Source organism: Sporomusa aerivorans (assembly GCF_041428895.1).
GTDB lineage: Bacteria > Bacillota > Negativicutes > Sporomusales > Sporomusaceae > Sporomusa > Sporomusa aerivorans.
In genome coordinates this window covers 3,565,232-3,680,574 of sequence record NZ_CP156926.1, presented here as the reverse complement: position 1 = coordinate 3,680,574, position 115,343 = coordinate 3,565,232, and the positions used below count along the sequence as shown (strand labels likewise).

111 protein-coding genes, 3 pseudogenes and 1 riboswitch (2 of these 115 running past the window's edge) are annotated in these 115,343 nt (G+C 42.5%); of the genes and pseudogenes, 61 read left to right on the top strand and 53 right to left on the bottom strand.

What is annotated here, in order from left to right; genetic code table 11:
- The 6 genes from SATMO3_RS17605 to SATMO3_RS17580 all read left to right on the top strand — a co-directional run.
- Nucleotides 1–581: the 3' end of a sensor histidine kinase gene (locus SATMO3_RS17605; RefSeq protein ID WP_371371049.1), read on the top strand. 781 nt of this gene lie to the left of the window's left edge; the window shows 581 of its 1,362 coding nt (coding positions 782–1,362); the start codon falls outside the window, past its left edge; the stop codon is at nucleotides 579–581.
- A 432-nt stretch (nucleotides 582–1,013) separates the two neighbouring features.
- The gene (locus SATMO3_RS17600; protein ID WP_371371048.1) at nucleotides 1,014–1,376 is read left to right on the top strand and encodes a hypothetical protein; all 363 of its coding nucleotides are present in this window, start codon (nucleotides 1,014–1,016) and stop codon (nucleotides 1,374–1,376) included.
- A 245-nt stretch (nucleotides 1,377–1,621) separates the two neighbouring features.
- Entirely contained in the window at nucleotides 1,622–2,797 is a 1,176-nt protein-coding gene (locus tag SATMO3_RS17595; protein WP_371371047.1) for an efflux RND transporter periplasmic adaptor subunit, read from the top strand.
- A gap of 11 nt (nucleotides 2,798–2,808) precedes the next feature.
- Nucleotides 2,809–5,967: an efflux RND transporter permease subunit gene (locus tag SATMO3_RS17590; protein ID WP_371371046.1), complete on the top strand. Its 3,159-nt coding sequence runs from the start codon at nucleotides 2,809–2,811 to the stop codon at nucleotides 5,965–5,967.
- A gap of 128 nt (nucleotides 5,968–6,095) precedes the next feature.
- Nucleotides 6,096–6,857, top strand: a complete 762-nt coding sequence (locus SATMO3_RS17585; RefSeq protein ID WP_371371045.1) for an SDR family NAD(P)-dependent oxidoreductase — start codon at nucleotides 6,096–6,098, stop codon at nucleotides 6,855–6,857.
- A 161-nt stretch (nucleotides 6,858–7,018) separates the two neighbouring features.
- Complete coding sequence (locus SATMO3_RS17580) at nucleotides 7,019–9,148, top strand: PKD domain-containing protein (protein ID WP_371371044.1); 2,130 nt, start codon at nucleotides 7,019–7,021, stop codon at nucleotides 9,146–9,148.
- A gap of 744 nt (nucleotides 9,149–9,892) precedes the next feature.
- On the opposite strand, the pseudogene SATMO3_RS17575 reads toward SATMO3_RS17580, so the two are convergent.
- A pseudogene (locus SATMO3_RS17575) lies at nucleotides 9,893–10,129 on the bottom strand (transposase); the annotation flags it as partial.
- Between the two features lie 462 nt (nucleotides 10,130–10,591).
- On the opposite strand from SATMO3_RS17575, the gene SATMO3_RS17570 reads away from it, so the two are divergent.
- Complete coding sequence (locus tag SATMO3_RS17570; protein ID WP_371371043.1) at nucleotides 10,592–10,711, top strand: transposase; 120 nt, start codon at nucleotides 10,592–10,594, stop codon at nucleotides 10,709–10,711.
- A pseudogene (locus SATMO3_RS17565) lies at nucleotides 10,698–11,468 on the top strand (transposase). The gene SATMO3_RS17570 and the pseudogene SATMO3_RS17565 overlap by 14 nt, the downstream one beginning before the upstream one ends.
- Before the next feature lie 492 nt (nucleotides 11,469–11,960).
- On the opposite strand, the gene SATMO3_RS17560 reads toward SATMO3_RS17565, so the two are convergent.
- Nucleotides 11,961–13,892, bottom strand: coding sequence for an ABC transporter ATP-binding protein (locus tag SATMO3_RS17560; RefSeq protein ID WP_371371042.1), 1,932 nt, complete (start codon nucleotides 13,890–13,892; stop codon nucleotides 11,961–11,963).
- Nucleotides 13,885–15,636, bottom strand: coding sequence for an ABC transporter ATP-binding protein (locus SATMO3_RS17555; RefSeq protein WP_371371041.1), 1,752 nt, complete (start codon nucleotides 15,634–15,636; stop codon nucleotides 13,885–13,887). Before SATMO3_RS17555 ends, SATMO3_RS17560 begins: the two co-directional genes overlap by 8 nt.
- A gap of 262 nt (nucleotides 15,637–15,898) precedes the next feature.
- On the opposite strand from SATMO3_RS17555, the gene SATMO3_RS17550 reads away from it, so the two are divergent.
- The 5 genes from SATMO3_RS17550 (at nucleotide 15,899) to SATMO3_RS17530 (ending at nucleotide 21,392) form a co-directional block, all read left to right on the top strand.
- Entirely contained in the window at nucleotides 15,899–16,333 is a 435-nt protein-coding gene (locus SATMO3_RS17550) for a hypothetical protein (protein ID WP_371371040.1), read from the top strand.
- A gap of 1,106 nt (nucleotides 16,334–17,439) precedes the next feature.
- Nucleotides 17,440–18,426: a YbhN family protein gene (locus tag SATMO3_RS17545; RefSeq protein ID WP_371381739.1), complete on the top strand. Its 987-nt coding sequence runs from the start codon at nucleotides 17,440–17,442 to the stop codon at nucleotides 18,424–18,426.
- A gap of 195 nt (nucleotides 18,427–18,621) precedes the next feature.
- Complete coding sequence (locus tag SATMO3_RS17540; RefSeq protein WP_371381738.1) at nucleotides 18,622–19,005, top strand: TonB-dependent receptor domain-containing protein; 384 nt, start codon at nucleotides 18,622–18,624, stop codon at nucleotides 19,003–19,005.
- A gap of 619 nt (nucleotides 19,006–19,624) precedes the next feature.
- The gene (locus tag SATMO3_RS17535; RefSeq protein ID WP_371371039.1) at nucleotides 19,625–21,028 is read left to right on the top strand and encodes a DHA2 family efflux MFS transporter permease subunit; all 1,404 of its coding nucleotides are present in this window, start codon (nucleotides 19,625–19,627) and stop codon (nucleotides 21,026–21,028) included.
- A 136-nt stretch (nucleotides 21,029–21,164) separates the two neighbouring features.
- A complete protein-coding gene (locus SATMO3_RS17530; RefSeq protein WP_371371038.1) occupies nucleotides 21,165–21,392 on the top strand; it encodes a hypothetical protein in 228 nt (75 codons plus the stop codon).
- 204 nt (nucleotides 21,393–21,596) lie between these two features.
- Here the strand turns inward: SATMO3_RS17530 and SATMO3_RS17525 are convergent, their stop codons facing one another.
- From SATMO3_RS17525 to SATMO3_RS17510, 4 genes are all read right to left on the bottom strand, one after another.
- Nucleotides 21,597–23,123, bottom strand: a complete 1,527-nt coding sequence (locus SATMO3_RS17525) for a recombinase family protein (protein WP_371371037.1) — start codon at nucleotides 23,121–23,123, stop codon at nucleotides 21,597–21,599.
- A 31-nt stretch (nucleotides 23,124–23,154) separates the two neighbouring features.
- Nucleotides 23,155–23,313 carry a hypothetical protein gene (locus tag SATMO3_RS17520; RefSeq protein WP_371371036.1) on the bottom strand — a complete coding sequence of 53 codons (159 nt, stop codon included), beginning with the start codon at nucleotides 23,311–23,313 and terminating at the stop codon, nucleotides 23,155–23,157.
- A gap of 372 nt (nucleotides 23,314–23,685) precedes the next feature.
- Nucleotides 23,686–24,177 (bottom strand): relaxase/mobilization nuclease domain-containing protein, encoded by a 492-nt coding sequence (locus tag SATMO3_RS17515; RefSeq protein WP_371371034.1) that lies wholly within the window; start codon nucleotides 24,175–24,177, stop codon nucleotides 23,686–23,688.
- A 61-nt stretch (nucleotides 24,178–24,238) separates the two neighbouring features.
- A complete protein-coding gene (locus SATMO3_RS17510; protein ID WP_371371032.1) occupies nucleotides 24,239–24,559 on the bottom strand; it encodes a ribbon-helix-helix protein, CopG family in 321 nt (106 codons plus the stop codon).
- 366 nt (nucleotides 24,560–24,925) lie between these two features.
- On the opposite strand from SATMO3_RS17510, the gene SATMO3_RS17505 reads away from it, so the two are divergent.
- The 5 genes from SATMO3_RS17505 (at nucleotide 24,926) to SATMO3_RS17485 (ending at nucleotide 28,868) form a co-directional block, all read left to right on the top strand.
- Nucleotides 24,926–26,587: a DEAD/DEAH box helicase gene (locus SATMO3_RS17505; RefSeq protein ID WP_371371030.1), complete on the top strand. Its 1,662-nt coding sequence runs from the start codon at nucleotides 24,926–24,928 to the stop codon at nucleotides 26,585–26,587.
- Between the two features lie 799 nt (nucleotides 26,588–27,386).
- Nucleotides 27,387–27,554 carry a JAB domain-containing protein gene (locus tag SATMO3_RS17500; protein WP_371381736.1) on the top strand — a complete coding sequence of 56 codons (168 nt, stop codon included), beginning with the start codon at nucleotides 27,387–27,389 and terminating at the stop codon, nucleotides 27,552–27,554.
- 173 nt (nucleotides 27,555–27,727) lie between these two features.
- Nucleotides 27,728–28,009, top strand: a complete 282-nt coding sequence (locus tag SATMO3_RS17495; RefSeq protein WP_371371028.1) for a helix-turn-helix domain-containing protein — start codon at nucleotides 27,728–27,730, stop codon at nucleotides 28,007–28,009.
- Between the two features lie 99 nt (nucleotides 28,010–28,108).
- A complete protein-coding gene (locus SATMO3_RS17490) occupies nucleotides 28,109–28,435 on the top strand; it encodes a hypothetical protein (protein ID WP_371371027.1) in 327 nt (108 codons plus the stop codon).
- Between the two features lie 58 nt (nucleotides 28,436–28,493).
- Nucleotides 28,494–28,868: a hypothetical protein gene (locus tag SATMO3_RS17485; protein ID WP_371371026.1), complete on the top strand. Its 375-nt coding sequence runs from the start codon at nucleotides 28,494–28,496 to the stop codon at nucleotides 28,866–28,868.
- A 380-nt stretch (nucleotides 28,869–29,248) separates the two neighbouring features.
- Here the strand turns inward: SATMO3_RS17485 and SATMO3_RS17480 are convergent, their stop codons facing one another.
- The 3 genes and pseudogenes from SATMO3_RS17480 to SATMO3_RS17470 all read right to left on the bottom strand — a co-directional run.
- On the bottom strand, nucleotides 29,249–29,896 hold the full coding sequence (locus tag SATMO3_RS17480) for a class I SAM-dependent methyltransferase (protein ID WP_371371025.1): 648 nt from the start codon (nucleotides 29,894–29,896) through the stop codon (nucleotides 29,249–29,251).
- Between the two features lie 72 nt (nucleotides 29,897–29,968).
- The gene (locus tag SATMO3_RS17475) at nucleotides 29,969–30,502 is read right to left on the bottom strand and encodes a MarR family winged helix-turn-helix transcriptional regulator (protein ID WP_371371024.1); all 534 of its coding nucleotides are present in this window, start codon (nucleotides 30,500–30,502) and stop codon (nucleotides 29,969–29,971) included.
- Between the two features lie 142 nt (nucleotides 30,503–30,644).
- A pseudogene (locus SATMO3_RS17470) lies at nucleotides 30,645–31,469 on the bottom strand (IS1595 family transposase); the annotation flags it as partial.
- Between the two features lie 111 nt (nucleotides 31,470–31,580).
- On the opposite strand from SATMO3_RS17470, the gene radC reads away from it, so the two are divergent.
- Entirely contained in the window at nucleotides 31,581–32,237 is a 657-nt protein-coding gene (gene radC / locus SATMO3_RS17465) for a DNA repair protein RadC (RefSeq protein ID WP_371371023.1), read from the top strand.
- A 22-nt stretch (nucleotides 32,238–32,259) separates the two neighbouring features.
- Here the strand turns inward: radC and SATMO3_RS17460 are convergent, their stop codons facing one another.
- Nucleotides 32,260–32,451 (bottom strand): helix-turn-helix domain-containing protein, encoded by a 192-nt coding sequence (locus tag SATMO3_RS17460; RefSeq protein ID WP_371371022.1) that lies wholly within the window; start codon nucleotides 32,449–32,451, stop codon nucleotides 32,260–32,262.
- A 328-nt stretch (nucleotides 32,452–32,779) separates the two neighbouring features.
- On the opposite strand from SATMO3_RS17460, the gene SATMO3_RS17455 reads away from it, so the two are divergent.
- From SATMO3_RS17455 to SATMO3_RS17290, 34 genes are all read left to right on the top strand, one after another.
- On the top strand, nucleotides 32,780–33,892 hold the full coding sequence (locus SATMO3_RS17455) for a DUF932 domain-containing protein (protein ID WP_371371021.1): 1,113 nt from the start codon (nucleotides 32,780–32,782) through the stop codon (nucleotides 33,890–33,892).
- 10 nt (nucleotides 33,893–33,902) lie between these two features.
- The gene (locus tag SATMO3_RS17450; protein ID WP_371371020.1) at nucleotides 33,903–34,220 is read left to right on the top strand and encodes a hypothetical protein; all 318 of its coding nucleotides are present in this window, start codon (nucleotides 33,903–33,905) and stop codon (nucleotides 34,218–34,220) included.
- A gap of 182 nt (nucleotides 34,221–34,402) precedes the next feature.
- Complete coding sequence (locus tag SATMO3_RS17445; RefSeq protein ID WP_371371019.1) at nucleotides 34,403–34,993, top strand: ERF family protein; 591 nt, start codon at nucleotides 34,403–34,405, stop codon at nucleotides 34,991–34,993.
- A 444-nt stretch (nucleotides 34,994–35,437) separates the two neighbouring features.
- Nucleotides 35,438–35,668, top strand: a complete 231-nt coding sequence (locus tag SATMO3_RS17440; RefSeq protein WP_371371018.1) for a helix-turn-helix domain-containing protein — start codon at nucleotides 35,438–35,440, stop codon at nucleotides 35,666–35,668.
- A 155-nt stretch (nucleotides 35,669–35,823) separates the two neighbouring features.
- Entirely contained in the window at nucleotides 35,824–36,390 is a 567-nt protein-coding gene (locus SATMO3_RS17435) for a zinc ribbon domain-containing protein (RefSeq protein ID WP_371371017.1), read from the top strand.
- A gap of 521 nt (nucleotides 36,391–36,911) precedes the next feature.
- Entirely contained in the window at nucleotides 36,912–37,703 is a 792-nt protein-coding gene (locus SATMO3_RS17430; RefSeq protein ID WP_371371016.1) for a hypothetical protein, read from the top strand.
- A 51-nt stretch (nucleotides 37,704–37,754) separates the two neighbouring features.
- Nucleotides 37,755–38,150, top strand: a complete 396-nt coding sequence (locus tag SATMO3_RS17425; RefSeq protein WP_371371015.1) for a hypothetical protein — start codon at nucleotides 37,755–37,757, stop codon at nucleotides 38,148–38,150.
- A 262-nt stretch (nucleotides 38,151–38,412) separates the two neighbouring features.
- Nucleotides 38,413–39,201 carry a peptidoglycan-binding protein gene (locus tag SATMO3_RS17420; RefSeq protein WP_371371014.1) on the top strand — a complete coding sequence of 263 codons (789 nt, stop codon included), beginning with the start codon at nucleotides 38,413–38,415 and terminating at the stop codon, nucleotides 39,199–39,201.
- A 9-nt stretch (nucleotides 39,202–39,210) separates the two neighbouring features.
- Nucleotides 39,211–39,567 carry a His-Xaa-Ser system protein HxsD gene (hxsD, locus tag SATMO3_RS17415; RefSeq protein ID WP_371371013.1) on the top strand — a complete coding sequence of 119 codons (357 nt, stop codon included), beginning with the start codon at nucleotides 39,211–39,213 and terminating at the stop codon, nucleotides 39,565–39,567.
- A gap of 1 nt (nucleotide 39,568) precedes the next feature.
- Nucleotides 39,569–41,047 (top strand): His-Xaa-Ser system radical SAM maturase HxsB, encoded by a 1,479-nt coding sequence (gene hxsB, locus SATMO3_RS17410; protein ID WP_371371012.1) that lies wholly within the window; start codon nucleotides 39,569–39,571, stop codon nucleotides 41,045–41,047.
- The gene (gene hxsC / locus SATMO3_RS17405; protein WP_371371011.1) at nucleotides 41,019–42,140 is read left to right on the top strand and encodes a His-Xaa-Ser system radical SAM maturase HxsC; all 1,122 of its coding nucleotides are present in this window, start codon (nucleotides 41,019–41,021) and stop codon (nucleotides 42,138–42,140) included. Before hxsB ends, hxsC begins: the two co-directional genes overlap by 29 nt.
- An 82-nt stretch (nucleotides 42,141–42,222) precedes the next feature.
- Entirely contained in the window at nucleotides 42,223–43,623 is a 1,401-nt protein-coding gene (locus SATMO3_RS17400) for a helix-turn-helix domain-containing protein (protein WP_371371010.1), read from the top strand.
- A 47-nt stretch (nucleotides 43,624–43,670) separates the two neighbouring features.
- Nucleotides 43,671–44,882, top strand: a complete 1,212-nt coding sequence (locus SATMO3_RS17395; protein ID WP_371371009.1) for a deoxyguanosinetriphosphate triphosphohydrolase family protein — start codon at nucleotides 43,671–43,673, stop codon at nucleotides 44,880–44,882.
- 59 nt (nucleotides 44,883–44,941) lie between these two features.
- The gene (locus SATMO3_RS17390; protein WP_371371008.1) at nucleotides 44,942–50,611 is read left to right on the top strand and encodes a DUF3320 domain-containing protein; all 5,670 of its coding nucleotides are present in this window, start codon (nucleotides 44,942–44,944) and stop codon (nucleotides 50,609–50,611) included.
- 149 nt (nucleotides 50,612–50,760) lie between these two features.
- Nucleotides 50,761–51,951 carry a helix-turn-helix domain-containing protein gene (locus SATMO3_RS17385; RefSeq protein ID WP_371371007.1) on the top strand — a complete coding sequence of 397 codons (1,191 nt, stop codon included), beginning with the start codon at nucleotides 50,761–50,763 and terminating at the stop codon, nucleotides 51,949–51,951.
- A 192-nt stretch (nucleotides 51,952–52,143) separates the two neighbouring features.
- Entirely contained in the window at nucleotides 52,144–52,452 is a 309-nt protein-coding gene (locus tag SATMO3_RS17380; protein WP_371371006.1) for a hypothetical protein, read from the top strand.
- A 76-nt stretch (nucleotides 52,453–52,528) separates the two neighbouring features.
- Nucleotides 52,529–52,915, top strand: coding sequence for a hypothetical protein (locus tag SATMO3_RS17375; protein ID WP_371371005.1), 387 nt, complete (start codon nucleotides 52,529–52,531; stop codon nucleotides 52,913–52,915).
- A gap of 153 nt (nucleotides 52,916–53,068) precedes the next feature.
- The gene (locus SATMO3_RS17370; RefSeq protein ID WP_371371004.1) at nucleotides 53,069–56,863 is read left to right on the top strand and encodes a hypothetical protein; all 3,795 of its coding nucleotides are present in this window, start codon (nucleotides 53,069–53,071) and stop codon (nucleotides 56,861–56,863) included.
- Between the two features lie 170 nt (nucleotides 56,864–57,033).
- The gene (locus SATMO3_RS17365) at nucleotides 57,034–57,963 is read left to right on the top strand and encodes an HNH endonuclease (RefSeq protein WP_371371003.1); all 930 of its coding nucleotides are present in this window, start codon (nucleotides 57,034–57,036) and stop codon (nucleotides 57,961–57,963) included.
- Nucleotides 57,964–58,275: 312 nt separating this feature from the next.
- Nucleotides 58,276–58,857, top strand: a complete 582-nt coding sequence (locus SATMO3_RS17360) for a hypothetical protein (RefSeq protein WP_371371002.1) — start codon at nucleotides 58,276–58,278, stop codon at nucleotides 58,855–58,857.
- A gap of 637 nt (nucleotides 58,858–59,494) precedes the next feature.
- Nucleotides 59,495–60,235 carry a hypothetical protein gene (locus tag SATMO3_RS17355; protein ID WP_371371001.1) on the top strand — a complete coding sequence of 247 codons (741 nt, stop codon included), beginning with the start codon at nucleotides 59,495–59,497 and terminating at the stop codon, nucleotides 60,233–60,235.
- Between the two features lie 10 nt (nucleotides 60,236–60,245).
- On the top strand, nucleotides 60,246–60,674 hold the full coding sequence (locus tag SATMO3_RS17350; protein WP_371371000.1) for a hypothetical protein: 429 nt from the start codon (nucleotides 60,246–60,248) through the stop codon (nucleotides 60,672–60,674).
- Nucleotides 60,655–63,717: an ATP-binding protein gene (locus SATMO3_RS17345; RefSeq protein WP_371370999.1), complete on the top strand. Its 3,063-nt coding sequence runs from the start codon at nucleotides 60,655–60,657 to the stop codon at nucleotides 63,715–63,717. The genes SATMO3_RS17350 and SATMO3_RS17345 overlap by 20 nt, the downstream gene beginning before the upstream one ends.
- A gap of 74 nt (nucleotides 63,718–63,791) precedes the next feature.
- On the top strand, nucleotides 63,792–64,328 hold the full coding sequence (locus tag SATMO3_RS17340) for a hypothetical protein (RefSeq protein ID WP_371370998.1): 537 nt from the start codon (nucleotides 63,792–63,794) through the stop codon (nucleotides 64,326–64,328).
- Between the two features lie 694 nt (nucleotides 64,329–65,022).
- Entirely contained in the window at nucleotides 65,023–65,253 is a 231-nt protein-coding gene (locus SATMO3_RS17335; RefSeq protein WP_371370997.1) for a hypothetical protein, read from the top strand.
- Between the two features lie 108 nt (nucleotides 65,254–65,361).
- The gene (locus tag SATMO3_RS17330) at nucleotides 65,362–65,799 is read left to right on the top strand and encodes an AAA family ATPase (RefSeq protein WP_371370996.1); all 438 of its coding nucleotides are present in this window, start codon (nucleotides 65,362–65,364) and stop codon (nucleotides 65,797–65,799) included.
- Nucleotides 65,784–66,389: a GTPase gene (locus SATMO3_RS17325; protein WP_371370995.1), complete on the top strand. Its 606-nt coding sequence runs from the start codon at nucleotides 65,784–65,786 to the stop codon at nucleotides 66,387–66,389. The genes SATMO3_RS17330 and SATMO3_RS17325 overlap by 16 nt, the downstream gene beginning before the upstream one ends.
- A complete protein-coding gene (locus tag SATMO3_RS17320; protein ID WP_371370994.1) occupies nucleotides 66,370–66,960 on the top strand; it encodes a hypothetical protein in 591 nt (196 codons plus the stop codon). Before SATMO3_RS17325 ends, SATMO3_RS17320 begins: the two co-directional genes overlap by 20 nt.
- Complete coding sequence (locus SATMO3_RS17315; protein ID WP_371370993.1) at nucleotides 66,954–67,175, top strand: hypothetical protein; 222 nt, start codon at nucleotides 66,954–66,956, stop codon at nucleotides 67,173–67,175. Before SATMO3_RS17320 ends, SATMO3_RS17315 begins: the two co-directional genes overlap by 7 nt.
- 53 nt (nucleotides 67,176–67,228) lie before the next feature.
- Nucleotides 67,229–69,028, top strand: coding sequence for a GTPase HflX (gene hflX, locus SATMO3_RS17310; RefSeq protein ID WP_371370992.1), 1,800 nt, complete (start codon nucleotides 67,229–67,231; stop codon nucleotides 69,026–69,028).
- On the top strand, nucleotides 69,025–70,266 hold the full coding sequence (locus tag SATMO3_RS17305) for an aminotransferase class I/II-fold pyridoxal phosphate-dependent enzyme (RefSeq protein WP_371370991.1): 1,242 nt from the start codon (nucleotides 69,025–69,027) through the stop codon (nucleotides 70,264–70,266). The genes hflX and SATMO3_RS17305 overlap by 4 nt, the downstream gene beginning before the upstream one ends.
- Nucleotides 70,267–70,393: 127 nt before the next feature.
- Complete coding sequence (locus SATMO3_RS17300) at nucleotides 70,394–72,034, top strand: hypothetical protein (RefSeq protein ID WP_371370990.1); 1,641 nt, start codon at nucleotides 70,394–70,396, stop codon at nucleotides 72,032–72,034.
- A gap of 36 nt (nucleotides 72,035–72,070) precedes the next feature.
- A complete protein-coding gene (locus SATMO3_RS17295) occupies nucleotides 72,071–72,889 on the top strand; it encodes a PRC-barrel domain-containing protein (protein ID WP_371370989.1) in 819 nt (272 codons plus the stop codon).
- A gap of 162 nt (nucleotides 72,890–73,051) precedes the next feature.
- Nucleotides 73,052–74,395, top strand: coding sequence for a VanW family protein (locus tag SATMO3_RS17290; RefSeq protein WP_371370988.1), 1,344 nt, complete (start codon nucleotides 73,052–73,054; stop codon nucleotides 74,393–74,395).
- 98 nt (nucleotides 74,396–74,493) lie between these two features.
- On the opposite strand, the gene lexA is transcribed toward SATMO3_RS17290, so the two are convergent.
- Complete coding sequence (gene lexA, locus SATMO3_RS17285; protein WP_371370987.1) at nucleotides 74,494–75,120, bottom strand: transcriptional repressor LexA; 627 nt, start codon at nucleotides 75,118–75,120, stop codon at nucleotides 74,494–74,496.
- 141 nt (nucleotides 75,121–75,261) lie between these two features.
- The gene (locus tag SATMO3_RS17280; protein WP_371370986.1) at nucleotides 75,262–75,528 is read right to left on the bottom strand and encodes a LysM peptidoglycan-binding domain-containing protein; all 267 of its coding nucleotides are present in this window, start codon (nucleotides 75,526–75,528) and stop codon (nucleotides 75,262–75,264) included.
- Between the two features lie 409 nt (nucleotides 75,529–75,937).
- Between SATMO3_RS17280 and SATMO3_RS17275 the strand changes: the two genes are divergently transcribed.
- Nucleotides 75,938–76,042, top strand: coding sequence for a hypothetical protein (locus SATMO3_RS17275; RefSeq protein ID WP_371370985.1), 105 nt, complete (start codon nucleotides 75,938–75,940; stop codon nucleotides 76,040–76,042).
- Nucleotides 76,043–76,135: 93 nt separating this feature from the next.
- Here SATMO3_RS17275 and SATMO3_RS17270 read toward each other — a convergent pair whose 3' ends face one another.
- The 3 genes from SATMO3_RS17270 to SATMO3_RS17260 form a co-directional block, all read right to left on the bottom strand.
- Nucleotides 76,136–76,465, bottom strand: a complete 330-nt coding sequence (locus SATMO3_RS17270; RefSeq protein ID WP_371381735.1) for a small basic family protein — start codon at nucleotides 76,463–76,465, stop codon at nucleotides 76,136–76,138.
- A complete protein-coding gene (locus SATMO3_RS17265) occupies nucleotides 76,465–77,151 on the bottom strand; it encodes a DUF881 domain-containing protein (RefSeq protein WP_371370984.1) in 687 nt (228 codons plus the stop codon). The genes SATMO3_RS17270 and SATMO3_RS17265 overlap by 1 nt, the downstream gene beginning before the upstream one ends.
- Nucleotides 77,152–77,733: 582 nt before the next feature.
- Entirely contained in the window at nucleotides 77,734–78,258 is a 525-nt protein-coding gene (locus tag SATMO3_RS17260; RefSeq protein WP_371370982.1) for a hypothetical protein, read from the bottom strand.
- 497 nt (nucleotides 78,259–78,755) lie between these two features.
- On the opposite strand from SATMO3_RS17260, the gene SATMO3_RS17255 reads away from it, so the two are divergent.
- Genes SATMO3_RS17255 through SATMO3_RS17245 form a run of 3 tightly spaced genes read left to right on the top strand, consistent with a single transcriptional unit; the run spans nucleotide 78,756 to nucleotide 79,630 of the window.
- A complete protein-coding gene (locus SATMO3_RS17255; protein ID WP_371370981.1) occupies nucleotides 78,756–78,959 on the top strand; it encodes a hypothetical protein in 204 nt (67 codons plus the stop codon).
- 48 nt (nucleotides 78,960–79,007) lie between these two features.
- Nucleotides 79,008–79,244 carry a ferritin family protein gene (locus SATMO3_RS17250; protein WP_371370980.1) on the top strand — a complete coding sequence of 79 codons (237 nt, stop codon included), beginning with the start codon at nucleotides 79,008–79,010 and terminating at the stop codon, nucleotides 79,242–79,244.
- 23 nt (nucleotides 79,245–79,267) lie between these two features.
- A complete protein-coding gene (locus tag SATMO3_RS17245; RefSeq protein ID WP_371370979.1) occupies nucleotides 79,268–79,630 on the top strand; it encodes a spore coat protein in 363 nt (120 codons plus the stop codon).
- Between the two features lie 66 nt (nucleotides 79,631–79,696).
- Here the strand turns inward: SATMO3_RS17245 and SATMO3_RS17240 are convergent, their stop codons facing one another.
- The 25 genes from SATMO3_RS17240 to SATMO3_RS17120 all read right to left on the bottom strand — a co-directional run bounded on the left by SATMO3_RS17240 (nucleotide 79,697) and on the right by SATMO3_RS17120 (nucleotide 102,911).
- On the bottom strand, nucleotides 79,697–80,710 hold the full coding sequence (locus SATMO3_RS17240; protein ID WP_371370978.1) for a hypothetical protein: 1,014 nt from the start codon (nucleotides 80,708–80,710) through the stop codon (nucleotides 79,697–79,699).
- 86 nt (nucleotides 80,711–80,796) lie between these two features.
- Nucleotides 80,797–81,717, bottom strand: coding sequence for a patatin-like phospholipase family protein (locus tag SATMO3_RS17235; protein ID WP_371370977.1), 921 nt, complete (start codon nucleotides 81,715–81,717; stop codon nucleotides 80,797–80,799).
- Nucleotides 81,718–81,820: 103 nt separating this feature from the next.
- Nucleotides 81,821–82,537, bottom strand: coding sequence for a cyclopropane-fatty-acyl-phospholipid synthase family protein (locus SATMO3_RS17230; RefSeq protein ID WP_371370976.1), 717 nt, complete (start codon nucleotides 82,535–82,537; stop codon nucleotides 81,821–81,823).
- A 69-nt stretch (nucleotides 82,538–82,606) separates the two neighbouring features.
- Nucleotides 82,607–84,118, bottom strand: coding sequence for a diguanylate cyclase (locus SATMO3_RS17225; protein WP_371370975.1), 1,512 nt, complete (start codon nucleotides 84,116–84,118; stop codon nucleotides 82,607–82,609).
- A gap of 137 nt (nucleotides 84,119–84,255) precedes the next feature.
- A complete protein-coding gene (locus SATMO3_RS17220) occupies nucleotides 84,256–84,801 on the bottom strand; it encodes a 2-oxoacid:acceptor oxidoreductase family protein (RefSeq protein ID WP_371370974.1) in 546 nt (181 codons plus the stop codon).
- Nucleotides 84,798–85,550: a thiamine pyrophosphate-dependent enzyme gene (locus tag SATMO3_RS17215; RefSeq protein ID WP_371370973.1), complete on the bottom strand. Its 753-nt coding sequence runs from the start codon at nucleotides 85,548–85,550 to the stop codon at nucleotides 84,798–84,800. Before SATMO3_RS17215 ends, SATMO3_RS17220 begins: the two co-directional genes overlap by 4 nt.
- Entirely contained in the window at nucleotides 85,547–86,620 is a 1,074-nt protein-coding gene (locus SATMO3_RS17210) for a 3-methyl-2-oxobutanoate dehydrogenase subunit VorB (protein ID WP_371370971.1), read from the bottom strand. The genes SATMO3_RS17215 and SATMO3_RS17210 overlap by 4 nt, the downstream gene beginning before the upstream one ends.
- Nucleotides 86,621–86,625: 5 nt before the next feature.
- Nucleotides 86,626–86,841 carry a 4Fe-4S dicluster domain-containing protein gene (locus SATMO3_RS17205; protein WP_371370970.1) on the bottom strand — a complete coding sequence of 72 codons (216 nt, stop codon included), beginning with the start codon at nucleotides 86,839–86,841 and terminating at the stop codon, nucleotides 86,626–86,628.
- A gap of 119 nt (nucleotides 86,842–86,960) precedes the next feature.
- Nucleotides 86,961–87,533 carry a phosphate propanoyltransferase gene (pduL, locus tag SATMO3_RS17200; protein ID WP_371370969.1) on the bottom strand — a complete coding sequence of 191 codons (573 nt, stop codon included), beginning with the start codon at nucleotides 87,531–87,533 and terminating at the stop codon, nucleotides 86,961–86,963.
- Between the two features lie 41 nt (nucleotides 87,534–87,574).
- Nucleotides 87,575–87,922 carry an ASCH domain-containing protein gene (locus tag SATMO3_RS17195; protein WP_371370968.1) on the bottom strand — a complete coding sequence of 116 codons (348 nt, stop codon included), beginning with the start codon at nucleotides 87,920–87,922 and terminating at the stop codon, nucleotides 87,575–87,577.
- Between the two features lie 22 nt (nucleotides 87,923–87,944).
- Complete coding sequence (locus SATMO3_RS17190) at nucleotides 87,945–89,111, bottom strand: aminotransferase class I/II-fold pyridoxal phosphate-dependent enzyme (RefSeq protein WP_371370967.1); 1,167 nt, start codon at nucleotides 89,109–89,111, stop codon at nucleotides 87,945–87,947.
- 116 nt (nucleotides 89,112–89,227) lie between these two features.
- The gene (locus SATMO3_RS17185; protein WP_371370966.1) at nucleotides 89,228–90,508 is read right to left on the bottom strand and encodes an amidohydrolase; all 1,281 of its coding nucleotides are present in this window, start codon (nucleotides 90,506–90,508) and stop codon (nucleotides 89,228–89,230) included.
- A gap of 27 nt (nucleotides 90,509–90,535) precedes the next feature.
- Entirely contained in the window at nucleotides 90,536–91,777 is a 1,242-nt protein-coding gene (locus SATMO3_RS17180) for an adenosylhomocysteinase (RefSeq protein ID WP_371370965.1), read from the bottom strand.
- Nucleotides 91,778–91,791: 14 nt separating this feature from the next.
- On the bottom strand, nucleotides 91,792–92,835 hold the full coding sequence (gene mtnA / locus SATMO3_RS17175; protein ID WP_371370963.1) for an S-methyl-5-thioribose-1-phosphate isomerase: 1,044 nt from the start codon (nucleotides 92,833–92,835) through the stop codon (nucleotides 91,792–91,794).
- A 13-nt stretch (nucleotides 92,836–92,848) separates the two neighbouring features.
- Nucleotides 92,849–93,640 carry an S-methyl-5'-thioadenosine phosphorylase gene (gene mtnP, locus SATMO3_RS17170; protein ID WP_371370962.1) on the bottom strand — a complete coding sequence of 264 codons (792 nt, stop codon included), beginning with the start codon at nucleotides 93,638–93,640 and terminating at the stop codon, nucleotides 92,849–92,851.
- Nucleotides 93,641–93,650: 10 nt separating this feature from the next.
- Complete coding sequence (gene ppaX, locus SATMO3_RS17165) at nucleotides 93,651–94,301, bottom strand: pyrophosphatase PpaX (protein ID WP_371370961.1); 651 nt, start codon at nucleotides 94,299–94,301, stop codon at nucleotides 93,651–93,653.
- Between the two features lie 408 nt (nucleotides 94,302–94,709).
- Nucleotides 94,710–95,126, bottom strand: a complete 417-nt coding sequence (locus SATMO3_RS17160; RefSeq protein WP_371370960.1) for a TIGR04086 family membrane protein — start codon at nucleotides 95,124–95,126, stop codon at nucleotides 94,710–94,712.
- 162 nt (nucleotides 95,127–95,288) lie between these two features.
- Nucleotides 95,289–96,050, bottom strand: a complete 762-nt coding sequence (surE, locus tag SATMO3_RS17155) for a 5'/3'-nucleotidase SurE (RefSeq protein WP_371370959.1) — start codon at nucleotides 96,048–96,050, stop codon at nucleotides 95,289–95,291.
- Nucleotides 96,051–96,069: 19 nt separating this feature from the next.
- Nucleotides 96,070–96,795: a 7-carboxy-7-deazaguanine synthase QueE gene (locus SATMO3_RS17150; RefSeq protein WP_371370958.1), complete on the bottom strand. Its 726-nt coding sequence runs from the start codon at nucleotides 96,793–96,795 to the stop codon at nucleotides 96,070–96,072.
- A gap of 2 nt (nucleotides 96,796–96,797) precedes the next feature.
- A complete protein-coding gene (queD, locus tag SATMO3_RS17145; protein WP_371370957.1) occupies nucleotides 96,798–97,175 on the bottom strand; it encodes a 6-carboxytetrahydropterin synthase QueD in 378 nt (125 codons plus the stop codon).
- Nucleotides 97,176–97,289: 114 nt separating this feature from the next.
- Entirely contained in the window at nucleotides 97,290–98,573 is a 1,284-nt protein-coding gene (locus SATMO3_RS17140; RefSeq protein WP_371370956.1) for a glycosyltransferase family 2 protein, read from the bottom strand.
- 157 nt (nucleotides 98,574–98,730) lie between these two features.
- Entirely contained in the window at nucleotides 98,731–99,405 is a 675-nt protein-coding gene (gene pssA / locus SATMO3_RS17135; protein WP_371370955.1) for a CDP-diacylglycerol--serine O-phosphatidyltransferase, read from the bottom strand.
- Entirely contained in the window at nucleotides 99,402–100,043 is a 642-nt protein-coding gene (locus SATMO3_RS17130; protein ID WP_371370954.1) for a phosphatidylserine decarboxylase family protein, read from the bottom strand. The genes pssA and SATMO3_RS17130 overlap by 4 nt, the downstream gene beginning before the upstream one ends.
- 89 nt (nucleotides 100,044–100,132) lie before the next feature.
- Nucleotides 100,133–100,861, bottom strand: coding sequence for a WecB/TagA/CpsF family glycosyltransferase (locus SATMO3_RS17125; protein WP_371370953.1), 729 nt, complete (start codon nucleotides 100,859–100,861; stop codon nucleotides 100,133–100,135).
- A gap of 58 nt (nucleotides 100,862–100,919) precedes the next feature.
- Entirely contained in the window at nucleotides 100,920–102,911 is a 1,992-nt protein-coding gene (locus SATMO3_RS17120; RefSeq protein ID WP_371370952.1) for a transglycosylase domain-containing protein, read from the bottom strand.
- A gap of 127 nt (nucleotides 102,912–103,038) precedes the next feature.
- On the opposite strand from SATMO3_RS17120, the gene SATMO3_RS17115 reads away from it, so the two are divergent.
- The gene (locus SATMO3_RS17115) at nucleotides 103,039–103,956 is read left to right on the top strand and encodes a polysaccharide deacetylase family protein (RefSeq protein ID WP_371370951.1); all 918 of its coding nucleotides are present in this window, start codon (nucleotides 103,039–103,041) and stop codon (nucleotides 103,954–103,956) included.
- Between the two features lie 125 nt (nucleotides 103,957–104,081).
- Here SATMO3_RS17115 and guaB read toward each other — a convergent pair whose 3' ends face one another.
- The 4 genes from guaB to SATMO3_RS17095 all read right to left on the bottom strand — a co-directional run bounded on the left by guaB (nucleotide 104,082) and on the right by SATMO3_RS17095 (nucleotide 107,525).
- Nucleotides 104,082–105,536, bottom strand: a complete 1,455-nt coding sequence (guaB, locus tag SATMO3_RS17110) for an IMP dehydrogenase (protein WP_371370950.1) — start codon at nucleotides 105,534–105,536, stop codon at nucleotides 104,082–104,084.
- Between the two features lie 139 nt (nucleotides 105,537–105,675).
- Nucleotides 105,676–106,317, bottom strand: a complete 642-nt coding sequence (locus tag SATMO3_RS17105) for a 3D domain-containing protein (RefSeq protein ID WP_371370949.1) — start codon at nucleotides 106,315–106,317, stop codon at nucleotides 105,676–105,678.
- Between the two features lie 7 nt (nucleotides 106,318–106,324).
- Nucleotides 106,325–106,459, bottom strand: a riboswitch (cyclic di-AMP (ydaO/yuaA leader).
- Between the two features lie 329 nt (nucleotides 106,460–106,788).
- Nucleotides 106,789–107,283 (bottom strand): hypothetical protein, encoded by a 495-nt coding sequence (locus tag SATMO3_RS17100; protein WP_371370948.1) that lies wholly within the window; start codon nucleotides 107,281–107,283, stop codon nucleotides 106,789–106,791.
- Nucleotides 107,284–107,339: 56 nt separating this feature from the next.
- Nucleotides 107,340–107,525: a 2-hydroxymuconate tautomerase gene (locus SATMO3_RS17095; RefSeq protein WP_084574985.1), complete on the bottom strand. Its 186-nt coding sequence runs from the start codon at nucleotides 107,523–107,525 to the stop codon at nucleotides 107,340–107,342.
- A gap of 259 nt (nucleotides 107,526–107,784) precedes the next feature.
- Between SATMO3_RS17095 and SATMO3_RS17090 the strand changes: the two genes are divergently transcribed.
- Entirely contained in the window at nucleotides 107,785–108,396 is a 612-nt protein-coding gene (locus tag SATMO3_RS17090) for a hypothetical protein (RefSeq protein ID WP_371370947.1), read from the top strand.
- Nucleotides 108,397–108,500: 104 nt separating this feature from the next.
- Nucleotides 108,501–109,301 (top strand): HipA family kinase, encoded by an 801-nt coding sequence (locus SATMO3_RS17085; RefSeq protein ID WP_371370946.1) that lies wholly within the window; start codon nucleotides 108,501–108,503, stop codon nucleotides 109,299–109,301.
- Here SATMO3_RS17085 and SATMO3_RS17080 read toward each other — a convergent pair whose 3' ends face one another.
- From SATMO3_RS17080 to SATMO3_RS17065, 4 genes are all read right to left on the bottom strand, one after another.
- Complete coding sequence (locus tag SATMO3_RS17080; protein WP_371370945.1) at nucleotides 109,302–109,976, bottom strand: TVP38/TMEM64 family protein; 675 nt, start codon at nucleotides 109,974–109,976, stop codon at nucleotides 109,302–109,304.
- 51 nt (nucleotides 109,977–110,027) lie between these two features.
- Complete coding sequence (locus SATMO3_RS17075) at nucleotides 110,028–110,231, bottom strand: hypothetical protein (protein ID WP_371370944.1); 204 nt, start codon at nucleotides 110,229–110,231, stop codon at nucleotides 110,028–110,030.
- Nucleotides 110,232–110,485: 254 nt separating this feature from the next.
- Nucleotides 110,486–112,549, bottom strand: a complete 2,064-nt coding sequence (gene recG, locus SATMO3_RS17070; RefSeq protein WP_371370943.1) for an ATP-dependent DNA helicase RecG — start codon at nucleotides 112,547–112,549, stop codon at nucleotides 110,486–110,488.
- 10 nt (nucleotides 112,550–112,559) lie between these two features.
- Nucleotides 112,560–112,763 carry a DUF1858 domain-containing protein gene (locus tag SATMO3_RS17065; protein WP_371370942.1) on the bottom strand — a complete coding sequence of 68 codons (204 nt, stop codon included), beginning with the start codon at nucleotides 112,761–112,763 and terminating at the stop codon, nucleotides 112,560–112,562.
- Nucleotides 112,764–112,959: 196 nt separating this feature from the next.
- On the opposite strand from SATMO3_RS17065, the gene rpmB reads away from it, so the two are divergent.
- Nucleotides 112,960–113,151: a 50S ribosomal protein L28 gene (gene rpmB, locus SATMO3_RS17060; RefSeq protein ID WP_371370941.1), complete on the top strand. Its 192-nt coding sequence runs from the start codon at nucleotides 112,960–112,962 to the stop codon at nucleotides 113,149–113,151.
- Between the two features lie 190 nt (nucleotides 113,152–113,341).
- On the opposite strand, the gene hslO is transcribed toward rpmB, so the two are convergent.
- The 4 genes in view from hslO to SATMO3_RS17040 are tightly spaced (at most 16 nt apart) and all read right to left on the bottom strand, a layout consistent with a single transcriptional unit that may run on beyond the window.
- The gene (gene hslO, locus SATMO3_RS17055) at nucleotides 113,342–114,214 is read right to left on the bottom strand and encodes an Hsp33 family molecular chaperone HslO (protein ID WP_371370940.1); all 873 of its coding nucleotides are present in this window, start codon (nucleotides 114,212–114,214) and stop codon (nucleotides 113,342–113,344) included.
- A gap of 16 nt (nucleotides 114,215–114,230) precedes the next feature.
- Nucleotides 114,231–114,788, bottom strand: coding sequence for a phosphodiesterase (gene yfcE, locus SATMO3_RS17050; RefSeq protein ID WP_371370939.1), 558 nt, complete (start codon nucleotides 114,786–114,788; stop codon nucleotides 114,231–114,233).
- Between the two features lie 11 nt (nucleotides 114,789–114,799).
- Nucleotides 114,800–115,270 carry a 6,7-dimethyl-8-ribityllumazine synthase gene (gene ribE, locus SATMO3_RS17045; RefSeq protein WP_371370938.1) on the bottom strand — a complete coding sequence of 157 codons (471 nt, stop codon included), beginning with the start codon at nucleotides 115,268–115,270 and terminating at the stop codon, nucleotides 114,800–114,802.
- Nucleotides 115,270–115,343, bottom strand: the final stretch of a protein-coding gene (locus SATMO3_RS17040) for a bifunctional 3,4-dihydroxy-2-butanone-4-phosphate synthase/GTP cyclohydrolase II (RefSeq protein ID WP_371370937.1). The gene runs 1,141 nt beyond the window's last position; only the last 74 of its 1,215 coding nucleotides appear in the window; its start codon lies off the right edge, out of view; the stop codon is at nucleotides 115,270–115,272. Before SATMO3_RS17040 ends, ribE begins: the two co-directional genes overlap by 1 nt.

Below are 115,343 nucleotides of genomic sequence, written 5' to 3'. Positions count from 1 at the left end.
ATGATCAAGAACGAACCCAGTACTTAGAGAGAATATTAGCGGAAACAGACCGGATGTCCAGGTTAGTCCATGACATTACCGATACTGAACAGTTGGAGTCCGGAAAAATGTTTATCAAACAGGAACGGCTTGATTTAGCAGCACTACTGCTAAATCAAGCCGATAAGATAGAACTACTGTTAAAGGAAAAAAATCTTTCTCTACTGCTGCGACTTGAGACTGAAAAGCGCTATGTTCTGGGTGATACTGATCGACTTGAGCAGGTTTTGGACAACTTGCTGAGTAATGCGATACGGCACGCCCCATCAGGTTCCCGTATTGGATTGCTATTGACCGAAGAAAATAAATGGCTTCAGGTTTCTGTATCCGATCAAGGCGAAGGGATTGCCAGCGAAGATTTACCGCTGATATGGGAACGATTTTATCGCGTGGACAAATCCCGTGACCGCTCTCGCGGCGGCAGTGGTCTAGGCTTGTCCATAAGCCGAGGTTTAGTGGAAGCTATGGGAGGAACGATCTCGGTAGAGAGTAAAATAGGGAAAGGCACTACTTTTAAAATTTGCATACCCTGGCCAAAGTAGAGACTTATATTAATAAAAGATGCAAGCTGCTAAGTTGGCTTGCATCTTTTTTTTATGTGCAAAACGATAGTAGCGATTAATGGGGACAGGCTAATTGTTGTAGAGCGTCGTCACAGGAACGGGCGGAAAGGTGTATGCAGGAGCACCAAGGCTATCAAACTGTAAATAGCAACCCATAAGCTTATTGGGAGAACTTGACACATTCATGCCATATTGACTTGCTATAATTAACGAAACCATGATAATGGAAAATTTGAGCTTCCCTTGTAAGTAGTAAGTTTGGTTTTGGTTTGAGAAAGATATCTGGCGGAGGGATGGAAAAAATGTGATGAGTATCGCCTGAAAGACAATAAGCACTACTAATTATAGGTATAACCGATGGTGAAAAGATTCCTGCAGACAACGGATTAGTAAATTGAAGGAGGCAAAATTATGAATAGCTTAGCAAAGAAAGTTATTATTTATTCAATGATAGGTAGCATGCAGATCGGTTTTGGCGCATCTGTAATCGAAGCATCACCAATAGATCATGATCAACGCGATGGACAACGGTATGAAGCCCGGGATCGTGATAGGGATCATAACCGCGACCGGGAACGCGAACGTCAGCGTCAGCATGATGAGCAATTGCGTAAAGAAAATGAACGCCACGAACGGGAAATGCGGCGGCGTCATCATGAAAGCGAAAGAGAATGGCATGAGCGGCAACGGCGTGAAAAGGAACGTCATGACCGCGAAGTGCGTGCGATTGGGGCGTTACTGATTGGTATTGCAATCGCCTCGGCGGGGCATTAGCATAAAACAAGTTTATTAAAAAGATGATTATCTGATCACCTTTTATGGGAGGGTTAGGAGAGCGGCTTCATTGTTATCGGTTAGACTAGGGGAGACGGGCTGAAATGATCCCTCTTCCTTTTTTGTTTGGGGATGATACCAAGGATTGATCTGGGACGCGGGTTTATCTTAACTGTCGCCTTAGGATGGTAGGTAAGCTAAAACAGGTACGTCAAAATTGAGTTTAAGGGCAGGAGGAGTAGCAATTGATGATTAAGTCTTCCTCAAAAATGATTGTTGGCATTATCATACTGATCGGCTTAGCGGGATGGGCATTTATGCGGTTTGAAGCGGGTGGCAAAACTGCCTCTGGCCCCAATATGAAGGGCGGAGCGGTAGAGGTCAAGGCGATGCGGGTTGTACAGCAGGATATACCCATCAACTATGAGTTCGTCGGTAAAGTGACAGCCAAGGATGAGGTCAAGATCCTGTCCAAAGTATCAGGCAATATTGTGGCCAAAATGGTCCAGGGCGGTGATGCTGTTTACAAAGGGCAGCCTTTATTTAAGATCGACAATAAACAGTATCTGTCGTCAATCAATTCCGCCCGGGCGACATTAACCAAATCGCAGGCAACACTACGAAACACCCAACGAGATGTAGAGCGATACAGAAAATTGGCGGCGAGTGGGGCGGTTGCCCAGGAAAAGCTGGATTCTTATGAGTCCCAGGCTGAGGAGGAAGCGGCAACTGTGGAAGAGAACCGGGCCAATTTGCAGCAGGCGATGGAGAATGAACAAGATACCCTGATCGTCTCACCGGTGGATGGCCGGATTGATGTTAATGATGTCAGCATTGGACAATTCGTGGCGGCCGGTACGACGACAATAGCCACCGTGTCTTCCGTCGATCCCGTCTGGGTGCAATTTAGTATGAGTGAAACCGAATATATTAAATTCGCCCGCATGGGGGATGGGACGTTGCCGGGTACATTCAAAGAGAATCTGAAACTCGTCCTTGGCGATGGCTCGGAGTATACCCTTACTGGAGGGGTTGAACAGATAGACAAAGGGGTCGGTGATACCACTGGTACCATAACTTTAAAGGCTCTTTTCGGTAATCCCCAGAAGTTTCTGGTCCCTGGCATGTTCGCCAAAATAGTAGTCCCGGGTGAATTTCGTAAGGACGCGATCCTGATTCCGCAACGGGCTGTAAAAGAACTACTGGATGAAACTTTCGTTACCATCGTAACTGCGGACAACAGGGCGGAAACCCGCAAAGTCAAAGTAGCCGAAAAGGTAGGCAATATGTGGGTGGTAGCCGAAGGGCTTACGGCAGGCGACTGCGTCGTTGTTGAAGGCATTGATAAGGTGAAAAAAGATACAGCACTGCAGGTTACTATGCTAACACCGGAAGATTTGCAGATTCCGGCTAAGAATTAGGGGGATTATCTATGGCCAACTTCTTTATTAATCGCCCCGTATTTGCGATCGTACTGTCAATTATCATTACCATAATCGGCGGCATCGCCGCCTTTAGTCTGCCGGTGGCCCAGTATCCCCAGATTTCCCCGCCAACGGTATCGGTGAGTGCCAATTACTGGGGAGCAAACGCGGATGTCGTCAATCAGACGGTAGCCCAGGTGATCGAACAGCAGGTCAACGGTGCGGCAGGAATGGTTTCCATGTCTTCCACAAGTTCGGATGCCGGTACTTATTCGCTCAATGTCCAGTTTGAATCCGGGAAAGACGCTGATAATGCCGCTGTTCAGACGCAAAACCGGGTAGCGGAGGCGACCGCCGGCTTGCCCGGATCTGTTCAGGCTAGCGGTGTCACGACCCGGAAGTCCTCCATGGATATGTCATTGGTTTTCAGCCTTTGGGCGGACAACGGTACGTACAGTCCGAATTTTTTAAAGAACTATGGCAGTATCTATTTGGTGGACGATATCAAACGGGTCAAAGGAGTCGGCGAAGTATCGGAGTTTGGCTCGGACTACAGTATGAGGGTATGGCTGCAGCCGGAAAAAATGGCCCGGCTCGGGATTTCAGCAAGCGATGTAATCTCGGCGATTGAAAAACAAAATGTGCAAGCGCCGGCCGGCGCTCTCGGCAAGATGCCTGTCGCCGCCGAGCAGGAATTCCAGTACACAGCCAGGGTCAAAGGCCGTCTTACAGACGTAAAGGATTTTGAAGACATTATCATCACGGCCAAATCAGACGGCTCTTCCATTCTGTTAAAAGATGTGGCCAGGCTGGAATTCGGTAGTAGAAGTTATACCTATGAAAGTTTGGCCAACGGCCATCCTGCCGCCATGCTATCTGTAAAATTGACCAGTGACGCCAATGCCTTGGAGACGATAAGTAACGTCAAAAAGGTTATCGAAGAGGCGTCAAAAAGCTTTCCGGAAGGTATGCATTATCAAATTGTCGTCGACACGACCAAATTTGTCCGCGAGTCGATGACTGAGGTGGTGAAAACCTTTGCCGAGGCTTTGCTGCTGGTAGTGATTGTCGTGTTTATATTCTTACAGAGCTGGCGGGCTACGCTAATTCCCGTAATGGCCATACCGATATCACTGATCGGTACGTTTGGGGCCTTTGTCGTCCTGGGCTTTACCATCAATACCTTGACGTTGTTCGCCATGGTACTGGCTATAGGCCTGGTTGTCGATGACGCGATTGTTGTTATTGAGGCAGTTGAACACCATATGCGGTACTCAGGGCTTACGCCGCAGGAAGCGACGCGGCGGGCGATGAGCGAAGTTTCGGGACCGGTTGTGGCTATTGCTTTTGTTTTGGCTGCCGTATTTATTCCGGTTGCCTTCTTTGGTGGCATGATGGGGGTGCTGTATAAGCAATTCGCCCTGACAATCGCCGTCTCCATGGCTTTGTCGGCGGTGGTGGCTCTGTCCTTGACGCCGGCGCTATGCACACTAATCCTGAAACCGCATAATCCTAATACGCATAACGGGGCTCTCGGCCGTTTTTTTGCCTCGTTCAACGCCTGGTTCGAACACCAAACCGAAGGATATGGCAGCCAGTTAAAAAGAATTATCGGCAGATCCCGTTTGTGCCTGACGCTGCTGGCTGTTGTCGTGATTTTGCTGGGCGGATTGTATTATCGCCTGCCTTCTTCTTTTGTGCCTCAGGAAGATCAGGGCTATTATATGGCTACGATTTCCCTGCCTGACGCGGCCAGTCTGAATCGTACCAGCAAGACAATACAGAACTTTTCAGAAACGTTAAAAACCCAACCAGGGATTGCTGATGTTTTGGCAATAACAGGAATGGATTTTGTGGGGGGCGGCGCCAAGTCAAATGCAGGATCGATATTTATCAGTCTGACCCCTTGGTCGGAACGTAACCGGACGGACCTGCAGATCAATGCGAGAGTAGGGCAGACGTTTGCTCTTGGCTCAAAGATGCCGGAAGGAACGCTTGTGGCCTTCAACCCTCCGGCACTGCCTGGATTGGGTATGGTAGGCGGATTTACCATGATGCTGCAGAACCGCGGCGGCGACTCTCTGGAGAAGATGGATGACATCTCGCAAAAGTTCATTGCCGCGGCCCAAAAGCGTCCGGAAATCGGGTCAATTACCTCTAATTTCAAGTCGAACACTCCAGGCTATGAATTTGAAGTCGATCGGCAAAAGGCCGAAAAAATGGGCGTGTCGGCCAATGATGTGTTTACGGCTTTACAAGTGTTTCTCGGTGGTACAGAGGTCAATGATTTTAATAAATTTGGCCGCAACTACAAGGTAGTTGTTCAGGCGGAAACGCCATTTCGCAGTGATGTCGACGCGATGAGACATCTATATGTAAAAAACTCCAATAACACTATGGTGCCTCTGAATACGCTGATAAAGCCCAAAAAAATAAGCGCTCCTTCCACCATTACCCGGTTTAATGGCCTCCAGGCCGTCCAATTGAGTGGCAGCCCGGCGTCAGGCTACAGCTCAGGCCAGGCCATAGCAGCGCTGGAGGAAGTGGCAGCGCAAGTACTGCCCAGTGGCTACGGTTATGAATGGTCCGGCCAAAGCCGGGAGGAGAAGGAATCAGGTAACCGAGCGCCGCTTATTTTTGGGTTGGCCATCTTGTTTGTATTTTTGTGTCTGGCCGCATTATATGAAAGCTGGAGCGTGCCGTTCGCGGTATTGCTTAGCGTTCCGCTGGGACTGTTTGGTGCTTTTCTGTTTCAGTATGTGCGTAATCTGGAGAACAGCGTCTATATGCAAATCGGTCTGGTCATGTTAATCGGCCTGGCGGCGAAAAACGCCATCCTTATTGTTGAGTTCGCCAAAGTCAGGGTGGACAAAGGCATGGAACCGGTCCAGGCGGCCATTGAAGCGGCCAAGATTCGTTTGCGGCCGATTATCATGACCTCCCTGGCATTTATTATCGGCTGCGTGCCGCTGATGCTGGCCAGCGGCGCCGGGGCAGGTGCCCGGAATGCAATGGGAACAGCGGTTGTAGGCGGCATGTTGATAGCAACTGCCATGGGAATATTTCTGGTACCCGTTTTCTTTGTGGTCGTTGAAAAGGTAACAGAGAAGTTTACCATGTTGCGCAATAAGGGAACTCACCGAACCGATCCGATTTCAAACGCATAACAAAATAATTTGACAAAGATGGACCATCTCATATCCAGCCAATATATGGATATTGCTTTCTGTAATTGGGAACAAATATATGATGAAAATTGCTTTCAATAAGATTAAAAAGAAAGGTGGTATGTTTTATGGGTATTCTGGAAGGTAGAACAGCGCTAGTGGTCGGAGCCAGTTCGGGCGTGGGTTATGGTTGCGCGTTGCGCTTTGCTGAGGAGGGGGCCAATGTATTAGCTTGCGCCAGGCGGCTGGATAGGTTAGAGAAGCTGGCTAAGGAAGCAGTCGGCATGGCTGGCAAAATCGTACCAATGGCCTGCGATATCGCGAAGGAGGAAGACCTGGAAAAGGTGGTGGAAAAGACCATCGCGGAATTTGGCAAGCTGGAGATTTTGGCCTGTATTGCCCAGGGGGGACTTGATCATCAAACAAATCTCCTAGATGCCAAGCCTGAACTGGTTCTCGAAAGCTATATTACAGGCCCCCTCTATACGATGCTTTTAATGCAAAAATGCTTTCCCTATATGAAGGAGCAGCATTATGGGCGTATTATCACTTGTGCCTCCGGTTCCGCGGTTTCAGGTACGCCAGGTTTTGCCGGTTATGCTATGGCTAAGGGCGCAATAATGTCACTGACCCGTTTTGCCGCCAAAGAATGGGGACAATTCGGTATCACTACCAATTGCTTTTTGCCAGTAATCAAGGCGGATGCCTTTAATACTAGCCCCCAGGGACAGGCGGCTGCAGAGCAGGTCGTTAAGGTAAGCCCGGTGGGTTACTTCGGAGACGCCTATAAAGATTGCAGCCCTATAGTCGCTTTTATGGCCAGTGAGGGCTCCCATTATATGAATGGGCAGATGATCGGCATCTGTGGTGGCATACAGATTCTTGCTTAACAAGAATACCGGGTAGCAAACCAGCTAAAGAATGCATAGTTCATTGGGTGGTATTTCGCCGCTATTGCATGAAATCAGAGAGCCAGCTATTTAGTCTGTTTGCGTAATCTAATAGGGTGAGTGACGCAGACTTAAAGAAAAAGGTAAACAAGGAGATCCTAATGATGGAAATTTATAAAACAAGGCGACTTACTTTATTGGTGTTGGTACTGATTATCAGTGGTATGGTTCTGGGAGGATGTGGGAAATACATCTCCAAAGCGGATAGCTTCACTTGGGAAGAACTCAACAAAGACCCGCTATTTGCCCAACCGTATATTGATGTGGATGAATGGCGGGATTCCCCGGTAAGGCACCGTTATGTACACGGTGGTTTCAAAGATACTGATACTCGTTTTTCGTTTTATTTTCCTGAGAAGGAGCATTATCAGGGACGGTTTTATCAATACATCACCCCCGCACCTGATAATGAAAATTTAGCGCAAGGGGGGGCTACAGGAGAAGAGGATAAAATCAGTTTTTCACTCGCCAGTGGAGCCTACTTTATAGAAACTAACGGCGGCGGAAATTCTGGCTCCAGCGATGCCACAATTGGCGCTTACCGGGCCAATGCAGCCTCTGCGCAGTATTCAAGGATAGTCGCGATGAAAATATTTGGCGGGAAACGTCCCTTTGGCTATGCATTTGGCGGCAGTGGTGGCGCTTACCGGACCATTGGGGGGATGGAAAGTACCGAAGGCGTATGGGATGGAGTCGTTCCCTATGTAGTGGGTTCACCAATGGCCATTCCGAACATGTTTACCGTTCGTATGAACGCGATGCGGATACTCAATGATAAGTTCCCTCAGATTATCGATGCCCTGGAACCTGGTGGCAGCGGGGATATGTATGCCGGACTCAATGCGGAAGAAAAAGCGGCATTAGAGGAGGTTACCAGAATGGGATTTCCGCCCCGTTCCTGGTATGCGTACAAAACGATGGGGATTCACGGTTTTATAGCCGTTTATCAGGGCATGGTTATGGCAGACAACAGTTATTTTACCCAGGACTTCTGGAATGTTCCGGGGTATTTGGGCGCGGATCATCCGGAATCCTTTGTAAAGGCACGCATTCAGAAAGTGAGTAAAATAAAAAGAGCGCTTTCGATGGATCAGGCAGTGGCAATGGGCATAACAGAGCCTATGGCCGAAAATGAACGAGGTACAGCAGATATGGCATGGAAAGGAGCAGGTGGAACCGCAGGAGACATGCCTGTAGCTTTCCAGTTAGAAGATGGGTTGCCCGATGTTGGTTTCTTGGGAGGCGATTTGCAAATCAAAAGTGGTGAAGCTGCGGGTGAATCATTACAGCTAAAAGCCATTGCTGGAGATAACGTAATTCTTGGCCCGGTCAACCCGCAAGTGCTTGTCAAGATCAAACCGGGTGACGAAGTACAGGTTGATAACTCCAATTTTCTGGCCGCGCAAACCTATCATCGTCATCAGGTTCCCGGCAAAGAGTATAAGGCGTGGGATCAATTTAGAGATGCGGCGGGGAATCCTATCTATCCGCAGCGGCCAATGCTGATAGCGCCGAACTTTACCAAATCAGCTGCAGGTGTTCTGCCCACTGGCAAATTCAAAGGAAAGATGATTGTCTTGTCCTCCCTTTGGGATCGTGAAGCCGTTCCCTGGAACGCCGATTGGTACCGTGCCCGGGTTCAGGAAAACCTTGGCGATCAAACAAACGAGCATTTTCGTCTTTGGTACACTGATCATGCGACACATAACGACATGACGCAACAGGACGATCCCACCCACGCTGTCAGTTATCTCGGAGTGTTGCAGCAGGCCTTGCGCGATCTGAGTGCCTGGGTGGAGAAAGGGATTGCACCTCCCGCTACGACGAATTACAACCTGGTGGACGGACAGGTTGTGGTACCAGCAACTGCGAATGAGCGTAAGGGTATTCAGCCGGTGGTAGAGCTTAACGCCAATGGGGGCAAACGTGCAGATATTCCGGCAGGCCAAGCCGTTACGTTTGCTGCGACTGTAGAGGTGCCTCAAGGCTCTGGGCAAATAGTAAGCGCAGAATGGGATTTTGACGGCTCGGGAAATTTCTCCGATAAAGTAAATTTAGATGCATTAAAGTCGGACAGCTCCGGAATAGTAACCATCCAGGCAACACATAACTATACAAAACCGGGGACGTATTTCGTAACACTTCGTGTTGCTTCCCAAAGAGATGGTGATACCCAAACACCTTTTGCAAGAATCCAAAACCTGGACCGGGTACGCGTGGTTGTTAAATAGTGTGTAGTAGGCGTCGCCGAACCGGCCTGATTTTGGTAAAATAACTAAAGTATTTTACCAAGTTGGATTTCTTACGATCCTATCAGACAGGCGGCGGTGGCATGATTAGAAGCACTCTCACCAGTAATGGTGAGAGTGCTTTAATATTGTTGACTGCCGTTATCAGTTTGTCTTAGCTTTTAATATAAAACCGGAGTTACATACAATTATTTTGTACGAAGAAGAATTCCATGATAAGTTTAGCAACAAACCATACCGCCATCTACCGCTATCATTGCACCATTAATTTGTTTGGAATCATCGCGTCATAAGAATAAGCAGGTTTTGGCAATATGCTTTTTATTCTCCTCCATGATTTCCGGTCCGGGATTTGGTTATCCTGCACTAATTACTGAAAAAGGCCATGCAAGCTGCTCGGAAAAATTATACAGTTAAGTTTCGGATTCATGCTAATCCGTTTTGGGAAGGATATAAAAATGACATCTATACTTAAGAATCATTGATTAAAGTGTGGAGGGACTGTGAAACTGACATGAGTCAACCTAATCAACAGGTGAAGACAGGTATACTACTTTTCATTTTAATTCTAGGAGCGTTTTATCGCTTCTAAATCAGACGATATTAAATGTTGCTTTACCCGATTTAACGGTAGTGTAAAATAGATTGTGCTTTTGCCAATAGTCGAACAAGGCTATACAATAAAAGCAAGGGGGCAAAAGCATGGCCATCGTGGTCTCAGCCCTGTCAAGTAGATACTGACATAGCCTCCTTGTATTGAACTGGGGAAAAATAGTTTAACCTTTTTTGAAAACGCTCATGGTTATAAAACTCAATGTAATCATCAATTGCTTGATATAACTCTTCAAGGGTCATATATTTATTTATATATAACATCTCTGTTTTGAGATGCGAAAAGAATGACTCTATGCAGGCGTTATCAAGGCAGTTTCCTTTGCGAGAGTGGCTGCCTAATAGGCCAAGCGCCGCCATGTGTGTATGGCAGCTTGAACTCTTACCGATGAGCGAGAGCAATGAGCCAAGCATTGTGCCGGTCACATTGCCCGAGTCTCTGCTTAAAACAGATCCGACTGCTCCGGCTATTGCTAGATCGCCTGTACCCCTCACTTTCGCATAGGCTTGGCCACTTTAGAACTTCGTAATGCGCATCGCCAGAACTCATTACCCATGTGAAAAATGTCTACCACCTGGTTGACGCTGAACGCTCCTGCGAAACCTGCGGCGCGGACCAGTAGCTGTCTGTGAAGAATTTGTCCGTTCCGAACTGGAATTTATTCCGGATCAGGTTCGAGTTATCGGCTATTATCGTGAAACCTTAGAATACCGGAACTGCCGAAAAAACGACCGACCCTATATGAATAAAGCAGAGTTGCCTGATCCGGTGATTTTGCACTCGTTAGCATCACCTCACCACTTGTTTAGATCATGCACCAGAAGTTCGTGAATGCTATTCCCTTCTATCGCCAGGAAGCAGAATGGCAGATGCTTGGCGTTACCTTGAGCCGGGCTACCATGTCGAAGGACCCATCCCATTCGGCTTTTTGAATATCAACCGAGGCGCGGAGGCAGTTATCCGAAGAAATTCCTGAAAGGATTTCAAGGATATTTACATACCGATGTGTATCGAGGCTATGACAAGGTCGAGAAGATAGTCCGCTGCTACTGCTGGGCCCGCGTGCGAAGAAGTTTATTGATGTGCTGCCGAAAGATGCGAAATGGCCGGAAGCAACGGTAGCTGCACAAGGCATACAATTTTGCAACGAGCTATTTGCTATGGAAAAGGCTCTAGCCTCTAATCTCGGCAAAAGAACGGTATCAGGAGCGTCTAGCAAAGCAACTACCTGCGTTAGAGGCGTTTTGGTCGTGGGCAGATTTTGCCCTACACACCCTGTCGCCCAAATGCAAAGCCAATGGAGCCGTACAATATGCAGGAATCCACAAAGTGGGTCTGATGAATTACCCGAAAGATAGGAACTGTTCGATTTCAAGCAATCTGGCAAAAACAGTATTCGACTATTTGCGATTGGAAGAAAAAACTGGTTGCTCAGCGGCTGTAATCTACAGTTTGATCGAGACGGCTAAAGCCAATGGATTAAACCCGCACCCGTTATTTAGAGTATATTTTGGGAGATTTACCAGGCGTGCCACTTCGGCAGTACCCCGATTCTGGATGACTACCTTCCATGGAATCCAGACATTCAGAAGAAGTAGTCTTCGAACAAAACCGGCAAATGAGAAGCCAGCTTTGTTTTTGTCTAGATACTTTCTTGTTATGCGCTTACGACATATTGTAATTGTATAAGAATATAATATCACGGATATCGAATCGAGCTTCAGTGATCTAAGCTTAGCTTGATTATAACTGGCGAGATTGGTGGGATTTTTAATACAAGCATTGTACATCTCGCTAGTTTAGGCCATTAGATTGGTGCTCCTGAAGGTATTAAATTTCACGACTGGCGATATACTCACGTAACGTTGTTGTTATCAAAAGGAATTTCTGTTAAAGTGATGTCTGCACGATAAGACATAGTACTGTGGAAATGATGCAAGATACGTGGCAGAGTCAAGATTTTTACTGGCGATTTTCCGCTCCCAGGAGGTGAGAATGGGACTCGCCAGGCGTCGCCGGGGTCCCTACGGCCCTCATGACAGCCAGGTTGGGGGCCAAACTTGAGCAGAATGAAGGACTACATGTAAATTTTATCGAACCACTGTATTGTGAAAGGAACGTACGATAGGTGAGAGGAGGGCGGTTAGCCACGATCCTCCTACTTGATTGGGCGAATAGATCCTATCCAAGTTCAAAAGCACCGGTATAAAGCTGGTAGTATGTACCTTTTTGAGCGATTAGCTGATCGTGGCTACCTCTTTCAATAATGGTCCCATGTTCCAGCACCATGATCACGTCGGCGTTCTGCACGGTGGAAAGCCGGTGAGCAATAACGAATACAGTTCTGCCTTTCATCAGCGCATCCATCCCCTTTTGGACAATGGATTCCGTTCTGGTATCAATAGACGACGTGGCCTCATCCAGAATCATGACAGGCGGATCTGCCACAGCTGCACGGGCGATTGAGATTAGCTGCCCCTGTCCTTGTGAGAGGCCGTTTCCGTTACCCGCCAGCACGGTTTGATATCCTTGCGGCAGCATACGAATAAAACTGTCTGCGTTGGCGAGCTTTGCGGCCGCAATACACTCTTCATCGGTTGCGTCCAGCTTGCCGTAGCGGATATTGTCCATGACCGTTCCGGTGAACAGATTCACATCCTGCAGGACGATACCGAGGGAGCGACGGAGGTCTGCTTTTTTGATTTTATTGATATTGATGCCGTCATACCGAATTTTCCCGTCAGCAATATCATAAAAGCGATTGATCAGGTTGGTAATCGTTGTTTTTCCTGCGCCAGTGGCTCCAACAAAAGCTACTTTTTGCCCTGGCTCCGCATAAAGCGTAATATTATGCAGCACGATTTTATTTTCTTCATAGCCAAAGTCCACATCATAAAAACGGATTTCCCCACGGAGCGGCGTGTAGGTTACTGTTCCGTCACTGTGCGGATGCCTCCATGCCCATGAATCTGTCCGTTCGGCGTACTCTTTGCTTTCGCCGTTTTCTATTTTTATATTCACGAGCGTAACATATCCATCATCGTGTTCGCACTCCTCATCCAACAGGTCAAAAATCCTCGACGCGCCGGCAAGGGCCATAATGACCATATTAAACTGCATGGAAATCTGGCCAACCGGATTAATGAAACTGCGAGATAAGGTCAGGAAGGACACAATCGTGCCGATTGTCAGGACATTGACCCCGGTAAGGCTCAGATTGGGGAGATCTGCAATGCCTGCCGCGCCTCCGATGATCGCAAGGAGCACATAGAGCATGTAACCCAGGTTGCCAACTACTGGCATGGTAATGTTTCCGTATTTGTTTGCTTCGGTGGCGCTGTAACAAAGCTTCTCATTCTTTTGATCAAATTCCTTTTTGACATTTTCCTCATGACAAAAGACCTTTACGACCTTCTGGCCATTAATGATTTCCTCAATGTAACCGTTTACGTCGCCAAGGGCTGCCTGTTGTTTGATGAAGAACGTACTACTTCGTTCCACCAGCGCCTTAATAACTTTTAATAGCGCAAAGGTAAATGCGGCAACGAACAGCGTCAGGCCCACGCTGAGATACAGCATGGAGACCAATACTGCTATTACGGTGACCAGAGAGGAGAACATCTGCGGTAGGCTTTGGGAAATAGCCTGGCGAAGAGTATCGGCATCATTGGTGTAGCGGCTCATCACATCACCGTGGGTATGGGTATCAAAATAGCGAATTGGTAAGGACTGCATATGCTTAAACATAGTGTCCCGAATTTTTTTCAGCGTACCCTGTTCAATGATTACCATGGAACGGTTGTAAAACAGTGTGGAGAGAACTCCGATCAGATAGATGGAGCCGATCAGTAAGACGGCGCGAAGCAGTTCAGTATACACGGGATGTTCCTGTCCCTGCAGCGGGATAATATAATCATCGATCAGGGCTTTGAGAAACAGCGAGGATGCTGCACTGGTAGCCGCGCTCAATAGAATGCACACGATCACAAAAAACAATTGGATTTTATATTCGGCCATGTAAGCGAGCAGCCTTTTGATCGTTCCCGGCTTGAACCGGCGTATGGGCGGTTCTCCGGTCATTGCCGGACCGTTTTTTACTGCTTCTTTATTCATGGCGCACGCCTCCCCAGCTTTGAGATTCATAAACCTCACGATAAATGGCGCTGCGTTCCAGCAGCTCTTCGTGAGTACCCACCGCATTCACCCGGCCATTGTCCAGCACAATGATTTTGTCGGCATCTTTAATGGAAGACACGCGCTGTGCGATGATGATTTTCGTGATGTTGGGGATGTCCTGACGGAATGCCTGACGGATCAGGCTGTCGGTCTTGGTGTCCACCGCACTGGTAGAATCGTCGAGGATTAGTATTTGGGGCTTTTTTAACAGCGCCCGGGCAATACACAGTCGCTGCCGCTGTCCGCCGGAGACATTGGCGCCACCTTGCTCAATGTAAGTGTCGTATTGCTCCGGGAACTCGCGGATAAAGCCGTCGGCCTGAGCCAGACGGCAGGCATGGATGAGTTCCTCATCCGTAGCATTTTCATTGCCCCAGCGAAGATTTTCCTTGATCGTTCCAGAAAAGAGTACGTTCTTTTGCAGCACCATAGCGACCTGATTGCGGAGGGATTCCAGATCGTAGTTCCGTACGTCAACACCGCCGACAGTCACTTTTCCGTTTATAACGTCGTAAAGACGGGGGATTAGCTGTACAAGACTTGTCTTTGAGGAGCCGGTTCCGCCAATAATCCCGACCGTTTCTCCTGTTGCAATGGACAGATTGATTCTATTTAGAACAAGCTTATCGGTGTTCCCGGGATAAGAAAATGAGACGTTTTCAAAGCTGATCGCCCCATCTTTTACAATACATACCGGATAATTTCCGCTTTTCAGGTCGCTTTTCTCATCTAAAATTTTCACAATGCGCTCTGCTGACGTGTGAGAGATAATAATCATGACGAATATCATGGAGAGCATCATCAGACTCATCAGGATTTGCATGGCATAAGTAATCAAACTGGTCAATTCGCCTGTTGTAAGCCCAAGCGCGGTATTGTTGCCGCTGGCGACAATGGCTTTTGCACCGAACCATGACAGCATAATCATACTAGCATAAAGGCAGAATTGCATCAGCGGCATGTTAAATGCTAACCGTTTCTCCGCCTTGGTAAAATCCTGAAAAATCGACAGTGAAATTCCTTCAAACTTCTTTTCTTCGAAATCCTGGCGAATATAGGATTTGACGACCCGGATGCCGTGTAAATTTTCCTGAACAACATTGTTTAGTTTGTCGTAGGTATTGAATACGCGCACAAAAATGGGATGTACGTGTGACATAATCAGCCACAGGCCAAGGCCAAGGATCGGAATTACCGCAAGAAAAGTCAGAGATAAATAGGCATTGATTCGGAACGAGAAAATCAGGGAAAACACAATTACCATTGGCGCGCGCACACCGAGCCGTATCAGCATCTGAAATGCGTTCTGTACGTTTGTAATGTCGGTAGTCAATCTTGTAATAATGCTTGCCGTTGAAAATTTGTCGATATTGGAAAATGAAAATTTCTGTACATTATAGAACATATCATGGCGCAGATTCTTAGCAAATCCGGAAGCGGCGATTGCCGCACTTCGACCCGCTAGAATACCGGTCAGCAGAGAGAGCAACGCGAAAACGGTCAGCGCAAGTCCTATCCACAAGACATAGGACATATCTTTCTGATTGATACCATTATCGATTAGAAGCGCCATTAAGGTTGGAATGGCAATTTCAAGAATGGACTCAAAAGTTACATAGACCGGTGCTAAAATTGTATTTCTTTTATATTCCCGAACACTGGATAAAAGTTTTCTAATCATAACTCTCCTCAATCAATTTACTATCGTAAGAAGAAACTTCAAATAACGTGGAGTAGGGCTCAAAGCTCCAACCCTATTCTTTTTTTTCAGTTCCGCTTCATCAATAATGTTGCATATTTAGCAGGTTGTTATACAAACCATTCTGGCCGCACTGGCGAAAGTATAGCGGCGAACAATGTGGCGGTAGGATTTTTCTATATAAGTTAATAGTTTAACAATAAACTGAAGAAGGGTGTTTCTGGAAATACTGTAAAAAAGTACCTTGAAAGAGAGGTTATGCACAAAAGTCGAAGCTGTAAAAGCTAGTTTCTACGACCAACGAGTCGTCGAGCAAGCCATGCGCTGCTCTGACGAAATTGACATTACCACGCCTCGCTGGTACGAAACCCGCTTGATCTCCGCTATTTTCAGCAACATCCAAAGTCTAAAGCCCGGTGAACACCGCGAGCGGTTTGACCGGGGAGCAAAGGAGACTGAAGCAGCAGCCCAACATATTTTACAGGCCGAAGAAGGACGCTTAAAATCGCAGATGATTTCCCGACTAATTAAAGTCTATCGCAATTTAGGTGGACTCAGAGAACATCACAAATTCCTGCTGATTAGTGCCATTGGGGAGTGTAAGCAAGCCATTTTGGGGGAAGTCCAAAACTGGTGGCGGCAGGGATATTGGAGCAGGTACAAGACTGCTATTATCTGACATTGGACGAATTATACCAGCTTCTGCAGGACAATTCAGCTAAGCCTGTTCAGGAAATCATTGCGGGGCGTAAGGCTGAGTACCAACGATATCAATTCAGTAATTGAGTCATGCAGATTTATATGGCTCAATTAGATAAATAATATCCATTTGAGGCTGTTGATTAAATGTAAAAACAAGTTTTTGATTTTAGTGAAATCGATATAAGTAATATGAATTCGTAGAAGTAGTATAGCTAATTAGAGGATATTATGGATGTAGTCCTCTTACTTTATGAAAATGGAATAGTACCAATAACGAAGAACAAGATGAAGTACGTCGCAGAATATTGCGATCAACGGAGGGAAATAGCGGGATGGTCCAAGCCAGAACGTGATGTTATGCTAAAACAGCTGAAAGAAAAAGAAGGATTAGCCATTCGACAGATTGAGCGCGCTACTGGAATTTTTCGTGGTGTGATAGCAAGAAGTTGACGGAAAAGGAACGCCGGGTTGTCAAAATTTTCGAAGCCTAATAGGATTCTAGTAGAGATGAAGTTCTTGTTTAGTTGGCTCAAACGGAAACAAGTTACTCAGAAAATCGATCAAGCGTTTGTACACATTGCAATGGTAAGGGATAGATCATTGACAAAGGGATAACGCGAGATTGCAGAGACTGTTGTGCATCCGGTTTCGTACAAGTACACGAGATTGCCCGGATTATTCTGGTAAAGGACGGAAAATGCTTGGCTTTATTACTTGTAGTCAATGTAGAGGAACTGGAAAAATGGAAGAAAAAATAGTGTGCCCAAAATGTAAAGGACTGAAAAAAATCACTTCGCCAGATAGAACGAGGAAGTGGTACTCTTGTAAAAAGAAAGGAGTAGCGGGCGTGGCCGGCTGTGCCGAAGATTAAGTTGGTTGCATTAGTAGTTTTTGTCTGTATTGTTGGGGTATTCCTTTTCATTAAGTTTATAAAACCAGGCCGCGTTGTGAGGGGAGCCGCTTCAATTAAACAGAACAGTTCCGACCTAGCCACCGAGGAATCAGATGGTGCAGACGACGGGATGAGTTACAGAATTGCGCCGTGATAAAAAAACAATCAAAGCACAAGAGAAAGGAATACCGATGAACTATTATAAACGAATAGTCTTACTGGTTTTCTTCATAATCGGTGTATCGGGAGCGGTTATCTATTTAACTGGGGATATCAGTATATTTGGCCATTTAAGTGCTTTTCGCCCATGGTCAATGATGCTGGCCTTTATTTTTTTAAGCTTAGGCATGTATTTTGACAGCACTCGTTTAATCACTCTGGCAAAAATGGCAGGAAAGGAGATCAGCCTGTTTCAGTCATTGCAAGTGATATTGAGCAACTATTTTCTCGCCATGTTAACGCCGGGAGCGACTGGCGGACCGGTCGCTCAGGTTCTTTTCCTCCGCAAACTGGGCATGCCGACAGGTCGAGCGACAGTATTAGTTCTCGTCCGGACGATTTTATCTATTCTGTTTTTAATCATCTGCCTCCCCGTGGTATTTTATTTGGATGAAATCCTAATACCCTGGGTGCAGCCGGAATTTGTAGGTATAGTAGTGGTTGCGTTGATGGGAATTATGGTAGGCAGTGCATGGGGCGTGCGCACCAGAACGATGGCGCGTGCCGTTTTATGGATAGCAAAGCGGGCATCAAAGCCGCTGCGTAGTCGTATATGGCGGCTGTATCGTGATATCCAAGCTTCAATCGGTTTGCTTTTGTCTTCGCCACGTGGTATGGCACGAGTGTTTATTGACACCGGCTTAAGCCTATTATCTTTGTATGCAATCGTTCCCGCGCTTTTTCTCGGCTTGGGTATTGCAGTAGACTGGCCAATCATTATAAGCCGAATGATTATCTTAAATTTATTGCTTTATTTTGCTCCGACCCCAGGTGGGACTGGCATTGCGGAAGGTGGCTTTGTTTACCTATTTGGCAATTTTGTACCGGCTGGTACGGTTGGCCTCTTAGCTGTTGTCTGGAGAATTCTTGCTGAATATTTACCTTTTGGTGCAGGTATGTATTTTACATTTAAAATGTTTGGGAGTAAGCTTCTTATGGCCCCCAAAACGCTTCGATAGCGGCAGCACGGAGCTGCATGGCTCGATTGGGAAGAGTTACCGCTATCCTCAGCCTGAGGAAAGCGCAGGCAGTTCAGTCACCAAAGGGGGGACGACAACGAAGTATTCGCTGGTCAAGCCGGAAGAAGTGCTCAACCGCGAAATGGGACTGACCTACCCGGCTCCGGCCAGGCTGAACGTGGATGTAACAAGAAGATTGAGAACATGATTCAGGGTGCAAACTACGGGTCTAAGCCCGTACCCTATAATCTGCCGGAGGTGACGATGAAGGGGTTTGAGGCCGGGGTCAGTAAGTCGCTGGGTGACCGGGTTAAGGCATCTTTCCAATTTACCTACACCCAGGACGTCAATCCCGAGTTGGGCCGGCAGGTCAACGAGGTGCCGGAGCGGAAGTATTCTGTTGGACTGAACTATGCAGGCGGACATGGTTTGAACGCCAATTTGTCGCTCAATTATATAGACAGCCGGTTCATTCAGTTTTCCGACGGCACCGGCAGTTCTGGCGAGCTTGATCCTCCCAGTTGCATAATTACTCTTCTGTTACCCTGCCGGCGTATTCTGCCGTCGACTTTAAAGTGAGCAAAGCATTGAGTATTATATAAAAATCAGCAACCTGCTGGACCTTTTGAAAGAATCCAAAATCTGGACCGGGTACGCGTGGTTGCTAAATAGTGTGTAGTAGGCGTGGCCGAACCGAACTGATTTTGGTAAAATAACTAAATTATTTTACCAAGTTGGATTTCTTACGATCCTATCAGACAGTCGGCGGTGGCATGACGAGAAGCACTCTCGCCAGTAATGGTGAGAGTGCTTCTGTATTGTTGACTTCCGTTATCAGCTTCTCGTAGCTTTTAATATAAAACCGGAGTTGCATACCATTATTATGTACGAAGAATTCCATAATAAGTTTAGCAACAAGCTATGCCGCCATCTACCGCTATCATTCACTATTAATCTGTTCGGAATCCGCGCTGCATAAGAATAAGCAGGTTTTGGCAATATGCTTTTTATTCTCCTCCATGATTTTCGGTCCGGGATTTGGTTATCCTGCACTAATTACCGCAAAGGGCCATGCAAGCTGCTCAGAAAAATTATACAGTTAAGTTTCGGATTCATGCTAATCCGTTTTGGGAAAGATATAAAAATGACATCTACTTAAGAATCATTACTTAAAGTGTGAAGGGACTGTGAAACTGACATGAGTCAACCTAATCAACAGGTGAAGACAGGTGTACTACTTTTCATTTTAATTCTAGGAGCGTTTTTATCGCTTCTAAATCAGACGATATTAAATGTTGCTTTACCTGATTTAATGAAGCAATTTGAGATTTCTGCAACAAATGTCCAATGGCTGTCAACCGGCTTTATGCTGGTAAACGGTATTATAGTTCCGGCCACGGCCTATTTTATGAAACGCTTTACGACTCGGCAGCTATTTATCAGTTCAATGGTTTTATTGTTAGTAGGAACTTTCATTAACGCCATTGCACCAAACTTTGCTTTTTTATTAACAGGTCGACTGATTCAAGCTGCAGGTACCGGTATCATTATGCCTCTATTAATGGTAGTCATACTTGCGATATTTCCTGAGGACGGCCGCGGAACTGCAATGGGAATGATTGGACTTGTCATGATAGTAGCTCCGGCGATTGCCCCAACCTTAGCTGGATTCATTATCGAACATTTTTCATGGCGATGGCTATTTATCGGCATGCTTCCACTTGTCGTAATCATCATTGGTTTATCAGCCAGATATCTGGTTAATGTATCAGAACCATCTAAGCCCAGATTAGATATCAAAAGTATTATTCTTTCAACAGTTGGGTTTGGTGGGATTCTTTATGGATTTGGCAGCGCGGGCGACAAAGGATGGGGCAGTACGGTAGTACTGAGTTGCTTACTCGTTGGTACGATTTGCCTTGTACTTTTTATTTGGCGTCAACTTACTTCGACGAATCCTTTGATGAATCTGGAAGTCTTCAAAAGTCGAATGTTCACTATGACCACAATTATTCTTGTTTTAAGTACGATCGTTATGTATGCAGATATCATTTTAATGCCGATTTACTTACAGGAAACTATGAGCTATACAGTACTTCAGACAGGATTATTACTTTTACCAGGTGCATTGATAAGTGCTTTGATGTCACCTATAGCGGGTCGTTTATTTGATAAATTCGGAGCAAAACCGCTAGCGCTTGCAGGTTTATTCTTTACTATCATCGCGATAGGGGGAGTAACCAATTTAAGTGAAACGACTAGTTATGATTATTTAATGATAAGGACCATCGTATTGCGTATCGGTATGTCTCTCATTATCATGCCTGTTAATACCGGCGGACTGAACGCGCTTTCCCGGCACCTAAATGCTGACGGCACAGCAGCTAGCAACACGGTTCGGCAAGTCGCAGGTTCGATCGGAACTGCACTTCCTGTAACAATTATGACAATCAGAACACAAGATCATAGCGATGAATTACTTCAATTTGGCGATATTTTGTCCCCAGACGAAATTAGTAGACAAGCCTCTATACTAGGTATAAATGATGCTTACATTTTTATTGTGTTTAAGTTATTGCAGCACTTCTTACAACTATCTTAGTGTCAAATAAAAAGGCATAAGATAAAAATCACGGATAAATTTGGGCCATCATTACTAGCTGGTTTGGTTTCTGCTTTGAAATTACGCAAAAAATATTACAAAGGACGATATATTATGTGTAAAATAATGATTTCTGTTGGCGAAGCATCTGTGTGATCTTCATGGAGCTGCTCTAACAAAAGCCATAAAAAAGAGTTGCCCAAGTGTAACAATTTTTGGTATGGGTGGTAGTAAAATGAAAGAAGCCGGGGTAGAGATCGTTCATGACATAAATAAGCTAACAGCAATGGGAATAGTAGAGGTTAAAAGAAGCAGCTGTACTGACTTACATATCAGACACCCATTCTCAAAGGGGGATTTGTAAAAAACATGCACATAAAATCAACATCGTCAACTATACGGCTGGTTTCAAAGTATTATGGTCATTAGAGTTGAAATCTTCTGGGAAGGGAGGAGTAGCCATCATGACTAAGGATGCTAATCAACCTATTGATGTTTTAGTTGCGGCAATTCAAAAAGAGGCAGGAAAAATCTAAAAAAACGCACCCCAGTTCAATTCGAACTGGGGTTACTTCAATTTTAGATGAACATTGATTTCAGGTCGGCTTCCACGGCCGCGAGTGTTATCGATTCGCTCAACGATAACACGTTCTAAAATTGATCTTAAAGCCGTTTTCTTTTCTTCGAGGCTAAAATTATCCTTATGAAGATTGAGTTTAATTAAAGAGGCAATCTCATCCACGGAACGGGTTGGGGCAGTAGAGGTCAATTCAGATTCATAGGATTTTTTCATTTGCATAATATCGGCTAATTGTCTATGAAGATCTTTAAGTTGGGCTTCTACTTCGCTTTCAGTTAACATCTTTTGTCGAAACCAGCGCAGTAAGGTATCCTTTTGCTGTAAAAGTTCTTTCTCTGTTTTTGCAATTTGATCCAGTGCGGTTATATTCTTTTGTACATTTTCTTTTTTAGGTAAAGCCTGGATATATTCAGCAATTTGCGAAGGGCTATGGCAGAGTTCCAATAAGTAATTAAAGACATAATCATCCAAAAGCTTAGTAGGTACTCGTCTCGCTGTACATGGTTCCAGTCCAGAATACACATAAGATGAACTCCTTTGGCTTAAGCAAGCATAGTAACTAGTATATTCTTTGCATCCGGAATGGGATATTACCATAGCACGACCACATTTAGCACAAGTCACAAGTCCATTTAGAAGATAATCATGTTTTAAATTACGCTTGGCAAAATCTTTGTTTTCTTGTAGTTGCCTTTGAGCAGTTTGCCAGGTAAATTCATCAATAATTGCAGGGACCGATATGGGAATCCATTCTGATTCTGGACGAAGAGTGCGCTTTTTTTTGCTCAACCCAATTTTTTCATATCTATATTTCATTGAATAGATTACGCCTTTATAAAGGCTGTTGGTTAATATCCTATGTATGCTAGACACAATCCAGGACTTTTTAGCCCTAGGAGATAGAATTCCACGGGCATTTAGTTCTTTACATATCCGCGCTGTACCCATTTTTTTCTTAACAATAAAGTCAAAAATCATTCTTACAATTTCTGCTTCTGACTCATTTATTACATAAGTACTTTTGTCAGAATCAAAGGTATAGCCGAAAGGTTTAGCATTACTTATAACAAGTCCTTTACTTGCCTTGCCACGTTTACCACGCATAGTACGCTCTTTGATTTTTTCCTTTTCATATTCAGCTACTATGCCTTGAAACTTGTACATCAATTCTCCTTCAGATGTAGATTCGAAGTTGACAGAGGCAAATTTACGCATAGCGCCAGCTTTGCTTATTTCTTCCGATATTATAAGCAGATGTATGGTTTTTCGGGCTAACCGGTCGGGAGCGTATGCAATTACTATGTGGAAGAGCTTATCTTTCAATTTTTTCCGTAGTTTAGTCAAGGCTGGACGATCAATAAACTCCCCTGAATAACCATCATCAACAAATTCCTCTATAGTAGTTGCGCCTAATTCTAGTGCATATTTGCGACAAGCTTCTAATTGAGTATCAATGGAATAGCCTTTTTCCGCTTGTTGCTCTGTAGACACACGGACATATATTGCTGCGTTCATATATACACATCCTTAAACAGGTATTTGCTGTTTACTTGGCCTGCGCTAACTGGGTACGTTTCAGTATCCCTTCGATAAGCGGGATCATAAATTTATTACTATACGTATCCTGTAGGCTAACGTCATAGTTCAGTAAGGTTATTTTGACGACTGGAGCCAGAGTTTCTTTAGACTTACTTCTTTTTGGCATTTTCCCATCACCTCGATAAATCGTATGCGGGCAATGGTTGTCTGATTGACGGGATTGGATCGGAAAGTTAATTAAATTTTTTGTAGTCACAGTATCACGCTCACTTCGAAATGTAATTTTTGAACATGAAAAAAGGACGTAAGTGTTGTTAACAATTACATCCAAATTAGCAGGTAATATTTTGTTTGTTTACTTAAATTGTTTGTCTATTTTAATGTTTTATAATTCATACTTATATAATATGTAACTCAGATATTTAACTTTATCGAAGACTTGACCAATCTTTTTCAAGTCCGAAGAATTTTTTCTCGCGTCAAGGCTAGATGGATTTTTCTTGAATAAAGAGATACTCAGTGCTGTAGGAATTAGGCTTTATTCAAGAAGATCATTTTGATCATTATCATAGAGTGTTAGTGGTGAAAGATCATAGTTACCTAATATCTCATTGATATATAATTTATAGTTATAAAAGTCCCTCTTTGTGATTCGAAACTTTTGACCAGTAAACACATTTACAGTATTTAGTATATAGTGAATATGTGTGTTTCTTTTATCAAAATGCATATATGAAACAATTTGATATTCACCGGAAAAATATGAACCGATTTTGTGACCAATCTCCAGTAGTGTTTCGTGAGGTAATGAAATACCACTATCGAAGCTAAACATAAAATGTTTATATTGGCGCCCCTCGGTTTGATTATGAATTCTCTTAACCGCATCCATTTCTTCAAATGCAGTTTCTGGAGACACACCTAGTCCATCAGCGCATGGGGGTAAAGAATTTTTTCTCTCAGATTTGGCGTAATGAATAATACCATACAATGTGCGGGGGTTTTGGTTAATGACTTTAAAATACGACATTTTCTTTTCTCCTTTATATTGATTTTGATAAATAAAAAAGATCGGTGCTGACCGATCAAGTTTAGTTTGACATGATAAGTTTTCTTAAATGTACAATAGTTTTGCTTAATAATAGACTTGTTTCTTTAACATTAGTGTTAGGTGGACAATCTAGCAATATATTGCGAATTTCCTGTATACTATGTAAAATTTGTTTCCCTTCAGGAATTATTTTTATATTAGTATTTAGACAAGCTCTGCGAATAATCTCATTTTTGCTTACTTTATCTCTTTCTGACTGCTCAGTGATCCATGCATAGAGCTTTTCATCCATTCGAATGGAAATGTTCTTGCATTTTGTTTTACACACTTTTTTTTCAAAAATACGTTCTTTTTTTTTCATAAATATTCCTCCTGAATATTTAATTATTGTAATACAAATGGGTTACTTGCCCCCAAATTCCTTTATATTCTGTAGTTGGGGGAACATTAATTGGAATAGCATATTATATATACAAGGTAAATATATAATATTTATTATTATGTTGTATTAATTTAATTTTTTATAATCAAGCATAAAGTTTGATCAAGCAAAGTAATCGCTAAGAAGCAATCAGGATATTCTTTGAAAAATTTGAAGGATTTTGCAGAAAAAGATAAAACAATATAGATATGTCCCAGCGAAACTCTAGTTTGTTTAAAATACCATTTCTATATTATGAGTTATTGGTGCTGGATAATTTTATTTTACGATGGGAGTGTTGTTTTTATGGAAGAAGAACTGCAGCCAGCTACAGTAGTAAGCATACCAATTTGTGAGACATGGCGATATTCTGATGATTACAATACGTATATTCCTCTGAAAGAAAAATCTGTATCTGATGCGATTGGAAATGCATATCAGAAGTGGAATCCTAAGACTCCGGTACTTATTTCGGCTCAAACAGGAGCAGGGAAAAATTATTTTGTTAAGACGATATTGCTCCCTGAAACTGTGCGACAGGGGAAAAAAATACTTATTATTAGCAACCGTATTGCCCTAAGTTATCAAACAAAAGCAGATATTGTTAAGAATCTAAAGGTGAAAAAAATTTACTCATCTGAGTGGCTGCGAGACCAGGAGGAATTTGATGATTATGTGACTATTTTTACATACCAAAGATTTATAACGAAAATAAATGATATTGATCCGAAAGAATATTTATACGTAGTATTAGATGAAGCTCATTTCTTTATGGCAGATGCAACTTTTAATTATAAAACCGGCTTTATATTAGAGCGTATTCCTAAAACATTTTCTGCCAGCATCCGTGTATATCTGACGGCAACTCCTGATGAGGTGGGCGGGTATATCTTAGAGTCTGAAAAGAAAGCTCATCGTGATAAAATTCACTTTTTGTCGTATGACCTTGAACGTGACTACTCCTATGTACAGCCTCTTTACTTTAAAGAAGTTGAAGAGATTACAAAAGAAATTGAACTTGATGCTAACAGCGAGGATAAATGGTTAATTTTTGTCACTAATAAAGAAAAAGGAAAGATACTGCAGGATTCTTTACTCAAGGCCAAAATTGATGTTGTTTATCTGGATTCTGAATTAAAAGAAGAGGCCATGGAAGAATTCTATTATAAAATTTTAGATAATGATGCATTCCCTAACAAAGTATTGATATCAACCTCTGTTTTGGATAATGGAGTAAATTTTAGAGATATTAACCTAAAAAATGTAGTCATTTTTTCTTATGATAAAACAACTTTTCTACAAATGTTGGGTAGAAAGCGCATTGTGAAAAGTGGTGAGTCGGTGAAACTTTATATTCAAAACAAAACAGCAGGTATGCTTAATGGAAAACAACGTATTTTAGTTAAAAAACAAGCAGCAGTATCTATGTTTAAAAAAGATAAAAATAAATTTTTAAGCGAATATTATAGTTCAACGATAGAGGATTTTAAAATTATTCATGGGTTGTTTTATTTTGTTAATGGTAATTGCTATTATAATCCTCTTGGACTGGGAAAGTTAGAAAACGATATCCAGCTTCTTTCCAATTTAATTGATAAAATTAAGAAAGATGCTTCTGCCGATATAAAAGAACAATTATCATGGCTGGGACTAGCCGAGACTTTTGATGAAGAAAATTGGCTTGAGTGTAACGGACGTCAGGAAAACCTACAGAAGCTAAGTGATTTTTTGATTAAAATGGTTGAACGATCTTATCGTGATGGAGCTGAGCAAAAGGAGTTAGGAATAGAACTAAAGTCTCTTTACGATAAAGTCTATGGCCCGCGCAAAAATGCAAGATCTGATTTTTATGGTACAAAAATAATTACTGATATTTTGGAAGAAGTAAAGTCGCCATATAAACTTGAAATAAAAAAGGAAAATAAAACAAGTGTATGGAACTTTATTGAAAAAAGTAAAGGTTGCTGAGAAAAAGGAGCTTGGACAATGCCAAGCTCCTTTTTCTTGTTGAGCCTAACGGTCTGTTGTTAGTTAGCATCATCAGCGACAAATCCTTTGTTTGTAGAGGAAACTAGTACATTTACCATACAGTTACTTGGGAGCTTTTGAATTTAAGGCGAAAATAAAATTATTGAGTTTCCGTGCATCTCAGTAATTTGTCAGTACCCGGTTTTTCAGTTATATACTATAGACTTGAACCAACAGGTCTTTAGGTTATACATAAAGCTTGCAAAGGAACATAGAAAGACGCTGGCTCATGAGCCAGCGTCTTTCACATGGCTATGGAGGAGGTCAAGTCTGTGTCGAAAATCCATGAAAAAACAATCTCACTCGAATACCGTCAGAAGAGATGCTGCTGAGTGAGTTCGTAACCCGGCAGTAACTAAATTGCTAATTGCTGAGCATGCCAGTATTTATAACCTACTGCTACACGCATCAGAACCGCAGTGGCCAGCTTGGCCGGTATGGGAAAAATCAAAGTAAAACGCCTTGCCTATTTAAAGGCTACTTTAAACATATGAAAGAAGAACGGAAACGGTAGGTAACTATAATTTTCAAGTCCGCAAGATGTGGCGGCATTCTGAGCCGATATGCAGGATTTACAGCAAGAAGAATTCAGGTTGGTGTTCCTCAATACCAAGAACAAAATTTTAGGTTAAAGTCAATTTTTATTGGCACCGTGGATTCTACCGTCGTGTCTGCCCGGGAGATCTTTTGTGCAACTGTGCAGTATATGGCGGCACCATATAGTAGTGCATAATCATCCATCCGGCAATCAGGAGAGCCAAGTCGGGAGGATATCGCATGCATCCGTCAATTGGTGAAAGCGGGCAATTTGTTGGACATTAAAGTTTTAGAACATGTTATTAGCGGCAAATGCACTCATTACAGCCTGCGTGAAAAAGACCATATGAGCGAGGGAATGACAGAATGATGAAAGAGGGACATTTTATATAAACCGTCTCCTGGTCTGCTAAATTGCTATGATAGTCAAGAAATTCAGAGCTGAATTTTGTAAGCATTAACTGCTGGTTAAAGTTTTAAGACCATTCTCTAAAGCTGCAAAGATGCCAATATGAGATAATTTATGTAGAGCGGGGTGAGGACATGAAACTGACATATCGGGAAAAAATTCGCCAGGTAGGGTTAAATATCAGCTACTATCGGAAATACCGGAAACTAACTCAAATGCAATTGGCGGAACAGGTAAATATCAGCGCCTGTTATATTTCTCAAATCGAGAGGGGACTATTAAAAAACGCGGTTTCATTGCCTGTCCTTATGGCTATTTCAGAAGTTTTAGAGATTGAGATAGGCAAGTTGTTCGAGTTCAAAGATTTGCAGCAGGACAGGCGGGAGGTGGGAAAAAATGACGCTAACAGCCCGTAGGAGGTGAGTGAAGGGTATTACTGATTTGACTTTTGTAAATGCAAATGCCGTTTGTTTGAAGCGGATTACTGCAAATAATTCTCTAAGGAGGTTATCAATATGGATTGGATTGTCATTATTTTATGGCTAATTTTAGGGACAGCGTTGTTTGGTGCCGTACATAAAGCGCTTAATATTACCTATTTTGGTTTTGGGGGCTTGTTCAACGTTTGGTTTTGGTGCATGGTTGCTGTGGCCGTAGTCGGCTATTTCGCCCTTCACCTGATTGGAGGTGTCGTTGACTGGGCCAGCCAGTTTGTAAGTGCCTATTATAGATGGATAATTTGCGGCGTGCTTGTACTGTTTGGACTGGCCATAATGGGGAGTAAAGTTGAAGATCCAGCTGAGAAAAAAGGTGAGGCGATAGGTTCCGAACAAGATAAATGAGAGAAAATATAAAATTATGTATAGAGGTAAGAATAAAAATTATAAGGAGTTGTTTTACATGAGAAAAGTTCTGTTGTTACTAATGTTTTGTATGGTTTTATCGGTAGGCAGCGCGGCAGCCCGAGCAACTGGGTTTAATTACGACGAGGCTGTCGCTATTGGCTACGGTACTTGGGTAGACACTGAAACCGGGCAGCATGTATATCCTATATGGAAGAACAAAGCTGGAGAAACAAATATTATTTCCAATAAAGGGTATACCGATTCTCTTGGTGAAAGCAGGATCTTTTTTGATTACAAAGGAGTTCAAGGTTGCCTGATCGTTACATATGATGCGAAGGCTGATAAATATTTCGCTGAAATGAACTATAAACCAGATATTAAATGGATAACCAAATACGCAAGACTTGTGCGGGTAAGCACAGAGCAATAAAAATGAAAACGAGAAATGTCGGCTGAGATGGAATGTTCCATGCTTTGTCTGCTAGGACATAATACCCCATCGTGAATCATTTGATAAACGGTCTGTAAACAAACACCCAACAAACTTGCAGCATCTAATACAGGTAAACTCTTCAGACTTGCATTTTATTCACCGCCTTTTAGAATTAATTACTGTTATGTTGCATTGTGAAAAATTAAAATAGCATTAATGGGGTATACTCTTAGCTCCTCCCGAGAGAAAGCGATTCGTCGCTTTAAGAAAAAATCTCAATTCGTAACCTCTTGTTGTAGTCGATTCATAAAAAACAACCGTGCCCCAAAGGTCACGGTTGACAGAGACTATGCCCTCGTTCCAGTGCCAGAATTACGTTAGTCTGTTCGCCGGATGACGGCGAACCACATCTTTGGCCCTGCTTCTTGATATGCGCCTGGATGTTTCGCTAAGAACTCCTGGTTTATTTCGCCAATAACCTGCTGGACCGATTCGATTTCCCATCCTTTAGCAAAAATTTCATATAACTCCTGCTCTGAAACTCCACCCTCAGGTGCTTCATCTGTAAAACTCAATAAGAAGAGTCGTCCACCCGGTTTCAACACGTGGGCTAACCCCTGGACATAGCGTGTTCGGTCCTGCCTTTGGTCTTCTTTGGAGTAGATGTGCAATAGCCCGCTGTCGATAACGCTTGCGAAGCGCTCATTCCAGTCGTTTAGTGTCATAGCATCTTTAACCAAGAAATTCACTGATAAGCTTTGTTCTGCAGCTTTTATTCTGGCTCGTTGAATCGCGCATTCAACAAAATCGATTCCGGTCACTTCAAGCTCCCTAGCTGCAAAGAACAGAGCAGTGCTCCCGGTGCCGCATCCGGCATCAAGAACCGGGCTTTTAACTTGGTCGATAACAGTCAAATATGGCGCTTGTGGTTTTCCAATGTCCCATGGTGGAGTTGCATTATAATGCTCTGTAAAACCTTCATGGGCTGATGAATAGTTTTGCATCGTTTTCGGGTCATACTTCATGGTTCATTCTCCTTTGCAGGTGTAATTAAATGTGAGAGGGCGGGCACCGACTGCTACGTCATAGCACGTCCATTAAAATCCATCTCTTCGACGTCCTCCAAATCCCATATGACGGTCCCCGAAAAAATGCGGATGTAGCCTATGTTCGTCAGAATCATTTTGTTCACCGGCAAGAGTTTCTTTTACCGAAGCAATTAGACGGTCCAGGTATCCAGCTAAAATTTGCTGTTCCTCTTTGTTTAAGCATTGAAACATTTCATCTGCCGCGAGTTCTTGCGCACGATTTTGCTCAATCGAAGCGACTGCTTTTGCGCCTTCGCTCGTCAGCTTAATATCCATTGCGCGCCGGTCTTCAGCAGACGGGGTACGGGTGATATAACCGTTTTGCTCCAGTTTCGCCAATAATTCTCCCATGGATTGCGGACGTATGCCCAGCAAATACGAGAGCTTTTTTTGACTCATTTCTGGTTCCATTTTAAGCAAAGACAGAATTCTGCCTTGCCCACGATAAGGGTCTTGAAGGTGGCTTGCCCCCGTTTGGTGGTGCTTTTGTATAAACAAGCGGCTAAGTGTGATGAACCTTTCAGTCAAACTAACTTTGTCCATGTCATTTTCTCCTTGAATATTATTAAGGTACCTTAATTGAATTATACGGGTACCTTAATAATGTGTCAACAATATTTACGCATTGGGCCAAGAAAAACTTAGCCGCCGCTTAGTGTATTGCGACCCTAGGCATGCAAATGAGTTAACCCCAATCGTAGCCGTTTACAACATCGTTCTTAGTGACTGGCTCTGCAGCAACAGAATGTTCGAGTAACCTTCTAAAAACAAGTCCTCGGCTTCCTGAAGTTCGTCGATTGAATCGGAATGTGAACTCCTCCAAATACGACTGCAGGTGTTCAGGTATTAGCGAACCTTGGAGGGTGCCTAAAATCCACCTTTTTAACAAGCCTGAGATTCGATGGACACCAGGCATAGAGACATGCGCAGGGTCACCTGACTCGGATAACCTAACAATCTTATGAGAATATCCTAAGTCGTGTAATCCGTTGTAGCTACGCCATCCGTCCGTGAGGATTAAGGAACCAGGGGCAACAACATCGAGGACGAAGGGGAGAAGGCTGTCACTAGAGGAATCTGGCACATAACGCATTCGCACTCGCCCAAAGCCTTTAGGCTGCTTGATTTCCACTGCAATAACAACAATGCTCTTTGTTGCTCCGCGCCCCCGCTTACCGCCTTGTTTAACGCCACCGATAAAAGTTTCGTCTATCTCTATGTTACCTGATAACTGTGTGCGTTCTCTGCTCACCATCGCAATACGAAAACGGTGTAACATCATCCACGCCACTTTGTAGCTCGTGCCAATAGTCCGCTCTAAGGTTTTAGCTGACAGGCCATTCTTTGCCGTTGTCACATGCCAGGCAGCTTCAAACCATGTGGTCAGAGGGGTGCGAGTCTTGTCAAAAATCGTTCCCGCAGTCACTGAAGTCTGGTGGCGGCAAACTGGACAAGTAAGACGGTCACAACTTTGGTCCCACGGGGTTGCGATAGCGTTGCAGGCAGGACAGACCAGTTCCCTTTGTTAAAAAAATGAAAATTTTCTGTTTTTATTTATATACTATAGTATTGATACTAGTCATCGAGGTAATTTAAATTAGAAACAAGGAGAGAACAGTATATGAAACACAATAAAATTAAAGTATCGGCAGCAGACGGACTTGGCGCATTAAGCTCCAAGTCTTATTTATTAGATATGCCGAATGAAGAATTGTTACAGGTGATTATGCCTAAAGAGGCCGCCGTACAACTTATCCGCGAATACCACAGCATTTACGATGTGGTCATGAAAACCACGGCAAATGAATTAAAAACGCTTAAAGGAGTGGGAAATGCCACAATCTATAAAATCGATTGCATACGCGAAATAGTTCGAAGGTTTCAGAGTGAGCATGCGAGTGGGGTAGTGCTGGTCCGTACGCCTAATGATATTTTTATCTACATGGCAGAAATGCAATACCTTGATCAAGAGCAGTTTAGGATTATACTGCTAACTACCAAGAACAAAATCATTGGTCAAACCACCATAACTCAGGGTACAGTAAATATGACGCCTGTAACACCTCGGGAAATTTTTCATGCCGCCATTAAGAATATGGCGGCATGCATCATATTAGTCCATAATCATCCAAGCGGCGACAGTCAACCAAGTGAAGAAGATATTAATGTAACGAAATCAATTGTAAAGGTTGGAGCACTTATGGGAATTTCGGTATTAGATCACATAATTATTGGTAATCAAGAGTACTACAGTTTCAAAGAAAAAGGATATATCTAACAGAAAAGCAGCAGGCAATGATTTACCTTCTGCTGATTCCACTGTTTGTAAATATATAGTCGGCAACGGCGATTTTTGGAATCTTCCAGACACGGTTTAGCCTAACAGCTTTTATCTGCCCGGAAGCCAGTAAGGTATAAGCTGTATTCTTACCGATGGATAACAGTTCGCAGAGTTCATCGACAGTTAGAATATCATGATAATCGTTAAACATGGTTGTATCACCTCTTACTTTATTTATTACCTTTATGTTGACGTATATCATGAGTAAAAAAGCAAGAATATAATGTAAGTTGCGAGATTGTTGCTAACCGAGAATAAGCTCACTAAATCGCCAGTCAGCAGAAATAAAGCTATGCATTGCTATGTAACGGTTTTTCAAATATATATTATAATCATAGAACCTGCAGACTTGTGGATATACCGCAAAGCCCCTGCAGAGGATCATAGGAACATAGGTATCTTTTCTTTAGAGGCAGATGAATTAATTGTCTGGTTCTTTTATTATTTATACGACAAAAATCTAAAATGGGGGAATGAACATGAAACAAGGAAAATCTATTATCCAACTAGCTCAGGAGTTAGACAGACAGCGGCAGGCGAGAAAAGACTATATGGCCGACACCCGGAGCCTGTATGTGAAAACCAACGGCGGTAGAAGTCAGCTAACCATACATTTGGATGATGCCGCAGAATCGTTTCTGCTTAATGAACTGGCCCATAAACAACTGGCTGAGCGGCTACAGATACCGCAGAAGTATTACCATAAAATGCGATTTGAGTATCCTTCACTTCTGGATGAGAACGTTAACTCCTGGCTGGGAAAAAATCCGGAACGCCGTATGATACGTACTTTGGACGGACAAGTCCGCGCTTTTTTGAGCGACCGCTACCGCCGGTTGGACAATTTAGAATTGGCTGATGCCATATTTCCGCTTATACAGGACATGAAAACCACCGAAATTGTATCGAGTGAAATTACCGAAACCCATATGTATATCAAAATCATTAATAAGCGCCTGAAAGCTGAAGTGGCTGTCGGAGATGTGGTGCAGGCTGGGCTGGTGATATCCAATTCCGAAGTGGGCTTAGGCAGTTTGAAGGTAGAGCCGCTCATCTTCCGGTTGGTATGCAAAAACGGCCTCATCATCAAAGATTACGCCCAAAAACGATACCATGTAGGCAAGCAAATAGAAAACGACGACAGTGCCTATGAAATCTTTTCCGATGAAACATTGGCGCAAGATGATAAAGCCTTTTTCATGAAAGTCCAGGATACCGTCCGGGTAGCCATCGACGAGAGTAAGTTTCGGTTATCGGTAGAAAAGCTGAGAGTTACTATGCAGGAATCCACTGGTTCTGATCCGGTTAAAGCGGTAGAAGTATTAGCTGACCGTTATATGTTAAATCAAGGCGAACGCGGCAGTATCTTGCGGCATTTTATTATGGGTGCCGACAACAGCCGGTACGGCTTAATCAATGCTGTAACTCGGGCTTCTCAGGATGTTGACGATTATACCCGCGCAACCGAATTGGAGCGTTTGGGCGGGGAGCTCCTTGCGCTTCCCCTGGATAAGGGCAAAGAACTAGTGCCTGTGATACCGCCAAGTGAAAGGCAGCTTGCCAATATCATACCTTTGGAAATCGCTCGATGAGTGGGGAAGGATGGAAATCATCATGGTTATCAGTACTTGTTTGGCCTACAGCGATATACAACTGGAACTCAGTCAATTGCAGGAAACCTTTATGCTGGCTATACGGTCTGCAGACAATAGCTATATCCAACTAACGGTAAACTACACACAGGCAAAGCTTCTAGCCGAAGGGCTAACCGGTTTTCTCTGCCAGGCACCAGTGCAGCCACTTTTGGCGAAAGGAGGTGCTCTACTAGGAAATGCGAAACTACAGATTGAATTGCACACTATTGTGCATTCTGAACTAAAAAGGGAACAACTTACAGCCTGCCAAAATCCTCTGTCCTGACGGCAAAGTCATTCCTCAAAAGCACACTAGGATGGACGGAATTTGCTTGGACATTGTGTTTGGTGGCTGGTACGGCGTTAACCTTAAGAAGCTTAAAAGTACTGAACTAAAATAAGAGCTTGCCTATTCTGGCTATGCTCAGACAGAAAGCTCTTATTTCCTTAGCAGGAGGAGGGAATTTCATGCAGCAAATCGCTGGTAAACTGGTTAAAGTTATGGAGGAATGCAGCAATATCCGTAAAAATGGCATCAATGATTTTCACCATTATAAATATGCCACATCTGCGGATGTATTGGAAAAAGTGAATGCCTCGTTGGTCAGGCATAAAGTGGCAACCATCGTTGCACCTGAAATAACAAGCAGCAATGATGTCATCAACAACAAAGGCAATGCCGAGCATCTGGTGACAGTAAAAGTCAATATTACCTTGGTGGATACTGAAAGCGGGGAAAGCATCGTCGTAACCGGTTTTGGCAGTGGCCAGGATGGTGGCGACAAGGCCGTCATGAAAGCACAGACGGCAGCCATCAAATATGCTTATATGCTTAGCCTAGCTATCAGCACTAACGATGACCCAGAAGCGGACAGCAGGACGGATGAGAACGTATCGTCTCCGTTGGAACAACCGTTAAAGCGAGAAAATGCCAATGACACATTACTGTGCAGTGACTGTGGAGTCAAAGTATCCATTGGTGTTAAGAATGTATCCATAAAAAAATACGGTAAGTCATTATGCATGAAATGCCAGAAAAAGTCACAGGCCATTGCATAGCAAAGCTTTCCGTCATAGCAAAAGAAGAATTACAATATAAATCTCTATAAAAATGTACAAGTAGAACAAAACTAAAAAGTAACCATAGAGTATATGAAGCGGAAAACCACTGAATAGAATTTGTTCAGTGGTTTTCGCATTGTACTAATTTCCTGTTTGCGGGCAATATACGCAACTTAATTTAACAGAATAGCAATAAGTTGGATTTTAATACCGCTATGCATTTTTTTGACACGTACAGGGTTAATTAAAGGACTATATGTGTTGTTTTTTACACAAATGGGTAAGTATACAATTTTTTTACAATCGCTTACATTATTAGCTAAGGACAAAAATTTCTGCTGTTTTATAGTTGCCCTTTGCCAGTTGCCCAAGCAAAAACGTAGACTATGTCGTGTATAAGCTGAGATATTACCAGCGGAACAAAGGTTTTGGAGTGTAGGTATGTTTACTCAGAGATATAAAAGAATTGGTTTAAAGATTGCTTATTATAGGAAACTGAAGGGATATAGGCAAGAAGAACTGGCCCGTAGGGCTCAGATAAGCACTTCTTATCTTTCGCGTATTGAACGTGGCAATTACACCAAAAGTGTGTCTTTATCTGCCATATTAACGATCGCGCTAGCATTGGAAATCGACATTATCGAGCTCCTATGCGATAAAGGTCCGAATTAAACTAAGATTTTACGGTCACATTGCTTAGGATCTTTTAACTTTGAAGGAATCGTGCGGTTGGGTATTAACTGGTGACTATCCTGAAAAGCATGACTTAATAATAGCTAATCTGCTGATGATAAGTTGCAAAATTTACGAATAGAGGGGACGATTTCATGAGTGTACTGTGTAAAAAGTGTAAAGCATTAAATGAAGAAAACGCAAAATTCTGTTCGCATTGTGGTTTTAATCAGGAACTGGTAGCAGTAGTTGAGAAAGTAAGCGAAACATCATATGTAGGCGAGATAATGCCGGAAATAAAACGAGAGTATCAATTTAAAAAGAGAAACTATCTTGGTAGTTTGCAGTATTCAACCATTACGACCTGCATTCAGTTAGAGCCTTCTTATATGAAAATCGTACAAGATAAAAAAACGCTGGGCATTTTTGAAAAAAGGCTGTTAGAAACAAAAATCGAGTATGTAGAAATCCATGACATCGTTATGAAAAAGACTATGGACAAATATGATTCGGTTTTTGCGATCATTTTTTGCATACTTGGCATAGCTATGCCACTTGTCTTTTTATTGGCTATATTACTTTTCTGGATTAGCTACGGGAAAAAAATACATATTTTCACCGCAAAAAATGTGTATAAGATTCCAACCTCCGCGGAATTTGAATTACATGAATTGATGGCATCCGTAAAAACATTTAATCCCAATATTTTTATCAAAGGGTAATAAGGAAATAAAGATAGGAGGCAGGTTCAGTGAAATTTTGCATCTGCTGTAAACAAATTGTCTATCCGACAAAGAAGGTAAATTGGATTTTACTGATGTTACTTTGCCTTATTACGTCTGGCGGATGGGTAGTTATTTATATACCCTACTATTTCCTGTTTAAGGGTAAAAAATGTCCGATATGCAACGGCAATGAATTTAGAGATTAATAAGGAATAGATAGAGGATAATTTGCTGCTGATAGTACAATATCATGCGAATCGTTAACTGCTTAGAACGAAAGTGAATTTTGCCTGGGAGGACAGAAATGGAAAAATGGTATTATAAGACCTGGTTTGTAATAACAATGTTGGTACTCTTTTTCCCTATTAGGATTAATTTTAGTATGGAAAACGCCTAACTGGAGCCGAAATGCTAAATGGATTGTGAGTGCGATTGTGAGTGTTCCCTTTATCATTGCAATATTTGTTGATGTAACAAGGTCTACATTAATACAGCAATCGTCGGAGCATAAAGTAAAGATGGCAATAGCAGAGGCCGATAAGAATTTTTCTAATGATTTAAAGAAAGCAATAGACAAACAGAATACAGATGTACTTTTGGCTTTATATACTAACGCCAAGAACGATGAGCAAAAAGCCAAAATTATCGAAGGAATTAACAGCAGTTATATGAAATGGCTGGGGGATCTACGGGATAAAGAACGTTTTACGATTGGGTTAAAGGACGAATTAGTGAAATACTATACACCACTGGCGTTTGTCGAACAAATTGACGATCCCAGATTGGATGACCTGTTGTTGGTTAGGAAGAATATTGGCCAAATCATACAAAACCTGGGAATGATAGATGAAGCCCATAAAAAATACGGTACGGATGTGCAAGTGGTTGAAAATCCGGATCAGGCCCAGTGGCTGGATGTCTATGTGGCTAAACGAGTGGAAAGAGCCTTCAATATCAAAATTGGCAATGTAAAATTGACAGATAATTACACCGACCAATATCAAATCACCAGCTATAAATCAATTTTAAGCGCAGCTGTACCAAGTGATAGTTGGGAAGCTATAGCCCCTTTTAAAAAGTATAGCCTTGTAAAGCCGGGCATGAAACGGTTTTATGGCGTACCGGTAAGCGAAAGAAAATTTGTAAAATCCAATGGATTTGAAGTTATGCTGCCAATTTTTATTGAAGTGACACAAGAAGATATTGAATATAGCTATAGGGTAAAGGAATATCGAGTTAATCGAAACAACTTAACGATAGCTATCTATAAGACGATTGATAAATATGTTCCGCAGAAAAGCGAGAAATAGTGATCAGACTATGTTTGGTAATTCGTAAAAAAATCTATTGGAGGGAAGAATATGATTAAAAAAGTAAGTGCGTGTTTCGGTATCCTGGTAATGCTTTTAATATTATCAGGGTACGATGTGACGAAAAAATGCTTTGCTATGTCGTTTGAACAAGGAAACCGCGTGTTTCTAAGTACTTGGAGAGTGAATTATCCAGATGATGAGAACACACAGTGGTATACAACCATAACAGAGAACGATTTTATGGGCTTGGGCAGCTATACGGTTGATGAAACCGCATTGCCGGATCGTTTTACATACAGAGTAACTTTGCATCTTAATGATAACCCCAAAGTTTATTATTGGGTGAAAATTAGTGAGGGGACCCGTGGTTATGGAATGAAAGTACAGAAAGTGGATGGTGCTTGGCATCATGTGCTTAATGGATGGAGAGGTATAAAGCAGTAGTAAATGATTGTAATTTCTCGCGAGCATTTGTAATATAAGATATTTATCTACGATTCTTTCTGATTTAAGAATTGTCAGGCTTCAGGGAGGCTACCGGTGATCCGGTAGCCTTTTTTATGTCTGATTACTATTTTTTCCTCATATATCATATAATCTTACAAAACATCCTAAATTATGTTTTTTTTCTATTTTATAACAGGATTTAGGACAAAGTTCCCGAATCTAGTAAATAATAACAAAATTACATAAGCGAGGGGAGTATATGAAAGACTGGAAAAAGCTCTGGGCGTACGGATCGGCAACAGTTTTATGGTTTGCATCGCAGTTAGGATTGGTCGATGCTCCTCATGTCGAGGCCAAAAATATTCAGCCTAATGATTCAAAGTTAAAAGTTTCATGCAGTGAACCTATTTATTTGGAGAAAACCAGCACAATCCAAAGCTCGTTAGAAGAAATCTTTGCTACAGACAATCTGGAGCAGATGGCTCATTATTCCCATCGTTCACACAGTTCTCACAGGTCTCATTCTTCTCATAGCTCACATTACTCCCATTATTCTGGTACGGGAGGATACGGTGGAGGTAGTAGTGGCGGCTATTACAGCAGTGTACCGGCTGCACCTGAGGATGCTATGGACGTTCGTACAATCCAAAAGAAACTCAATGATCTTGGCTACGATTGTGGGGTTGTGGATGGCGTTAAGGGGGACAAAACCAGAGAAGCGATACGCAACTTCCAAATGGATTATGGTCTTACCAATGATGGGGTTGTAGGTGCCGAGACCAAATCAAAACTGGAGGCTGTTGATCTAACTAGCATTCAAAAGAAGCTTAAACAACTTGGCTATGACTGCAATACAGTCGGCACCCGTGATGAAAAAACAATACAAGCTATCAAGGATTTCCAAGCTGCGGAAGGTCTCGATAGCTATGGCACCATCAATCGCGTAACCAAAGAAGCGATTGAAAAGAAAGAAGTTCCTAAACCGGTAACTCCCGAGCCGGCTAAACCACAGACACAAAATAAATATAATTACAAACCGAGTTTTTAGGTGATGAAAATGGACGACACACAGAACGGGCAGTCCTTTATTATTGAAACGGAGCCCGGCGTGTTCTTTGTAAAACTAAAGAAAGCTGTTTATGAGCAGGAGGCTGTTATGCAAGCCTCCTATAAATTTACCAATGCCTGTTTTATTAAGATCGACGCTGTCGAGGAGGGCTACGTAGGAATATGGTTTAAGGCCAAACCGCAAGTCAATATCGATCCGAATTTACTGTTATGTGAGTACTGTAATGAAGTATTAGACCAGCAGGTACGGCTCGATCTTGAAAAACGGTATGGGAAGCTCCGGGATACTATCTATCAATTTGCGTTTGTCCCTATTAAAGACCGTATGGATGATTTGGATGAATGACATGATGAAAAGTGAGTATAGTATATTGCCTTTCAATTTTAGGCGGTTACCGGGACAACGATTACTCCTGGTTAACCCGAGCGGAGAATTTATCTTTGTTAGCAGTGATAATTTTAATGATTTATTAAATCATAATTTGACACCCCAGAATCCCGTATACTTTGAGCTCAAAGGCAAACATTTTCTGGCGGACACCGATTTTGATTTCGCTCAGGAAATGGTGGCTACCCAACTGCGTAGCCGCAAAAGCTTTTTGCGGCATTTTTCCTCTTTACATATGATTGTTGTAACAGCGCGGTGCAACTTTATTTGCGATTATTGTCATGCTTCCAGTGCCGCGCTTGAACAACAACGTGCTGATATGACTTGGTCGGTTGCCAAGAAAACGGTAGACCTGATTTTTTCCTCCCCATCGCCGATACTAAAAATCGAATTTCAAGGCGGCGAGCCGTTGCTTAACTGGCCCATCATTAGAGAAATTGTCCAGTATGGGGAATTTCTGAACCGTTTTGCCAAACGGCAGATGGAATTTGTGATCTGTACGAATCTGACATTGCTAACGGATGAAATGATCTCCTTTATTAAAGAACACAAAATCATGATTTCAACATCTCTGGATGGACCTAAGCCTATCCAAGATGGTCATCGCAAAACTCGTGAGGGGTACAGCGGTTATGATGCCTTTCGCAAAAACCTACAACGGCTGCGGGATGGAATCGGACCTGAATCTGGCTCCGCTTTACTGACAATAACCAGGACGAATCTTAACAAATTGCCCGAAGTTATTGATCATTATGTGGAGCTGGGCTTTGATGGCATATTTCTGCGGGCCTTAAATCCCTATGGTTTCGCCCGGCAGAATATAGCGCAACTGGGGTATTCCATGGAAGAATTTGTTGCTGCATATAAACCTATCTTGCGTTACCTGATTGATCTAAATATACAAGGTATTCCTTTTGCCGAATACTATACGACGTTGCTGCTACAGCGGATTTTCACAGCGTTTTCTACTGGTTTTGTGGATTTACAGTCACCTTCCGGGGCGGCAATCAGTGGCGTAATTTATGATTATAATGGGGAAGTTTACCCGACGGATGAAGCGCGGATGTTGGCGCGCACCGGTGACAAGCGTTTTCGTATGGGACATGTTTTAAAAAATAGTTATGAAGAAATTTTTGCGGGGCCTTTGGTAAAAGAACTGGTCAAAAAATCTTGTATCGAAGTACTGCCAGGCTGTGCTTCTTGTGTATTTCAAGCGTATTGTGGTGTAGATCCTGTCCGTAATTATGTAGAAACCAAAGATATAGTCGGTCATAGACCCGGCAGTGATTTTTGCAAAAAGAACACCTTGATTTTAGAGTACCTATTTCAATTAATTGATGAGAACGATCCGGACGTCATGGATGTTTTCTGGTCTTGGATAACACGACGCCCTTTGGAGGAAATACGCCATGATAGCTCTGATCGGAACCGCTCTTAATATTAAATACCCTATCGTTGGGATTGTTACCACTACACCAGTAAATCTATTTACCCGCCACAACCGAGTATTGGTTTCCCCTGACATCAATGGGACTGTTTTCGGCTATGCCTGTTGTATCACTAGTCAGGTTATACCCTCAATGCATACTGGGTATTTGGTTCATTCGGTGTCCCAATTAGATATATTACAGGATGGTGACATTGTACTCGTTACTCCGGAAGGCCGAATCAATCTTATGTACCAGAGTGGTCACGCCGATCATACCCTATTTATCACTAACCGCTGTAACAGCAGGTGTATTATGTGCCCCCAGCCACCCAGTACTGATCCACCAGATTGGCACGATATCAACCAGAAGGTTCTTTCCTTATTAAAAGCAGGAAGTTTGAAACATATAGGCATTACCGGCGGTGAGCCGACAGTGGTCTTAGACCAGTTAAGTAAGGCTTTAACGTACCTGCAAAATCATTTTCCGGATACATTGATATCCTTATTAACCAATGGTCGTAGATTTCGAAATTTTGATGTAGTCAGGCAAGTTGTTGCTGCAAAAAACAAGAAATTGCTGTTCTGTATTCCGCTTTATGCCGATAACGATATCCAACATGATGGTATTGTAGGTGTGCCAGGAGCATTTCAGGACACTATCCAGGGAATTTATAATCTTTATCGCATGGGTCGGAGAATAGAAATTCGTATCGTTGCCATGCGACAGAACTTCGTGCGGTTAGCTGCGATATCGGAATTCATTTATCGTAATTTTCCTTTTGTTGCTCATGTTGCTTTTATGGGGATGGAGTATACTGGGGAAGCCGAAAAGCATCTGGAAGATTTATGGATTGATTCGCGAGAGTACAGCCAACAGTTAAATGAAGCAGTGTGGCATTTGCATCGCCGTAGTATGAACGTGTCTATTTATAATATTCCATTCTGCTTGTTGGAAGAGCCACTGTGGCAATTTGCACGAGATAGTATATCTTCATGGAAGAAAGAATACTTGGACCAATGTGATACTTGTTTGGTAAAAGAAAAATGTGGTGGTGTGTTTAGAACTTCAGCTGTGCAGAGTAAGACTATATCTCCAATTTGAATATTTTTACATCTCAAAATTCGAGAATTCTACTTACTAAGTTCATTTTCACAAAAGTGATATTTAGAAAGGGATTGAATTTATGAAGATTAATGAAGAATATTTAAAAAAATTAGTCGACAGACAAACAGAAAGTTTGAATGTGGAGTTTAAAAGATGGATCGACCCCAAATCACCTGAAGGTATTTCGAAAATTATTAAAGCAAGTATTGCTATGAGAAATAACAATGGTGGATTCTTTTTCATCGGTTTCGATGAAGAATCTCGTCAACCTGATTTAGATAATGCTCCTATACAGGATGTACGAGATCTTTATAATCTTGATGATATTCAATCAATTATTTCGAAATATGCGTATCCGCAATTTGAAATAGATATTCGTTTTGTTGAAAAAGGTGGGCAGGATTATCCAGCGATATGTATTTCAGAGGGAATACGCACACCAGTTTCGACTAAGTCTGAATTAAGAAATGCAAATGATAAGTTACTAATTAAGCAAAATACTGTTTATGTCAGAACATTAAAATCGAATGGAACACCAAGCACTTCTGAAGCAACTTATCAAGATTGGGATAAATTAATTAATATTTGTTTTGACAATCGTGAAGCAGACATAGGGAGATTTGTTAGGCGCCATCTTTCTAATGTAGACAAAGCAGTTTTGCAATCTTTATTTAATAATATTATCGAAATATCACAAACTCGATCTGCGAGTTATGATGAGTTATCTATAGATTTATTAGACCGTGGTAAGAAAAGATTTGAAGTTATGGTTAAAGAAAAGTATCCTAACCAACAACTTCCTAAACATGGTACATGGGAAGTTACCTGTGTTGTTAATTCACATGATCAAAAGTATTCTGCGAATCGAACATTTCTAAACCTGCTGTCATCTAGTAATCCGAATTATACAGGATGGCCAATTTGGCTAGATAGCAGAGACTTCACTAATCCGGCAGCTCGTCCATATGTCTTTGAAAATGCTTGGGAAGCTTGTATGGTATCTCTTAATAGTGACTGGTCCAATCATGTAGACTTTTGGAGAATAGATCCGCTGGGGCAATTTTACCTATATCGTGCCCTTGAGGATGATATAAAACCATCAATTCCGCCTTTGGAATTATTAGATTTTGGGTTACCTATTTGGAGAGTTGGAGAATCTTTGGCTGTAGGGTTAGCATTTACACAAGCTATGAGTTATGAAATAGAAACTACAAATCTGACATTCAGTTTCCGGTGGACTCAGTTACAAGATAGGACTTTAACCTCGTGGGCCAATCATATGAGATCAATAAGGGAGCGGAGAGCTACTCAAAATATTGTTCTATCTAGCGTTAATTTGCCACTAACAACCCCTTTGTCCGCTTTGTATCAGTACGTGGATATGGCTACGAAACCGCTTTATCAAATTTTTGATGGATTTGAACTTTCTACAAATATTGTCGAAGAGTTAACTCAAAAAATGCTCGGAAGAAAAGAGTAGGGTTTGGCAATCGGTAATTATATCTTGAAATTTAAGGATGGTGCAATATGGCAAATTATGCACAACTTAGTAAAACTTTGGAAGACAGAATTAAAAGTGATATTGCTGAAGGAAAAAAGCTTAATTTAGCAGTTGATAATGATAAGGCTATTCGCAGAATTGATGATAAAGATAAAGGAACCGTATTACGCCCGTCTTATGCACGGGATGTAGATAAAATTATGTATAGTGTGTTTTATAATCGATATGCAGATAAAACCCAAGTATTTTCATTTTACAAAAATGATGATATTACTCGAAGAGCATTACATGTTCAATTAGTATCTAAAATAGCAAGAAATATTGGGAGGATTCTAGGACTTAATTTAGATTTAATTGAAGCAATTGCTCTTGGTCATGATCTTGGGCATACACCTTTTGGGCACGCTGGCGAAGACTTTTTAAAAGAACTATACTTCAATAATACAAGACGTTATTTCAATCATAATGTGCATAGTGTTCGAGTTCTCGATGGCCTATTCCATTATAATATTAGTCTGCAAACATTAGACGGCATACTTTGTCACAATGGTGAATTTGAATCAAAAGAATATCATCCCAGCAAATTGGATTCTTTTACAAAATTTGATGAAATGGTTGAACAACTTTACACTGATGAATCATTAATAAAAAAGATGATACCATCTACATTAGAAGGTTGTGTTGTAAGAATTTGTGATATGATAGCGTACATAGGAAAAGATCGGCAAGATGCTTTTAAGGCGAAACTTATCTCTTCAGATGATGTATTTGAAAATGGCTCTTTAGGAATCCGTAATGCTGAAATTATTAATAATATGGTTGTAAATATTATAGAAAATAGTTATGGGCAAGGCTATATAAAATTAGATGATGAATATTATAATCACCTTAAGTTGTCTAAGAAACAAAATTATGATTATATATACAAAAATAAAGAAATAAAGCAAAAGTATGATGATATTATAAAACCGATGTTTGAACAGGTTTATTATAAATTGCTTAGTGATTTAAAGAATAGCTTGACGAATTCAGTCATTTTTAAACATCATATCGAGTTTGTTCAGAAAATAAGGAAGGGATTAAAGTTCTATGAGCCATACCTCGCAGAGGAGCCCAATCAAATCGTGGTTGACTATATTGCAAGTATGACAGACGATTATTTTATCGATCTTTATAATTACTTATTTCCACAAAGCCAATATAAAATTGACTATGTCTCATATTTTAATGATCTTTGATTCTATCATTTAATATTTTCGTTTAAGATATGTCTGCAAATTGAAAAGGAGATGTCTTGATGCCCCGAGTTGCTGATGAAATTCTGCGCAAAAGAATAGACGAATGGAAGCAGAGGTTGATTGATCTCACGCGTAAAAATGGTTTGATTAATTATAAGCGGACGAAGAGCAGCACTTTGGAAATCACGATACCGTCAGCAGATCAAATATTTCGTACTATTTGCATAGAAAACGGTAGTTTCGCCTTTTGGTTGCCCCCAGAAGTGTCAGAGAAGCCTATTTCATCTGAAACTGATGAATCCGTTACGGACAGACAGAAGTCAAATAGTAGCGAAATCGGAAACGCTATACATTCGTTGTCTAACAATGAACAAGCCTTAGAGGCCGTAGAGAAAGTAGAAGAGGGCGTCGTTGATCCTGCTCCTGGAGCTGAATTACCTACAAAGCTCGATAAGGTATTGGTCGCTGGAAAACTTGATAGGAAAACAATTAACAATACACTCAAAAATCTTTATCGCAAAGAGACCGAGGAATACAGGGAACGCGGTATTCGAGTACTATTCCTGGCTTTTGGTATGCTCGTATGGAAAGAAGAAAACGCAGAGGAATCATTACGGTCACCGTTATTGCTTTTTTCTGTAGAGTTGAAACGGGAGTCTGCCCATCATCCGTTTGAACTCTTTCCAGCAGACGAGGAATTGGTTATCAATCCCGCGCTGGCAGTGAAACTTCGGCGAGATTTTAACATTGAACTGCCGCCTCTAACCGATGAATGGGACGAGATGAATGTAGATGAATACATGGCTTCTGTTCGGAACTTAGTCTATGAAAGAGGCTGGACAGTTGAGCCCACTGTTGCGCTGCGAATATTTACCTTCGAAAAGCTGGGCATGTATCAGGATCTTGAGAAAAATTTTGAGGTTATTGCCGGACACACATGTGTCAACGCTCTTTGCGGAGGAAACCTGCCTCAGGCTGATCTTGCCGATATTAGGGATACACGGAACTTAGACAACGTCCAAAAGCCCGAAGCTACTTATCAGATTCTTGATGCCGATTCAAGTCAACAGCAGGCTATACAAGTTGTTTTGCGCGGCCAAAGCATGGTTCTTCAAGGTCCGCCCGGTACAGGAAAAAGTCAGACCATAGCCAATATAATCGCTGAATTTATCGCACGCGGCAAGACTGTCTTATTTGCCAGCGAGAAGATGGCCGCATTGGAAGTTGTAGCTAAAAGGCTCCGTGGGGCAAAGCTCGGAACTTTCTGTCTTGAACTTCACAGCCGTAAAAAGAACAAGAAGGAAGTTGTAGACGAACTCTACTCATGTATGGAGAATTGGCTTGAGCCTCAAAACGGGATCAAGACAGAGGACTATACAAGGCTTTCGGCACATAGAAAGAGTCTAAATGAGTATGTTACGGCACTTCATGCATTTCGGACAGAGATCGGTCGTACTGCTCGGCAGGCATTCGTTGCGGCAACAGATGATATTGAGGCTGTAGAACTCGGTATGACCAAGCTCGACGAGCTTTCTCCCTCACGTGTGCAGATATGGGAGGACACCTTACGCTTTATGGTGCCCGTATGGCATGTTGCGGTCAAAGGTAAAGACTTTCCTTGGCGTGGTTGCCTCGAATCCGACTATTCGGTTGCTATCGAGCACAAATGGGTCGCGTTATTGAATGAAACCGTAGAGGCAATTGATGCGCTACGACGCCTCAAGGATCATACCGTTGAAACGACTGGGCTTCAAATCGCTGACAGCTTGATTGAAACGAAATGGTTAGAGGAAATGCTGGCTCATATTGAGAAGCGGCAGACCCCTGATCCGACTTGGTTAGCATCGTCTGCTCTAGACGAAATTCTTGCCGAAGCGAAAGAATTCGGTCGCCTGTCGGAATCATACTGGACAACCCGGTCGAAACTTGCAGCCCGATACGACGAATCGTTTTTCAGCTTAACACCTGAGACCAGCCAAACGATAAAAGCAGCGTGGACGGATGCGACAACGAAGTTGCCAGAAGATCCCGATGGCTCAAAATTGCTTGCAGGCTATGAAAACTTGGCTAAAGTGCTAAACGTATTGCCTTCACTGCTTGAGAGCCTCGAAGACGACTGCAATTTGTTGGCGTCTGCTTTCGATTGCGAAACTGCGCCGTTCTCCATGGAAAGCGCAGGGCTACTCCAGCATCTGGCTTCGCTATGTTTAAGTAAGAATCGCCCTGACGAAAGATGGCTGACAACAGAGGGGATTGAAAGAGCAAAAACCTTCCTAAATGCTAACCGGGCAGATTACGCTGATTTTGTCAGAATTAAGGCTGATTTACTTACGCGCTACGAAGAAGAATATCTGGAACTGGATCATACTGAATTAGCTCTGCAGTTTTCCGGAATCACGTACAATGCTCCCCTTGCATGGCTTAATCCAGGTTGGTATACGGCACGCAAACAACTGTTGTCTCTTACCCGTGACTTACGTCTTCCAAACGACATCGTAGCGGACTTTAACATAGGAAGAAATCTTTCACGCCTTTCTCGTAAGCTCGAAGCGCTCCGTCCTGCTGCCCAGGAAGCTTTAGGCTTTTATTTCAAAGGCGAGGATACTGATTTTGCGGAAATTTCTGCAGCCCTCGATACTGCCGACGCCTTGCTGGAAGCGACTGGAGGGGAAGTCCCCTCCGGCTTGGTGACTTGCGCTAAACAAGGAGGGAGATTTTCCACGCAAGCTGCAGAAGCCGTCAAGCGGATAGTGGAAAATGGGGAGGCTATTTTATCCGTTTCACGTCAACTCGCAGCCTATGTCGATGTTTCCAAAATGGCTCTGCTGGGCAGGCCGCTCGAAGAGTGTAATACCAAGGAGTTAATCCACTGGACGCAAGAGCTTTCGGATGCTCTCCGCCGGTTGGCCGCCGGACTTAACTGCATCCATACTGCCGAAGGTCATTCTGGTCCTGACTCGCTTGAGCAAATTCATTCCGATCTAGTGTCAAAGTTCAACTTAGATTTAATAGCTGAAGAGATGAAAAGGGAATCTGAACGGCTCCAGTCTCTTTTCGGTAAGCGGTTTCGTGGTCTTGATACGGGCTGGTCGGAAGTCATGGCGGCTATAGAATGGACACAAAGATTCAAACGGTTAAATGAAGGACGGGAAATTGCTGAGAAACTCGCAAAATTTCTATCCTCGGGCGATGCGCTGCCTTACAACTCCACAACTCTACGAGCAGCACACGCCCGTACCGAACAGGCTGTGAAAAATATCGAAGACTTTTTCGAACCTAATCTTATTCAGTTCCAGGATTGTGGTTTTTTTGATATTTCCGCCAAAGCAAAACTTTTGATCGAAAGGGTAAAAGACCTTGAACACTGGGTAGATTACAAGAGCAAGTTCGGTCGTCTGTGTTCGATTGGTCTCAAGGACTTTATCCAAAATATTAGTGAGAACCCGCCTCAATCAGGCGATTTAATTCGGATTCTGAAAAAGTCAATCGCCGCCGAGCAAGTTCGTATCCTCATCGAGACAGTACCGGCGTTGGCTAATTTCAAAGGGGTGAATCACGAGCAATTGGTAGCTGAATTCCGGATTATAGATCGCAAAATCGTTGAGCTTACACCTGCATCCATTATTCACGCATGTAATGCTCGACGGCCGACGGCCAACGGGTTCGACGCCCAAGGTTCTGAGGTAACATTACTTCGGCGGGAGGCCAAGAAGAGTCGCCGAATTCTGCCGCTTGTCACGTTGTTCGAGCGAATACCCAATCTTCTCCTTAAACTCAAGCCTTGCTTGATGATGAGTCCGCTATCCGTGAGTCAGTATATCAACCCAGATCGATTTAGTTTCGATCTTGTCATATTTGACGAGGCATCGCAGATCTTCACCGAAGATGCGGTCGTTGCCATTTATCGGGGTAAACAAGTCGTCGTCGCCGGCGATAGCAAGCAAATGCCACCTACCAGTTTCTTTTCTTCCTTAGGTGAGGAACCTGAAACCAACGATGACGAAGAAACCTTTTCTTCTGTTGGCTATAGCAGCGTACTCGACGAGTGCGAGGCATTTCTGCCGCCTTTTCCGCTTCGTTGGCACTACCGCAGTCGGCATGAGTCACTTATTACTTATTCTAATTCTGCATTTTATCGCAATCTCGTCACATTCCCCTCTGCTGTAGCCGAACATCCAGATTACGGCGTTCAGATGGTTCACGTCCCAGATGGCGTATACGAAAGAGGCGGCCGACGCTGGAACTTGCGAGAGGCGGAAGTAGTTGCCGAACAGGTGTTTAAACACTTTGAAGTTCATTCTGGCAAGAGCCTTGGTGTTGTAGCCTTTAGTAGGCAACAGGCAGATGCCATTGAGGATGCGCTTGAAAAGAAGCGCAATGAAGATTCAGCTTATGAGGGATTTTTCAATGAAGACCGGCTAGAGGGCTTTTTTGTTAAAAGTCTTGAAAACGTCCAAGGTGACGAGCGGGACGTCATGATATTCAGTATCGGTTACGGCTATGATCGTCAAGGTCGCATGACTATGAGCTTTGGTCCGCTCAACCAGGAAGGTGGAGAGAGACGCCTCAATGTCGCGATCACGCGTGCGAGGGAAAAGGTTCTAGTCGTAAGTTCTATTAAGGCATCAGATTTCGATCTTTCCCAAAACCCTAAGCCAGGTGCACTCCACCTATATCGATACCTGGATTACGCCGAACGGGGTCCTTCGGCCCTTGAAATTACTCATCCCGCTGGCCGTGGAGAAGAAGAATCTCCGTTTGAAGAAAGTGTTGCGGCAGTCATTCGCGAACTTGGTTATGCTGTCATACCTCAGGTGGGTTGCAGTGGCTACAGGATTGACCTAGGCATTTTGCATCCCTCCGAACCCGGACGATTTTTTCTAGGCATCGAATGTGACGGAGCGAGTTACCATTCAGGAGAAACGGCGCGCGACCGCGACCGGCTGCGCCAGCAGGTTCTGGAGCGACTTGGCTGGAGGATATACCGCATTTGGTCCCAGGATTGGTTCCGCCACAAGGAGCGGCAAATCGAAAATTTAAAAAAAGCTCTTGAGGAAGCGGTTAACGATCCGACAAGTATTCCCCGTGCCGATCCTATTGGACCGGCGGCTGCTAGGGTAACAGTCAAGAAGGTTCAAATTCCAGAAGCGAAGCCTATCAATGTTCAGGACCTTAAGGGAACCAGTGAGTATCAGATTTGCAACTTATCCGGTCAACAGGGGGACTTACCTTTTCATATTGCGGAGAATTTAAACAGGCTTGCGTGGCTTGCACGGAAAATTGTTGATACCGAAGGCCCGGTTCATATTAATATCGTTGCCAAACGTCTGGCGGAGGCTTATTCTTTGTCCAAGGTAGGGGAAAGGATGCGTCAAGCTGTTTACACGGCTGTGAACCGCGCGGCTAATGGCGGAAACATCATAATTCAAGGCGAATTCCTTTGGCCCAAGAACCAAATCGGGGTCATCCCCAGAATTCCCGGACGCTCAGAGGCATCGCATAGAGCGGTAGAACTGATAGCTCCAGAGGAAATACAAGCAGCCATGGAGCTTATCATCCGGCAATGCGTGGGAATCTCACTCGACGGACTTATTACAGAGACCGCCAGGATGTTCGGCATACAGAGAGCTACACCCCGGATAAGGGGTATACTGGAAACCGTGGCAAAAAAAATGCAGCAGAAGGGCGCTGCTACGGTCAACGGCGATAGCTTGACTTTGAAAAAATAAAGACAGTTTGATTATCATGAGAGCTAACACGATGATGGAAGAATGGAAATCTTGGTAACCAGGGTGAGAGTTTTCTTCGTGTCTTGTCACAGATTTATATTATAGACTGAAAAAATCCTAGTGACAGGTAAAGCAAGCTCAGAGGAGGCATGATGATGTTTTTTAATATTCAAGATTTAACTAAAGAAAAGCTTCAAGAACTTATTGACAATCAGGTCTTTGAGAATAAGGAATTAGAATATAAGGACTATTCTTTTACCAATGGCAAAATAGATGAAAAAAACAAAGATAAATTCATGAAAGAAATAGTGTCTTTTGCAAATACAAACGGTGGATTTATTATTATCGGCATGAAAGAAGATAATAATAGGTTACCTATAGAAATAACAGGAGCAGGATTTCCATTGACGCAATATGATAATTGGTTATCATCTTTTCGTCAGCTAGTACTATCCCGAATACGTCCTCATTTACATGGCATAGAATGTAAGCCGGTTGAATTAACCAATGGTACCATCGCTATTGTAATCCATGTACCAAAAAGTTATGCTCGCCCACACAGCTTTTGGGATGGTAACAAAGATGAATTTTATATGCGATATGCTAACGGAATAACATACATGGATATAGACGATTTACGAAAACAATTTTTGCATTTGGGGTATATGCAAAGTCAAATTCAGCAGTTTCGCAAAGATAGAATTTCAATGATATTAGCAAATGAATGTGTTGGCGATTTAGGGGCGAAAGCAAAGCTTGTATTTCATATTATTCCCAAATGGAGTTTTGAACTTGGAAATACAATTGATCTGAAAATAGTCGACCATAATCGAAGTTTCTTGCCCATTTCTGGAGACGGTTGGAGTTACCGTTATAATGCCGACGGTTTTTGTATCTATTCAGTAGATTCTTCAACAAGGAAAATAGAAACATATACCCAAATATTTCATAATGGCATTATTGAAGCGGTAGAAATTCGTTTAGTTTCAGGTTATCAGCCAAACCAAGTTTACGCCTGGAATGAGACACAAAAGGCGGTTATACAAGCAGCTTATAGATATAGAGATGTATTATTGGAATTGAATGTCCCTAAACCATGGCATATTTATGCCACAATTCTAAATGCAAAAGGATATTATACCCAAGCTGATGGTTGGAGTGGTACTTCCGCGCCACTTGATAGAATGATTATACAATCGCTAGACGGAATATTAGATGATGGAGATTCAATGGATAGTGCATTAAGACCGGTTTTTAACTCACTGTCTAACGCTTTTGGATTCAAATCATCTGTTTGTTTTGATCAAAATGGAAATATACAATCTAGTTATTTAAAATAATTGAATAACAGTATTTTTGCTGTAGCGGACTAATAGTTGAGCTTATTGACCAATGGCGTTGAGTCTTAGCGTTATCTATTGAGGACTTAGGTAAGAATAGTTATTTTCGATAAATGGGGGAACTAGTTTTATGAGTCGTGATAATTTTGACTTGAATACAAAAGAGACGCTTGCCAAACGGGTTGGTTTTAGATGTTTAACCCCAATTGTAGAAAGTTAACTAGTGGTCCCCAAATAGACTCAGCAGCATCAATTAATATTGGTGTTGCGGCGCATATTAGTGCTGCATCTTTGAATGGTCCAAGATACGATTCGCGATTAACCCCGGAAGAAAGGAAATCTATTGATAATGGCATATGGCTTTGCCAAAATTGTGCGAAACTGATTGATAATGACCCAGTATTCTATTCCACCAGTATTTTGTTTGAATGGAAACATTTATCAGAAAAAGCAGCTCTATTAGAAATACAAAATAATAGTGTAATTAATTTTTGTCGATGACCGAGAAATAATTAAATTTTTTGCCCAATGTTTTGACCGTCCAGCCTTTCAAGATCCATTTCATCAAGAAGGGTCAATGGAGAGCTTCGATAAAGCTATAGAGGATACTATTACCGCTATTAATACCGGCGCGCTAAGAGCAAGAGATGGAACAATACTCCAAACATCAAGAGGGAAAGCCTTCTTATCAAATATATCGTGGAGAAGAAAAATGAATGCCATTGTCGATCTACTTAGGGCGTTACGCGAAAGATACGAACTGGCTGTAAGAAGTGACGATATTCACTTAGGGTCAGTAAATGGAGGAAAGCAGTTTTATTGTATTAATGACTGCCAATTAGGTGCATGGTTTGATTTGACGCGGGTCGAGATACTTAAAATATTTTCAGAAATATGTGATGAAGCTGGGATTTCTAACGAGTTGCATTTTCCACGGCATAGGCGATCTTGGAGGGATTGGTAATTAGTAGGCTTCTTAAGAAGAACGAAGGAACGGTCAGTCTTTTTTACCTTGCGCTGATTTATGGTGTTGTTATTTATATTGCTTGAATAGTTTTATGCTAGGTCTAGAAAGAGCAGAGCATTTCTATGTTGCGCTAAATGCGGGGGTTACCTAATGCTTGAAATTACCGGGAATGATATTCGAGATTTGAGTGATTCAGATTTAAGAGGGCTCGTTGGGCTTCTGTGTGAAGCAGAACTTCGTGCTGCTGACTTCCCAACCGCTGGTGTGACCTGGAGTGGGCATCAAAATGCCAAAGACGGAGGACTTGACGTTCGGGTTGAAATAACGGCAGTTTTGCACGAGGATTGCTTTGTCCCAAGGTCAATCACAGGTTATCAAGTGAAGAAACCTGATATGCCTCGGGCCGCCATCACGAGTGAAATGCGACCGGGTGGCGAATTAAGGAAGGTTATAAACGATCTAGCTCAAGCCGGCGGCGCTTATATTATTGTCAGTAGTCAAGGCTCATTAGCAGACTCCGCTCTTATAGATCGGAGAAGCGCGATGAAAGAAGCATTATTTGATTGCCCATTTTTTGATCAGATTAAATTGGATTTCTATGATCGCGAGAGAATTGCTAGTTGGGTTCGGAGCCATCCATCTCTTATACTCTGGGTAAGAGTTAAGATTGGACGTTCAATACAAGGGTGGAAAACCTATGGAAACTGGACAAAATCACCTGGCGGTACTGAAGCGGACTATATGATAGATAATCATATACGGTTGCATAATAGCGCTAATCCTGGCTCAGATGGCCTATCAGCATTAGATGGTATTAACGAACTTCGTATACTACTTAGTCGTCCTTCGTCTTCCGTACGCTTAGTAGGCCTTTCAGGTGTGGGGAAAACTAGGCTGCTTCAAGCTTTATTTGATGAACGTATTGGCCAAAAACCTCTAAACCGAACACAAGTATTCTATACGGATATGAGTGATAGTCCTGATCCACACCCTGGAAATATGGCCGAACGATTGGTGGCTCTGCAAAAATCTGCTATCTTAATCATTGACAACTGTCCGCCAGAATTACACAGGCGTCTCACTTCTATATGTACAGCGTCTGATAGCCAGGTTAGATTAATTACTGTAGAGTATGATGTTAGAGATGACCAACCAGAGGAAACAGAAGTATTTCGCTTAGAACCAGCTTCCAATGAACTGATTGAAAAGATGATACAGGTCCGTTTTAACCATATAAGCGATATTGATGCACGCACAATAGCTGAGTTTTCTGGTGGCAATGCCCGAATTGCTATTGCACTAGCTAATACCGTTAGGCGCGGCGAGAATCTGGCAAATTTAAGGGATGAAGAACTTTTCTCCAGATTGTTTCAACAGAGGAATCAGGTTAATGAATCATTATTGAGGGCGGCTGAAGTCTGCTCATTGGTATACTCTTTCGACTGTCAATCCATTGAGGGAAGTGCTTCGGAATTGGACAGACTTGGTTCATTAATCGGAATGAACCACAAAGATCTTTTTCAACTTACAAGCGAATTAAAGCGAAGAGATCTTGTGCAGCAAAGAAGTAACTGGAGAGCCTTGTTACCTCACGCTGTTGCTAATCGACTGGCTAGAAGGGCATTGGAAAACATACCTTTGAATGAAATATACCGTACATTTGAAATAGCTGGGAATGAACGGTCTTTGATGTCATTTTCCAGGCGGTTAAGCTATTTGCATGAATGTGATGCTGCAAAAGAAATAACAGGGAGATGGCTTTCGGAAAAGGGACTTTTAGAGGATATTAGCCACCTAAATGATCTAGGAATTGCTTTATTTATAAATATTGCTCCAATCAATCCAGAGCTAACACTGGCAGCTATAGAGAGAGTATTAGGCCAAACAGCTCATCAAGAATTTTTTTTACGTAAAAGCTTTCATTATATTGAGTTTACTCGGCTTCTTCGATCATTAGCGTATGACAAAGAGCTATTTGAGCGATCTACGCTACTTCTATGTCGCATTGCAATTTCTGAAAGTCCTAACGAGAACAATAATTCAATAAGACATTTGGTAAAATCCTTATTTCATTTATATATGTCAGGTACACACGCTACAGCAGAGCAGCGATTGAAGATAATTGCAAAATTGGTAGAATCTAACCAAGCTGATCAGGTTGATTTTGGCATGACATTATTGGATGCTGCTTTAGAGACTTGGCATTTCAGTCCTAATTATGGTTTTGAGTTTGGGGCCCGCTCAAGAGATTATGGTTTTACCCCTAGTACTGAACAAGAAATTAAAAATTGGTATAAAGTTTACGTTGAATATGCTGCTGCTCTTGCAGTCTCTGAACGAGCGGTAGCACCTAAAGTTCAATCTGTTTTAGCTGAGAACTTTCGTGGGCTGTGGCTAAGCGCAGGTATTTATGATGAGCTTGAGTGTGTGGTAAATATGATTTCTAGTAACGATGTTTGGATAGAAGGTTGGTTAGCCGTGAGGAGCACTCGAAAGCTCCATAAAGATGGGATGGAACCTAGTATTCTATCGCGACTAAATAAACTAGATGCATTATTAAAGCCGACGAAATTAATTGACCAAGCAAGACTTTATGCGTTGTCTGATAACAAGAATGGTTTAGGTCTAGCCGATACAATAGAAATAGATGAAGATTATACTGAGACCTGCAATAATATTAATCTAACTACGCGCTCTATAGGGCAAGAGATAGCGGCTGATGACGAGGTCTTCAATGTGTTATTACCGGAACTCTTAACTAGTGATAGTTATAGATTATGTAGTTTTGGTCAAGGACTGGCTGATGATTGTGTTAACCCCTATAAAATGTGGAAGGCCTTTTCCGATGGCCTGCAAGTAATTGAAGAAACAAGACGGCGGTATGGTTTACTAATTGGATTTTTGAATGCAATTGAACAAAGCGTATCTGAAAAGCTACTTGATGCGGCTGTCTCAGATCGTGTTTTAGCTGCTGCATTTCCAACATTACAAATCAGTGTACAAATCACAGAGCGAGGTATAACGAGGCTTAAGCAGTCACTTGATTTTGGAGTGGCACCAATATGGCTCTATAGCAATTTAGGATATAGAAGACGCAATGAGATTATTAAAGATGAGGATTTGAGCGAATTACTTCGCTTAATATCTTCCCAAACAGATGGTATTGAAGTTGCTATTGATATTCTGAGAATGAGATTGCCTGGGAATCCTGCCGACAAATCCCTAAGCAGCATTATTGCTTCAGTAGGCCAAGATTTAGTTGTAATGTACGATTTTTCGCTAAAAAACAATAGAAGTCATATGGATTATTCTTTGGCGACTATTATTAAAAAATGTTTTATCGGAGCAAGGGGAGCTGAAAACGCAAGCAAAGTATGTAGCAAGATTGTTAATTCCTTAATGACGCAAAGTATCCACTTATTGAGTGATTATCGTCATGTATTAGAAGCATTTGCCAAGATGCATCCAATTGTTTTTCTTGATACTATTTTAGCGGAGAAGAATCTTAACCATCGAATTGATTGGGGTATTAATGCCAAAATCCCTCTCTCAGTGATAGCAGAAGATGTAGTAATAGATTGGTGTGAGCTCAATCCAGGCTCAAGGTATTCCATTCTATCTTCAGCTTTATTGCCATACCGAAAGAATACGGAATCAGATGTATTTGAATGGACACAGTTGGCATTAACTGTTATTGATAAATGCCCCGATCCTATTACAGCATTGAATAACCTCAGTTCTGCCTTTCGGCCAACGGCGTGGAGTGGATCAAGAGCGGAGCTTATGGGCAAATGTTTAAAACTTATTTCCGATCTAAAAACTCACAACAATACGGATGTAGTAGAGTGGGCAATAAATCGAGAGCAAGTTTTTGCAGAGGAAATTAGACATGAGCGTGGGCATGAACGTAAATATGAGCGCGAACAGAATGAACGTTTTGAATGAAGGATAAGGCTGACAAGGTCTGTAAGCAGCAGTGCCTGTTTCTCGGGTGGACATTTTACTGAAAAGATATTTGTGATTAATGTTCGCTTGAATTTTTATTTCTTTCAATTCTACAAATAGAAAAGTCGGCAACTTTTTAAATATGCTATGGAAGGAGGTGTGATGCACACATGCAGATGTATGTTGGGATTACAGATTTCGATTGGTTTCAGACATTAAAACAAGCCAACTGCGATGAGGTTAATTTTTGGAAACCAGGAGGACGCACGAACTTCAAAGTATTGCAGGAAGGCGACTTGTTTCTATTCAAATTGCACAGCCCGAAGGATTTCATTGTTGGCGGCGGCTTCTTTTTAAAATTTTCCATATTACCGTCGTCGCTGGCGTGGGAAGCGTTTGGCATCGCCAACGGAGCCAACAATTTATTGGAACTCAGGAGCCGAATATATAAATACAAAAAGACGAACCGTTTATCCGACCCTGACCCGCAAATAGGTTGCATTATCCTTTTCATGCCTTTTTATTTGGACGAAAGAGACTGGATTCCCGTTCCGAATGACTGGAACCGTAATATTGTACAAGGGAAAACCTATAACGCATTTGAAGCCATTGGACAAGCACTGTTTGAGCAGGTGCAAGATAAGCTCAGAAAACAAGAATTGGTGCAATCAGTTGTCAAAGAAGAAGCATCAGAATATCGCTACGGAAAAGAACAACTTATAAAACCAAGAATCGGCCAAGGCGCTTTCAAGGTATTGATTACAGATGCATATCAGAGAAGATGTGCAATTACTGGCGAAAAAACACTGCCCGTTCTTGAGGCAGCTCATATAAAACCCTACAGCCTTGATGGACCGCATGCGATAAATAATGGTTTGCTTCTCAGGCGGGATTTCCATACCTTGTTTGATCGAGGCTATATCACTGTTGATAAATCATTGAAAGTAGAAGTGAGCCACCGCATTAAAGAAGATTTTGGCAACGGCAAAGAGTATTATGCCCATCATGGCAGCCGGTTGATTATTTTACCTGAACGGAGAGAGCAGTTGCCAGATCCAAGTTATTTAGAATGGCATAACGAGAATGTTTATCTGGGATGAATAGGGTGGCAAAATATGAAAGAAAATCAAGACTCTATATATTATGTTAGGCAAGAAAAGTGATGACAAACGACCGAAGAAAGCTATCTGCCCTCAAACAAGCTGACTTTTGATGTTTTCATTCTTGCTTGCAAGGGATGGTAACGCTGATTTCGTATGCTGACACATCTTCCGAGAACATAAATGATGTTATAGGACAGAGAAAGAACTGGATAGATTGAATAACGAATAGATACTACTCATTCTAGAAAGTTGATTGAGCTGCATTTTAAAAAAGGGTAAGTTAAAATTCTGTGTTGAAGGGATATTTGAATGATGGATGATACTAAGTTTTTACAGCACATGTTTGATGGGTATGTTCATTGTTATAGAAGGTTAAATTGGAATACGCAAGGCACTGATAGCGACATGACGGCGTTAGAGTTAGGTCATTTTGCTGATTTAGGTCAAAAACTTGGTTTTTTAACGACTCGAGAAAAAACAATGAGGGGTAAGAATAGTAAAGCAGAAAGACCGGATCTTTTTTGGCAGAGTGATAAATTAAATCCTATATTATATATGGAACGTGAAAATAGTGACAAAACTACGATAATTAGAGGAACAATTGATAAGCTGTTTAAGTATGATGAAGAATGTTACCTATCTGCAGTATTTGGTGGGATAGAATCTAATGATTATCAGATGGTAACCAATTATATCTCGAAAAAGATTAAGGCAAATCAATTGTTTTTATTGATAGCATGGATAAAAGAAGGGAATTCAGATAAAGTTGATCCGTTGGAAGTACATGCCAGAGTATATAGTGGTGATCAACAGTGGGAAAAGAAAGCTAATGTGAAAAAGGATGAAGATGGATATTATTGGTATCTATATTTTGAACCTACAACTACTTGAGTACTTTTGCAACCCCAAATAGCTGGAGATGTTCCCAGAAATCTATCAACCGATATTAATGGAAACGGAATTGTTGAGTAAGATATCAGAGGCATCAGAATATAGATTGTAAATAGAAGTACTTGTTCAATAGGCACTTAGAATAATTGAAGTACTTAATGAAATACAGGAAATACTGCAATAAAGAATCATGTATAGCATTTACATATGCGCTATTATGGGACATGGCTTCCATTTCAAAACTTAAAAGGGATGTACGGGAAAGGAGTGGTAGTAGTTTCTCTTTTCATAGCATTAAAAGTCAAACAGAAACAGAACTATATAGGCATCGGTTTAGATAGTATTTACACGAGTTGAAAAAGAACTAAAGTGAGCTGTTGTTTAGTCATACAAGACGAAATTTAGCAGTAGGTATAATTGATCTTCTTTCAAAAAATTCCAGCGAAGTATGGATCAAGAGAGAGAGTCAGTTTAGTTCTTTTGGAATTCTATCAAGGAACAAAGCCCCAATAACTGTCTTTGAGTATATTTGAATTTTCTATAGTAGTCTGTGCGCTCATTCGAGTAACAATCAGTTTTAGAAAATCAGATATATTTGTATTATTACTAACTCTAAATATATTTTAGGAGGAATAGCGTGGAACCAATATCAACAGCTGCTGTTATTGTTGAAAAAGCTGCGGAAGTTACATTGGCAAATGAAGTAAGTAAAGAAGCGATGTTAGAAGCACAAAGGCTTGTTAACGAAAGTAGCGGAATAAATGAAATTCAATGCAGCGAACAACAAATGGAGAATTTTTATAATCTTATTGAAAATGAAGCTAGATTTCAAAAATTAAATGATTTAAAAGAGCTAGGGAGAATGAATCCGGAGGCAGCAAGAGCGGAGTTTAATAGGACAATTGCTAATAATAAAGGAGATATTGGTGAGGCTCTTTCAGAATCAATTCTATCGGACTCTGGGCCAATTAACCGTCAGATTAGGGTAGAAGGCGTTGACAAAGCAAATATAGTTGATATTCAATTAGATCAAGCAAATAGTCCGGTAGTATTAAAAGAAGTGAATATTTATGATGGCAAGGTTATTTTGGAGAATAACTATGATATTGTCGAAGGAGAGACTGCTTCATTTGAAATAAAGAATGGAAGCTTTACTTATCTACAAAATGAAATTAATGGAAACCTAAAATCCCAAATAACAGCAGGTAAAAAACTCTCGGATCATTCCTTCGTAGGTATTAATGAAGACGCTTTTATGGAAATGAAAAATGACGTGGCCACAACAGAGAATGTATTGAAAAAAATTCATGAAGCTGATGGCAAATTAGTAGTAATGCTCCCAGAAAGTAGTATTCAATTGGCAATGATATTATGTTAGGAGTGCTAAAATGAAAGTATTGATTACAATTACAAACGACACAAAGTTAAAAATCAAATTTGAAGAGTATAATCGAAATATAGCATTGATGTTTGATAGAAATTTATCTTTTTCTGAAAAGGTAAAAGTAGTAGCAACAGCAGAAAGAATAAAAGTTGAAATAGAAAAACTGTTGCAAGTATTAGCACCTAATATGAAAATTGATTTATATGATGAGGAAATATTTAAAGGTATTGAAGACGTTGTAATACGAAATTTATTAATGAATGGAATATATCCCAAAAATGAATTTGAAAAATTAATTAAATCTAGTAAAACAGCAATGAGTGATGATTTATATGATGTTTTTGAAAAATATCTTACAAAAATAGAAAAAGAACAATATTTGTTTATCTGGAATCTCGGGGAGGCAGATGCGGATGCCATTTTATCGCATTAAAGAAATAACGATTCCCGCTGAGAAAGATACATACTATGTTTACCAAGGAAATGAAGAAATAGAAGTCCGATTAAATAGAGGTTTTACAATAGCTAAAGATATATTAGAACATTTGGCAAATTCAAGCAACGCAAATATTTATTTGTGGATATCTTACCGAAATGAATGTTTATCGTATCTTGTCGAATGTACTGAAGATGAATTTAAAAGCCTTTCAACAATAGGGGGCTGTTTATGGGAAGAAGCTCCGAGCCCGGCTTTACCACAGACTGATACTGTGCTTATTGGGGCAGCATTGCCTTTAGTTCTGAAAGATAGGGAAGAAAATCTTTTGGATGAATTAGTGTCTGCCTTGGATAAAAATGATGATTTTCTAATCAAAATTTCTCTCCTGCGTAATATCGATCTTTATAATAACATTATAGACCTTGAAAATCAGATAAATAATTTATCGCAAGAATATAAAAAGAATGTAGCAAAACAACTGAATATAGGAAAGAGTGTGTGGCAAGGTTTGGTAGGTGGGGATAATGACTCCACTCAGAAAGTTGATATTAAATTACAATTGGACTATGAGCAATTAGAAAATCATTATTACTGTTTAAAAACACAAGGTACTATATTTCAGCAAGTTTCATATAAAATATGTGCAAGTCGGAAAGTGACAAATATTATTCGTGCCAAATTATGCAGTTATTCACAACGCTCAGGCTCATCGAGCATATATAAGATAAATGATATAAAGGAGCTACAAGAGATAGCGAAAAAATCACTTGTACCTAATTATCTAATGTATGTGACTTCAAATTTAGTAGCATCTGTTATCGCTGTTCCAATTTCCGGTATACCGGGGGTTAAGGTTAATAAACATTGTGAATTTGGTGCAGATATTGATTATAATTATTCTTCTAAAAAAGATAATGAATATGATAAATTAGTATTAGGTAAACTTTACAAAAAAAGGCAGACTGGTATTCCGGTTTCAATAGGCTGGAATGATTTAACTCAACATGCATTTGTAACAGGAGTAACCGGAAGCGGAAAAACTAGTACTATTAAACATATGTTGTTAGAAGCTGCTAAAAAAGACATACCTTTTTTGGTAGTTGAACCCGCCAAAAGGGAGTACCAGTATCTTAAAACTAAATGCCCGAATTTAAAAAGCTATACGTTAGGTATAGCAGATGAAAATGATGCAAAATCCTTCAAATTAAATCCATTTGAATTTCCAAAGAAAATGCACATACAAACTCATCTTGATCATCTAAAATCGATTTTTATAGCAGCGTTCCCTATGTATGGACCTATGCCATATATACTAGAAACGGCTTTTTACGATATTTATAATCGTACTGGGTGGGACTTTATATCCAGCACCAATAGGTATCAAGGTATGTTGGAGCGAGCGGAATTATTTCCGACGTTAGAGGATTTGTATTTAGCAATTGATAAAGCAATTAGTAAAGTAGGCTACTCCCATGATTTATCTAATGACGTAAAAGGTGCGTTAAAAGTTAGAATTGGTAGCTTGTTACATGGAGCAAAAGGGCTAATGCTTAATAATCGCAAGTCTAATTCAATTAGTGAATTGCTGACTCAACAAGCAGTTATTGAATTGGAGTTTATTGGAGATGATCAGGAGAAAGTATTTTTGATGGGTTTGCTGTTGGTCAGTATTTATGAACACTATATTTCTCTACAAACACATTCCGAAAAACTAAAGAATTTGTTGGTTATTGAAGAAGCTCATCGCCTCCTGGAGAATACAAAATCATCCAACAACCAAGAAGTTTCAGATATGAAAGGGAAAGCTGTTGAGACTTTTAATAATATCTTGGCAGAAATCCGAACTTACGGACAGGGTTTGATAATAACGGATCAGATACCGACCAAATTATCTCCTGATGTTATTAAAAATACCAATTTAAAAATAGTTCACCGATTATTTGCTAAAGACGATAGGGAGATAGTAGGACATACAATTGGTCTTGAAGATGAGCAAATTAAAGAGTTCGTTCGTTTAAAAGCTAGAGAAGCCGTTATTTTCCATGGGCGGATTGACGAGGCTATGCAGGTGAAAGTTGATAATATTGACCCATCCGTGTTGGCACAAAATCAACCAAAGCCTTCTGAAAAAAAAAATGCCGATGTACAAGAAGTAGAGTATATTTTGGGGCAAGATTTATTTAAAGAAAAGATTTCAAGAAAAATAAATACGTTTATATTATTTCCGATGTGTGAGGATGAGATCTCAAACTTTCTAAAGTGTGAAATAGAGGCTTTGGGTAATTTTGATAACTCTTCAGAAGTAAAAGCAAGCATAGAACAATCTATTAGGCAGTTGCTTATCTATTCCCTGAAATTCTACATTAGACAAAATAGACTCTATGAAAAAATCAATTATAATGAAGAAATATTACTATATAAAGAAATAAATGGTGCATCCGACACATTTAATGTGTTCGTCAAGTTTATGGGACAATTTGCGTCAGAATTTACTCCCCATAAAATGAATAAATATGCTAAGTCGTATAAGTCATTGGGAATACTAATAAATATTCTAAATTTGTCACTAAAAGAAGTTAATAATATCTTTGTTGAATTTGGTGATAATTTTAAAATTGATAACCAAGCAGTTAATAATGCCATACTTGATGCCGTAGCAAAAAAAAATCTTTTTGAATACCAATGGCTAACGACCGAGCAGAAAAAAGATTTATGTTCTGGAATTGTATTGTATAGTTTTCCTAATAATTTTCTAATACTTGAGCATTATTTTGGTGTCAAAAATGGTTATTACAACACTGAAACCGTTATGGAGATTAAGAAACAACAAGAGACGAGACTAAAGGAACTATCTAGTACTACAGAAACTGATAAAATTAATCAATCGCTAGCATCCATATGTGAATGCTTAAAAAACGTTGAGCAGCTTGCAACATGTTCTGATAGCAATAATCAGAGACGGGATACATCAAAAATACTTGTCGTGGCTTCAATAGTCATTAGTATAATAGCCATTATTATGGTTTTGATAAAATAATGTAACATTCGTATTATGATGTTTAATATAAGCGCTATTATTGGACGTTAATAGGAATTTTGGAAGGTGCAGAAGTGAATACACCATTTACTCTGAGAAGGCTGATTGTCAATCATAAAGAAAAAGAGTTATTCAATGTGGATTTTACCAAAAATAAATACTCAGTGCGGGATACTATATTATCAACGGTAATTATTGGAGCAAATGGGGCGGGGAAAAGTTATCTATTAACGGTAATAAGTGAATTATTCCGAGTAATTAATAATAAGCAATTCTCTAAAGAAATCAATATGAGGTATGAAGAAAACTATTTAGAATATAGCATTGGTGCAGATTATTATGAGATAGAGGTGCGGGGAAAAGTATTTAACTTTACAAGAAATAAGCTGCCTGTCCAAGTACATGAAATCGAACTACCCCGTAAGATATTAGCAGTTTCATACATGGTAAACGATAAGTTTGTATTCAAAACGCCCGATATTGACTCCGAAGAGAGATATGAGTATTTAGGAATTAGACAAACTTCGAATGCTGCATGGACAAATTCTTTAAGTAGAAGAATTTGTGATGCGTTTATAGAGCATTCCGCCAACATATTGGTCAATATATAAAGAGATAGCAGATATATCTTGTGTAATGCTTTTGCTGAAGGTGATGATAGATTACATAAGAGATGAATATTCCCAAATGAGTGGTATATCATAATAAGATAGGTATCATTAATGTATGCTGATTCGATTTTGCAATCATAGGGTGTCGAACCTTTGTGTAAACTATAATTTCGCGTATCAGTATTATTTTTCTATCAAGACACAGTACGTATAGGAGAACATAAAATGAGTGTGTTTTCTTTTAAATTGTTATGTAAATACGATGCACATGGAGTGTGTGACAAAAGAATTACAATTAAATATTTATAACAGGATATAATATTTGTAGTAAAAGCTATTTTCGGAAGCGTGGTTATAAAATATAAGACTAACTCAAAATTGTTTAGGACACATTTTGGACACAATCTGTTACAAAGGACTACAAAAAATAACCAAGACTTAAAAAGTACATAGTTTATTAACCTTATATTTATTGGATTCCACCAACTATTAATAACAAAGGCAAAAGGTCTAGTACTCCTTCAAGTCGTGTCATTACAAAAGTGTTAATGATACATAATGAATTACAAAAATTCCTGAAGGTGATGTGACTGATGGATTTTTAGTAGCGAATAAGAAAAGCTCGTCAGTTGTGTCATTTTAAGGGTAATGGTATAATCAAAAAATAGTAAGTACTTACGGGGAGGCTTTGAATATGGCACTATTAAATGCAATTCCGATTAATGTTATTGAAATTTCTCGTGATTATCAAACAAGCGAGAGAGCTGGAGCAGGTGAAATGTTTCAGGTTAGTAGGATTGCAATTATTACCGATTTTGGAACCTTATATCCTCAATTCGATGCAGGCCATCACTATTATGAAATGGAAGATGTTGTAAGGGACTTGGGGTTTGATCCAATGCAAGTCAACTATGATGAGGTTTGATTATGCTTCGAGGGATTAATAACAAACTATTTTGAGTTTGATTACAATAATTTAACCGTCACTCAAGGCAGCTAGCAAGCGGAATCGCTATAAAGCTGCCTTTTATTTATGCTGATTTGCATCCTGGGTTTTGTGAAAGCCATGGAAGATCACAAAGATGAACTTATCCTTATTTTGGCCGGCTATCAAAAAGAAATGGAGAAATTCTTGCAGACCAATCCAGGTCTTCGATCGCGTTTTCCAATCCATATTGATTTTCCCGATTATAATAAACAGGAACTGTTGCAGATTGCTGAACAATTATGTTTAAAACGCCAATATCAGCTTGACGCTCAAACTAAAATCGCCTTATTAAACTCTCTTAATCCCCCGGAAAACAATAGTGACGATAATTTTGGCAACGCCCGTACTGTACGTAATATAATTGAGAAAGCGATCAGACGACAGGCTGTGCGGTTAATTTCTAAGCATTCTACCACCAGGGAAGAACTGATGGTCATCGAACCATGTGACTTAGTGGGGGTGGACCAATGCGCGAATGTGTAATTATCGGCAGGCCGAATTCCGGTAAAACTATGTTTGCTCTTAATTTTTCAGGTTACCTTGGAGCGAAGAGTGTGGATGTAACCTTTCGAACCTATGATGGACTGGTTACTTGCCGGCATTTTTCTCTTGAAGAGGCAAAACGGGAATTATGCGGATTGGGCTTACATAAGACACGCTCCTTGCAGTCGATGATCTTACGTATGACGGTTGGTAAAACAGCGGTTAACTTTAAGCTGACAGACACTTGTGGTGTCAGTGAACAAATCCATCCGGAAGAAAATATTCGTAAAGGTATGGCTCAGACTATTAGCCTGTTACGTTCGGCTGATCTTATCCTGCATGTGGTAGATTTATCGCTTATCAGCAAAGACTTTGTCTATTCAAATTGCAGTATTGATCATGAATTCTATCATTACGGCATTTTTAAAAAATCATATTTAATGCTCGGTAATAAGTACGACCTGAATACCGCGAAAGAAAACTTTTCGCGATTGTCTACCGCTTTTCCCAAGGCGGCAATCATTCCTGTCTCAGCTTTACACAGCCAGGGATTTCGGGAGGTGAAAGCCTGTGTGGCCAGAAATGTTTGAGTTTTTGTCTACAGTTATAGCGGCTGCCTGCTGCTCGGCTGCTGTTAAATTGGCGGATGACTACCTGGATATGGATTATGACGCTATCGCCGGTAAACCGAACTGGGCAGAGATTCTAGACAGGGGAACTATGCTGTACGCAATGTTTTTACTAGCACTGGCTGCCGGTATAAATGCAACATTAAGTCTCTCTTTGTTTTTCGCCAGTTACATTGTCGGTATGTTCAGCTGCTTGCGGGATAAGTTTCCCAGCCGTTTAAATGGCTTCCAGGAATCAATGCTAGCTTTTACGGCTGGCATTATACTTTTTGGCTGGAATCAGATGATGTTCTCCGTCTGCTTTGTTGCGGCAGTACAATTGTTTGATGACTATCTAGACGCCCAAAGCGACCAATTGGCAGGGCAGCGAAACCTGGCTAACCGTTTGGGGAAAGTAGAATGTATTGTTGTTTTTTTGCTATGTACAATTTTAGCCTGGGATTTTGATAATCAGCTTTTTTTTCCGGCGCTGGCTGGAACCACAATAGTGTATCTGCTGTCCAGCCGTCTTGAGAGGGTACAGGTATGGTGATCTATACTGCGGTCCTGGTAATCGGGACTTTTTTACTGGGATATCTTATAGGAAAAAAACATGGCTGGTCAGCCGGATACCAGGCAGCTGAAGTTGTTGTGCCGCTAATAATGCGCCAACAATCCCTGGAAACAGGAAAATGCAATATTTGCGACGCCATGTGGATAAATACGCCGAATTGTGAAAGTTTTAGCAGGGATTTGGATACTTTATAACAAACTATGTAACAGTACTATAATTATAGTCAAAAGTTAGGAGTGTTTGCTGTTTGCCTGAAGTGTACGGAGAAAAGGAAGGCTTAAAAAAGATACTACTAGATAGTCTGGAGCAACTATATCAGCATACCGTTCCGTTTGGTCAAACAATTACCAATGAGCTAGCTACGGATATGGCCATTATCGCCGAACAGTTAAACCGGGAAATTGCTGTCTACATCAACCGGCGGGGAAACGTCGTCCAGGTGGCTGTTGGTGATAACAAAACAGTACCGCTGCCGAGTACGGAAGGAAGAAGGGCGCTTAACCGGCTCAGCGGTACTCGCTGCATACATACTCATCCGGGCGGAGACAGTCGGTTAAGCAGTGTCGACTTGGCATCGCTTAAAGATATGCGTTTTGATATTATGGCTGCTATGGGTGTCCGTGACGGTATTCAAGAAATCAGTTTTGGTTTTATTTCCGGTCATACAGCCGATAACTACGAGGTTCAGACGGTTGGGCCGTTAGCGTTAGCTGAATTTACCCAGATAGACCTAAATTATCTAGTAACCCAGATTGAACGTTTGCTTGTAAGCAAAGAGACTAATTCAACCATAGTCGAAACAGAGAAAGCTCTGCTTGTAGGTGTCGAACGTCAGGGAGAATGGGATGTCAGTGATTCACTCAGCGAATTGGCGCAGTTGGCGGAAACTGCCGGCGCCGTGGTTGTAGGTTCTGTATGGCAGAAGCGCAGCCGTGCCGATGCTACTTACTTTATTGGGCGGGGTAAGGTTCAGGAGATTAGTCTAATTCGTCAGGAATTGGATGCTAATATTATCATTTTTGACGATGAACTTTCACCTGCCCAGCAACGCAATTTAGAACAGGTACTGGGAGTTAAAGTCATTGACCGTTCTGCCTTAATACTTGATATATTTGCGCAGCGGGCGCGTTCGCATGAAGGCAAACTTCAGGTTGAACTGGCTCAGTTAAAGTATAATTTGCCGCGGCTCGGCGGCCAAGGGCTGGTGTTATCGCGGCTCGGGGGCGGTATCGGTACCAGAGGGCCTGGCGAGACAAAGCTTGAAGTTGACAGGCGGCGAATCAGATCGAGAATTAATGATATTGAAAAAGAAATAGAAAATCTGAAAAAGCATCGTGCTTTGCACCGTGAACGCAGGCATGCTTCCAGAATACCTACAACGGCATTGGTAGGCTATACTAATGCCGGAAAATCAACCTTATTAAACAAACTTACCGAAGCCGGGGTATTGGCGGAAGACAAACTATTTGCGACCTTAGATCCCACTACAAGACGTACTAATTTGCCGGGAGGCAAGGAAATTTTGCTGACAGATACGGTTGGCTTTATTCAGAAGCTGCCTCATCAGTTAATTGCAGCATTTCGCGGTACGCTTGAAGAAGTAATTCATGCCGATTTGCTTTTGCATGTCATTGACGCCAGTCATCCTCAATATGAACAACATATTCAAGCCGTATATCAAGTGCTGCAAGAACTCGGCGCCGCTTCAAAGAATGTAATAACTGTGTATAACAAAGTCGATAAAGTGGACAATTCCTTTCTTGTAGAACGCATGCTTAGAGAAACCGGCTCAATTGCAATATCGGCCGAGGCTGGAACCAATCTTGAGAAATTGCTTAGCATGATAGAGGATAGCCTTGGCGTTTCAACAATAGATACTAGCTTGTTAATACCCTATAACGACAGTGGCTTTGTCAGCAAACTTTATGAATTTGCTACAGTTAATTCTGTTGAATATCAAACTGAGGGTATTTCGGTGCAGGTATCTTTGTCGCCTGAACAATATGAGCGTTGTAAAAAATACGTCCAGGAGTTGAAAGATAGATGAGCTTATTTTCTAATGAGATTATTGCGCTAAAACAAAAAGCACTTGAGCAGGCGCGCCCGCTGTTTGACAAGATTGATGAAATTTCTGCGCAAAATACGGCCAAGGTTCTTGCCGCTTTCCGAAAGCATCAGGTTTCGGAGTATCTTTTTCGGACGACAACCGGTTATGGTTATGGGGACAGCGGACGTGAGCGCCTGGAAAATGTATGGGCAGACTTATGCGGTGCCGAAAAAGCCTTGGTAAGAACTCAATTTGTATCAGGCACACATGCACTGGCCTGTGTTTTATTCGGTATTTTACGGCCCGGGGATGAGCTTTTGGCCGTTACCGGAACTCCCTATGATACTATGCAAACGGTTGTTGGACATGCTGTACATACACCCGGATCTTTGAAGGAATGCGGCGTCAGTTACCAGGAAATTCCCATGACGCAAGATGGCGTAGATATTGATGCAATTGCCGGCTATATAAAAAGCAATACAAAAATGGTACTCATTCAGCGCTCACGCGGATATAGTTTGCGAAAACCGTTATCTATCAGTGATATCAAGAAAGTTTGTGCAGAAATCAAAAAACATAAGCCTGATTGCATATGTTTTGTAGATAATTGCTATGGCGAGTTTGTCGATACTGCCGAGCCAACAGCGGTAGGCGCAGATATAATGGCCGGTTCGCTTATAAAAAATCCGGGCGGCGGTATTGCGCCGTCAGGAGGGTATATTGCCGGTAAAGAAGAATTAGTTAATATGGCTGCTTATCGCTTAACAGCTCCGGGATTAGGCGGAGAGCTGGGAGCGACTCTTGCGGATATACGCTTACTGTATCAGGGGCTATTTCTCGCGCCGCATGTAGTGGCTCAGGCAGTAAAAGGTGCGACATTCGCAGCAGTGCTATTTAATAATTTAGGCTATAAAACAGTACCGCAGCCGGACGAATTGCGCAGTGATATTATTCAAGCGATTGAGTTAGGCTCGCCGGAAAAAATGATTGCTTTTTGCCAGGGATTGCAACAGTATTCACCGGTAGATGCTCATGTTCATCCCGTACCCGGTCCTATGCCAGGTTATGTCGACCAGGTCATAATGGCTGGCGGTACTTTTATTCAGGGATCATCAATTGAACTTAGTGCGGATGGACCGCTCCGCCCGCCATATATTGTCTACCTGCAAGGCGGATTAACTTTTGAACATGCCATGCTGGGTATTTTAGGAGCCGCCAGTGCGATAACTGGCCAATAGCACCGACATTTCTTGCATATTTCTTAAATCTAGGCTGTATAATGACAGGAAAAACAGTATATACGTCGAATAAAGCAGAAGTGTGGTTGCTTAAAGCAAAAAAAATATGCCTTTTTGGTGGTTTAACGTGGAATATATAATTGCTAGTTTGGTTGCTATTCTGATAGCAACTTTGATTGTATATAAGTTGGCCAATAACATATTAGGGCTTGGTTTGCGCTTAAAACCATTACTGTTATGTGCAGTATGCGCTATGTTGATTAGTTTGGTTTTACCTAAAATAGTTGTTGGATTTGCCGGCTTGCCTGGCACCATAGCGGTATTGGCAGTTTTTGCTGTTATCTTTGCTTATTTCGTTGCAAAATATGAAGATGACTCTTCCCTGCAGGAATGTGCTGCTGAAGCAGAGGCAGCCTGTTGCCTTGCTGAAGAACAGAATGAATCCGGTATGCTCAACCAGATTCATTCTGAAGATGACAGGAATACCTTAGAAACTGCCAATTATGAAAATGCTCGGGAAGCAGATATAAAAACTCCGGAGACTACCACTGGTAAAGATGATGAGTCGATCGTCCATGGTCAATCGTTGCCAGTCGTGGACAGGGAGTTAGATATATTAGCGATAGCTCCGGAGTTAGGGCCTGTTATTGATGATAATAATGGGGTTAAGGATAACTCAGCAGTAAGGGACGCTCTTGTTGTTACCACAGTTACTGCTTTGCCAGGCCCTGGGGCGGTGGAGCCAGTTGCCGCAGAAGAATTAATAAATATAAATGAATTAGAGGAACAGGTGTCTAACAAATCGGTCTCTGTTGAGCAAGTTTTTCAGCCTGGGACAACATTACCGGAAGAGCAAGTAGTGGAACAAGAACTGCAAAAAGATGAGATCATGGATATCCGGACTTCAATCGGTCATGAAGCAGGGGAAGATCCTGTGAGCGCGTTTGAAGAAATAGTTGCCCCGGCAGATATGACATTATCAGAAGAAAGTCAGGCAGAGGCTGTGCCGCTTGCTGAGCTTGCAATTAAAGAGATCTCCTCTTCTGATGCTTACAATGGAGATAATTTAATAGAAGAGCAAAAAATACCAGAATATGAATTGCCAGCAGATAAAGCAGAGGATCTGGAGGAAATTGCAGCTGAACCGTTTGAACAGACTGCTGCCTCTGCAGAACTACTGTTATCAGGGGAATTGTTAAATGTCGATAAGCCGGCAATTAACAATGATTTGCAGGAGTTACCTGAAAAGACGCCTCAAATAATGGATAGCGGTAAGAAAGACAGGCAAGAGAGCGCGGAAGTTGAGCAGGCGTTTGTACAGGAGGCTGAAAATTCCACGATGATGTTGTATGAACAGTTGCCAGAATTTGAATCAGAAGATCTTGACGATCTATTGGAGCATGCCTTTGTATGCAAAGAGAGAAATGACTATTCCACTGCATTTCAGGCTTTTAGCCGAGCCCTGGTCCTGTATCCTAATAGCGAGGCTGCTCCGTTTCTTGTTGTTGAGATTGGTAATATTCTTAAAAGCAGGGGATCTTATGATGAAGCTATTGAGGTGCTCTCGAACGGCCGTAGCCTTTCCCAGAGTAGACAAGACGAAATAATGGAGCAAGAATTTATTAGTGCCATTGCCTATTTGCGGATTACTAAAAATGTTTTACTGCAAAATCGTTTAGGTAATATTCGATTCTCGGACATTCCGGCTCCTGTCGTCCAACAAATTGACGAGGAATTTAAGGAATGGCGCAACGTAGGTAATCTCTAACTTGATTAATAGAATATATATTGGAGGGGTCATAAAATGAAAAAAAGTGTAGAAATCATTGGACAACCTGTTGTTAGCATTACTGAAGGTAAAGAATTTGGCCAAGTTAAAGATCTTGTTATTAATCCTTCAAACGGCACAGTCGCTGCATTAGTTATTGATGATGGTAAATGGTATTTGGGAGCCAGGTTATTGCCTTTTGCTGCCATAGCCGGTTTGGGGGAAAACGCTGTTACTATAAGCAATAGTGCAGATATTACCGGTGTTGCTGCCCAGCCTGAGTACGAACAACTCCTTGAGGCTGATGTAAAAATCATTGGTACAAAAGTTCTTACTAAAGGCGGTAAGATTAAGGGGAAGATCAACGAAATCATTATTGACCCTGCCGGAAAAATTGAAGCTTGCGAGATGGAAAAGGCTGATGGCGAAATTGTAAGTCTTCCTGCGCAAGACGTAGTTACATTTGGCAAGGCGGTATTAATTGTTTCTGATACTAGTGAGCCAACAAGTTTTGTGCCAGCGTCTACCCCCCAAGAGTCGCCTGCAGAGCCCGTACAAGCCGAACCTCAAGTTGTTGAACCGATTGCGACAGAAGAGCCTGTTCCGCAGGTCGAAATACCTGAGCAGCAGCCTGTTGAAATAAAAGAGACGCAATCACAGCCTCCTGCTGATGACTCAGCTAAAAAATTCGATGACAAACATCGTAAGTTCCTGTTAGGGAAAAAAGCGGCACGCCGCATTGAAACAGATAATGGTGTGTTGATTGTAGAACAGGGCGGCGAAATTACAGAAGAAGTTTTGCAAAAAGCCAAGCTTGCCGGTAAATTTGTGGAACTGTCTATGAATATTCAATAAGCACCTGGTGATCAGCACTGTTGCAATTATAAGTCCCCGCGACAAAAACAGCGGGGGCTTAATTCACTAATAAATCGTTATCTGGTCACAACCACTTAACACAGAGAAAGGATTAAGTGTTGTTCTGTGCAGACTGTCACTTCTAGAAGCACAAATATTTTATTGTTTCTAATTATTATAATGCTGTTTTGTTCAGTCAGTATGATAGCGGCCAATGCTGCGTTCATGGTGACAGATGAGATTTATCAGGGCGTTACTGTCGGCGATATAGATGTCGGGGGACTCTCTATTACCCAGGCTCAGCAAAAAATCACCAGTATATTCAAGGAAAGAACGACAAAAGTAGCCATCATTACCGCTAATTATCAGGAACGAAACTGGTCAATTTCCGCGCAAGATATTGAACTGAGTATTCAGGCGGAGAAGTTAGCTCAGCAGGCGTATAATGTCGGACGCACAGGCAATGTTCTTGAACGGCTCCAGGAAAGATATTTGGCAGTTCACCAAGGCCACCAACTTCCATTGACTGTTTATTTTAGCCAGGAAAAAATGCAGAATATCTTGACTGGCATTGCTAAGCAGATTGAACGGCCGGCACAAAATGCCAGATTAATGCTGGCAGGAAGTTCTAAAGTAGTCATTGAACCAGAGGTTATAGGGTGTAAGGTTGATTTAAATAAAACTATGGCAGAGGCTACTACAAAACTTAATAATAAAATTGCATTTGCTTTTGATATATCGGTGGAAGAAACTGCACCTGCTGTATTGGCTAAAGATCTTGAGCATATTGACGGACTAATTGCTTCTTATACTACTTATTTTGACCCACGGGATTATAACCGTACGCAGAATGTGCTGATTGCCGCAAAAAGCATAAATGCTATTCTCATTAAAACCGGTGAAGTTTTTTCGTTTAATAATGTTGTAGGTTTACGTTTGGCTGAATATGGTTTTAAAGAAGCGCCGGTTTATATTAACGGCATGTTGGTCCCGGATTGGGGAGGCGGTGTTTGTCAGGTTAGCAGTACTCTGTATAACGCTGTTTTGCTAGCTGACCTGAATATTGAGGAACGTACCGCACATTTTCATCCACCAACTTATGTACCAATTGGTCAGGATGCCACTGTTGCTGATAATCAGCTAGATTTCAGATTTAAGAATAGTTTGCCGGATAACATTTATATTGTCAGTGAGATATTCAACAATAAGCTTGTTGTCAGTATTTTCGGCAAGACGTTAAACAATCCGCCTGTCATCTATGTAACATTGGCAGATAAAAAAGTTTTAGAACCGACTACCCAGATCAAACAAGATCCCAATTTGGAGCTTGGAAAACAAGTTGTGGAAGTCGAAGGACAAAAGGGTTTCATAGTAGCAACCTACCGCGTTAAGCAAATTGATGATAAGATTGTAAAAAATGAATTTTTAGCTTCCGATGAGTTTCCGCCGATTGATAGGGTCATACGGGTAGGAACTAAAGTCTTAACCCCGCAAATAAATAAATAGCACTAATTATATATAAGAAAGAAACAGCAGTTCGTCAAACGAACTGCTGTTTCTTTCTTAATATATGTTTAAGTTCAAAATTTACTATAAAAAACACTCTACTGAAGCTTACGAAAAACGCCAATAACTTTGCCTAGAATCACGACATTGCGTGAGTAAATTGGTTTGAGATTAGGATTTTCAGGCTGTAAACGAATGGAGTCCTTTTCTCGAAAAAACCGCTTAACAGTTGCTTCTTCTTCATCAATAAGCGCAACTATAATATCACCATTACGGGCAGTATTCTGACTACGAACTAAAACATAATCGCCATCTAAAATACCGGCATCAATCATACTATCCCCTTGAACAGTGAGCATAAAAACGTCGTCGTTGCCCACTAATTCGGTCGGCAGGGGATATGTTTCTTCAATATTTTCCACTGCTAAGATGGGGGTACCAGCTGTTACTTTGCCAACTAACGGAACTGGTGTGATCTGCTTTTGCCGCCAGGGAGCTTCATCTAAAACATCAATGGCGCGTGGCTTAGTCGGATCTCTGCGAATAAAACCCATCTCTTCTAACTTGGACAGATAACTATGTACCGTTGAACTAGAACTCAAGCCAACAGCTTCACCAATTTCCCGAACAGAAGGCGGATATCCTTTTAGTCGAAGAGTATCTTTGATGTATTGCAGTATCTGTTTTTGTCTGGTATTAAGTAATGTTTCCTTATCAACACTCATATAGAACACCCACCATGACTATTAAATTTTAAATATACTAATTCATTATAGCATTATATGGATAGAATTACAAACACTCGTTCGAATGATTTGATTTAAGAAATAGAATGGGGGTGGTATGAAGCATAATCAAACAGCAAATTAATGTCTTACAGGCACTTTCAGAATTTGTCCTGAATATACTTTCGCATTATTATCTAATTTATTGATTTGTCTAATCTCATATATTAATTCTCTGATATCGTCTTTGTCAGTTGTATATTTAGCGGCAATTTGCCAAACGGTATCCCCGGGTTTAACATATACTGTTTCATAAGTAGTATTATCAACAAAGGCACGAGAAATGGCCAAGGGTGTAATAGCCAATATTGTCAGAACGAGAGACACAACAAGTATTATTTTTCTCATATAAAAGCACCTCTTTGAACATATGTTTGGTTACTGCTATTGTAACATAGTACATATGTTCTCTGCAAGTATGTTCGGTGAAAAAACAGAACTAATGTTCTGGTGCTTTTTCGAAAAAGTCAAGATGTTATTCATTTGCTGTAAAGGCTAATGACTTAATGCAACTTTAATAACAAAATGTCGTAGATAGGGTTTTATTCCAGCACATCCAAAAGTTGCCGGAGACACAAAGGGTAAAGGCTTTGTTGTCAAAGGTATGGAAGGCGTTGGGTCATTTTGTATCGATAAATCTGGTAGATTAATGTAAATAGAATATGGCCGTAGCCTTTTTGCGTTTTTGGTTGACTAAGTAAGTGTTCCAGGAAAAAATTAATGGAGGGCTACCAATGAACAAATAGTATTACGAAAAGTGTTCGTCTGTAAACTGTGCGGCAATGAGGTTACTGTAACCAAGGCGGGTGGTAATCCAGAGATCCATAGCGGTCAGCCGATGAAGGAGATAACAGCAAAATAAAATATATATAAGGAGGTTAGAATGGAAACATTTGACGAAATGAAAAAGGAGGCTAACCTTGGTGTGAGGTAAGCCTCTCTTTAATAGGTCTTCTTAGCGTTTGAGTATATGACGGCGGATAATGGCCAGGTTTTGAAAGACACGTAACCCAAAGGCCAGTAGCGCTACATAATAGAGATCAATTCCGATGCGCTCGCCCACATAGACTAGAGCCGCGGCCAATAAAGCATTGGTAAAGAAACCGGTTATGAAGACACTGTTATCAAATTGACTGTTCAAAACGGCTCTCAGTCCGCCAAAAACGGAATCCAACGAGGCCAAAAGCGAAATCGACAAAAACTTGGCGTACTGTGCAGGAACAGTTATAGGAAAAACCATACCGATAATAAGGCCAACAAGTAGTCCGGCCACTGCCAGCCATATCATTTACCTGTCTCCTTCACTGGTTGCGCATATTGAAACTGAAAGCCGCCGGTGTAGGGCGGAATCTGAACGTCGGGTTTCTGAGAAACGGTAATTTTAATCCCCCAGAAAGACAGAGTTTCGATGACACCGCCTCTCATTTTTAGTGAGGTCTCCAATGTTGCCGGATCGCCGATCACTGATATCTCAAAGGGAGCCGCAAAGGGGATGCCATTGACTGACATGGCTTGTCCATTTTGGCGAATTCCCGAACCGGTAATAAGGCGTTGCTTATTGACAGCGATGGCTTCAGCGCCTCCAGCCCGCAGCTCATTTAGGATTTTAAGCATATCCTCCGCCCTGATCAAATATAAGTCAGAGCTTCTGTTATCCGTGGTTGGTTTGCGTTCTTCCTCTACCGCAACAACAATGCCGGGACCGGTTAATGCTACTGTACCCGCTCCCATGGCAATGCGCTGAACTTCTTTATAAGCCGCATTGCCATCCGTGGTCTGTAATTCACGTACTTGAGACTGCAGGATGTCTCTTTCCTTTTCGGCGGAACTTAGCCGCAGCGTTAAATCTTCGGCTCGTTGATTTTGTAGAGAATACCGGTAGTCTTGGTTGCTCCTAAATTGTACTGCCAGCATGATGCCCAATACAATGCATACCAAACTAATAGCGACCTGACCTTTTTTCAGTACCATGAAAACACCTCTAAACTAGTATGGTGCATAACCTGAGGGTATGAGTTGAGAAAATATCATTAAACGTACCGGTATTATAGTAACAGAAAACAGCCGGATAGTAAATGACATACACTATTGAGCATTTTTACCGGGGTGATAAATCCCGGGGATAGAAAAAGCGATTGTTGAACGAGTAGATCTTAGATATTTTTTCAAGTATATCACATTTTAAGTCCGTAAATTTATGTCCGATAATATCTATTATGTTAAGTAGGGCTGAAAGGGGCATAAAAAGCAAAATACTTGTGCTTTAAAAAGATGTAAATATTACAGTAAATCTGCCAGATGACAGGCAGAAATAAAAAAAAGTTATCACCCCAGGTTCTCGCTCTAATCATCATTGTTGTTGGTGATTAGAGCGGGGATTAAAATGCGTATTGATATGGATGAATTAATTACGATTCTGATCTGACCATATTGACTAATCTGTTTATCAAAATATGTAAATTTATGCGCATTCTTACAATTGCGGGATTACGCACCGGACTATGGCGCTTTGAGACGTGCTTGCGACAATGAACGTACAGCACCTCAGAGTTACTACTTATTGCTGTCGTCTTCCGGCGGCAAAGGCTTTGCTGCGACTGGTTGCAAATTTGCGGCATATGTCGATTTTTCCGAGCGAGTAAAAATGCCTTCTTGCCACATTTGATAGCCATAAAGGGCAAATTCATGTCCAATATTGATTAGGTAGACAAGCAGACTGCTGCTAAGAAATTCAAAGATACCCCTGGTCACAAGCCAAGGTAGGACGATGTACGCAAATCCAAGATCTACGACTGCATTAGTAGCAACATACAGCCCGAATCGACCGTAGGTAAGCTTGAAAATCCAGATAGTAAACGCGGGAACGGCACCATAAATATATGGTGGTATTTGATTGAGTGGATAAAGCGTTTCTCTAACCCCCCACAATTGTAAGGTAATTCCCGCCTCAACAATGATCGCCCCGGTTACTGCGGTAAGCAAAGCCATGGGCATAAACCGTTTGATATCCTCCCTATCCATGAAAAACAAAGTCAACCATGGCAGCAGCATAGCCCACAAAATTACTTGATTGCTCATGAAAAAGCCTCCGTTTATTAACTTAGTTGGCTTAGTATTTGCATTTCATACAGAAAACATTATTGAAGAACTGGAGACAGGTTTCGTTCTGATGACAGTGCGATGTGGCGACCAACCCGTGAATATGAATTATATTATGTTAAATTAGGCTGTTTGCTCTTAGAACTAATTTCTCGGACGTGAAGGAATCGTTAATATTTAAACCTGCCTAATAGTTTACTTGCATAATGTGCAAAGCCCTACCCCTCCCTTCCTGCCAATATCAGGCGTGTTTTGCTGCTGTTTTTCCAACTGACTCGACCAGGCTTATCACCCTACATTGTACCAGTCTTCTTTATTGGCAAACTATCTTAGTACAGTTTTTAAGATCCTGTGCGTTGTAATATATTGCCAGAATCACCGCTCAACTTTTTTGCATAACCTTCTGCTTTATAGAAAATACTAAAACTGTACCCTGAGAGGTGTTCAAAAAACTTGTAAAGAAGGGTGGTTAGATATTGAAATCTTCATATAAGTCTAGTTCTACAAATCATTTATATGAATTTGCTGAGGAACTGGCAAAATTTAATAAAAGCAGTACCGGACAAAGAATGCAACATACTGCTCAAGCTGATAATAGTACTAAGACTTATGCTATGGAGTTCAAGGCCAATAATCAAGCTGGTAATAATAATAGTGAAAAGTATGACAGCGTCGACTGATTCGTAGGTAAAATGCTGGATGATCATATATTCTTGGAGGTGGCATAATTGGCTTATTATGGCAGCAACTATTCCCAAAAATTAACTCAAAAAGAGAAAAACTATCTGGAAGATGCTCTACAAATGGAAAACTTGGCTATTGCTAAGTATAGCGTGTATGCAGATCAATGCGAGGATAATGAGCTTAAGGGATTACTGTTTAGCATTTCGAAAAATAAGCGGCAACACGCAGATAGATTAAAGCAACTTATGGGACAGTCTTTCTCTACTCAACAATATCAATAAATACTAAGCAATGAGGTGATTCTATGGCAAAGAATAGAAGATACAGTAATGATTACATGACTACCAGCCGTAACAGGCTGTCTGATCGAGATATAATGGTTGATTTGATAAATACAGAAAAACATCTCTCTCATTTGTATGAACACGCAATTATGGAATCAACTAATGTGACAGTGCATAATACAATGGAAGAATTTCAGCATGATGAGCACGAAAATGCATATACCTTGTTTAATGTCATGCAGGATCGTGGCTGGTATAATCCTGCTGGTCAGAATGCAGAACAATTTAATCCCCAAAAGAGCTTTAACATTAAATCAAAGCGCAATCATCCGGGCGGCAACAACCGCGGCAGATCATTTAATAATCAATATCAGTACAGCTAATATTAGCATATCAAAAACCAGGAAGAATCCTGGTTTTTGATTATTATTGGCATTTAAATAAAACATTTAAAAAGTGATATTGAGTCTGTCCAGTACATATTCTATGTTATTTAACATAGTAGCTTGCTCGGAACCGGCGAAAAGTAACCCGACTGCAAAATTATCCTCAGTTAAAACCAAAGATCCGCTGTCCCCGGGCATACTCATTGGTGTGGTGAGAATCTGATCTGTAAATAGGCCATACTCCTGGTTATTCATGCTGACTTTGAAGGTCACATTTGTTGCCACAATTTGCCCATAAGTCAGACCGGTAGTACGACCGCTTTTTTTAATAGCCAATCCCAATCTAGGTTCAGCGATACCGTTTATAAAACCAAACTCTAGAATATCCGGGCTGATCAGTTCCGGCGTTAGAGGCTTGGCGAGCGCGCAATCCAATTGATTCGGTGTTTCACTGTCCCGTAAGACCTGAACCTGATATTCAGGCCGGAAAATTCGAATGCATTTATTAAGAATGCTTTCGAATGCTCTGGCGATTTTACAATGCGGTGCTGTTTTTTCGCGATATAACGGAACAAACCTGTGTAAATGTCCTATCGTACAGTCGGCAACTTTACCACCATCATACACGCCCGGCTGGATAATTGGATCTCCTATATTGGCTCGGCCGTCATATCCGTTAGTAATATTGGCTAGTACATGGTTATTGGATAATATGAGAAGCTCGCCCGTAGTTTTGTCTTTAACAACCGCTCCGAAAGTTCCCGCCGATATTTTAAAATGCCCTAGACTCATTCCCGGCTGGGCCGGGCGGCAAAATTCTCTTCTATCTTTTTGGAGTTTTATTTCTCCTACTTCTATGACATCGGTTGGTGTATCATCTAATCTTAAAGGAATAACCTGACCGCGATTTAGCTCGGCTTTCGGATATTTTTTTTTAACGAGGATGGATAGGGATTTTTTACCGGTATTTGAACCGCGTATATATTTATGTCCCAGACCAACACCAACTAAGTTATTATCATAGTTGGTAATTTTTAATAGTTCCTGAAATACTCTGGCTGTATCGAGTGTAGCCATTGTCCTGCCCCCCTGATCTGGCTGTTTTATTACTGAAAAGCTAGCTTAATGTATGATATGCAGGGGTAAAAGAGCAGGCCTAAAGATTAAAGTAAATTTTTTATTTCTCCAATTTTTTCAAGCGTGGCATGATAACCACGCTTAATCAGTTCACCGGATTGCTTAAAGTCCTTATAATTTATATCATATACCTGTGGCCTGATGATGACATCCGCATACTGCTCCGATTTCATTAATGTAACTTCTCTGCCCATAATTTCGATACATTGCATAAGTATTTCCCCAACCGAGTTAGCATCGTAGTTAGGCTGGCCGGCGTACCCTAAATCAACGCCTATGATCCTGTCTGCGCCCATGTGATTTAGAATATCGGTTGGCAGATTATTTTTCACAGCACCGTCTACCAAGGTCATTCCGCGGTACTTTTTGGGAAAGAAAATTCCTGGTATTGAGATACTGGCCCGTACAGCTTCAGATAGTAATGTATTGTGATAATACCTGGCATTAAGAATTGCGCGTTGCTGCGGTAACGGCGATGTAAAGAAAACGGTATCGGCTGATTTAATATCTACGGCAGTAATTGCTAATGGTATTTTAGTGTCGCGGACAGTACGCTGCTGCCATAACTTTGTAAAAAAATTTTCTATTTTTTCACCTTTAATCAAACCGGTTGGCAATACCGACCAAAAACGAAACTTTCCATTAACGAGCCATTTGAAACCGTGTTTAAATAAATCGCCGGTGGTAACTTTCAAATCAATTAAACTGTGAATATCAATTTCCTCAACAATGGATTGTATTTTCTGCGGACTGTAGCCGTAGGCATACATTGCTGCGACGATGGACCCTGCACTGGTCCCGGCTATATAATCGACGGGGATATTATGGTCGGCTAAGGCTCTAAGCACGCCAATATGTGATGTTCCTCTCAAACCACCGCCGCTTAAAGCAACTCCTACGCTCGAACGGCGGGATTTTCGCGGCAGATTGTTGATGGTGACAATCATTGCGCTCACCTCATATTCCTTTCTATCTTATGTTATGAGTAAGCGGCAAGACTGTGTTATTGATCTATATAAAAAAACAGAGACTGCATCGCCTCTGTTTAAGTTAATTATTCTTTTTAGCTAAAATTATCATGCGTGGTGTATCGGAACTGTAAGGCCGGCCGTCAAAGCCGCCAAATGTTTCCACGATAGAAAGGCCGCTGCTGGTGAAGATGTCTTTCATTTCTGGAAGGGAATAAGCTCTTAAAACAAATTCATATTGGACTTTGGAACCGGTAATTTGGTTGATTAACTGACGTTTCATTGTCGCTATACCATTTTCTAATTGTATCTTGTAAGAAAGTACGTATTCGCCGCTGGGATGACGCCAGTAACGGTTTAAGTTATTTCGAACCATCCAGTCTCTGTTTAACAAATCAATAAGAAATAAGCCTTTAGGTTGTAGGGCTTTAGCCACTAGCTTAACGATACCAGCATTTTCTTCATCAGTAAAATAGCCAAATGCCGCAAACATATTGATTATGGCGGAAAACTGGCGGTCATAATCAAGCTCTCTCATATCTTTTTGCTCAAATGTAATGGTTACATTGGCCTCTTGCGCCTTTTGAACCGCAATATCTAAAAAGTCTTGTGTTGCATCTACTCCAGTTACTTTTAATCCCTGTTTGGCCAATTCTATTGCGTGGCGACCATAGCCACAATATAAATCCAGGATAGATTGCCCGGGCTTCAGGTTTAAAACGTCAGTAATAAATCGTACTTCCTGGTTTGTGCCAGCTAACGAATACGATTTATTATCCCCTAATTCTTCATGAGTCAAATTTGACACCACCAGTACATTCTTTTCAATTGAATTTAGTTTTTGCGTATCCACCCAATGCACGGACGGCTAGCCGATTTTCTCATACTGAAAGCTTTCGCCAAGCTCAGCGCCAGCCGTGTTTTCTTTAGTGTACAAACAACTACAGTTTCGGGTAGATCTTTTTGCTGAGTATAGTGCTTGATCAGCTGCAGCGATGAGGTCAGTCTCATTATCGGCATTATAAGGATAGCCTGCAATACCTATACTGACAGTTAATGCTCCGCCTGGTTGAGTGGCGCAGTTTTCAAAAGGGTATTCAGCAATAGCCTTCCTTATTCGTTCCGCAAATATGTGGGCTTGATGTGTGTCTGTCATTGGCAGCAGAACCACAAATTCCTCCCCGCCATAGCGGAATACATAATCTGTACCTCGGCAATATTGGCGAACCAGACCCGCGACTGCTTTTAGAGCATCGTCACCATGCAGATGGCCGTTAATATCATTATAGTGCTTAAAATAATCAATATCAATCATTAATAATGAAAGCGGCTGCTGACAGCGAATCGTCCTTTTAAATTCCTGATGCAGAATGTTGCGGAAATGACGGTAATTATATACACTTGTCAAACCGTCGGTCGATGCTTCCAGACAGACTTGGCTAACATGGCTGGCATGAGCAATTGTCATTGCAATCTGACTGGCCAGTGAGCGCAATAAATCAAGGTCATAAGCTTTCAGCGCCTGCTCATCTGAAGTTTCAACATCAAGGATACCGATCACCTGGTCGTTAACAATGAGTGGTACGGCAACTTCACTAAATCCATTCTTGGTTCCTGGAATATAGCGCGGCTCAAGTGTTATATCAGGAACATAAACTAATTCCCGGAGCAACGCAGCATAACCGATGATTCCCTGCCCTAAAGGTATGCGTAAATCACTGTTATAGCCCCGATGGGCTTTATTAATTAATTCTTGCGACTTAGAATCAAGCAAGAATATAGCAGCATTCACAAACCCCAATTCATGAATTACGCCATCCAATATTTCCTCTAGAACTTCCTTTTCATCAACTGTTTTTTGGACGATGGCCGTTATGCGATACAATGCCGATAGTTTTTTATGGGCATGTTCCAAATCCATTAACTGAAAGTCGAGATTAGCCATTGCTACACAAAGATCCCGGTTTAAAGATTCATGCTGATCATTAATGGTGCAAAATTCATCCTGAAACAATACCGATTCAGTAATCTTCTGAAAGAAAACCACAACACTTTGCGCAGGCGCCGGAGTAATGCTGCATTCAAAATACTCGTTTAAATTTCGTTTCGAGGCATGCTTCAGCCGGGGTATCCTGATTTGCTGGTTATTGTCCCTGCAGGATTGTACCGCTTCGATTATGAGCATACCATTAGAGGCTCCAAATAATATATGCATTGTCCTTGAGAAGTGTTTGCCGATGTAAAAGGAAAGCGAAGCCTGCGAACGGTCGGTGATATAAGCATGCGAAATAAAACCGGCTGCATCTATGGCTACAAGTGCTGACGGTTTGGAATTTATAACGGTATTTAACATGACCGTATACAGCAGATTACTGAGCAATGAAAATCATCTCGCCTAATTTTAGAATATTTAATTAAACTTTCGCTATTTGTGAAAGAAATCCTCCCCTAAAGTAGTTTTTTTGCAGTAAACAAATAAAGAGCTGCCAATGATTGTTGGCAGCTCTTTATTTGCATTCATAGGTTAATTTTGTTTATGAATTCTTCCCCTAAGCGGATAGCCTGCTCATTTACAGCAAGTAGTTCAGGCTTTTTAGCGAACATTTTTGCAAACGCCTTTAATACAGCATTACTGGACACTACGTTACCGGCCCTGATAATTGCACCGACAATAACCATGTTGGCTGTTTTGACATTACCAAGCTCAGCAGCGATGTCATTGGCTGGAACATGATAAACTTTAATATCCTTGCGTTTGGCATCCTGATTGATTAGCGAGCTATTGATAATCAAGATGCCGCCAGGCTGCAGCAAGGGCTCAAACTTATCTAATGACGGCAGGTTCATAGCTACAACCAGGTTAGGTTCAGACACTATTGGTGCGCCTATCGGCTCATCAGAAACAATCACTGAACAGTTCGCTGTGCCTCCCCTCATTTCAGGACCATAAGAAGGTATCCACGAAACCTGTTTGTTCTCAATCATCCCGGCATAGGTCAAGAGCTGGCCCATAAGCATGACCCCCTGGCCGCCAAAGCCGGCCATTATCATTTCATGAGTCATTTTGCCACCTCCTCTGGTGTTTTATAAACACCAAGCGGGTAATAAGCTAGCATGTTTTTAGCAAGCCAACCAGTTGCCTCTACCGGACTCATACCCCAATTAGTCGGGCACGTTGACAAAACTTCAACTAAGGCAAACCCTTCACCGCGGATTTGAACTTCGAACGCTTTTTTTATGGCTGCTTTGGCTTTAACCATATTCCCGGGCGTATTAACGGCCACGCGGGCAATAAACTTGGCTCCTTCCAATGTGGACAGCATTTCAGAAACCTTGATGGGATAGCCGGCTGACTCAGCGTTTCGGCCATAAGGTGAAGTGTTGGTAACCTGTCCCACCAGGCTTGTAGGCGCCATTTGCCCTCCTGTCATGCCATAGATGGCGTTATTGACAAAAATAGTAGTGATTTTTTCGCCTCTGGCAGCCGCATGCACAATTTCAGCACAGCCAATGGCAGCTAAGTCGCCGTCACCCTGATAAGTGAAAACTACAGCATCAGGATGAACTCTTTTTACACCGGTCGCAACTGCCGGAGCCCGGCCATGTGCAGCTTCAAAAGCGTCAAAGGCAAAATATTCATAGGCCAGCACGGAGCAACCGACAGGTGCAATACCGATCGCTTTATCGCGAACATCAAGTTCGTCCAGCACTTCAGCGACCAGCCGGTGAATAATCCCATGATGACAGCCAGGACAGTAATGAAAGGCAACGTCTTTTAAACCCTTCGGTCTGGAAAAGACTTTCTCTGTCATGAGTTATTTACCTCCTTGCCATTAAAGAGTGTAGAGATTTGTTCGTAGACTGCTTTCGGGCTGGGCATCATCCCGCCTGCACGGCCATAAAAATAAACAGGCTTTGCTCCGTTAACAGCCAGCCGCACATCTTCAAGCATTTGACCGGCACTTAGCTCAAGTGTTAAAAACGCGGCAGCCTTTTGGGCCAGAACTGCAAGGGGTTTTTCCGGAAACGGCCATAAGGTAATAGGACGAACCATACCTACTTTTAGACCTTCGCTTCTGGCCTTTTCCATCGCTGAACGGGCGATACGGGATGTTATTCCATAGGCGACCAGCACCAGTTCGGCATCATCGGTGTATAATTCTTCATAGCGGACTTCATTGTCAGCCACTTGCGCGTATTTCTTTTGGAGATGGATATTATGTAATTCCAGCTTCTCCGGCTGCAGGTGCAATGAATTAATGATATTGGATTCAGTACGTCCTCTAAGCCCGGTAGCAGCCCAGGGCTTAGCGACTGGTTTAACATCACTGGCACTGAACTCGACCGGTTCCATCATTTGCCCTAGTGCGCCGTCTCCTAACAGCATCACAGGATTACGGTATTTATCGGCAAGATCGAAAGCCAGGATGGTGTTATCGACCATTTCCTGTACTGAGTTCGGAGCAAGTACAATATTACGGTAGTCTCCGTGTCCGCCGCCTTTGGTTGCCTGGAAATAGTCGGACTGAGCCGGTTGAATGCCTCCTAGGCCTGGTCCGCCACGGACGATATTAACAATTACAGAGGGAAGTTCGGCGCCGGCAATATAAGAAATTCCCTCCATTTTTAAGCTTATCCCCGGACTTGAGGATGAAGTCATCACTCTGGCCCCGGCTCCGGCTGCACCGTAGACCATGTTAATGGCGGCTACTTCACTTTCTGCCTGTAGAAATACCCCGTTTATCTGTGGCATACGTCTGGACATATATTCAGTCAGTTCGGTTTGTGGAGTTATCGGGTAGCCAAAGTAATGACGGCAGCCGGCAACAATAGCAGCTTCACCGATGGCCTCATTGCCTTTCATTAAGATTTTCTCAGCCACGATCTTCACTCCCCCTTTTCTTTATGAATCTCAATTACGATATCAGGGCACGTTTTAGCACAAAGTGCGCAGCCGACACATTTGGATTCATCCGTACAGGTTGCCGGCCGATAACCTTTGCTGTTAAAGCGGTCAGCAAGCACTAGGAGTTTGTGTGGGCATGCAACAGTACATAGTTCGCATCCCTTGCATCTCTCCTCGTTGAAAACGGGTTTTGGCATACGGTTCCCTCCTTAATCTAATTGACAATCTAGGAACATTGTATCCAGTACACATACATAATAATCAAACCCCATGTCGCTGTACAACACGGGGCTTCATTAACAAGAACAAGATATTTCTATTTTACAATTTCAACCGTGTTGCCAGTATTGATCTTAGCAGCATTACCTTCGTCTGTGTCAAGATGGCACTCAAGTTTGAAGCTGTCGCTTACTCTGGCTAGAACGTTGTCAAATATTAGACCACGTTCGCCACCACAGCGAACTTTAACGATTTCCTTGTCTTTAAGGCCTAGCTCGGCTGCATCGGCAGGAGTCATATGAATATGGCGGCAGGCTGCAATTACGCCATCCTCAAGCTTTACTTCACCTTTTGGTCCGACAACAGTAAGTCCGGGCGAACCTTTTAAATCACCGGAATCACGGACCGGAGGATTAATACCAAGTTTTAACGCATCAGTAAGGGCAATTTCAATCTGGGTTTGTTTACGCTCAGGTCCGAGAATACGAACTTTTTTAAATGAACCCTTTTCTGTCACAAGATCTACCTGTTCTTCGCAGGCAAACTGACCAGGTTGTGACAGGTCTTTTTTTACTGTTAACTGATATCCTTCACCAAACAGGATGTCGAGATGTTCACGTGATACGTGAATGTGACGAGCTGAAATACCTACGGGAATTGCTTTAGACATGAAAAAATGCACTCCTTTATGTATTAAATATATTATACCAGCTACTCAATGATTTCCGAGAAATATACCACAGTTACAATATCACTGACGGTAAGGGTTTTGTCATAAATCGATTGAAGGAAAACCAGTAAATCATCGATGCTGGTAAGATCCGGGTTCTCGCCTTGCAAATCATCCATAGTCAATTGTGCAATAGGTTTCACCAATACCCGATCAATCGCGGCGGTAAATATTCTTTTCTTTTGGGAAAAGCGTTTGCCAACAGTAACCCATACAATGTCGCCTTCCGAATATTTGTTGGTTTTGTCGCCAAGCCGTATCGTACATATTTTACGGCGGCAAACCAACTGGCTATGATAATTTGACGAGTAAAAATTCAATGCCCTCATCCCAAAATCCTCCTATTCTCGCCTATAGCTTTATCCATTCTTTTATTCTATGTACAGCTTCTTCCAGCCGCTCTTCAGGCTGAACAAGGGCTATGCGCACATAACCTTCGCCACACGCGCCAAATGCACTTCCCGGGATAACAGCTACGCCGGCATTCTGCAAAAGCGATACTGTGAATTCGAAAGATGACTGCTGTGTTGGTACAGGTGCCCATACATACATGGAAGCTTTAGGGCGGTCCACCTTCCAGCCAAGTTTATTGAAGCCATCTACAATAATATCCCTGCGTGCCTGATACCTCTCGGCAGTAGCTCTGACACAGTCCTGGGAGCCGGTTAGCGCTGCAATAGCTGCTTGTTGAAGCGGATAAAATATGCCATAGTCAAAATTGGATTTTAAACGCCCCAACAGGGAAATTACTTTTGCATTACCCATTACATAACCAACTCTGCAGCCTGCCATATTATAAGTTTTGGACAAGGAATTAAACTCAATACCGATATCTTTGGCACCAGGTATGGATAAAAAACTATCAGGACGATAGCCGTCAAACACAAGATCGCTATAGGCAAAATCATAGCATACCAGGATATTATGCTGCTTAGCAAAGTCAACTACCTGTTCCAAAAAGCTACGTGGTGCAGTTGCCGCTAACGGATTATTAGGATAATTTAAAATCATAATTTTAGCGCGTTGCAGTACTTTTTCATCAATAGCCGTCAAATCCGGCAGGTAGTTATTTGCCGGTGTAAGCGGCATCCGGTAAAGCTCAGCTCCTGCAATAAGCGGACCGGCACTGAAAATAGGATAACCGGGATCAGGTACAAGCACTATATCACCCGGATTAACAAGACAAAGAGATATATGGGCTAATCCATCCTGCGATCCAATGAGTGAATGTATTTCGGTTTCAGGATCCAGTTCAACACCGAATTTGCTGCGGTACCAGCCGGCGATGGCATTTAATAAATCAGGCCGCCCTTTGGATAATGTATAACCATAATTAAAACAGCAATCGGCAGAACTCTTCAATGCCTCCACAATATGCGGTGCAGGCGCCATATCCGGACTACCAATACTTAAGGTAATAATATCTTTGCCGGCAGCCACTTCTGCTCTGCGCATATCATCCACTTGCGTGAAAATAGCTGAAGTTAATGCCTGCATACGGTCAGCTTGCTCAAACATGGTTGCCCCTCCAATAGACGTAAATACGAATCGGTCACAACATGGTTTATATTTACTATTCAATACTTATATGGCAAATCCTGTCGGCGCATCGAAAATAAAATTATTATTTGGACCTATACAGGATTAACCAAACGTATGCCACGACGGTTAACTTCTTCTAAAAGGCGCTCTTCATCGATTGTGGTTAATTGCCGGTTTTCGAGCAGAATCTTGCCATCAACAATTACCGTATGAACATCACGGCCGCTTGCTGCGTAAGTTAAGAGCGACAAGGAGTCATGTTGCGGATACCAGTGCGGCTGTTGCATATCAAAAATCGTTATGTCTGCTTTATAAGTTGGTTCAAGTTTACCGATACTACTTCCCAGGCTTAAAGCATTGGCTCCCTGAGCGGTCGCCATCTGGACTGCTGTACTGGCCGGAATTGCCACAGGATCAAGACGATGCACTTTGTGCAACATGGCTGCCAGGCGGAGTTCCTCGAGCATGTCAAGATTGTTGTTGCTGGCTGCGCCGTCTGTTCCCAGGCCCACACAGAGGCCTGCGTTAAGCATATCGGGAACCGGCGCCACCCCACTGGCTAATTTCATATTACTGCCGGGATTGTGGGCCACACGAACCTGTTTTCCTTTCATGATGGCGATATCTTCCTGCGAAACGTGGACACAATGGGCCGCCAGAACACCATAATCAAGAAGACCGATTTCTTCCATTAAGGCAATAGGTGATTTTCCGTATTGTTTATTGCAATCGCTCACTTCTTGTAGGGTTTCCGACAGATGGATATGAATTTGGGCTCCCAGCTTCTCAGCCAGTGCGGTAACTTTTTTAAGATAATCCGGTGGGCAGGTATACGGTGCATGCGGTCCGAGCATAATGGTAATTCGTCCGTTTGCTGCATTATGCCACTCTTTATAGAAGTTTTCGCTTTCGGCGAGTGCCTGGTTGGCGGTAGGTGCAACCCCGGCCATGCCGCGGGCTAAAACGGCACGAATACCGCTTTCGGCCACTGCTTTAGCAACTTCCGGCATAAAGAAATACATGTCGGCAAAACAGGTGGTTCCGGATTTAAGCATTTCGGCGATGGCTAGCTGTGTTCCCCAATAGACATCATCGGCAGTAAGATTTTCTTCTGCCGGCCAAATTTTTGTTTTCAGCCAGTCCATAAGCTGCATGTCGTCAGCATAACTGCGAAACAGAGTCATGGCAGCATGCGTATGTGTATTTACAAATCCAGGAATAATTAATTTATTATGGCAGTCAATGACCCGCTCTGCCGTATTGCTGACAGTTCCAATTTGCGTTATGATTGAGCCCTCGATAGCCAGATCCATTTGCCGAACTTGGCCATCGGCGCATAGTACGTTTCCGCCCTGCAATAAGAGATTCAACATAGATATAACCTCCTTTTAGCTTTTATGCTAGGCTTTATTTAGATATTCCTCCTGTTCGGCGCTCAGCCGGTCGATACTGTATCCCATGGCTTTGAGCTTGAGTGAAGCAATCCGGTTATCCATCTCTTCAGTGACGGTATATACTTTGTTTTCCAGAGATTTATGATTTTGGGCAATATGGAGAACCGCCAGTGTCTGCATAGCAAAGGATAAGTCCATAATTTCTGTGGGGTGACCGTCGCCGGCAGCAAGATTGACTAAGCGCCCTTCGGCCAGGAGATATAGTTTGCGTCCGTCAGAAAGCAAAAATTCTTCAATATTTTTGCGTACCACTCTGCGCGTTTTGGCCAAAGCGGCTAAATCTTCTTTATTTATTTCCACGTCAAAATGCCCGGCGTTGGCCATAATGGCTCCCGGCTTCATAACCTCCATATGTTCCCGGCAAATAACGTCCTTGCAGCCGGTCAGGGTTACAAAAATATCACCTTTGGCGGCTGCCTCCTGCATTGGCAGGACAGTAAATCCGTCGAATACAGCTTCAATAGCCTTGATTGGGTTAATTTCAGTAATGATAACGTTGGCTCCCAGGCCTTTGGCCCGCATGGCCACCCCTTTACCACACCAGCCATAGCCGGCTACCACAACCGTTTTGCCAGTTACTGTAAGGTTGGTGGTGCGCATGATTCCATCCCAGGTTGACTGTCCGGTACCGTAGCGATTATCAAATAAGTATTTACAATAAGCGTCGTTTACTGCAATCATGGGGAATTTCAAACGACCGGAACCGTCCAAGGCTCTTAAGCGGATAACACCTGTTGTTGTCTCCTCCGAACCACCCAGGATATTACCTGCCAGCTCGCTGCGCTGACCGTGCAGTAACGAGACTAGATCGCCACCGTCATCGACGATGATATCAGGCTTGGTATCAAGCGCCTTATGCAAAAATTCCTCATATTCTTCCGTTGTGGTGTTATACCAGGCGAAAACTTTAACCCCCTGGGAGGACAAGGCGGCTGCCACATCATCCTGCGTCGAAAGCGGATTACTGCCGGTAACCGCTACGTTAGCCCCGGCATTCTTCAGTACAAGCGCGAGGTATGCGGTTTTAGCTTCCAGATGCATGGTGATTACCAGATTTTTGCCGGCTAACGGCTTGGCCTGAGATAATTCGTCATTAAGAGTATTAAGGACAGGCATAAATTCTTTAACCCAATTTATCTTATCCATGCCCTGAGGGGCCAGGCTAATATCGCGGATAATTGATTCCATTTAAAATCCTCCCTTTATTTGCACAGTTTACTTAATTGATGAATGGCCTGGTCATAGGGTGCGTGCAGCAGGCCATGCTCAGTAATAATGGCGGTTACCAAAGAATGCGGCGTTACATCAAATGCAGGATTGAAAACATGCACTCCCTGGGGAGCCACACAGTTACCGCCTAGTGAAGTTACTTCGGTTGCCGAGCGCTCTTCTATGGGAATATCGGAACCGCTTGCTATTTTAAAATCAAATGTGGATGATGGCGCTGCAACATAAAAAGGAATGCCGTGTTCTTTGGCCAGAACAGCGACACTGTATGTGCCGATCTTATTGGCAACATCGCCGTTTAAGGCAATACGGTCAGCGCCGACAATAACAGCTTGTACCATTTTATTTTTCATGACCCAGCCAGCCATATTGTCAGTGATTAAAGTTACCGGGATACCATCTTGCATCAGTTCCCAGGCCGTAAGTCGGGCACCTTGTAATAACGGTCTGGTTTCATCGGCAAACACCCGGGTAATGTTACCTTGCTTCCAGGCTTGGCGAATGACCCCGAGAGCTGTGCCGATATCTACTGTGGCCAATGCACCGGCGTTGCAGTGAGTGAGTACACAAGTCGGCGAGGTAAACAGGCTGGCCCCAAAGGCCGCCATTTTCGCGTTCATTTCTTTGTCTTCATCGGCAATTGTGATGGCTTCCTGCTCGAGAGCCTGTATGGCGGCGGCAGAGTCCGCTGTGTCCGGCAGACCCTCCAATACTGCCAGCATACGATCGATGGCCCAAAAAAGATTAACGGCCGTAGGTCTGGTTTGACGCAGTGCCTCGGCAGTCTCTTGTAAATTTGACTTGAATTCAGGAAAAGCCAGCGCCGCCTGTTCGCGGGCCCCCAGGACAAGGGCAAAAGCTGCGGCAGCTCCAATCGCCGGTGCGCCGCGAACCTCCAGGCGGCGGATGGCTTCAGCCGCACGTCGCCAGTCATTACAAGCGATAGTTTCGACTTTATTTGGCAATAGAGTCTGATTTAGCAACGTAAGACAGTTATTTGACCATGCTACCGAACGCATTAGCTATACCTCCCTACAATTTGAAGCCGCCGTATTCGGCTAATGCGTGCTTGCAGGCACAGTCTGTATCCGGCTCCAGGCGCTCAATGGCAGTCAGAATAAGTTGTTTAATATTCTCGGTATTGGCTTGCATAGTTTCCAAAACCTCATGGTGAGTTAAAGGCTGAGGTGAAATTCCGGCAGCGAAGTTAGTTACCATGGAGACCGTAGCATAGCACATTTCTGCTTCACGCGCTAATATAACTTCAGGAACATTAGTCATTCCCACGACATCACCACCGAGTTTGGCGAACATTTTTATCTCGGCCGGTGTTTCAAACCGCGGTCCTTCGGTGCAGACATAAGTACCCTGTTGATGAAGCGAAATGCCGAGTTCTTTTGCCTCGCCCGCTAAAACATTACGAATAGATGGACAATAAGGTGTTGTTACGTCAACATGAGCAACGCCACGTGAGCCCCCTTCGTAAAATGTTGTAGTTCTGTTTTTAACAAAATCAAGAAATTGATCTATAAGTACAAAATCACCTGGTTTCATATCCGGATTGAGGGATCCGACAGCGGTTGTGGCAATAACATTCTTTACACCCATTTTTTTCATAGCCCAGATATTGGCCCGGTAGTTGATTAGATGCGGCGGAATGGAATGATTACTCCCATGGCGCGGAATAAAAGCTACTTCTTTACCAGCATATTCCCCGGTTTTAAAACGTACCACCCCATACGGAGTTGGTGTTACCTGTTCACGTATATTATTTAAAATTCGCGGGTCATAAACGCCGGTTCCACCAATAATAGCGATATTCATTATAGTCCCCCTACCCTTCCTGTTCTGATTTACAAATATAAAGCAAATCTTCGATGGTATTTAAAATATAATCAGGCTGCTCGGCTAATAGGCTGTCCCAGGCAAGCTGCGACCAGCGGACTGCTGCTGTTTTTACTCCGGCGGCGCGGGCACTGGCTAAATCGAAGGAGCTATCACCAACCATTAGACAATCAGCCGGCTGAAGCCCGATTGCCTCAAGCGCTTTCAATACAGGCTCGGGATCGGGTTTGTGTTTTTGACACTCTTCATGGCCAATAACTACCGAAAAGTACTGGTCCATATGAAATAATCTAAGGCCTCTGATAGCTGTACTCCTGGTTTTAGAAGTCACTATTGCCATTAGTATGCCCGTGTTGTGAATTTTCCGCATTGTTTCCGGTACTCCGTCGAAGCCTGTGGTAAGCCGGTCATGATGAGCAAGGTTAAATTCACGGTAGGTTTTTATAAGTTCATCGACTTTATCAGGTCCATAGTATTCCATGGCTGCTTTTAACGGTTTGCCGAAGAAGGCATAAACCTCTTCAGGTGTGAGCGGCCGCCCGTAGTGCAGATCAAAGGTGTGTTGAAAGGATTGGATAATCAAATTTGAAGTATCAATAAGCGTACCGTCAAGATCAAATAAAATTCCTTTAAGACCCAAATGTTGCCCTCCCTAAGTTGTTGGCTTGTCCCAAAATCATAAATAAGAAAAGACTTGACTTGTGCCAAGTCCCTCAGGACGCCGGCAGAAGCCTTAGTCGCTCTTGCTTATTATCAAAAAGGGATTACTTTCTCTGATAATTTAAAGAAAACACGGCTTGCCCGGGCTTTAGCTGCCCATATTCGGTAGAAATTTTGTACTGTCCTCCTGGATAAAAAGGAGCCTGCAGCAGGCACCTCTCCAGAGTCAGGTAACATTCCGACAACCGGGTTGTCCAAAATGAATCAAGCAAAAATGCCGCATCAACTTTCTACATTCAGCGGCGGTTGCTCAGGGAACACTTCCACAGTTACTATAGTAAGATGTTCAAGATCATTTTAATAATCCCTGCTGCCTGGTTACCGTATTTTACAAATTAACGCCAATAAAACCGCCAAGCGCCCCGGCCAAGCTGCCTGCTGCGAACTTATTGCCCAGCATGAGCCAGGACACTTGCTCTTGACCTAACTCGAGACCTACCCCCATCGAGAACAGTACATATATAATGCCGACAGTACAGCCGATCAAAAGGCCCTTAGACGCTGTTTGTTTTGTCGCATAGGCACTGCCAACAAAAATACTGGTCATGGTAACCGCGACCATAATGTACTCGATATAGTTATCGATGAACTTACTGTCAGATATTAGACTAATCAAGGAAAGACATACGGCGCAAATGAGCGAGACAGTTATGCTGATCGCTACCCCTTTAAAAATAGTCAGCGGGATGTTAGTATTTTTTGGCGTTTGGGGGTAGTTTCTTGTCCGGCGGGAAACTTTGGCCATAATACTCCCTCCTGAAAGATATTTTACTGTAAATTTATGCAAGTAACAGCCAAATATGCCGGGCAGGGAAATTTCTTTATTATGATAGTAAAAAAACTTCACGCCTGGGTAGGAAAATAGCGCCTGTGTTGCGCCTTTGTCCTGGCACTGGCATAAATGTTTTTATAACCCCCAGCTTTCCAGTATGTTCATGATACCATAATTAGTTAAGTCAAAGTGGACTGGTGTGACAGAAATTTTTCCCGCTTTTACCGCCATAATATCGCTGTCGGCGTCGTTTTCACTTTCGGAAATCCGGCCGCTCATCCAGTAATAAGTACGGCCTCGCGGGTCCAGGCGGCGCTCGAAAGTATTTTCGTAATTGCGGATACCAAGTTTGGTTATACTTATGCCCTGCAGCTCATGCTCCGGCAGGGCCGGGACATTAACATTGAGCAGGGTGTTAGGCGGCAATGTGTTATTCATCACGGCTTCAATTATTTTTCTGGCTGCTTTGGCTGACGGAGAAAAATCAAACGGTTCCCAACTGCAGTCCAAGGATACGGCGATCGCCGGCAACCCGTGCAAGGCGCCTTCAATTGCAGCACTGACAGTCCCGGAATATAAAACATCAGTGCCTAGATTGGAGCCATGATTGATTCCGGATATGATTATATCCGGCCGGTCGTCAATGAGCAGTGCCTCCAGGGCTACTTTAACACAATCGGTGGGTGTACCACCAACCCGCCAGGCACAAATGTTATAATTATCAATAGGATGCTTATCCACCCAAATTGGATGGTGCACGGTAATCGCCTGACTGGAAGCACTTTTTTCACTGTCCGGTGCTACAACGGATATTCGGAAGAATGGCGATAATTCCCGCCATAATGCATTTATTCCCGGGGCCATTATCCCATCATCATTGGTTAGAAGGATATGCAATAGTTTAACCTCCCAAGTGTTATAGTTGCCCCATAAACTTATGGGTTTGCGGAATTACCCGGACATTGTTCAGCAATTTTAAGGCCCGTTCCTGATATATCAGCATGGCGTCAGGCAGAGGAGCTTCGCAACCGTTCACCGGTGTTACCGGCTGAAGAATAACAGTAATATTAGGATCAATGGAGGCTACTAACGCAAAAGCCTGCTCTAATTCCTCATCTTTGCCCTGTCCGGTAACTACAATTTTCACAAAAACATTTTTTGTTGCGGCCAGGCGTAAAAAATCAGAGTGCTCCTGCCAATACTCCCGGCCGGCGATGCTTGGCAGTTTAATATCCATACTGATAATATCAATATATGGCAATACCTCAGTAAGTTGCCTGAACAATATCCCGTTTGTTTCTAAGTAAATCGGAGCTTTTAGTAGCGGGGCAAGCTGAGTGATTGACTGTGATTGACAGAGTGGCTCGCCGCCTGTGAGACTTATTGAATGATGCCTGACTGATAGCAGCGAATTAATATACTGAGCAACATCATTAAGCGGTAGCGGATTTACTAACCTCATGAAATCCCGTTTTCCTGCAGTACGTTCGATTAGGGCTTGCTCAGTAAACTGGCGGGAATTTGGGGTATCACAGTAAGCACAGGCTAAGTTACAGCCTGATAAACGGACAAATACTTGCCGTGTGCCGACATATAGCCCCTCTCCCTGGATGGAAGAAAAAATTTCAACTATATTGGTCATAACTACCCCTGAGGACAATACTTAACAGCTGACCGGGGAGACTCCCAAACTTGAATGCAGCGAACATTTATGTTCTGCTGGAAGGCAGGACTGCTGGCCAGTTTATCGTATATGTATTTGGCAATATTTTCGGCAGTTGGGTTAAGGGTCTTAAAGGCGGGGAGATCATTAAGATAGTAATGGTCAAGCTCATCAATAACCTTGCCAACCTCTGCCTTGAGATCTTTAAAATCCATTACCATTCCCAGATCATTGAGTTCATGGCCTGTGACGGTAACTTCTACCTTCCAGTTATGTCCGTGTAAACGGCAGCATTTTCCGGGATAGTCGGGCAACTGATGAGCAGCTTCAAATTCAGCAATTATGGTTAAATCATACAATGGTAACGCCTCCTTGATGATAGGTTTTTTCCGTTGGGTAGGAAATATACTTGCATTTTACATAGTATAGGTATTGGTGCTATATACAAAAAAAGATGAGCGTCCACTCACCTTTTATTTGATAGCTTGCTTGCTTAGAAGGTTTTCTTTTGAAAACTCATTTGAGTTATTTAAAAGAATATCGCGATAGCTAAGACTGCGGGTATGCTCTGTGTGACTCCAATTTCGATCGTTGCGATGTAAATATCCCAGAAAAGTTATTGGAATCCAACTATAAACAAAAAGCGGGTAAAAAACGAGATAGATCCATGTTTTCCAGTTTGCGCGGATTTTGGCCAGAACAATCATAGGGAACACATACTGTCCAATTGCGATGACTGTCCACACTTCGATTGGTAATACCATATACAAAATATTGGTGTAAAACGGAGTAATATGGTAAAGATAGCTTAATAAGACAAACGTTGTAGAAAGAATCAAGAAATGAGGCTGCACCAGATGAAGCACACCATCCAGAAGTCTTATATCCCGGCGGCGGATGCCTTCGGCTACTAGTTTGGGAATATAGCGGCTTGCAACGTCAAAGTGACCTTGGGCCCAGCGTTTGCGTTGATTCCAGGACTGTTTGAAGGTGAGCGGCTTTTCGTCATAAACAATCGCGTCATGTGCCCAGGTAGTACGGATACCAATCAATAATACCTTCATGGTAAATTCCATATCTTCTGTGAGACAGGTTGCACCCCAGCCAAATCGTTTTAAGACATCTGTCGATATACACATGCCGGTGCCGCCGAGCACGCTTGACAAACCAATATTATATTTAGCCAAATGCCAGATGTGATTTACCACCCAGAACGAAATGGCAAAAGTAGCCGCAATCCAGGTATCATTTGGATTTTTTGCATCAAGGTAACCTTGAATGACTTTTTCGCCCTTGCACAAACGATTATTCATTTCCATAAGAAAATTGGTATCTACTAAATTATCGGCATCAAACACAACAACAGCGTCATATTGCTTAGCACCGGCAAAAAGCTTTTCGAACATCCACTCCATCGCGTAACCTTTGCCGCGCTGTTCAAGATTAAAGCGTTCATAAACGATGGCGCCGGCTTTTTTTGCAATCTGAGCCGTCTTATCCTTACAGTTGTCGGCAACGACATAAACATCATAAAGATCGCGGGGATAATTAAGTACATGCAAGTTTTCTACTAACTGACCGATAACTTGCTCTTCATTATGTGCTGCAACAATTACGGCAAATTTGTTTTTGGGTGTCATTATTTTATCTTCGTGCCTTTTACAAATTCCGAAAAAAGCAATAATAAAATAATACAAAGTAAAAAAAACAATAATGAGTTGCATCGGAATCATTATGTAGTCAAAAATGTAATTCATGGACTATTCTCCTTACAAAATCCTGCTTACTAAGAATAAACAAATTACAGGATTTATAACGGTTTTTCCTGAAAACGTTTCATATAAATCATATGCAGGAGTTTCGGTGAAATGATTTATTTTTCCTGCTGAGCGACAACTGAGAAAAAAGCAACTATTAAGCTGACCGTTGGCTAAAAAGTCCCATTATTGTATTCAGAATGCCAAATAACGCATAAGCGAAAAATGGAACAAACAGAACAGCATTTAATGTAAGAAAAAGCAGATAGGCGCTAACACCTAACGTAATAAGCACAGGAATGAGGCGAATAGGTTCTCCCTCTTTGCCTTTGAAATCAGGATATTTGATAGTACTGACCATAAGATAAGCAAAAACTGCCACCATTATTGGAAAAAGCCACCCGGTTGGTTTCATGTCAAGCATAATAAAAGTTGCAATCACGCAACCCGCCGCCGGAATTGGCAAACCCATGAAATAGCCTTTGACTTTCGTGGTATTAACATTGAATCTGGCCAACCTGAGCGCCCCGCAAGTTGCAAATGCAGCCGCAATGAGCGCCCCGCCGGCGAAATCTTTCAGCATAAAAGCATAGGCCATAATTGCGGGCGCAACTCCGAAGGACACTAAATCACAAAGTGAATCAAGTTCTTTACCGAAATCACTGCTTACTCCAAAATAGCGGGCTACTCGTCCATCCAGACCATCTGCAATCATAGCAGCCACAACAAACAAGGCCGCATGGACAAACAGTCCCTGAAATGTCAGTAAAATGGCGAACATTCCGAGCACTATATTGAGCGCCGTTAATATATTAGGAATAGCGTTTCTCACTCTTCCCTTAACCTCCCTATTACTGTTTTACCTCCCTTTACTCTGTCCCCCTTTTTTACAAAAATCTCTACTGTTCCCGGCACGATAAGTTCGGTGCAGGAACCAAATTTGATCAGCCCGTATCGTTCACCCTGTTTCAGCATGGTGCCCAAAGTGACCCAGGATACTATGCGCCGTGCCAATATACCAGCAATTTGCGTTACTAAAACACGCATCTTGTCGTTTTCCAAGCCAATAGCATGACGTTCGTTCTCGCAGGATGCGGATTCTTTATAGGCCGGTTTAAACCGGCCACAGGTATATTGCTGGAACTTAATTTCGCCCTGTACGGGACTACGATTAACATGAACATCAAAAACAGATAAGAAAATAGTAACCTTTATACCTTTATCATTAAGAAACTGGTCATCGTATACTTCAGTTACCCCCATCACTTTGCCGTCAGCAGGCGATACTATCAGTGTATCATCTTCCGGCACATCACGTTTGGGATTACGAAAAAAGAAGGTAACAAAAGCTGTAAATACCCCGGGAATAAGTGCCCAATATGTTCCCAGTGTTAAGGCAGTGATGATAGTGACCAGTCCTAGTACAGCAATATAGATATAGCCTTCTTTAACAATCGGAGTTTTTACCATCTATCCACCTCCCTGCGAAACCCTCCTAAATAAACAGTTGCCAAAAAGCAAGTTCAATATATCAGTATAATATAGCACGTTTACTTTGTCTAATCTTTTTTGTCGAAAATTACTTTTATGGCAAATCGCGGTAAGGAAAGCATCCGGATGGCGCGCTGTGGCTGACAAAGTAAACGAAACAACCATTCCAGACTGCTGCGTTGCATCCACAGTGGCGCACGCTTTACGGTACCGGCCATAACGTCGAAAGTGCCGCCGACACCCATACAGACCGGAACATTGAGCTTTGCCAGGTTACCCGCCAGCCATTTTTCCTGCTTGGGAACACCTAAGGCTGCCAGCAAAATATCAGGTTTTGCATCAGTTATGGTCCGGATAATGTCTGGTTCATCCTGGCCGGAAAAAAAACCATGCCTGGTTCCGACAATTTTCAGACCAGAATAGCGCTCTATAGCAGTATTTTTGGCTTTATCAATAACATCAGGATGACTGCCGAACATAAAAACACGATAGCCTTTCTCCGCAGCCATGGCCAAAAGGTTTTGACTCAAATCATAGCCTGCAACTCGCTCAGGGATAGTATATCCCTGATGTCTTGCTGCCCATACCACACCAGCACCGTCCGGTACTACTAAATGGCACTGGGCCAAAATACCGGCGAGCTCTTTGTCCTCCTGTGCCAGCATTACCATTTCGGCATTAGCGGTTGCAATTAAATGGGGCGTTTGTTCCTTAATAAACCGTTCCAGTTTTGCAACAGCTTCAGACATGGTAATTGCGTCAATCGAAACATTTAATACGGTTGCTTTGGTAGACACTGAGATATTTTTACTCCTTACACTTTGTTTTACTATCCTAGCACATTGTACCACAAGTTTAAAATGACGGCAATCTAGTCCAAGGCCATTTCCAGAAAGGCTGGGATTTTTGCTCTTGCTTTTCTGGTGCCTGATTTTGTTGGTCGTCAGGTGCCAGCCATTGCTTTATTCTGTTATCTATCCGTGGTGCTGTCGGCTGGGTACCCTGAATGAAGGCGCTGTACTCCGTTTCTTTACAACTGCTGCCAGCCAGTTTGCCGGTAGTTGTACAGATCGGAATACCGGCAACTACATTAGGCGGAATAGGAAAATCGACCGGCGAGCTGCCTGCTACTATTTTATAAACCATTTTACCCCACAAAGCGGAAACCTCGGTACCGGAAATGCCTATAGGCTTACGGTCATCATTACCGGCATAAATACCGACCAGAATCTCCGGAGTATAACCAATAAACCAGGCTGTTTCGTAATTGTCAGTGGTACCGGTTTTTCCTGCTGCCGGCCGGCCAAGGTTAGCCGGGGTGGCGGTGCCGTCCTCCAGTACGCCTTTTAACATGTCTGTCAGGATATAGGCAATTTCTGGCTTCAGAACCGATTGTTGGACGATATTGTTTTCTTCGAGAACCTGATTATTTTCATTAAGCACTTTCAATATGGCTAACGGTTTTGACAACACCCCGCCATTGGCAAAAGCGGTATAGGCTGTGGTAAGTTCCCATAAATTTACTCCCTGCGTTAATCCGCCTAAGGCCGAAGAGAGAAAATAGTCTTCGGGTACAATGGTGGTAATGCCTAGTCCTTTTGCCAAGTCCAAGGCTTTATCAATACCTATTTGCTGACCAAGCTTTACGGCAGGAATGTTGACTGACCAGCGCAGTGCTTTTTTTAACGTTACCGGACCACGGTATTTTTTGTCATAATTGACAGGAGAATAGCCGTTGATATTAATAGGTTCATCAATTATAATGGCGTTGGCGGTAAGGCCCTGATTGAGGGCGGCTGCATACAGAAAAGGTTTAAATGCGGAACCGGGCTGACGAACTTCGGTAAATACCCGGTTTATTTGACTTTCCTCATAATTGCGTCCGCCAACCATGGCCTTGACATAACCGGTTTTTGGATCAAGAGCCAGTACGGCTCCCTGTAATTGACCTAACACAGCTTCGGCGGCTTGCTGCTGCTTGATATCAAGGCTGGTATATACTTTTAGCCCCCCCTTGTAGACTCTGTTTGCTCCGTAGCGCCCCACCAGTTCATTGGCAATATAGTCGAGAAAGTAAGAAGCCTGTACTACTCGCTTCTTTTTCCCGGCCAGCGTAATGGGTTCTGCCTTGGCTTGGGTGGCGTCCTGCTCGGTTATGAATCCTTCCTTGACCATACCCGCCAGAACAAGCTCACGGCGGGCAAGGGCGGCTTTTATGTCGACGTAAGGTGAATAAATATTGGGACCGCGTGGGAGTCCGGCCAATAGCGCGCCTTCTGCTAAAGTAAGATCTTTGGCATGTTTGCCAAAGTACATTTGCGCGGCAGCTTCAATGCCATAAGCGCCTTCACCGAAATATACCTGATTTAAATAAGCCTGGAGTATTTCCTGTTTAGAAAATTTATAGTCGATGATAATGGCTAGCAAAGCCTCTTTTATCTTACGGGTTATTGTGCGTTCCTGAGTAAGAAACATATTCTTGGCTAACTGCTGGGTAATTGTGCTGCCTCCTTCTACCAGGCCCCCGCTGCGGATATTTACTGCCATGGCCCGGATAATTCCGATCGGATCAATACCAAAATGGCTATAAAAGCGGGTATCCTCGTTGGCTACAATGGCTTGCTGCACATAAGGTGAGATATTGTTTATCGGCACAACGATCCGGTTTTCTTCAAATAATTTTGATATTAGCTGTCCATTGATATCAAATACCTGTGTTGCCGATATGAGGTTAAGGTTTTCTAAGCTATCTGTTCCCGGCAAGCCTAAAAAAGCATAACCAACGTTAGCAAACATTAATAATAGTAGCATTGTACAGGTAAGAACTTTTACCAGATTGTTAGACATTATTACACACTCCTCTAAGTATATAGTATCTCCAGGCTATCTGACTTTTACGTGCAGGAATAGTCAGATTGGAAGAGAATATACAGGATTAGACACCATTAGCCAAAATAATGTGTAGGAGCTTTTAATGAAAAAAAAATCGCGATTTTTTCAGATGATTTGCAGCTTAAGTGCCGTTTGTCTAACGCTTCTGGTTTCATCGCCACTGGCTTTACTGGCATTTTCAAATATTAATACCGCGCCTCCGGCCGTTCAGCCTGAATCTTTGAGTAAGGCAGCTATGTATACTGAGCCAAGTCTTGTAGCCGACGCTTACTATATGAATGAAAACACCGACAGCCAGCCTATTCTAGCCAAACCGGCTTATGACGTCTTTACTGTGGAAGAACGGCAGGCAAAAGGGTTAGCATTGGAAGTTCCAAAAGCTAGCCCTTATTATGGAGCTAAAGTAGTTTACCTCACTTTTGATGATGGCCCGGATCCGGATAATACGCCGGTTGTACTTAATATCTTAAAAGACAGTGGCATCAAAGCGACTTTTTTTGTGGTTGGCAATCAGGTTGAAAAATATCCGGACATTTTGCGGCGGATTTATCAGGAAGGACATGCAATCGGCAATCATTCCTATAATCATGTATATCGTGAACTATATCAGTCACCGAACAGCTATGTGCTTCAGCTTCGTCATACTGATCAAGTCATAAAACAAACAATTGGCGTACGCCCGCGAATTTCCCGCGCTCCCGGCGGCTCTGCCGGGAGTTTTACCAAAGAGTACTGGGAAATGCTCCGAAAACTTGGTTATATAGAAATGGGCTGGAATATTAGTTCAGGTGATGCCTCAAGCGCCAATGCCAAACGTATTATGGGAAATATTGCAGCGCAAATGGAAAATAAAAATTTATGGAGTCATGCTGTAGTACTTATGCATGACGGCCGGGGACATTCCGAGACAGTGAAGGCTCTGCCGGAAATTATCAAATATTATAAGGACAGGCAATTTGAGTTTGGGGTGATCAACCTGGAAACGCCCTCACCCTGGTAAAGAGAACAACGGCTTGCGTTGTCGCTGGCGAAAGGCGCAAGCCGTTGTTGCCCTTATCCAGGCGAAAGTAATTTTTTTGTCATGATAAAAAATGCTTTGGACAAACAGTCCAAAGCATTTTTATGTTAAACACTATAATTGGGAGCTTCTTTTGTTATGCTGATATCGTGGGGATGGCTTTCTTTCAGGCCAGCACCGGTAATTCGTATAAACTGGGTATTGGTGATAAGTTCTTCAATGTTACGGACCCCTGTGTAGCCCATACCGGCCCGTAAGCCGCCAATTAGCTGGAATACCGTATCTGCTACGGAACCTTTATAGGGAACACGGCCTTCAATTCCTTCGGGAACCAGCTTGTCCATATTCTCCTGGAAATAACGGTCCTTGCTGCCTTCTGCCATGGCGCCTAAAGAACCCATTCCCCTATACACCTTGTAGCTGCGTCCTTGATAAATTATTGTCTCACCGGGGCTTTCCTCGGTACCGGCAAGCAGGTTGCCGATCATAACCACTTGGGCACCGGCGGCGATGGCTTTTGCGACATCTCCTGAATACTTAATGCCGCCATCGGCAATAATGGGGACATTATAGCGCCGGGCAGCCGCAGCACAATTATAAATGGCTGTGATTTGCGGTACACCGATACCGGCTATTACCCGCGTGGTGCAGATAGAACCTGGGCCAATGCCAACTTTTATGGCATCCGCTCCTGCTTCAATTAAGTCACGGGTAGCCTCGCCGGTAGCCACGTTGCCGGCAACGAGATCGACATGCGGGTAGGCATTTTTAATTTTTCTTACGGCATCCAACACACCGTGCGAGTGCCCGTGTGCGGTATCGACAACAATTACATCCACTTTGGCGCCGACAATAGCGTCAACCCGCTCCATCATATCGGCACCGACGCCAACCGCGGCAGCTACTAACAAACGCCCCTTGGGATCTTTAGCCGAGTTAGGATATTTTTGCGCTTTTTCAATATCTTTAATGGTAATAAGACCTTTTAGGTTGCCATGTTCATCAAGTAAAGGCAGCTTTTCTATCCGGTGCTCGCGTAATATTTCCTTAGCCTCTTCCAGCGAGGTGCCAACGTTGGCTGTAATCAGATGCTCCCTGGTCATACAGGCTGCAATTTTACGGCTTAAATCTGTTTCAAACCGCAAATCACGATTTGTCAGAATACCGACAAGTTTGCCATTGTCAGTTACAGGCACACCGGAAATATGGTATTTTTCCATTAGATCATGGGCATCCTTCAGCGTATTGCTGGGAGATAAAAATATTGGATCAACAATAATGCCATGTTCGGAACGTTTGACTTTGTCAATTTCGTTAGCCTGACGTGCGATCGGCATATTTTTATGTATTACCCCGATACCGCCCTCGCGAGCCATAGCTATAGCCATACGGGCTTCGGTGACAGTATCCATGCCGGAGCTGATAATAGGAATATTGAGCTTGATATTTTTCGTGAGATAAGTGGATACTTCAACTTCTCTTGGAAGAACCTCTGACTTTGCCGGTACAAGCAGAACATCATCAAAAGTTAAACCTTCGGGGCCAAATTTGTTGTCAAACATTAACGGACTCCTTTCACAAAACATCTTCATAGGTATTTCTAAATATAATAACACAAATAAACTTGCCAAATCTACCACTTTTTATGTAGATTTAGAAAAAAATGCGGAATGCCTGGTACTTTAACCAGGCAATTTCGCATTAACCAAGAATATATACTTTTACATTCTGAACACCAAACTCATAAGCATGATCGACAGACTGCATGGCAATGTCAATACGATTCCCCTTGATGGCGCCGCCGGTGTCTTCGGCAACGCCGTACATGCTGCTGCCATCGGCAAACTGGATAAATAACCTGGATCCCAGAGGAATTACCCGGGGATCAACTGCAATTACACCAGGACGCACCTGAGTTCCCATGTAAGTTAAGTTACCCCACTGTCCATTGTCATGGGGACCGGGTGCGTAGGCGGTGGCTTTAATATCCATAGCCGCCTTGTAGCGGCCAGGTGCAATGCCACGTGACACAGCAGGCGTACTCCGGTTACCTAACAGGTTTTGTACGGTTTCCTCACCAACAACACCATCGGCCGTTAAGTTTTTTGCGTTTTGAAAGTGGATTATCGCCTGCTCGGTGGTTTCGCCAAAAACACCGTCAGGAGTGACATCGCTGTAACCTAAATCAGCAAGTCTTACTTGTAATTCTTGAACATCCTGTCCGTTCATGCCTGCTTTCAAAGCTTGGTCGCCCAAAGCCGCAAACGCCAATGGGGTCCAGATATTGGCAGCTACGACAGATGCGACAAGGGCACTGGCAACAAGTTTCTTGATGTTTTTCATAGTGAAAACACCCCTTTCTCAATGCCTGCGAGGTTAGCTGACGGGTTCGGGACAAAGGGAAATCCCTACCGCTAACGCGGATTCACCCCAAAAGTGGGTCCCCCGTTTTCCTTTTTGTTCGGAAATTCGGCATGTGGTTATGATACAGGATAATTGCTATTGTCGCAAATGCGATTACGTCAAATTATCCGGCAATATTAACTATTAAATAGTTCATTCTCTGTTATACGGCTCTGTATGCAACTAAAAATATAAAATTTTGATTTGTATGTAAATTAAAACTGGGTGAGTATATTTTAAAACACTGGTATAATACGGAAAGACGTTTAAATGGGACTAGCAACCTGGCAGTCCCATTTAAACGCCTTATGCACGATGTGTGGAATGTGATGTCTGCCGCCTGGTTTGCTCTTGCGGCAACACCAGATTTATGTATCTGGCCGGCGGTATAAGCGTAACCTGCCACGGCGGCTAATCTTTTCCCAAAATAAAGGGGGCAAACCCAAGTTCTCCCCAAAGGTGGTTATAATAGATATGAATAATGCCGTCAAAGCGGCGGCGCAGTATCTTTTTTACATGACTAAGAGAACTAAAAAACAGCTGTGTCTGCGGATGGGCGCTGTTAGCGGCTGCCTGTTGGTAGAACTGGGCAGTCTTGTCAACAGCTGTGTACAAGGACCAATATGCGGTCAGCCCATCCAGACTCAGGTCCCCTGCCTTTAGCTTCTGATTAATTTGTTGCCAGGATGTATCCAAACCAAGCAATTGAGCTTCTGTTACCGGCGGATAGACTGCACTGTCAACATCGACTGTTTGGGCTCTGGTTAACAGCTTGGTAAACTCTGTCTGGGATTGATGCAGCAGGGTGAGTACCGGTGCGGTTTCAGCCGGAGTTGTCTCAATCAGTTTCGCCAGTTGCCCCGCAATTATGGTTTCAAGCTCAAGGGCGAATTGTATAGGTAGCATAGAGCTCCACCTTTCTAAGAGGCAGGCCATTTCGTAAAACGAAATGGCCTGCAAAATTATTTATCAGAAGCTAATACGCCAGCTTTGGCGATGTGTTGGGTAGGTGCTTCGCGCAGTACGATAGTTACTGCTTCCGGTGGGCATTTTGCTGTCTCAACAATGGCTTCAGTTACCTTTTTTACCATCTCCCGTTTCTGTTCCAGTGAACGGCCTTCCAGCATATCGATTTGTACTATTGGCATAAATAACCCTCCTCGGTGATAATTACCTGTTCTGCTATTATCTTCGTTATTACAGGCAATAATCCCTGCCGGTAAATGTGAATTTTACAGATGATTGCTCATGCTGCAGCGTTATTTTTATATATGGGGTACAAGTATGAAAAATAGATTGCTGCGTTATGTAAGAGTATTTCGGAATATAGGCGTAACATTTTTCTTCTTTGGCTCATACAGTATAGTATACAACTGTTCATTTAGAGATTGGAGGAGGTCACTACTTATGAGTATATTCAGAGAGATTCGTAATGAATGCTTAATTAGGGAACTTCAGTGTGAGTTAAACACCGATGTCTTGTTATTTGGTTTTGACGGGGTAGTTTATTTTGGTAACCTGCAAAAAATTGACGACTGCCGTATTGCTTTTCTTTCCCCGGCCATTGAAGCGGAATCGAACGTAGAAATACTTTCTCCGGGGGGAGAAGTTGTTGAAGTAAGATTCCTCAACCTTGATTTATGGCAAGTGGTTGCCAAAGCAACCGGTGTTAAGAGCGCCCCGTTCGGAAATGATTGTCACGAACATGGCTTTATTGCCGCCGCTGTCGATGATCAGCAGAGAACCGAAAGCGAAACAGAAACGCCGGAGCGTCAGGAGAGCCGCGACTTAATCTGCCTGCTGCGGCGAATGATTGGCGATAATGTTGTAATCACCACTTTTGGTGGCTTTATATTCCGGGGAACACTGGGTAATGTTGATGATGAGCTGGCATTTCTATCAATTGATGAAATATTTGGACCTGCAACTTCCTCTGGGATTTCCGATGATGTAGTCAGCACGGCAGTGGTTAATCTTGAAGCCATCACCTCGGTATCCAGATCGGCTGAATGCTGTTAGCCTGGGAAATAAAACCTGAGGAGGCTTTAGATTACGCGCAGATAGAAGACCCGGTGCATTTATTACCGGGTCTTTTTACTTACGCTATTGTTTAGGAGGCACCTATGCTATTGGCTGTAGAGTATTTGGGAAAGGTTGGAGTAGGCGTTACTAAGCCGCAATTTTTTCAGGCCCAGGATGGTAATGTTTATGTGGTAAAATTCCAGGATAGTCGATTAGGTTCGCGGGTACTGGTAAGTGAATTTTTTGCTGCTAAAATCGGCGCCATCATGAACCTGTGTTTTCCTCCAAGCGAGATAATTGAAATCAATAATGAAATATTAGAGAATAACCCGGAGCTTATAGATTTGGGCATAGCTCCGGGACGGCATTTCGCTTCGCTTTATCTTGAACAGGCAGGGTATGTAGGAAAGGATAGATTACACAAAGCAGTCAACCTTGCTGAAATGGCCGGAGTTTTGTTATTTGACCATATGTTTCACAATGCCGACCGTGCTAAAAACCAGAAAAACCTGTTGCTTAACCCGCAAGACGAACAATATAGAGTGTATGCTATTGATAATTCGCACTTGTTTAGATCAAGCAGGTGGACTCTTGAAACCTTGCAAAACCTATGCACAAAAATTAAGATTTTTTACTTTCAGCATTATAGAATTTTGCTCAAAGATCTGCTGTCTTCACAGGATTTTATGCCATATGTCAACATAGTGAAAACAATTAGTAATGAGAAAATTGATTGCATAATAAAAGAGATCCCCAGTGAATGGCTGCCAGAAGAATGTGAACGCCAAGCCTTGGCAGACTTTGCCAAAATGCGCCGGGACATGGTGGACGAAATTTGGGTAACCTTAAACAGGTATATCCCGCGTAGCCGAGGTGGACAACGCTGGTTGTTTGCCAAGTAATTATGAGAGTTCCGCTTTTTTCTTTCTTTTTTGCCACCACAGGATGGCATACACAAATACAACAAGTAGCACAATAAATACTAGCCGGCCAAGATTTTCGCCGGCAAAAACAATATCATGACCAAGGATTACTTTTATGACAACCGGTGGAAGTTTCCCCAATATTGTTGCCAGCAAAAAATCTTTAAATGAAATCCTGCTAATTGCAGCAATGGCAGTGATGATGCCGGAAGGAGCCAGTGGCAGGAGGCGGGCGAGCAATAATGCTTTAAAACCGTTTGCGGCGCTATAGTCATCTACCTGTTTCAGGTACCGGCTTTTAGATATCCAGCCCTCAACGGTATGACGAAAAAAGTAGCGAGCAAAAACAAACATAGCAAGTGCGCCAACTACTTCACCTGACCAGGAAATGATTATGCCCCAGAATAGACCAAAGACAATACCGGCGGCACCTGATAAAATCATAAACGGAAATACAATGGTAAATGTCATAACTACAAATAAAAGTAAAGTTACAAGAATAGAACCGGCGCCAAAGGAGCGAAGGTATTCCGCTAAAGCAGCGATATCGCCTCTTTCAATGATTCCATACGCGTGATGAAAAAATTCTGGCTGCCACATATAGGTTAATCCTATCAGAGCGGCAATGACCAGCCAACCCAATAGTTTACTCATCTAAAACCCTTCCTGTTCTCTAAAAACAGCGCTGCATGCAGCGCTGTTTGCTTATTCCCAGCGGGATATCTCCCTTTTGAATATATTGCAGGAACCGCCCAGCCAGTGCGTACAGTCCGTGCAACGCCTGACATAACTATCGGCTGAAATATTCAGGAGTGAATAACCATAACCCATCGCATTGATAATATGCTCAAACTCTTGGCATTCTGCGGCTATACTCTGTAGTTGCTCCTGGGGGTATTTGTTTTCCATTCCGCGCTCACTCCTAGCTGTTATTTACCTCTAGTGTGTGCAGCGACGATAAAAAAAATAGAATTTTTTTTAAAAAAGTTAAGTTCAACATGTATAAACCTTCGCCAAAATGCCAATATTAGTAATGTAAATTTTCTCCTCTCCCATAATTGGCGGCTTTTAGCCGCCGCTTTTTTTTGTTCGGACAAAACAAATCCCTTCGGCATAGGCACGAATTGACCAGTTTGTCAAAGCTCGTCCAAAGTTAGCTTCTTTTAACGGCAAAATACCATATTGAATTTTGCTCCAAACCAGTTCTCTAGCGAGCGCCACACTGTGTTTAAATAAGCAGGCGTACAAACTGTTTGCTGCGCAGCGCGGCGAGCTTCCAGCAAAATATCGGTATCTCTGATAATATCGGCAATTTTTAAATCAGGCATACCATGCTGGCTGGTGCCAAAGAACTGGCCCGGTCCTCTGAGCAGCAGATCTTTCTCGGCAAGAACAAAGCCGTCACTAACCTGGGTCATAATCTTTAACCGTTCCATTGTTTCTTCATTAGTACTGTCGGAAATAAGAATGCAAAACGACTTATGCTTGCCCCGGCCAACTCGACCGCGCAGCTGATGCAACTGCGCCAAGCCAAAGCGCTCGGCACCTTCGATAATCATAACAGTAGCATTTGGCACATTTACCCCTACTTCAATTACTGTGGTTGCGATCAATGCTTTTAATTCATTACAGGCAAAGGCCGACATAACCGACTCTTTTTCCTGTGATTTCATTTTACCATGAAGCAACCCGCAAGGAATATTATGAAAAAATGTGGCCGTTAGCTCGTCGAACAGTTTGACTGCCGATTGCGCCTCGATTTTTTCGGATTCATCAACCAGTGGGCAAACCACATATACCTGTCTGCCTGCCTTGATTTGTTCGGCGGCAAATGCGTACACCCTGTCACGGCGGTTTTTACCGCGCGCATAGGTAGCAATTGGCTGGCGTCCGGGCGGCAGTTCACGAATAACTGAAACATCGAGATCACCGTAAACGGTAAGCGCCATAGTTCGCGGAATCGGTGTTGCTGTCATGATAAGCACATCAGGCCGCCGGCCCTTCGCCTCTAACAACGCACGCTGGCGTACGCCAAATCGATGCTGTTCATCGGTAACAACCAGTCCGAGATGCTTGAATTCGACATCGGCTTGAATTAATGCATGGGTGCCGACGACAATGTCTATAAGACCGTCTTTGATATGCTGTAATGCCTCTGAACGTACTTTACGCGTAAGCTTGCCTGTCAGTACGGCAAGACGGATACCGTGCGGTGCAAGCAAACGGGCCAGTGTGTGATAATGTTGTTCGGCTAATATCTCGGTAGGGGCCATCAGCGCTCCCTGAAAGCCGTTCTCTACTGTTTTTGCCAAGGCAATGGCGGCAATAACTGTTTTGCCTGAGCCGACATCGCCCTGAATCATTCGTTGCATAGGCGTGAGGTCTTCCATGTCAGCTTTGATTTCCTGCAGGGTTTTTCTCTGGTCGTTGGTCAATGTGAATGGAAGATGTGTTTGTACTTTGGCTGTCAGGCTGCTGTCAGGTGCATGTTTGATACCCTGACAGGCGGATTTGATTTTATGTTTCAAGTAGGCCAGGCCGCATTGTAACAGGTAAAGCTCTTCAAATACAAGGCGGCGCCGGGCTTGAGAAAGCGTTTCCATAGTAGGCGGAAAATGAATGTTTGTCAACGCCTGCTGTCTTGCCAGCAAGTTATATTGAGTAACTATTTCACAGGGTAAAGTCTCATCATGCTCATGCATGCCTGAGCCTTCATATATTTGTAAAGCCTGTTGTATCAGCGACCGCAACTGCCATTGGGGCATATCCTCAGTGGCGGGATATACGGGAACAATGCGCCCGCTCCCCTGACTATTGTTGTCTGCTGCTTCAACATCCGGTTTGTTGACTTCAACTATACCCATCCGCCGCTGGATTTTACCGTAGAGAATCAGTTCCATGCCAAGCTGATACTTATTTTTGATATAAGATTGATTGAACCAGGTCAAATGAGCAATACCGGAGCTGTCTCTGACGGTAATTTTCACTATTTTTAACCGGGAATGAGATTTAAGTTCGCTTATGTTTGTGACAGTCGCCCGAAAAGATTCATACTCCCCATCGGTCAATTCAGCAATAAGCTTAAGCTTACTGCGATCCTCATAACGGCGCGGATAATGCTCCAGCAGCTGTCCTACAGTGAAAATTCCCATCTTGGCAAGTTTGGCTGCATTGGCAGGTCCCACCCCTTTGAGATATTGTATTTTAGCAGACCATAAATTTTGCAAAAAAAATCACCTATTTGCTTGCCCCCTGGAGCAGTGCATTTAACTCAGTCAGTAGAGCTTCTACATCAATGTCATGCATCCGGGCGCCATTTTCAATTGTCTCGGTAAGTGAACCCATACAGCCGATACAACCCATACCATGTTTGGCAAATACTTTGCGCGCCTCGGGATGCGCCCGTAACGCCTCAATTATCGGAGTGCTTTTGTTAAACATAGCTAAGCCCCCCCTGCATTTACTTATTTCTCTAATTTCAATATAATACGCACAATTCCTGCTGGTGCGCACCAACTGATAGATATTTTGAAAAATCTTAGTTAAAGTAGTATTTTCCCTTGCACATTATAAGCAATTTGTGCTAGAATAGTCATGTTGAGTACATGAGGATGTTTCGTACAGGAGGTGGAAATAGATGGCAAATCTTTGTGAAATTTGCGGTAAAGGTGAGCGTTCCGGCTTCAATGTCAGCCATTCCAACCTTAAAACCAAGCGCACCTGGAAACCTAACATACAAAGGGTAAAGGCTTTAGTTAAAGGTGAAGTTAAACGTGTGAATGTATGCACTCGTTGTCTGCGTTCTGGTAAAGTTCAGCGCGCAGTTTAATAACATATCTTACGCCGACAAAAGGACTTGAGGATCAAGTCCTTTTTATTTTTTCCGCAGACAAAATCTCCTATTCTTTTAAAAAAAGCCCCCACACTCCCCTTAGGTGCAAAAGGTCAGGCTGTGGTGCTTGAAGCCTATTAACCGTATTAACCGTAAAAACCAGCGTTAATAACGCTGGCTTTTACGGTTAATTATTTTGTTCAATATGCTTTAGCATTTCTTCCAATTCATAGGCAGCAAACTGGTATTTCTCGCTGCAGAAATGGCAGCAAACTTCGGCTTGGCCTTCAGCCGCCATTTCCCTGATCTCGTTGACCCCAAGGCTAATCAACATATTTTCTACTCTCTCCCGGGAGCATTTGCAATGGAAACGCAGCGGCAGTGAATCATAAATGGTTGTTGGTAATCCGGCAAATACTTTTTCCAGAATACCTTTGGCGTCTAGCCCGTCATGAACCAGTTGCGAAACAGGCGGCAGTTGGCGTAAATTATCCTCCACCTGGACTAAAGCTTCTTCTTCGGCCCCTGGTAAAGCCTGAATAAAGAAACCTCCTGACGCTGCTACCGTTATGTCCGGGGCTATCAAAACGCCGAGAGCTACGCTGGACGGTGTTTGCTCAGATACAGTTAAATACTGGGTAATATCTTCGGCAATTTCACCGGAAACTAGTTCGGCACTGCCGGTAAAGGGCTGTTTAAGACCTACAAACCGGGTAACATAAATATGTCCTTTGCCTACTGCCTGGCCGACAGCCCACTTGCCATTATTCAATGGTAAATCAACAAACGGATTTTTAACATAGCCACGTACTGAACCGTCCGGTGAAGCATCAGCGACAATCTCGCCCAGCGGTCCGTCGCCGGCAATTCTAACAGTCAAGCTTTCGTTTGTTTTTAGATTGGCTGCCATTAGCAAAGCTCCGGTCATGGTACGTCCCAGCGCGGCTGTGGCTAATGGATAACAATTATGACGTTTGCGGGCTTCTTCCACCAGGTTAGTGGTAACTGCGGCAAAAGCGCGTATTCCGGGGACAGTTGCCCGGATAAGATGGTCGTGCATGTGGTAACCTCCGGTGTCAGGCCAATACTTCGCTTATAATTGGCTGGCCTGGTGCAATATCTAGTATTTCAATCCTGTTATCATTTATCCAGGCAATTGTACCGCGGCCGTCCGGTCGCTTAGTCATACCGGGCGAACCGGGGTTCAGGAAAATAATGCCGTCTTTTTTCTCCAATTCTGCTACATGGGTGTGACCGGTAATAAAAATATCGGCTTGCAGTCGCCTGGCCATATCCACTCTGGTTTCTTCCGTAAGATTATGGCCATGGGTTACAGCAATTCGTAAGCCATTTAACAGCAAATAAGTATAGGGTGACTGAATAGGCAGTTTTAATACCATACTGTCAACCTCACTGTCGCAGTTGCCACACACCGTTAAAAGCGGCACAGGGCAGAGATTAAGGACTTCTGCTAGTTGCTTAGGGTTGTATTCGGCAGGTATGGTATTGCGCGGTCCGTGATAAAGAACGTCGCCGGCATGAATGATTAAATCGGCGTCAGCAAAATATTTATCAAATACCTTTTGCCAGGTTTCCAGGCACCCGTGCGTATCGCTAATTATACCTACTTTCATGCGCCACCTGTCTACAATCCCTTAATTAAGTTGGCCATCTCAATGGCGGATACGGCGGCATCAAAGCCCTTGTTGCCAGCCTTGGTACCGGCACGCTCGATAGCTTGTTCGATTGTGTCTGTAGTAAGTACGCCGAAAATAGTTGGAATGCCGCTTGCCAGCCCTACATGAGCAACACCCTTTGAAACCTCAGCGCAAACATAATCATAGTGGCTTGTGCTGCCTCTTATGACAGTACCAAGGCAAATTACGGCGTCATATTTTTTACTCATGGCCATTTTCTGGGCAATAAGCGGAATTTCAAAGGCACCTGGTACCCAGGCGACTTCAATGTTTTCTTCGGAAGCGCCATGCCGTTTGAGTGCATCTAACGCGCCTTCCAACAGTTTGTTATTGATAAACTCGTTAAATCTTGCAGTAACAATACCAAATTTAAATCCTTCAGCAACTAAATTTCCTTCAAGAGTTTTAATCGTTTTCATTATTTTTGCGCCTCCTCATATTGCTTTAATAAATGGCCAAGCTTCGATTTCTTTGCAGAGAGATATCGGTTGT

What these genes read in the sequence shown, in the direction of transcription:
- SATMO3_RS17600 (WP_371371048.1), top strand. Translation starts at nt 1,014, where the DNA reads ATGAATAGCTTAGCAAAGAAAGTTATTATTTATTCAATGATAGGTAGC.
- SATMO3_RS17590 (WP_371371046.1), top strand. Translation starts at nt 2,809, where the DNA reads ATGGCCAACTTCTTTATTAATCGCCCCGTATTTGCGATCGTACTGTCA.
- SATMO3_RS17585 (WP_371371045.1), top strand. Translation starts at nt 6,096, where the DNA reads ATGGGTATTCTGGAAGGTAGAACAGCGCTAGTGGTCGGAGCCAGTTCG.
- SATMO3_RS17580 (WP_371371044.1), top strand. Translation starts at nt 7,019, where the DNA reads ATGATGGAAATTTATAAAACAAGGCGACTTACTTTATTGGTGTTGGTA.
- SATMO3_RS17570 (WP_371371043.1), top strand. Translation starts at nt 10,592, where the DNA reads ATGCACCAGAAGTTCGTGAATGCTATTCCCTTCTATCGCCAGGAAGCA.
- SATMO3_RS17560 (WP_371371042.1), bottom strand. Translation starts at nt 13,892, where the DNA reads ATGAATAAAGAAGCAGTAAAAAACGGTCCGGCAATGACCGGAGAACCG.
- SATMO3_RS17555 (WP_371371041.1), bottom strand. Translation starts at nt 15,636, where the DNA reads ATGATTAGAAAACTTTTATCCAGTGTTCGGGAATATAAAAGAAATACA.
- SATMO3_RS17545 (WP_371381739.1), top strand. Translation starts at nt 17,440, where the DNA reads ATGAACTATTATAAACGAATAGTCTTACTGGTTTTCTTCATAATCGGT.
- SATMO3_RS17535 (WP_371371039.1), top strand. Translation starts at nt 19,625, where the DNA reads ATGAGTCAACCTAATCAACAGGTGAAGACAGGTGTACTACTTTTCATT.
- SATMO3_RS17525 (WP_371371037.1), bottom strand. Translation starts at nt 23,123, where the DNA reads ATGAACGCAGCAATATATGTCCGTGTGTCTACAGAGCAACAAGCGGAA.
- SATMO3_RS17520 (WP_371371036.1), bottom strand. Translation starts at nt 23,313, where the DNA reads ATGCCAAAAAGAAGTAAGTCTAAAGAAACTCTGGCTCCAGTCGTCAAA.
- SATMO3_RS17515 (WP_371371034.1), bottom strand. Translation starts at nt 24,177, where the DNA reads ATGTCGTATTTTAAAGTCATTAACCAAAACCCCCGCACATTGTATGGT.
- SATMO3_RS17510 (WP_371371032.1), bottom strand. Translation starts at nt 24,559, where the DNA reads ATGAAAAAAAAAGAACGTATTTTTGAAAAAAAAGTGTGTAAAACAAAA.
- SATMO3_RS17505 (WP_371371030.1), top strand. Translation starts at nt 24,926, where the DNA reads ATGGAAGAAGAACTGCAGCCAGCTACAGTAGTAAGCATACCAATTTGT.
- SATMO3_RS17495 (WP_371371028.1), top strand. Translation starts at nt 27,728, where the DNA reads ATGAAACTGACATATCGGGAAAAAATTCGCCAGGTAGGGTTAAATATC.
- SATMO3_RS17490 (WP_371371027.1), top strand. Translation starts at nt 28,109, where the DNA reads ATGGATTGGATTGTCATTATTTTATGGCTAATTTTAGGGACAGCGTTG.
- SATMO3_RS17485 (WP_371371026.1), top strand. Translation starts at nt 28,494, where the DNA reads ATGAGAAAAGTTCTGTTGTTACTAATGTTTTGTATGGTTTTATCGGTA.
- SATMO3_RS17480 (WP_371371025.1), bottom strand. Translation starts at nt 29,896, where the DNA reads ATGAAGTATGACCCGAAAACGATGCAAAACTATTCATCAGCCCATGAA.
- SATMO3_RS17475 (WP_371371024.1), bottom strand. Translation starts at nt 30,502, where the DNA reads ATGGACAAAGTTAGTTTGACTGAAAGGTTCATCACACTTAGCCGCTTG.
- radC (WP_371371023.1), top strand. Translation starts at nt 31,581, where the DNA reads ATGAAACACAATAAAATTAAAGTATCGGCAGCAGACGGACTTGGCGCA.
- SATMO3_RS17460 (WP_371371022.1), bottom strand. Translation starts at nt 32,451, where the DNA reads ATGTTTAACGATTATCATGATATTCTAACTGTCGATGAACTCTGCGAA.
- SATMO3_RS17455 (WP_371371021.1), top strand. Translation starts at nt 32,780, where the DNA reads ATGAAACAAGGAAAATCTATTATCCAACTAGCTCAGGAGTTAGACAGA.
- SATMO3_RS17450 (WP_371371020.1), top strand. Translation starts at nt 33,903, where the DNA reads ATGGAAATCATCATGGTTATCAGTACTTGTTTGGCCTACAGCGATATA.
- SATMO3_RS17445 (WP_371371019.1), top strand. Translation starts at nt 34,403, where the DNA reads ATGCAGCAAATCGCTGGTAAACTGGTTAAAGTTATGGAGGAATGCAGC.
- SATMO3_RS17440 (WP_371371018.1), top strand. Translation starts at nt 35,438, where the DNA reads ATGTTTACTCAGAGATATAAAAGAATTGGTTTAAAGATTGCTTATTAT.
- SATMO3_RS17435 (WP_371371017.1), top strand. Translation starts at nt 35,824, where the DNA reads ATGAGTGTACTGTGTAAAAAGTGTAAAGCATTAAATGAAGAAAACGCA.
- SATMO3_RS17430 (WP_371371016.1), top strand. Translation starts at nt 36,912, where the DNA reads ATGGCAATAGCAGAGGCCGATAAGAATTTTTCTAATGATTTAAAGAAA.
- SATMO3_RS17425 (WP_371371015.1), top strand. Translation starts at nt 37,755, where the DNA reads ATGATTAAAAAAGTAAGTGCGTGTTTCGGTATCCTGGTAATGCTTTTA.
- SATMO3_RS17420 (WP_371371014.1), top strand. Translation starts at nt 38,413, where the DNA reads ATGAAAGACTGGAAAAAGCTCTGGGCGTACGGATCGGCAACAGTTTTA.
- hxsD (WP_371371013.1), top strand. Translation starts at nt 39,211, where the DNA reads ATGGACGACACACAGAACGGGCAGTCCTTTATTATTGAAACGGAGCCC.
- hxsB (WP_371371012.1), top strand. Translation starts at nt 39,569, where the DNA reads ATGATGAAAAGTGAGTATAGTATATTGCCTTTCAATTTTAGGCGGTTA.
- hxsC (WP_371371011.1), top strand. Translation starts at nt 41,019, where the DNA reads ATGATAGCTCTGATCGGAACCGCTCTTAATATTAAATACCCTATCGTT.
- SATMO3_RS17400 (WP_371371010.1), top strand. Translation starts at nt 42,223, where the DNA reads ATGAAGATTAATGAAGAATATTTAAAAAAATTAGTCGACAGACAAACA.
- SATMO3_RS17395 (WP_371371009.1), top strand. Translation starts at nt 43,671, where the DNA reads ATGGCAAATTATGCACAACTTAGTAAAACTTTGGAAGACAGAATTAAA.
- SATMO3_RS17390 (WP_371371008.1), top strand. Translation starts at nt 44,942, where the DNA reads ATGCCCCGAGTTGCTGATGAAATTCTGCGCAAAAGAATAGACGAATGG.
- SATMO3_RS17385 (WP_371371007.1), top strand. Translation starts at nt 50,761, where the DNA reads ATGATGATGTTTTTTAATATTCAAGATTTAACTAAAGAAAAGCTTCAA.
- SATMO3_RS17380 (WP_371371006.1), top strand. Translation starts at nt 52,144, where the DNA reads ATGTTTAACCCCAATTGTAGAAAGTTAACTAGTGGTCCCCAAATAGAC.
- SATMO3_RS17375 (WP_371371005.1), top strand. Translation starts at nt 52,529, where the DNA reads ATGGAGAGCTTCGATAAAGCTATAGAGGATACTATTACCGCTATTAAT.
- SATMO3_RS17370 (WP_371371004.1), top strand. Translation starts at nt 53,069, where the DNA reads ATGCTTGAAATTACCGGGAATGATATTCGAGATTTGAGTGATTCAGAT.
- SATMO3_RS17365 (WP_371371003.1), top strand. Translation starts at nt 57,034, where the DNA reads ATGCAGATGTATGTTGGGATTACAGATTTCGATTGGTTTCAGACATTA.
- SATMO3_RS17360 (WP_371371002.1), top strand. Translation starts at nt 58,276, where the DNA reads ATGATGGATGATACTAAGTTTTTACAGCACATGTTTGATGGGTATGTT.
- SATMO3_RS17350 (WP_371371000.1), top strand. Translation starts at nt 60,246, where the DNA reads ATGAAAGTATTGATTACAATTACAAACGACACAAAGTTAAAAATCAAA.
- SATMO3_RS17345 (WP_371370999.1), top strand. Translation starts at nt 60,655, where the DNA reads ATGCCATTTTATCGCATTAAAGAAATAACGATTCCCGCTGAGAAAGAT.
- SATMO3_RS17335 (WP_371370997.1), top strand. Translation starts at nt 65,023, where the DNA reads ATGGCACTATTAAATGCAATTCCGATTAATGTTATTGAAATTTCTCGT.
- SATMO3_RS17330 (WP_371370996.1), top strand. Translation starts at nt 65,362, where the DNA reads ATGCTGATTTGCATCCTGGGTTTTGTGAAAGCCATGGAAGATCACAAA.
- SATMO3_RS17325 (WP_371370995.1), top strand. Translation starts at nt 65,784, where the DNA reads ATGCGCGAATGTGTAATTATCGGCAGGCCGAATTCCGGTAAAACTATG.
- SATMO3_RS17315 (WP_371370993.1), top strand. Translation starts at nt 66,954, where the DNA reads ATGGTGATCTATACTGCGGTCCTGGTAATCGGGACTTTTTTACTGGGA.
- SATMO3_RS17305 (WP_371370991.1), top strand. Translation starts at nt 69,025, where the DNA reads ATGAGCTTATTTTCTAATGAGATTATTGCGCTAAAACAAAAAGCACTT.
- SATMO3_RS17295 (WP_371370989.1), top strand. Translation starts at nt 72,071, where the DNA reads ATGAAAAAAAGTGTAGAAATCATTGGACAACCTGTTGTTAGCATTACT.
- lexA (WP_371370987.1), bottom strand. Translation starts at nt 75,120, where the DNA reads ATGAGTGTTGATAAGGAAACATTACTTAATACCAGACAAAAACAGATA.
- SATMO3_RS17280 (WP_371370986.1), bottom strand. Translation starts at nt 75,528, where the DNA reads ATGAGAAAAATAATACTTGTTGTGTCTCTCGTTCTGACAATATTGGCT.
- SATMO3_RS17265 (WP_371370984.1), bottom strand. Translation starts at nt 77,151, where the DNA reads ATGGTACTGAAAAAAGGTCAGGTCGCTATTAGTTTGGTATGCATTGTA.
- SATMO3_RS17260 (WP_371370982.1), bottom strand. Translation starts at nt 78,258, where the DNA reads ATGAGCAATCAAGTAATTTTGTGGGCTATGCTGCTGCCATGGTTGACT.
- SATMO3_RS17245 (WP_371370979.1), top strand. Translation starts at nt 79,268, where the DNA reads ATGGCAAAGAATAGAAGATACAGTAATGATTACATGACTACCAGCCGT.
- SATMO3_RS17240 (WP_371370978.1), bottom strand. Translation starts at nt 80,710, where the DNA reads ATGGCTACACTCGATACAGCCAGAGTATTTCAGGAACTATTAAAAATT.
- SATMO3_RS17235 (WP_371370977.1), bottom strand. Translation starts at nt 81,717, where the DNA reads ATGATTGTCACCATCAACAATCTGCCGCGAAAATCCCGCCGTTCGAGC.
- SATMO3_RS17220 (WP_371370974.1), bottom strand. Translation starts at nt 84,801, where the DNA reads ATGACTCATGAAATGATAATGGCCGGCTTTGGCGGCCAGGGGGTCATG.
- SATMO3_RS17215 (WP_371370973.1), bottom strand. Translation starts at nt 85,550, where the DNA reads ATGACAGAGAAAGTCTTTTCCAGACCGAAGGGTTTAAAAGACGTTGCC.
- SATMO3_RS17205 (WP_371370970.1), bottom strand. Translation starts at nt 86,841, where the DNA reads ATGCCAAAACCCGTTTTCAACGAGGAGAGATGCAAGGGATGCGAACTA.
- pduL (WP_371370969.1), bottom strand. Translation starts at nt 87,533, where the DNA reads ATGTCTAAAGCAATTCCCGTAGGTATTTCAGCTCGTCACATTCACGTA.
- SATMO3_RS17195 (WP_371370968.1), bottom strand. Translation starts at nt 87,922, where the DNA reads ATGAGGGCATTGAATTTTTACTCGTCAAATTATCATAGCCAGTTGGTT.
- SATMO3_RS17190 (WP_371370967.1), bottom strand. Translation starts at nt 89,111, where the DNA reads ATGTTTGAGCAAGCTGACCGTATGCAGGCATTAACTTCAGCTATTTTC.
- SATMO3_RS17185 (WP_371370966.1), bottom strand. Translation starts at nt 90,508, where the DNA reads ATGTTGAATCTCTTATTGCAGGGCGGAAACGTACTATGCGCCGATGGC.
- SATMO3_RS17180 (WP_371370965.1), bottom strand. Translation starts at nt 91,777, where the DNA reads ATGGAATCAATTATCCGCGATATTAGCCTGGCCCCTCAGGGCATGGAT.
- mtnA (WP_371370963.1), bottom strand. Translation starts at nt 92,835, where the DNA reads ATGCGTTCGGTAGCATGGTCAAATAACTGTCTTACGTTGCTAAATCAG.
- mtnP (WP_371370962.1), bottom strand. Translation starts at nt 93,640, where the DNA reads ATGAATATCGCTATTATTGGTGGAACCGGCGTTTATGACCCGCGAATT.
- SATMO3_RS17160 (WP_371370960.1), bottom strand. Translation starts at nt 95,126, where the DNA reads ATGGCCAAAGTTTCCCGCCGGACAAGAAACTACCCCCAAACGCCAAAA.
- SATMO3_RS17150 (WP_371370958.1), bottom strand. Translation starts at nt 96,795, where the DNA reads ATGACCAATATAGTTGAAATTTTTTCTTCCATCCAGGGAGAGGGGCTA.
- SATMO3_RS17140 (WP_371370956.1), bottom strand. Translation starts at nt 98,573, where the DNA reads ATGAATTACATTTTTGACTACATAATGATTCCGATGCAACTCATTATT.
- SATMO3_RS17130 (WP_371370954.1), bottom strand. Translation starts at nt 100,043, where the DNA reads ATGGTAAAAACTCCGATTGTTAAAGAAGGCTATATCTATATTGCTGTA.
- SATMO3_RS17120 (WP_371370952.1), bottom strand. Translation starts at nt 102,911, where the DNA reads ATGTCTAACAATCTGGTAAAAGTTCTTACCTGTACAATGCTACTATTA.
- SATMO3_RS17115 (WP_371370951.1), top strand. Translation starts at nt 103,039, where the DNA reads ATGAAAAAAAAATCGCGATTTTTTCAGATGATTTGCAGCTTAAGTGCC.
- guaB (WP_371370950.1), bottom strand. Translation starts at nt 105,536, where the DNA reads ATGTTTGACAACAAATTTGGCCCCGAAGGTTTAACTTTTGATGATGTT.
- SATMO3_RS17105 (WP_371370949.1), bottom strand. Translation starts at nt 106,317, where the DNA reads ATGAAAAACATCAAGAAACTTGTTGCCAGTGCCCTTGTCGCATCTGTC.
- SATMO3_RS17100 (WP_371370948.1), bottom strand. Translation starts at nt 107,283, where the DNA reads ATGCTACCTATACAATTCGCCCTTGAGCTTGAAACCATAATTGCGGGG.
- SATMO3_RS17095 (WP_084574985.1), bottom strand. Translation starts at nt 107,525, where the DNA reads ATGCCAATAGTACAAATCGATATGCTGGAAGGCCGTTCACTGGAACAG.
- SATMO3_RS17090 (WP_371370947.1), top strand. Translation starts at nt 107,785, where the DNA reads ATGAGTATATTCAGAGAGATTCGTAATGAATGCTTAATTAGGGAACTT.
- SATMO3_RS17085 (WP_371370946.1), top strand. Translation starts at nt 108,501, where the DNA reads ATGCTATTGGCTGTAGAGTATTTGGGAAAGGTTGGAGTAGGCGTTACT.
- SATMO3_RS17080 (WP_371370945.1), bottom strand. Translation starts at nt 109,976, where the DNA reads ATGAGTAAACTATTGGGTTGGCTGGTCATTGCCGCTCTGATAGGATTA.
- SATMO3_RS17075 (WP_371370944.1), bottom strand. Translation starts at nt 110,231, where the DNA reads ATGGAAAACAAATACCCCCAGGAGCAACTACAGAGTATAGCCGCAGAA.
- SATMO3_RS17065 (WP_371370942.1), bottom strand. Translation starts at nt 112,763, where the DNA reads ATGTTTAACAAAAGCACTCCGATAATTGAGGCGTTACGGGCGCATCCC.
- rpmB (WP_371370941.1), top strand. Translation starts at nt 112,960, where the DNA reads ATGGCAAATCTTTGTGAAATTTGCGGTAAAGGTGAGCGTTCCGGCTTC.
- hslO (WP_371370940.1), bottom strand. Translation starts at nt 114,214, where the DNA reads ATGCACGACCATCTTATCCGGGCAACTGTCCCCGGAATACGCGCTTTT.
- yfcE (WP_371370939.1), bottom strand. Translation starts at nt 114,788, where the DNA reads ATGAAAGTAGGTATAATTAGCGATACGCACGGGTGCCTGGAAACCTGG.
- ribE (WP_371370938.1), bottom strand. Translation starts at nt 115,270, where the DNA reads ATGAAAACGATTAAAACTCTTGAAGGAAATTTAGTTGCTGAAGGATTT.